The following is a 115,343-nucleotide window of genomic DNA, read 5'->3' on the forward strand; positions in this document are numbered from 1 at the left end:
CACCGCCGGCAGAAAGGTCACCAACATCAGCATCGATGAAGGCAGCGAATGGGCCCGCAAGCCGGGCCATTTCGTGTGGATTGGCCTGGAGGAACCCAACGCCGAAGAACTGGCCAACCTGCAACGCCAGTTCAACCTGCATGAACTGGCCATCGAAGATGCCCTGGAAAAGCACAGCCGGCCCAAGCTGGAAACCTTTGGCGATGCCCTGTTCATCGTCACCTACTCGCCGGTACGCCACCAGGGGCGGCTGGAATTCATCGAAACCCATATTTTTGCCGGCAACGGCTACATCATCACCTGCCGCAACGGCCATTCGAAATCCTATGCCCTGGTGCGCCAGCGCTGCGAGGCCAGGCCGCTGCTGCTGGAACATGGCGAAGACTTCGTGCTGTATGCGCTGCTGGATTTCGTGACCGAGAACTACCAGCCGGTGAGCGAAGCCATCCACGCCGAGATCGAAACCCTGGAGCAAAGCGTGCTGGGCGGTTCGCTGCAGGAAAACGACATACGCCGCCTGCACAGCCTGCGCCGGGATATCCTGCGCCTGCGCCGCTATGTGGCGCCGATGGTGGAAATAAGCGAGGAACTCCAACGGCTGAGTTTCCCCTTCATCGACAAGAACATGCGCCCGTACTTTCGCGACGTGCAAATTCACGTGACGCGGCAGATGGAAGACTTGTCGAGTATCCGCGACATCGCCAGCCAGACCATCGAGATCGGCATGCTGCTGGAGTCGTCACGCCAGAGCATCGTGCAACGCAAGTTCGCCGCCTGGGCGGCCATTTTGGCCTTCCCTACGGCCATTGCAGGCATCTACGGGATGAACTTCCAGAACATGCCCGAGCTGAACTGGCACTACGGCTACTTCACTGTGCTGGGGGTGATCGGCTTGGGTTGCGTGGGGTTGTACGCCAGCTTCAAGCGCTCCGGCTGGCTTTGAGGTGGCCAGGGCCGCAACGCGGCCCTGCGCCTTACGCGGCGTCGTGTTTACCGACAGGTTGCTGGATAAACCGCAACATCCACTCACCCACCAGGTCGCCCTGGTGCTCGGTGGCCAGGCTGGCGATTGCGCGCTCATACACCTCATCGCCCAGGTGTTCCTGGCGCGCATTGAGCAACGCCCGCGAATAGTCGTTGACGAACTCTGGGTGGCCCTGGAAGCACAGCACCTGGTCGCCGATGTGGTAAGCCGCATTGGGGCAGAAGTCGCTGGATGCGATCACCGCCGCGCCTTCCGGCAGTTCGGTCACCTGGTCCTGGTGGCTGATGAGCAGGGTGAGTTCTGGCACCTGCGGGATCATCCATGGCTGCTGGGTCGCCAGCGAGTACCGGTGGGTACCCACACCCCAGCCCTGCTCCGCCCGCTCGGCCTTGCCCCCCAGGGCCAAGGCCAGCAGTTGATGGCCAAAACACACACCTAGCAACTTTTCACCGCGCGCGTACAGCTTCAGCAGGTAAGCCTTGAGGGTTTGGATCCAGGGATCGGAACCGAACGAATCCGCTTTGCTGCCCGTCACAAGGTAGGCGTCGAAGACTTCGTCGTCGGCGGGGTAATCGCCGTTCATCACGTTGTACACGCTAAATTGTGCCGCGATGGGCTGACGCGAAAAGAGCTGCTCGAACATCCTGCCGTAGCCCTGGTACTGGGCGGTCAGCTCCGGTCGCAGAACATCGGTTTCAAGGATGCAGATGCGTAACGACATAGGGTTAGTCCTGAACGACATGGGTGGGGATCAGGTGTAGAGCGTGACGCGAAAGGCACGTACAAGCAAGTAGGCTGCACTGACGAACGGTCACAACCGGTGGTCACCGGCAGCAGCGTCGCGCAGGCGTCTAGCCAGAGCATTGGACGGTGCACAGCGACCTTTACATAGCCAGAAATAATCAGCAGGCATCCGCTTAGAACAAAGGGTTCTCGATCATGGATAACGCAGGCCCTACTGTTGGTTGTATATCACGTAACACGAGGCAAGCAGTCACCCCGCAACACGGTGCCACTGTGATCGACCCGAAGCGCGACAAGGAAGCCAACGGGTATTCAGGAATAACAACAAGAAGGCGGTCAGCCATGTTCAGACATTCAAAAGTTCGCCAGGCCGGGCTCATACTCTTCGCCACCACCTTGCTGCTGATCTTGCCGAACCTCACACGTTTGTTCGGTTGAGCGCAGCGCTGGCGCCAACGGGCGAGGCACAGGTAACCTGCCGGCCTCAATGGTCGGAGCTTTCCATGCGTTACTGCCTCATCCTGCTTGCACTGGTTGCAGGCCTGCCCGTCTGGGCTGCACAACTGCACCTCGAATTAGGCACCGGTGAACGCCAATGGAGCAGCGAAGCGCTGCTGGCTCACCCGCAGGCGCAGGCCATTGCGGTCGACCACGATGTCTCGTACAAGCGGCCTATGCACTACCGGGCAGTGCCCCTGAGCGCATTGCTGGAGGGCATTGGCCCTGATGATCATCTGCAGGCCGTTGCAAACGATGGCTTCGCGGCAGAAATGCCGGCCGCACCCTTGCTGCAAGAGGGCCCGGCCAGGGCGTGGTTGGCAGTGGAAGACCCGGCCCGCCCCTGGCCGGCACTAGGCAAGGGCAAGGGCAGTGCCGGGCCGTTTTACCTGGTCTGGACCCACCCACAGGCAAGTGGCATACGGCCAGAGCAATGGCCATTCCAGATCGCGACGCTGCGCAAGCTTGCGCCCGTGCAAACGCGCTTCCCAGCGCTGCTCCCCGACCCGCAACTGCCTGCGCACAGCCCCGAACAGCGAGGGTTTGCCCTGTTTCAACAAAACTGCCTGGTGTGCCATACCCTCAACGGTGCTGGTGATGGGCAAGTGGGCCCAGACCTGAACACCCCGTACAACCCGACGGAATACTTCCAGCCTGCCTACCTGCGCATGCTGATCCGCAACCCGCAAAGCGTGCGGCACTGGCCCCAGGCAAAGATGCCGGGGTTTACCGTTGATGTGCTGAGTGAACATGACCTGGATGAACTGTTGGCCTACCTGGCCCATATGGCTGGGCGCAGGCCTTGAAACCCAGGGCCGCACGGCGACCCTGAACGCCATGGATCAAGCGGTAAGCCGCTCCTGTTTGACGCCCCACCCTTCCACTTCACCCCCATAGGGTGTCACCAGCTGTTCGAAGGTTTCCTCGAAATCGCCGATGCCGCCATGGGTGGCGTACATGACCTTGCTCAGCTCCAGGTGCCACCCCCCATCGCCCAGCTCGGTGACCTGGGCATTGAGCGACTCGCCCCGGAACTGCGTGGCTGCACGCCGCGCTGCAGCCTCGTCCGGGAACACGGCATAGAACTCGATGGGGTGGATTTGAGTAAAGTCGAAACCGCCTGCCTTCATCTGACGCAGGACGTTGCTGCTGATGTCGTCGTTTTGGCTGCTCATGAATCGTCCTCCTAAGTAACGCGATGGATAGACTTTCCGTGCACTACGCACCTGCCGGTAATGGCCTGGCAGTTCGAGCTGTTGCAAGACGCGAGTTGAAGAGGTACCTGCCCGCAGAACGGCAGGCACCTTCCAGCAGCGTAGTGCCCTTGCAGGCACCACGCAAACCTGTGATTCAGGGCGCTTCGTGGATGCTGGTGATGGTGACGCCGCTATGCTCCTTGAGCCAGCGTGCCGTGGGGGAAATGGCCCGGTCCTGAAAATCGTTGAGGTCCAGCTCATCCATGACCGGGAACAACTGCGTGCGTATCGCACGTGCGGCGTCTTCCTCGCTGGGGCAATGTTCGGCCTGCAGCACGATCGAAGACGGTGCGCCTTTCTGGTCGGCAAAGATGACTTCCCACTCTTTCATCGAACGAGCCCTCTCAATCAAACGACATCTGGTTTGCGATGCCTGAATTACTGACCTTGGGCCTGGGAGAATGTTCAGAAAGTTGCGGGCTGCCTGAGGGGCAGCCCGCTGCCTGTTAGGGCGCTACTTGGGCGTGCCGTGCACGACCCCTGCGGTGTTGTCCAGCAGGCTCTTGGTGGCGGTCTGAATGAAGGCTTCCAGCTGCTTGAGCATCTGCGGCTGGTCCGGGCTTTCAATCAGCTCGGCCTTGAATTCACGGCCCAGCTGGTAGCGATACAGCCGCGGGTTCATGTCCTTGGACTCGATCAGCACACGGTCGCCCTGCACCAGGCCGACGATCTGCTCGCTGCCCGATGGCTTGATCATGCCCACGCCCTGATCGCCTGCAGGCAGGTTGAGCAGGTCACGGCCCCAGCACTGGTGGCGGGTTTCGCCACCCAGGCGGCCCATGATGGTGGGCACGATGTCCACCTGGGTGCCGACGGTGTGGTTGACCGCACCGAACTTCTCCTGGATACCTGGCGCAATGAGCAGCAGCGGCACGTTGAAGCGGCCCAGGTCCAGCTCGGTGACCTGCTGGTGGTTACCGAAGCCGTGGTCGCCAACGATCACGAACAGGGTGTCCTTGAAGTAAGGTTCTTTGCGGGCCTTCTCGAAGAACTGGCCCAGCGCCCAGTCCGAGTAGCGCATGGCGGTGAGGTGCTCGTCCAGGGTGCCCTGGCCGGTGACTTTCTCCACCGGCAGGTTGGCGGGCAAGGCGTACGGGGTGTGATTGGACAGGGTCTGCAGCAAGGCGTAGATCGGCTTCTTGCCGTCATGCTTGGCCAGCTCCTGGTTGCCACGGTCGAACATGTCCTGGTCGGACACGCCCCAGGTGGGGTCGGAGAACACCGGGTTGACGAAGTCGTTGCGGCCAATGAACGTGGTCATGCCTTGGTTGCCGAAGAACCCGGACTGGTTGTCCCAGGCAAAGTCACCGTTGTACACGTAGACGTCGTCGTAATCCCGGGCACTGAGCAGCGCCGGCAGGCCAGAAAGCTTGTGGCCACCTTCCGGGGTTTGCATCAGGTACTCGAAGCCCGGCAGGTTGGGGAAGCACGCCATGGTGGCGAACATGCCCTGGTGGGTATGGGTGCCATTGGAGAAGAAGCGGTCGAACAACAGCCCTTCCTTGGCCAGCTTGTCGAAGTACGGGGTGATGTTGTTGGGGCTGCCCAGCGCGCCCACCGAGTGGCCGGCAAAGCTTTCCATCAGGATCACCACCACGTTCTTGATCGGCAGCGTGTTTGCGGCAGGTGGCAGGAAGTCACGGCGCACGGCGGCTTCGTCGGCATCCACCAGGGTGTCGTTGGGCGTCAGCAGTTGCTGGCGCACGGTCTGGGTGGCCACGCCTTGCTCCAGCACCGGCTTCCAGATGTTGGCGCGGTCTTCACCGAAACGGCTCTTGGCCGCATCGATCAGCGTCAGGGTACCGTTCAGGCCCAGCTGGTTGACGAAGTTGGAGTCGGTGGTGAACGCATCCCCCCATCGCATCGGTGGGCCCTGGCGCAAGGTGCCACGGGCGGCGACCACGGCCACCAGCAAAATCACCATGAATACCGCCAGCCGGTTGTACCAGGGGGCGACACGCTGCACGCCATCACCACGGGTAGCGCGGTCGACACCCTTGAACAACAGGCTGAGCAGCCAGGTGCCGAATGCCCAGGCCAGCAGGTAGAGCACCACCGGGAAACCGTACCAGAGCATGCTCATGACGGTCTTGGGGTCTTCCTTGATGTACTGGAACACCAGGCCGTTCAGGCGCTGGTGGAACTCGCGGTAGAAGTCCAGCTCCATCAGGCCGAGGAACATCACCACGCTGGATGTGAGGGTGAGCCAGAAACGGAACACCCCGCGCCGCGCCATGGCCCACGGGCTGAGCAACGCCAGCAGCAGCGGCACGCTGATGTACACCACCACCCGCAGGTCGAAGCGCAACCCGTTGAGGAAGCCCTCGGCAACGGTTGCAGCAGGCGTATCGCCGATCATGTCGCTGTTGTAGACCAGCAGCGCAAGGCGCACGAGGCTGAGCATCAGCATGATGACCAGCGCGCTCAGCAGCGTGTAGGCCAGGTGGGATTTGAGGGTGGGCGAGAACGACGCTCGCGCGCCCCATTGCTTCAAGGCGTCCGGGTTGGCCATGAACGGGAAGGTCCTAGAATTGCGGTTTGCGAAGAGCGCGACGGCGGAGGGCCATCGCAGCATTGTGCGGGAGCGGATTCTGTTTAAATCATTGTGAAAATTTTGTCACGGCCCGATTGGCCACTGGCGGCATCGCGGCCGGGCGCCCGGCCGCCAACGGTCAGATACGCACGTTGCCGCGGGGGCCGGCGATGGCCCATATCACCAGGCCAACCACGGGTAGCAGCGCGATCAGCAGTATCCACAGCACCTTGCTGCCCACCTCGTTGCCGCTCTTGATCACGTTGAGAATGGCCCAGATGTCCAGCGCCAGAATGATCAGGCCTACCAGGCTGTTGAACGTCGATCCCATGCCATGCACTCCAGTTCAGGGGTTGATGCTGCATAGCATAGCCAGCTATTACACCGATAGAGCGGAATCCTTGGCGCCAGGCTCGGGTCACTGCTTAGACTGCCTTGTCTTTTGAACCCGAGGTTTGCATGCCCCCTGTACACAGTCACAGCGCCGCCGCTTCCCCGCTGAGCACCTGGCGGCAACACATCGCCAACAACCCATGGGTAGGCGCCGGCCTTGTTCTCAGCTTGCTGGCGGTGGTCGTGCTGCTGGGCGCCAGCCTGTGGAATGCCGTGCACGGCGACCATTCGCAGCACCTGCACCTGGCGGCGGTAGGTGGCCTGGCAGGGTTCGGTGCCACGGCACTGGGTGCAATATTGGCGGTGGTGCTGCGTGACGTGAGCACGCGCAGCCAGGATGTGATGCTGGGGTTCGCAGCAGGCATGATGCTGGCGGCCAGCTCGTTCTCGCTGATTCTGCCGGGCCTGGATGCCGCGCGGGACATCACCGGCAACGGCCCTGCTGCGGCGTTCGTGGTGGTGGTCGGGATGGGCCTGGGGGTATTGCTGATGCTCGGGCTGGACCGCTTCACCCCCCACGAGCATGAGCGGGTGGGCGTGGCCGGCCCGGAAACCGAGCGGTTCAGCCGGGTGTGGCTGTTCGTGCTGGCAATCACCCTGCACAACCTGCCCGAAGGCATGGCGATAGGTGTCAGCTTCACCAATGGCGACATGAACATCGGGCTACCGCTGACCACCGCCATCGCCATCCAGGACATCCCTGAAGGGCTGGCGGTTGCACTGGCCTTGCGCGCTACCGGCCTTTCGAACCTGAAGGCCGCCCTGGTGGCGATAGGGTCCGGGCTGATGGAGCCCTTGGGTGCAGTGATCGGCCTGGGCATATCCACGGGTTTCGCGGTCGCCTACCCTATCAGCATGGGGCTTGCAGCCGGGGCGATGATTTTTGTGGTCAGCCACGAGGTCATCCCGGAGACCCACCGCAATGGCCACCAGACCTCGGCAACCCTGGGCCTGATGGGCGGCTTTGCAGTGATGATGTTCCTCGATACCGCACTGGGCTGAGCCCCGCGCCTGTGCACGTCGTTTACAGGTGCACGGCAACCTTCAACGCTTCCAGGGCAGGTTCAACCTTGATGCCCAACGCCGCACCCAGCTCCGTCACCCGTGCCAGGTCATGCTGGCCGACCATGACCATTTGCAGTTCGTCATCGAGCAACTGGCTGAAGTTGAGCAGCACGTACCCCCCTGCTTCCTTGTTCAAGGCACCCATCTGCACCTGGATGCGGTTGAGCGCGGTCAGCGGCTCGGTGCGTGCCAGTTGCTTGGGCTTGAGGGTAAGCGGCACGCTTTGGTCAAACGAGCCGCTGATGTGCTCGAACAGCTCCTGGTAGCTGTCGGCCTGGAAGACCACGGTATCGGGCAAGCTGCCGAGCACTACCCACTCGCCCAGGGGTATGGGGAAGCTGTCGTCATAGTTGATGTCGGGGTTGGCGGCAAGAAATGCCGCCGGGTCGGCGTAGGCCTGGGCAGCCTCATCGGCAATGCGCTCGATATCGGCCTCACGCATGCAGCCTGCGCCAATGAGGCTGATGAATTCGAGCAACTGAATTTTCATGAACGGGGCCTGCGGCGGGTAAAAAGGTGCCAAGGATAGCCGCAAATGCCCCCGTGAGGTTAGCCGGCCAGCGCTTGCAGGCGCGCCGCGGCGTCTACTGCGCCCATGGTGTGGGCCGCAACAAGGGCAGTGGCACCCCGTGCATCCTGGCGCGCCGGGTCTGCGCCTTGGGCCAGCAGGTAGTCGAGGATCTCCAGGCGGTTGAACATGGCCGCCAGCATCAGCGCCGTGCGCCCGTCCTGCGCGGCTGCATCTACCGGTACGCCGTTCTCGAGCAGCAGGCGGATCATCGCCATGTCGCCCTTGAACGCGGCCCCGGCAATGGGCAACTGGCCGTTATCGTTGGCGATCAGCGCATCGGCACCGTGGGCCAGCAGCACACGCACCGCATCATGGTGGCCGTGGTAGCTGGCCAGCATCAACAGGGTATCGCCCTTCTGGTTGCGCAGGTTCACGGGCAGGCCGCTGGCGAGCAAGCGCTCGAGCATCTCGGCGTCGCCTTGGCGGGCGCGGTCGAACACTTGTTCGGCAAAGGCGGCGGCTTCGTCGGCGGTCATTTGAGAGGGCGCGGCTTGGGTCTGCATGGGGGAACCTCCTGGCAATAATCGGTGCCTAAGTGTTTGTCAGGCCCCGGTTGCGGGTCAAAGGTTCAGAATCTATCGCTGCGATAGCCAACGAGCCCCGCCGTGCAAAATGCACTGTGCAAATTGCACGACCTTGCAGCTTGCACGGAGACCCTTCTTGAAGTAAGCCGCAAACCATTGATTTATATGGGTTTTTGCAATATCCAAAAGCTGGCACGGTCACTGCAATCTACAACTTCACGATTGCCCTACACCTGTCAGGAGTTGCCATGAACCTTATCCAGGAAAAATTCGTTTCGGTCTTTTCGGCTTACCAGGTTGCTACCCAGCCTCGTCCGGACGGCGGTGTTCTCCTGACCCTGCGCGCCGCTGACGGCAAGGTGACCCGCCGTGTGCTCACCTACGGGCAACTGCACAGCGCCGAACAGCTGTCCTGGGCCATCAGCGCCATCCGCCGCGACCTGGCCGAACAAGCCAGTGAGCTGCCGGTGATCAGCATGCTGCAAAGCCAACAACGCTTCGCCCTGCCGACCTACCGCTGAGTGGTCGCCTGCCTGAGCTGGCCTGTTGGCGGGTGACGCCCGATGGATTCACCCTCGAACAGACCAGCAAGGCCCATCAAAGTTCGTCGATTCCCAAAAACGCCCGTGCGGCGTCATCGCCCGTATATAACGGATTTGCACTCTGCTCGCTCGCATAGAGCCTGAACGCAAGGCAAAACGGGGTTTCGCCCAACTCCACCCAGCGCCGCGTGTTCGCCGGTATGGTCAACTGATCGCCTTTCTCGCACACCACTGAATACACCCACCCGCCCAAGCGCAAGCCCAGTTGCGCACGGCCGCTGATCACCGCAAACACTTCCTGGCCGTCATGGGTGTGCTCTTCCCGCAGCGCTAATGCGTCAACCTGCTCGCCGTCGCGGTTCACCAGCCGATAGACAGGGCTGGCGTGGGTGGTCATGAGTCGGTCAAGGTGATCACCACATGCGACCAGCACGTCTGCCTCGGCTGTGCCTGGGCGTATCCAAAGACCATGCTCGGCGTGGATCAAAGACACCCCGTGCTCGGCCAGCGCCGCCTCGATGTCTTCGCGGTGGGTCAGCACCTTGTTGGGCAATGCCGGGCTGGAAGGGTCAAATACGCAGAGAATGCTCATCAGCGGTCAGGTCCTGGTCGGTTGCGAACGGGTCGCCATGATAACGGCTGCAGCCAGCGCCGAGGCGCTGGCCATACCAAAGGTGAAGCCTGGCCCCAGCCATGTCCAGCTGTAGCCCGCGTACAGCGCGCCAAGCGCCCCGCCGGTGCCTGAAAGCGCGGCGTAAAGGGCCTGGCCCTGACCTTGCTGGCGCGGCCCGAAACTGGCCTGCACGAATGCGATGCTGGCAGCGTGAAAGCAGCCGAAGGTGGCAGCATGCAGCAACTGTGCGAACACCAGTACCCCAGGCTCCGCCGCCAGGTTGCCCAACAGCAACCACCGCACGGCCGCCAGCACGAAGCTGGCCAGGAGCACCCGCTGGATACTGAACCGCGCGAACAGGCGGCTCATGGCCATGAACATCAACACCTCAGCCACCACGCCCAACGCCCACAGCAACCCGATGGCGCCGCGGCTGTAGCCCAGGTGTTCCAAGTGCAAGGTCAAGAAGGTGTAGTAAGGCCCGTGGCTCAGTTGCATCAGTGCCACGCACACATAGAACGCCACCACACCGGGCGCTCGCAGCTGGTGCAGAAAACCGCCAGCTGCGCGGCGCTCGCCCTGCTCGACGGGCTGGGCATTGGGTACCCACAGGCTGGCGGCGACGATGCCAGCCATGATGGCCACCAGGGCGACCGGGTAGATGTCCAGGCTCAACCACTCGAACAGGCGGCCCAGGCCGACCACGGTCAGGATGAAGCCAATCGACCCCCACAGGCGTACCTGGCTATAGCGCGCGGTTTGGCCATGCAGGTGTGCCAGGGTGATAACTTCGAACTGGGGCAGCACTGCATGCCAGAAGAAAGCGTGCAACGCCATGACCAGTGCCAGCCAGGCGTAGCTTTTGCCCAGAAAAATCAGGGAAAAGGTCGCCAGCGTGCACAATGCCCCCAGGCGCACGATAAGCAGCCGCTGGCCCGTGCGGTCCCCCAGCCAGCCCCACAGGTTGGGGGCGATGCAGCGCATCAGCATGGGGATGGCCACCAGCTCGCCAATACGTGCCGGCGTGAAGCCCAGGTGGTCAAAGTACAGTGCCAGAAACGGCGCCGTGGAGCCCAGCAGGGCGAAATAGAACAGGTAAAAGCTGGACAACCGCCAGTAAGGGATCGCGGGCATGGAATGGCCTTTGTGGCCTGCTGCGGGTGCTCCGCTAGGCGAAACACCCGGCACGGGCGGGTAAACGCTAGCGCAGTACGGGCGTGGCGACCTTGACGTCGGCGTTCTGTGCGCGGTGGCGCAGCAAGTGGTCCATCAGGGCAATGGCCATCATCGCCTCGGCGATCGGCGTGGCGCGGATGCCCACACACGGGTCATGCCGGCCTTTGGTGATGACTTCCACGGGGTTACCGTGCACATCGATGGAGCGGCCTGGCACGGTGATGCTGGACGTTGGCTTCAAGGCCAGGTGAGCGACGATTGGCTGGCCGGAAGAGATGCCGCCCAGGATGCCACCGGCGTTGTTACTGAGGAAACCTTGCGGGGTCATCTCGTCACGGTGCTCGGTACCGCGCTGTGCCACGCTGGCAAAGCCCGCGCCGATTTCCACGCCCTTGACCGCGTTGATGCTCATCAGGGCATGTGCAAGCTCGGCGTCCAGGCGGTCGAAGATCGGCTCGCCCAGGCCAGGCATCACGCCTTCGGCGACCACGGTGATCTTGGCCCCGACCGAGTCCTGGTCACGGCGCAGCTGGTCCATGTAGGCCTCAAGCTCCGGCACCTTGCTGGGGTCTGGGCTGAAGAAAGCATTCTGTTCTACCGACTCCCAGGTTTTGAACGGGATCTCGATCGGGCCCAGCTGGCTCATGTAGCCACGCACCGTGATGCCCTGGGTAGCCAGGTACTTTTTGGCGATGGCACCGGCAGCCACACGCATGGCGGTTTCACGGGCCGAACTGCGGCCACCGCCGCGGTAGTCACGCTCACCGTACTTGTGGTGGTAGGTGTAATCGGCGTGAGCGGGGCGGAACAGGTCCTTGATTGCGGAGTAGTCCTTGGACTTCTGGTCGGTGTTGCGGATCAACAGGCCGATCGAGCAGCCCGTGGTACGGCCTTCGAACACACCGGACAGGATTTCCACCTCGTCGGCTTCCTGGCGCTGGGTGGTGTGCCGGCTGGTGCCGGGTTTGCGCCGGTCGAGGTCGTGCTGCAGGTCGGCCAGGGAGATTTCCAGGCCTGGCGGGCATCCATCGACAATGGCGACCAACGCCGGGCCATGGCTCTCGCCTGCGGTGGTGACAGTGAACAGCTTGCCATAGGTATTGCCGGACATGGACGCTCCGCGAGATCTGCCTGAGATGAACGAAAGGCGGCAGTATACAGGATGGGGCTGGGAGGTGGCGTGGCGTACAAACCAGGCGGTCGCGTGCGCCTGTCACAGGCCTGACTGGCCCGATCATCTAGGGCGCGGGGCGCGATGGCGTGGCGGGCCCGCGCAGAACCTTCCACTGCGCGTAAGGTCAAAGTGCTATCCCCCTACCCAAGTAGCCCCGCACCATGCCGCGCCTTGTCGCCCTGTTGTTCCTGCTGTTCACTGGCCTGGCCCAGGCCGCCACCCCTACCGTCCTGCAGCGCCCCATCGACCTGGATACCGGCCAAGGCATATTGCACGGCAGCCTGCTGCTGCCCCAGCAGGCTACACCACCGCCGGTGGTGCTGATCATCGCAGGCTCCGGGCCCACCGACCGTAACGGCAACAACCCCGCTTCCGGCCGGGTCGATAACCTCAAGCGCCTGGCCCTGCTGCTGGCCAACCAGCACATCGCCAGCGTGCGCTACGACAAACGCGGCGTGGCCGCCAGCCAACCCGCCACCCCAGACGAACGCGACCTCAGCGTGGAGCGCTACGTGGCCGATGTCGTGGCCTGGAGCCGCAAGCTCAAAGCTGACCCACGCTTCGGCCAGCTGATTCTCATCGGCCACAGCGAAGGCGCACTCATCGCCAGCCTTGCCGCCGAGCAGGCCGGTGCCAGCGCGGTGATCAGCCTGGCCGGCAGCGGCCGGCCCATGGCTGACGTACTGCGCGAGCAATTGGCCGAACGCCTGCCCCCCGCTCAACTCGCCCGCGGCAGCGAACTGCTGGACCGCCTGCAGGCCGGCCAGACCAGCCTGGACGTGCCCGCGCCCTTGCGCCAGGTGTTCCGCCCCAGCGTGCAGCCCTACCTGATCACGTTGTTCCGCCAGAACCCGGCCCAGGCCTTCGCACGCCTCACCGTGCCGGCGCTGATCGTGCAGGGGCGCAACGATGTGCAGGTGGATGTGGCGGACGCCGAACGCCTGAAGGCGGCCAAGCCCGATGCTCAACTAGTTCTGATTGACGGCATGAACCACATGCTGCGTATCAGCCCCAAAAGCATGAGCCAGCAACGCGACAGCTACTTGAACCCCGAGCTGCCACTGGCCCGGGAGCTGGGCGAGCAGATCGTCACGTTCATCCAGCACCTGCCGCCAGCCTAATGCCCGGCCTCAGGTCTGCGGCATGCCTGCCGATACAGCAGGCATAGCCAAGGACATGCCCTGATGACCACAACACCTACTGCCACAGAGCCGGCCGAAGACCCCCAGCCAACCCCCGCCCTGCCCTGGGCGGATTTGGCCGTCGAGCATTACCAGTTGCTGCGCCTGGCCGCCCTGCCCATCGACCGGGCCACCGGCCCACGGCCGCTGCGCTACGTGCAGTTCGGCCATGCCGAGCGCCACGACACCGAACACAGCCTGCTGCGCATGCACATCCAGCTGCCCGGCCAGAAGGTGCACAAAGGGCAGAACCGCCTGGACATCCGCGTGGACCACCGTGAAAAACGGGTGCGCATCGGGGATGAGCACGGCTTGCAGCTGGAGCCGGTAAACCGCGGCCTGGGGCGCTTTTTGCTAGCACAGGCCGCGCAATGGCTCAAACGCAGGTGGCCCAGCTACCAGGTGGAGGAATTCAAGCTGCCCAGCAAGGACGCCCTGCAGGAGGAATCACGCCTGCGCCGTGACCATTGCCTGCGCGGCGCGGGCCTGGAAGTGGAATACGAAGAAGGCCAGGTACTCAAGGGCCACACTGTGGCAACCACCGCCGGGCAGTTGCCAACCACCTGGAACAGCGAGCGTGTCCAGCAGGTGGGCATTCTGGAGGCTGCGCAATTGTTGCAGCAGGCAGAGCAGCAACTGCAGGAAACCAGCGCCCAATTGCGCGAACGCGACGAGCGCGTGGCTAAATATCAGCGCGAAGACAGCGGCTTGCGCTTCACCATCACGTGCCTGGTCGCGTTCGCGCTGTTCCAGGCAGGCCTGCTGATCTGGATCGCCACGCGCTAGCCAACAGGGGGCTGCGGCACAGCCCCCACGCGGTTTACACCTTGGAAGCGAACAACGCCTGATGCTGGCGGCACTGTTCGGCGGTGAGCATGAACACCCCATGGCCCCCGCGCTCGAACTCCAGCCAGGCGAAGTCCACGTCCGGGTACAGGGCTTCGACATGCACCTGGCTGTTGCCCACCTCCACAATCAACAAGCCCTTTTCAGTGAGGTGGTCAGCCGCCTCGGCCAACATGCGCCGCACCAGGTCCAGGCCGTCTGCACCGCAGGCCAGGCCAAGCTCAGGCTCGTGGTGATATTCGGCAGGCATGTCGTCGAAGTCTTCGGCATCGACGTAGGGCGGGTTGGAAAGGATCAGGTCGAAGCGCTGCCCTGGCAACCCGGCAAAGCCGTCGCCCTGCACCGTGTACACTCGCCCGTCCAGGCCGTGACGCTCGATGTTCTGGTTGGCCACTTCAAGGGCCTCGAACGACAAGTCGCCCAGCACCACTTCGGCCTGGGGGAACACATCCGCCGCCACGATACCGATGCAACCGGACCCCGTGCACAGGTCCAGAATGCGTGCAGGCTCGCTGGCCAGCCACGGCTCAAGGCGGTTTTCCAGCAGTTCGCCGATGGGCGAGCGCGGCACCAGCACACGTTCGTCGACGATGAACGCCATGCCGCAGAACCAGGCCTCGCCCAGCAGGTACGCCGTAGGTACGCGCTCTTCGATGCGGCGCTTGAGCAGGTGCTGCAACTGCACACGCTCGGCGTCTTCGAGCATGCAGTCCAGGTAGCTGTCGGCCACTTCCCACGGCAGGTGCACCGCCCCCAGCACCAGCAGCCTCGCCTCGTCCCAGGCGTTGTCAGCCCCGTGGCCGAAGAACAGCTCATGTTCGTGGAAGCGGCTGACCGCCCAACGGATGTAGTCGCGCAGCGTGCGCAGACGGGATGTGATCACGGGGTACTCCTAATTCAGACCGTACAAAAGTCTAACAGCCCAAGCCGCTGATTTGTTCCCTCGGATCGCCTGCGAGGTAGCCACAGGCCAGTAACCACGCCACTTGCGATGTCAACCATTCCCATTGGCGCGCAGGCAGGGGAGAATAGGCCCATGAAAGCCCTACACCAAGGAGCCCTTGATGTCCGTTCCAACCACGATGTTCCGCCTCACTGGCCGCGATTACCCGCCGGCCAGGCTGAGCCATGCCAGCCTGATCATCATCGATGCGCAAAAGGAGTACCTCAGCGGGCCCCTGGCGCTGTCGGGCATGGACGAGGCCGTGGCCAACATCGCCCGGTTGCTCGACGCCGCGCGCAAAAGCGGCCGGCCAATCATTCATGTTCGCCACCTGGGCACCGTAGGCGGCCGCTTCGACCCGCAGGGCCCGGCCGGCCAGTTCATCCCCGGGCTGGAGCCGCTGGAAGGCGAAACCATCATTGAAAAGCGCATGCCCAACGCGTTCAAGAACACCAAACTGCATGAAACGCTGCAGGAGCTGGGCCACCTGGACCTGATCGTGTGCGGTTTCATGAGCCATTCCAGCGTCAGCACCACCGTGCGCCGGGCCAAGGACTATGGTTACCGCTGTACCCTGGTGGAAGATGCCTCGGCCACCCGCGACCTGGCGTTCAAGGACGGGGTGATCCCGGCTGCACAGATCCACCAGTGTGAAATGGCCGTGATGGCCGACAACTTCGCCTGCGTGGCGCCCACCGCCAGCCTGATCTGAGGGCGCGGAACCCGCGGGGCCGGTGCAAGTCCAACTGCCCACAGGCACAGAGGAGAGCGGGATGAAGCTCAAAGGCAGTATCGACGCCAAGCGCTTGCGCCCGCGCCAACCACGTCACTGGGGCGCCCGTCTGGGGGCTGCCCTCTCGGCCCTGCTGGCAACGCTTGGCGTGCTGCTGGCGATGGCCGGCGTGGCCGGCCTGCTGGGCAATTACCCGGCCCTGGCAGAGCTCAATGCCAACAAACTCCTGGCAGGCGTACTGACCGCCGCGGGGCTGCTGCTGTTATGGCTGGGCGTGCGGTTCTGGCGGCTCAGCCGTATCCGCCTGCGCCGTTCACGGGAGCTGAACCTGTCGCCACACCTGATGAAAAAGCACGATTGACCTCCGCATTGCACTGCGCAGTCGCGTAAACTACGCGGCCCACGTGGAGGCATCATGCAAGACGACGATTTTTCCCTGTTCAAAGCCGAAGTGCGCGGCGTCAAGCCGATCAAGCACGACAGGGCCGAGGTCGGCAAACCCAAGGCCGATCGCCAGCAACTGGCCGGCCTGCGCCAGTCGGCCACCGTGCGCAGCGACAAAGCCTTGGTCATCGATGGTATGTCCGACCAGTTCGTCATCGACGTGGGCGCCGAGGACGAGCTGATGTGGCGACGTGACGGTGTGCAGGAAACCCAGCTGCGCAAACTCAAGCTCGGGCAGATCCCGTTCGAAGGCAGCCTTGACCTGCATGGCATGACCGTGGAAAAGGCCCGGGAAACCCTGTGGGCCTTCATCGCCGAAGCCACACGCCTCGAGGTACGCTGCGTGCGCGTGACCCACGGCAAAGCGGCGCGGCTGGACGGCAAGCGCCCCATGATCAAGAGCCACGTCAACACCTGGCTGCGCCAGCACCCCCAGGTGCTCGGGTTCGCCTCCTGCAATGCCCGCCACGGCGGCACCGGGGCCGTCTACGTGATGCTCAAACGAACCATGCTTGAAGGCCGGGACGAGTAACGCCGCGCTTGCAGCGCCGCCCTCGCCGCCGTAACCTTCGTTTTTGCGATTTTTCCAACAGGTAGATCCATGTCCCTGGAACAGAACTACACCGAGATCCTCAGCCAGATTGGCGAGGACGTCTCCCGTGAGGGCCTGCTCGACACGCCCAAGCGGGCTGCAAAGGCGATGAAGTATCTTTGCCGCGGTTATGAACAAACACTGGAAGAAGTGACCAACAACGCGTTGTTCAGTTCCGACAACAGCGAAATGGTACTGGTCCGGGATATCGAGCTGTACTCGATGTGCGAACACCACATGCTGCCTTTCATTGGCAAGGCCCACGTGGCCTACCTGCCCAAAGGCAAGGTGCTGGGCCTGTCCAAGGTGGCGCGCATTGTCGACATGTACGCCCGCCGCCTGCAAATCCAGGAAAACCTCAGCCGCCAGATTGCCGAGGCCGTGCAGCAGGTTACTGGGGCAGCAGGCGTTGCCGTGGTTATCGAAGCCAAGCACATGTGCATGATGATGCGCGGCGTAGAGAAGCAGAACTCCAGCATGATCACTTCGGTGATGCTGGGCGAGTTCCGCGAAAACGCGTCCACCCGCAGCGAGTTCCTCAGCCTGATCAAGTGATTGGCTGCAAGCCCCAGGCCGACCCTTGCCAGGTCGGCTTTTTCATTTCAGGAGTTGCCCCATGATCGTCAAAGCCCTGCGGGTTGGCCTCGGCCAGCTCATCGTCTTCGCAGACTTGATCAGCCGCCCAGCCAAGCTCAAGCGCGAGCCGGCAGCCCAGGCCCGCGTCGCCGAGGCGGCCAAGGGCCTGGCGCTGTACCAGTTTCATGCCTGCCCGTTCTGCGTTAAAACCCGCCGCACTCTGCACCGCCTGAATGTGCCGGTGGCACTGCTTGACGCCAAGAACGACCCACAGCACCGCCAGGCGCTGCTGGAAGGCGGTGGCCGGGTGAAGGTACCGTGCCTGCGCATCGAGCAAGATGGCAAGGTGACCTGGATGTATGAATCCAAGGCCATCATCGCCTACCTGGATGAACGCTTCGCTGCCGGCTAACGCTGGGGCCGCCCCTTACCCCACCATCGGCACATGCCGCGGGTGGCTGCTGACGCGCTCGAGCCAGGCGCGTACCGCCGGGTAATCCGCCAGGTCAAAGCCGCCTTGGTGGGCCACATGGGTGTAGGCGTACAGCGCCACATCGGCAATGGAGTACTGCTCGCCCACCAGGTAGGGGGTCATCTGCAGTTGCCGCTCCATCACGCGCAGTGCCTTGTAGCCGCCTTTGTGCAGTTTGCGGTACTCCTCCAGCCGCGCTTCGGGCAAGCCCAGGTAGAACTGGATGAATCTGGCCACGGCAATGTACGGCTCATGGCTGTACTGCTCGAAAAACTGCCACTGCAACACTTGGGTGCGCAGGCGTGGCTCGGTGGGCAAGAACTCGCTGCCATCGGCGAGGAAGTTGAGAATGGCGTTGGACTCCCACAGGTAGGTGCCGTCTTCCAGCTCCAGAACCGGCACCTTGCCGTTGGGGTTCATCGCCAGAAACGCCGGGGTTTCGGTTTCGCCCTTGAGAATGTCCACCGGGTGCCACTCGCAGGGCCGGCCCAACAGGCTCAACATGAGCTTGACCTTGTAGCAGTTGCCCGACTGGTAGTCGCCATACACCTTGTACATCACCCCTCCCCCTGCAAAGCAGTTGTGCAATAGCGCCCAATAGTTGGCGACTGTACGGTTAAAAGCAATCGCCGCTGTATGACAAACCTCGCCGCGGCTGGCGGTAGTCTGAAAAAACTGCCTACACCCTGACAAGGATCTTGTTCATGCCCCATGCCACCCCCGCACGCCTGAGGCCCCTGGCCGATACCTCGGCATCGGCCATTGTCGCCGGCTTCATCGCCATGCTGACCGGCTATACCAGCTCGTTGGTATTGATGTTCCAGGCCGGCCAGGCAGCCGGGTTGACCACCGCGCAGATCTCGTCGTGGATCTGGGCGCTGTCGATTGGCATGGCAGTGTGCAGCATCGGCCTGTCACTGCGCTACCGCACCCCCATCACCGTGGCCTGGTCTACACCTGGCGCAGCGCTGCTGATCACCAGCCTGGGTGGGGTGAGTTACGGCGAAGCCATCGGTGCCTACATCACCTGTGCCCTGCTGGTGCTGGCCTGCGGGTTGACCGGCAGCTTCGAGCGGCTGGTCAAACGCATCCCAGCGTCCCTGGCCTCGGCACTGCTGGCCGGCATCCTGTTCAAGATCGGCAGTGAAATCTTCGTCGCGGCGCAGCACCGCACCTTGCTGGTGCTGGGCATGTTCTTCAGCTACCTGCTGGTCAAACGCCTGTCGCCGCGCTACTGCGTACTGGCGGCGCTGGTGGTGGGCACTGCGTTGTCCGGCGCCTTGGGCCTGCTGGACTTCAGTGGCTTTCACCTGGAGGTCGCGAAGCCGGTGTGGACCACCCCCAGCTTCTCGCTGGCTGCCACCATCAGCATCGGCATCCCCTTGTTCGTTGTGGCGATGACCTCGCAGAACATGCCGGGTGTGGCCGTGCTGCGTGCAGACGGCTACCAGGTCCCGGCCTCTCCGCTGATTTCCGCCACGGGGTTTGCTTCGTTGCTGCTGGCGCCGTTCGGGTCCCACGGGGTCAACCTGGCGGCGATCAGTGCGGCCATCTGCACAGGCCCGCACGCCCATGAAGACCCTGGCAAACGCTATACCGCTGCGGTGTGGTGCGGGCTGTTCTATGGGATCGCCGGGGTATTCGGCGCAACGCTGGCCGCGCTGTTTGCCGCCTTGCCCAAAGAGCTGGTGCTGTCGATTGCCGCGCTGGCGCTGTTCGGCTCGATCATGAACGGGCTAACCGTGGCCATGAGCGAAGCGCGCGAACGAGAAGCTGCGGTCATCACCTTCATGGTCACGGCGTCGGGGCTGACGCTGTTCTCGATCGGCTCGGCGTTCTGGGGCATCGTGGCCGGGGTCTTGGCGCTGGTGATCCTCAACCCCCGCCGCAGCTGACACGGGTCACAACCGGAAATGGCCCACCATGCCCTTGAGGTCGGTGCCCAACTGCGCCAGTTCCACACTCGACCTGGCGCTGCCCTGCATGGCCAGCGCCGCCTGGTCAGCACTGCTGCGAATCTGCGTGACACTGCGGCTGATTTCCTCCGCCACCGAGCTCTGTTCCTCTGCCGCTGCCGCTATTTGCTGGTTCATCTGTTGGATCAATGACACCGCCGCCGCAATGCTGCCCAGGGCACTTTCAGTGTGCAGCGCATCGGCCACCGCCAGGCGTACCAGCTCGGTACTGCCCCTGATCTGGGCCACCGACTGCTGGGCGTTGCCACGCAAGCTGGCCACCAGGGTTTCGATCTGCTCGGTGGACTGCCGGGTACGCCGCGCCAGGGCACGCACCTCGTCGGCCACCACGGCAAAGCCCCGCCCCTGTTCACCGGCACGGGCTGCCTCGATGGCCGCATTCAGCGCCAGCAGGTTGGTCTGCTCGGCCACGCTCTTGATCACCTCCAGCACATCGCCGATGGTATGGATTTCGGAGCTGAGGCTGTCGATGCCGGCACTGGCCGTTTCTGCCGCTGCCGCCAACTGCTCGATACGCTGCATGCTCTGGCGCACCACCTGCTGCCCGGAATCGACCTTCTCGTCCGCCGCCTGGGCCGCCTGCGCGGCCTCTTCGGCGTTGCGCGCCACATCATGCACGGTCGCCGTCATCTGCTGCATGGCGGTGGCCACTTGTTCGGTTTCTTCTTTCTGGCTGCCCACCTCACGGTTGGTCTGCTCGGTCACGGCTGACAGCGCCTGGGCGTTGCCGGCCAGTTGCTCGATACCTTGCTGCAACCCGCTGACGATGCCCGACAACCCTGCCGCCATCTGCTGCATGGCTTGCATCAGTTGCCCCACCTCGTCACGGCGCGGGGCCGGTGCCTCGAATGCCAGTTCGCCGTCAGCAATGCGCCGGGCGCGGGCGATCACGTGCTTGAGGGGGCCGACCACGGCGCGGGTAATCAGCCAGGCGGCCAGAATGCCGACCAGCAGCGCCAGCCCCGTGGCCACGGCAATCGCTACTGCATTGCGTTGCAGGTCACCCTGCAGGGCCTGCTCCTGCCCCAGGTAGGCCTGGTCCACTCGGCCGGTTACCTGTTCGGCACTGGCCTGCAACTGGCCCTTCAGGCCCTGCTCCAGCGCCAGCTGATCGGTGTATTCATTGAGCTTTTCAGAGAAGCTGCCGATATGCCCCGCCACTTCGTTAAGCACGCTTTGGTAACCGCTGTCGGTCACCGCAGCCTGCAGCTGGGTCACGAGGGCTGCTGCTTCGACCGTTTGCGGGATGCGCGCTTGGCTCACGTCATCCTCACCTTTGCGGCTTTTGTCCAGGCGTACCCGGGCTTCATCCATGGCCTGCAACATCAGGCGCGACACCTGGGCAACCTGGGCGGCCTGCTCCAGGAACTCGCCACCCTGCTGCCCTTGGGACTGCTTGAGCGTGTACACCCCATCGTCGGCCAGGCCTGACTGCAGCACATCGAGGTTGTTGGCCACACTCGATACCGACCAACTGGCGGTATCCAGCGCCAGCTCCTTGGCCTGCACCGCCCCTACGAACGCTTCGAATGCCTTGCCGTAGGCCGCCAGGTCGGTTTCCGCTGCCGCCAGCGCCGGCTGTTCGCGCGCGCGCTCGGCCAGGCCCTTGAGGCCACCGCGCAACGCCTCGGCCTGCTTGATGTCGGAGCTGAGGGCAAAAGACTGCTCATGCTGGCGCAGCCGCAGCAAGTCGGTGTTGAATTGCGCCAACTGCCTCAGGCTGTCGAAGCGGTGGCCAACGCTGTACAGGGCAGCAATGCCGATAGCGGCCACTGCCAGGGTCAGCAACAGCACCAGGGCAAACCCCAGGGTGAGTTTGCGGGCCATGCCCAGGTTGGCCAACACACCCTGCTTGCTCGCGCCCATGCCCATGCCCATTCCCCTTCTGTGTGTCAGGTTATGCCGAAGGCCAAGGGTGGCAACGTTGCCAGCGCCGGAACAAGGGCCTGACGTCAGAATAGTGTCAAATAGCTATGAACGTGTCGCTAACAGCTTGCCGGAGGTCGCCTGGCATATTGAATGGAGGTTGGGGCGCGGGAATATTGCCCCTCAGCGACATCGTTACAGCTGCAGGTTCAGATCGCCGTGGCTCCACCGTCCACCGTCAGGCAATGGCCCGTAGTGAATGCCGCCCCGTCGCTGCACAGGTACAACACGGCGCTGGCAATTTCTTCGACTTTGCCAATACGCCCCACCGGGTGCATGGCGGCGGCAAACTCTGCCTTGCGCGGGTCGGCTTCGTAGGCGCGCCGGAACATGTCAGTGTCGATAACGGCGGGGCATACGGCGTTTACCCGCACGCCTTTTTTGGCGTACTCGATGGCTGCCGACTTGGTCAGGCCAATCACCGCATGCTTGGACGCACTGTAGATACTCATTTTGGGCGCCGCCCCCAGCCCCGCCACCGAGGCGGTATTCACGATGGCGCCGCCGCCTTGGGCCAGCAGCAGTGGCAGCTGGTACTTCATGCACAGCCATACACCCTTCACATTTACCCCCATGATCGCGTCGAACTGCGCTTCGCTGCCCTCGGGCAGGCGGCCCTGCTCGATCTCGATGCCGGCATTGTTGAAGGCATAGTCCAGCCGGCCATAGGCCGCGATCAGGTGTTCGTGCATCTGGCGCACCTGGCCTTCGCGGGTTACGTCACACTCGATGAACAGGGCCTCGCCGCCTGCGGCGCGGATCTGCGCCACCGTGGCTTCGCCGCCCACGGCATCCAGGTCAGCCACCACCACTTTCAAGCCCTCGCAGGCGAATGCCAGGGCCGTCGCCCGGCCAATACCGGCGCCGCCACCGGTGACCAGGGCCACCTGGCCCGCAAAACTCATGCTCATCGCCTGCTCCTGTGAGGGTGTGAAGGAGTTCAGAGCATAGTCAGCCGCTGACCGGGCGGGCAGCATCATCACATGAGCATTTGTGACACCATGCTTGTCAGTGATGTTACGCACTGCGTTTCATCAACAAGGTAAATTGGCCGTCTGACCCTTTCATTCTTCTCTAGGAGCCATCATGACCCAGACCAACCGCCGCTTCCTGCTCGTAAAACGCCCGGTCGGCGCCGTGCGCCGCGATGACTTCGGCTATGAAACGGTGCCCGTCGAACAGCCCGGCGAAGGCCAGGTACTGGTGCGTAACCTGTACCTGTCACTGGACCCGGCCATGCGCGGCTGGATGAACGAAGGCAAGTCCTACATCCCTCCGGTGGCCCTGGGGCAGGTGATGCGCGCCCTGGGTGTGGGCGAAGTGGTTGCCTCCAACCACCCGGGCTTCAAGCCCGGCGACCATGTTGGCGGGGCCCTGGGTGTGCAGGATTACTTCACCGGGGACGCACAGGGCCTGCACAAGATCGACCCCAACCTGGCACCCCTGCCCCGCTACCTGTCGGCGCTGGGCATGACCGGTATGACGGCCTACTTCGCCTTGCTGGAAGTGGGCCAGCCGAAGGCCGGTGACACGGTTGTGATTTCTGGCGCTGCCGGTGCGGTGGGTAGCATTGTCGGCCAGATCGCCAAGATCAAAGGGTGCCACGTGGTAGGCATTGCTGGCGGCAAAGAGAAGTGCCAATACCTGAAAGACGAACTGGGCTTCGACGGGGTAATCGACTACAAGGCCGAAGACGTACTGGCTGGCCTGAAACGCGAGTGCCCCAAAGGCGTGGACGTTTACTTCGACAACGTGGGCGGCGAGATTCTGGATGCCGTGCTTACCCGCATCAACTTCAAGGCGCGTATCGTGATTTGCGGCGCCATCAGCCAGTACAACAACAAGGAAGCCGTGAAGGGCCCGGCCAACTACCTGGCACTGCTGGTGAACCGTGCGCGCATGGAGGGCTTCGTGGTGATGGACCATGCCAAGGATTATGGCAAGGCGGCGCAGGAAATGGCCGGCTGGCTGGCCAGCGGGCAGGTCAAGAGCAAGGAAGATGTGGTGGAGGGGCTAGAAACCTTCCCTGAGACGCTGTTGAAGCTGTTCAACGGTGAAAACTTCGGGAAGCTGGTGCTGAAGGTGTGAATGCGTGGGGGCTGCTGTGCAGCCCCGCTTTTATCGCGCCAGCTTAGCCGCGAATTTCGGCAACCACCGCTGCCAGGGCCTGGGCCGGGTCGGCAGCCTGGCTGATTGGGCGGCCGATTACCAGGTAGTCAGAACCTGCATCCAGTGCCTGGCGCGGGGTAAGGATGCGGCGCTGGTCATCCTGGGCACTGCCCGCCGGCCGAATGCCTGGGGTTACCAATTGCAGGCCTGGGTGCGCCGCCTTCAGCGCTGGCGCTTCCAGTGCCGAGCACACCAGGCCGTCCATGCCGGCCTTCTGCGCCAGCGCAGCCAGCCTCAGCACCTGCTCCTGCGGGTCAACGTCCAAACCGATGCCGGCCAGGTCTTCACGCTCCATGCTCGTAAGCACGGTCACGCCGATCAGCAACGGCTGTGGGCCGCTGCGCTTGGCCAGCTCCTCACGGCACGCCGCCATCATGCGCAGGCCGCCCGAGCAATGTACGTTCACCATCCACACGCCCATCTCTGCCGCTGCTTTTACCGCCATGGCCGTGGTGTTGGGGATGTCGTGGAATTTCAGGTCCAGGAACACTTCGAAGCCCTTTTCACACAGGGTTTCGACAATGCCCGAAGCGCTGCTGGTGAACAGCTCCTTGCCAACCTTCACCCGGCACAGCGCGGGGTCTAGCTGGTCAGCCAGCTTCAGGGCGGCCTCACGGGTGGGGAAATCCAGGGCGACGATCAGGGGCGTCTGGCAGGCGGACATGGGCACGGTCTCTTGGCAAGTCGAAAACGGCGCGCATTGTAAACGATGTGGTGCAGGGTTGGGGGCTGCGGTTGATGGAAATGGCCAAGCGGTGAAGCGCGCCACGACTGTACCATTGAACCAACGAACTGCGTTGCCGATCAAAACCGGTAACTACGCTGCCATCCCGTAAGGAGAACGACAATGCCCTGGTATGCCTGGCTGATCCTGTTAGTAGCCCTTGGCTCCATCGTCGGCGGGCTGATGATGCTGCGCGACACGGCCAAGAAATTGCCCCTGACCGATGAGCAACTGCGCAAGGTGCATGAGCGCAATGCCGAGGCGGATGCCAAGGATGCTCAGAACCACTGAGCGGTATGTGTTTGTGTAGGTGCTAGCGTAGCTCGCGATGGGGTGCGTAGCGCCCCCGGCGATAGTGGCGGCGCAGCTACGGGGGTGGGGCCTTGGACCCCATCGCGAGCTGCGCTCGCTCCTACATGTGTGGTGTTACTCCACGGTGACTTTGTCGCGGTTGCGCTCTAGCAGCGCATTGCCGATGCCCTTGATTTCCAATAACTCATCTACCGAGGTAAATGGCCCGTGGGCTTCGCGGTACGCCACGATGGCCTCTGCCTTGGCCTTGCCGATACCGTTCAGTTCTTTCTGCAGCGTAGCCGCATCGGCCTTGTTGATGTCCAGGCGTAGCAGCGCTTCAGGGTGCTGTTGGGCGACCACCTGAAGCGGCTCCAGTACCGATGGCGTGCTAGCCGGTGCGGCGCTGAGGGAAAACGACAGACTGGCGAACAGGGGCAGTAGCAGATACGACAATACGTTGTTGCGCATGGTGAAACTCCTAGGGTTGATCAGTGTGCGGCAGCTTTTCCTTCGGCTGCGCAGACAACCCTAGCGGTGAAACCCGGCGTTAAACAGGCTGCAGGCGGGGTGAACGGTTACCAGTTAAGACACGCACCCATAAAGGTTTTCTTACCCGGAGCGGATGCCTGTTTGAGCTTTCGGCGAGTCTGCGGGCCGCTCACCAGGGGCCCGAACGCATCTCTGACAGGGGTGCGCTTTTAGTCCTACACCCCACGCCGTCTTTATCTGTCCACCGGCCCCTGGCGGCGTTGCAGGTATACCCAGTCCACAATATCGCCCTGTGGTGAATAACCGCTTACCAGCTCCCGCAGCAACTGGCGCACCCGGGTGAAATCATCTTCAGCCACGGCAGCCAACAGCGCCGTCAGGCGTTCGCGCAGCAGCTCCCACGCCACGAAGTCCTCGTTGGCCACCATGATCATCGGGTGAGCGGTGGGCGCCACGTCATCACCGATCAGCAATTCTTCGTACAGCTTCTCGCCTGGGCGCAAGCCGGTGAAGTCGATGGGGATATCCCCCTGGGGGTTGGCGGGGCTGCGTACGCTCAGGCCAGACAGGTGAATCATCTTCTCGGCCAGTTCGACGATGCGTACCGGCTCGCCCATGTCCAGCACGAACACATCACCGCCCTGCCCCATGGCCCCCGCCTGCACCACCAACTGGGCGGCTTCGGGGATGGTCATGAAATAGCGGGTGATCTTGGGGTGGGTCACCGTCAGCGGCCCACCAGCCTTGATCTGCTGGTGGAACAGCGGAATTACCGAGCCCGACGAGCCCAGTACATTGCCGAAGCGCACCATGGTGAAGCGGGTTTTGTTCACCCGGGCAATCTTGTTGCAGTCGCCGTACAGCACCGGGGCAGCTTCGCGGCTGAGCGCCTGCAAAATCAGTTCGGACAGCCGCTTGGTGCTGCCCATCACATTGGTGGGGCGCACGGCTTTGTCGGTGGAGATGAGCACGAAGTTGGCCACACCCGTCTGCAGCGCCGCCTGGGCTGTGCATAGGGTGCCGTAGACGTTGTTGAGGATGCCTTCGGCGATGTTGTGCTCCACCATGGGCACATGCTTGTAGGCGGCGGCGTGGTACACCGTATCTACCCGCCAGGTGCCCATCACATCGGCCAAGTGCTGCTGGTTGCGCACCGAGCCCAGAATAGGCAGCAGCTGCACGGTCAGCGACTCACGGGTAATACGTTGCTCCAGCTCGCTGAGGATGCTGTACAGGTTGAATTCGGCATGGTCCAGCAGCAGCAGGGTCTTGGGCCCAAGGCCGATGATCTGCCGGCACAGCTCGGCGCCTATGGAGCCACCGGCACCGGTGACCAGCACCACCTGCTTGTGCACACAGCGCTCCAGCAGGCCATCCTGGGCGGGCACAGGGTCGCGGCCCAGCAGGTCGGCGATGTCCACGTCCTGGATGTCATCCACTTTCACGCGCCCGGTGGCCAGGTCGGCGAAGGCTGGCACGCTTCGAACATGGAGCGGGTAAGGCTCAAGCAGCGCCAAAATCTCCCGGCGCCTGGCGCGGGTGGCAGATGGCAGCGCCAGTAGCACCTCCTGTGCGCCGGTTTCTTTCAGCATCTGCTCCAGGTGCTTGGGCTTGTACACTTGCAGACCGGAAATCACCCGGTTGGCCAAGTCACCGTCGTCGTCGATGAACGCCACCGGCCGCATCACCCGGCCCATGCGCAGGGCCGCCAGCAGCTGGTTGCCGGCTGTACCGGCACCGTAGATGGCGACCTTGATCATGCCATCGTCACGGTTGGCAAACGGGATCTGGTGGGCACCGGTGAACCAGTCACCCAGAAAGTACTGGCGCATGATCAGGCGCAACCCGCCAATGATGACCATGCTCAGCCACCAGTAGTTGAAGATGATCGAGCGCGGGACCACTTCCTGGTGGTTGCTGTGCCAGTACACCAGCACCGCCAGAATCAGCGCCGACAGGGTAACGGCCTTGATGATGGTGACCAGGGCGTCGTTGCCGAAGTAGCGCATGACAGCGCGGTACATGCCAAACCGGATGAACAGCGGGATGGCAACGCAGGGGGCCGCCATGAACAGCCAGGTGTGTTCGACGATGGGGTTGTACATTTCGTCGACGCCCAGGCGCACGATGAATGACAGCCACAGGGCAAGCCAGATGAGCACTACATCGGTGCACACCTGAATGAGGCGCTTCTGTCGGCGGGACAGGTTGACCAGGTATTGGCGTAGCCTGTCGCTTTTCGCATTGCTCATGGGGCTTTCCTCATGGCAAGAACACCTCGGGTGAAGCCGTTGGGCGCTGCGGTATCAGCAGCGCTGAGAAACGCTGGGTGGCGCCTGTAGTGCTGGAGCATCCTATTCTTTTTCCCCTGCATGGTAGGCGATTGCCAACAGTATCAGAGGCGCATAGGCCACCAAGGTTCCCCATGCCCCATCGAGTTTGAACACCACGACCACGACAGCGACCGGCAGCAGCCAGCCCAGGTTGATGGCCGCCACCGCCAGGCTTACCGGGCGATGGCTGCCGTGACGCCGCGAAGCGTACTGGTAGGCGTGGCTGCGGTGCGCTTCGTAGACCTTCTCGCCGCGCAGCAGGCGCCGGCCGAGGGTGAAGGTGGCGTCGACCACGAATACACCCAAAAGTATTAACCACCCCCAGAATAGTAGCGGGTTTACCCAACCTGCCAGTAACGCCAGCAAACCGAGTGCCATGCCCAGGAAACCGCTGCCGGCGTCCCCCATGAAAATACGCGCCGGGGGGAAGTTCCACATCAGGAAACCAGTCACTGTGGCCGCCAGCAGCAGCGGTAGCCAGGCCGCGCCGGGCGCACCCACCAGCCAGAACAGCAGCGTACCGCCCAGGCACACGCAGATGGCTTCGATACTGGCGATGCCGTCGATGCCGTCCATGAAGTTGTAGAGGTTGAGCAGCCAGACCAGGTACAGCAGGCCCAGCGGTACGCTCAGCCAGAGCGCGTGCAACGGCCACCCGAAGATCTCAATGGGTGGCATGCCCCCCATCCAGGCCAGCCCCCAGGCGGCAGCGGCGAAATGGCCCAGCAGGCGCCAGCGGGCGGCGATATGCCCGTGGTCGTCCATAAAGCCGATGACGGCCACCAAACCGCCCGCCCCCAGCACAGCTACCAGGGCTGACGGGTCTACTGCCCCCCAAAGCGCAAGCCCTAGTGCACCCACCAAAAACGCAACGACGAACGCCAGGCCGCCACCGCGCGGCGTTGGCAGCGTATGCGAGCTACGTGCATTGGGCACGTCCAGCAGGCTGCGAGCCAATGCATAGCGCCGCAGCGCACCGGTCATCAGCCAGGCTGCCAGGCCTGCAATCACAATCAGCCAAATCATCGGTGGTGAGCTTCCAGAAAAGGTCGGGCAGCCAGGGTCAGGCCTTGCTGCAGCGTGTAAGGGGGGTGCCAGCCCAACAGTTCGCGGTTCTTGGTGATGTCCACCTGCAGCGAGCCCAGCAAGCGCTGCGCCAGGTCCCGACGGCCCAGCAGCGACGCGGCAGTTTTCAACAGCGCGGCGGGTACCGGCAGGAGCCTTGCTGGCCGGCCCATCGCTTGGCCCAAGGCCCGCAATAGCTGGCTGAGGGAAACATCGTCGCCATCGCTGGCCAGGAACGTCTGCCCCGCTGCGGCCGGGTGATCGATGCAGGTGGTGATCAGGTCAACCAGGTTTGCCAGCGATACGAGGCTGCGCCGGTTGTGCACCGCGCCCAATGGCAACGGCACACCGCGGTGCACCCAGCGCATCATGCTGAGGAAGTTGGCCTTGACCCCGGGGCCGTACACCAGCACCGGGCGAATCACCACTACCTCCATGCCAGTGCTTGCAGCCAGCGCATGCAGACCTTGCTCGGCTTCGTGCTTGGACACGCCGTAAGCATCCTGGGGCGCAGGCTTGTCATCTGCCCGCAACGGCCTACCTGGCTGGCTGGTTTCACCGTTCACCTTGATGGAGCTGATGAAAATGAAACGGCGCACACCGGCGGCGGCGGCCTGCCGTGCCAGGTTCAGCGTACCTTCCACATTGACCCGGCGAAATTCGGCAAGGCTATCGGTGGCGGTTTCTTGCATGACGTGCACGCGCGCTGCGGCATGCACTACTACATCAACACCTGTAAGCGCTGCAGCCCAGCCAGTAGAGGTGGTCAGATTACTGATACTAACGGGCTCGACACCCGGAGGAAGCGCTGTACAGGCCACGCGCACGGCCGCTCTGATAGCAAAGGCGCCCCGTGCATCCAGCGAGACGCAAAGCGCTCCACCAATAAAGCCGCTGGCGCCAGTGACAAGGGTGGTAAGTCTATCCATGAAAGCTATCTCGGAACCTGCTGCTCACTACGCCTCACTGGCGGGGCGTCGATCGAGGCTAAACCACGCAGTATACATAGGTTGTGTACTGCGCTCGACACAGCCTCTGCAGGAACACAGCCAGTCAGCCACGGCTAATTGAAGGACAGGTGGAGAGTCGATGCGCCGCCAAACTCTCCGCCTACACCAATTACCGGCCTAGAATGCTCGGGGTCGCGCGTGTCTCGTTAACTCAATTACGCGCATCCAGGCTCGCAACGTCTCCACCAGGCAGCATTGCATCAGGCACAGGGCTAAGCCACACGTTAACACTGTCGACACTCTCCTGATTCAGCTCTCCCGCCCAGCGATTAAGCAGAAACAGATTGGTGATGAAGTCGTACTGGGACTTGAGCAGATCACGGCGCGCCTTGAACTCGTTTTGCACTGCAGTCAAAACGTCCACCGCATTCACAACACCAAAGGTAAATGCCTTCTGCGCCGCCAGGCTTGACTTCTGGGCTGAAGACAACGCGTTACGGTTGGCGCTGATTTTCTGAACGCTGGACTGAGCAGTGAGGTAGGCGGTAGTCGTCTCCTTCACAACCTGCCTACGAATACCCTCTGCTTGGACCTCCGCCGCCAGCTGCTGGTCATACAAACCCCGGACCCGAGCGGAAGTGGCTCCCCCGCTATAGATAGGAATTTTTAATCCCAAGCTGGCCACATAGCTGTCGCTACGCGGGGCCTGAGTGTTGTCGTAACCTTGGTCACTTTGCTGAGCACTCAGACTCAAGGCGAGCTGGGGGTAGTGTTCACCCTTGCCTTCACGCACGGCAGCATTCGCCGCTTCGGCATTGCTCTGAGAGGCCTTTAGCATCGGGTTGGTTTCAACAGCCTGAGTAATCCAGCTTTGCAGCGGCCGCGTCGGAGCCTGCAGTGCGACATCATTACGCACCCGGCTGAGCGGCTCGTGGATGGGCCGCCCGACAATTTCGGCCAGCGCCTCGCGACTGACTTGCACTTGGTTGCGCGCATCAACTTCCTGAGCAGCCAAGGCGTCAACCCGCGCCTGCATGTCGAGCTTATCCGTGATTTTTGCCATCTGCCGGTCGAACATCATGCTGACACGGTCCAGGTTTTTCTGCGTGGCGCGGCGCTCTGCCTGAACCAGCGCCAACTCATCATCGGCGGCAAGAGCTACAAAATAACGCTTGGCCAGATCTACAGTCGCCTCCGCCAGGGTGTCCTCAGCCTGCTGACCTTTCTGTGCCTTGACACTCTTGGACTTCTGATAACGCTCCCAGGCCGGCTTGTTGTACAGGTACTGCGTGAGACTCAGGGAGTAAGTTTCATTATTGTAGATATCGCGGGTGGCCTCGTTTTTGCGTAGCACACGGCTTGAGTTGGCATTGGCGGATACCTGTGGCAGCAGCTGCCCCAACGCCTCGCGCTGCTGCGCAGCGGCGGTCCGAGCGTTGGCGTAGGCGGCCAGCACACGAGGGTCTTCAAGGCGCGCTTCGCGGTAAAGTCCGGCAAGGTCCAGGGAATAGGTTGATGCTGAAACGCCCTTGGCCGGCTCGATAGCCATGCCCTTCGACTCAACCGCAGCTGCCTGCATGGCCGCCATACAAATGAGTAAACCAGGTAACAGACGCAGCACGGTTATTCCTCAATCAGCGATTGAGCGAACATGTTGCTCGCCGGTTTCAACAGGTATTCCAGCATCGTGCGCTCACCTGCATTGATCAATACTTCAGCCGGCATGCCCGGCTGTAGCTTGCGGTTGCCGAGCTTCTTCATACCGTCGTCTGAAACCTTTACCCTCACCAAGTAGTAAGGATCGCCCGAGTGCTCATCGGTCAGTCGGTCGGCCGAAATGCGCACAAGGTTGCCTTCGATCACCGGTGTGGTGGCTGCACTGAACGCGCTGAAGCGGACATCTGCGGTTTTACCCAACTTGAGGCGGTCGATGTCCCTGGGATCTACCCTGGCTTCAACGACCAGTTCCGACGCCTCAGGTACGATGTCCAACAGCGGCGTACCCGCACTAACAACACCGCCAATGGTGTGCACTTTCATGTCTAACACCATGCCGCTCTCAGGCGCGCGAATCACCACACGTGACAACCGGTCACGCAACGCCGCTTCCTTCTCTTGAAGGTCGAACACCTTGGCCTGCACGTCAGATAGCTCGCTCGCAACGTCAGAGTCGAATTTCTTTTTTAGCTGCACGATCTGAAGTTCAGTCTCGCCGATTTGCAACCTCGTCTTACTGATAGTTGATTCATGATCAGCAACCTCAGTCTTGAGCATGTCAAGGTGGCGCTCTTGCTCCAATAAGCGCTGATTATCGACGAACCCTTCCGCCAAAAGCTCCCGCAGCTGCTTGATTTCGCCGCTGTACGACTTCTCCAAACCCCGCTTGGTACGGATCATGTCGTTAAGGCCGACTATCTGCTGCTTCATTTGCTCGATACGCTCGCGGTTGACCGAGATCTCACCCTGCAATGACTTGTGGCGGGCTGTGAAGACCTGCAGCTCACCGTTCAGGGCTTCAGTTGCACGGGCGGAATCTGTGCCGTCCATCTTTACTACTGGAATGGCAGCCAAACCGTCGCGCTCAGCGCGGAGCCTAGCCTCTTTGTAACGGGCCACGATCAGCTGATTACGCGTAGACTCGTACTCGGCGCTCAACTGGCTCTCATCCAACACGATCAAGGGATCGCCCTTTTTTACCAAGTCACCGTCTCGGGCATGTAGCTCTTTGACGATTCCACCCTCAAGGTGCTGCACAGTCTTGCGATAGTTTTGGACGGTGACCACTCCCGTGCCGTGCACTGCGTTGCTCAAAGGTGCAAACGCAGCCCATGTACCAAAAATGCCAAACGTAACAAATACAATGACGATGCCGAGACGACGGATAGCCTTATCGGAAGTGGGCATGTCATCGAAGTTGTGATCGAACGTGCTGATCGCTTTACTGCTCATCTGAAAGTCCTTTTAAGCGCCAGTACTGGTCGGTACGACGGGCGCCACGCCAGCAGGTGCCGGGGAAGCTGGTTCGGGTGTGGTGGCCCCCTGGGGCTGGGCACCGGCAGCCTGAGCGACTCGCTGCTGGCCCTTAGCCTGCTGCGCAGCCAACTCAGCGATAACACGGTCCCGCTCGCCATACAGCGAAATGGCTCCCCCTGCCATGACCAGTATGCGGTCCAACCGCGTCAGGATATTAGGGCGATGGGATACGATGAACACCGTGGCACCAGTTTCCTTGAGCTTCTGCAAGGCGACGCCCAAAGCACGCTCGCCGACATCGTCCAGATTGGAATTGGGCTCGTCGAGCACGATCAAACGAGGGTTACCGTAAATGGCCCGCGCCAGCCCAATACGCTGACGTTGGCCTCCGGAGAGGTTGACACCATCCCTACCGATCACAGTGTCATAGCCGTCTGGCAGCATCAAAATCATTTCGTGTACTCCAGCCACCTGTGCAGCCTGCACCACTTTTTCAGGGTCGATCTTGTCGAAGCGTGCGATATTTTCGCTGATACTGCCCTCGAACAACTCGATATCTTGCGGCAGGTAGCCGACATACTGACCCAGCGCTTGCTTGTCCCAGCTGGCGATATCGGCACCGTCCAGACGCACAACTCCATGTTGCGGCGGCCAGATGCCCATCAACGCTCGCACCAGAGTGGACTTGCCTGCTGCACTCGGACCGACAATGCCAACGATAGAGCCAGAGGGCACAACGAAACTCATATTACGAATTACAGGCGCCTTGGCACCCGGCGGAGCTACCACCAAGTTCTCGACCTGAATCTGACCCTCGGGTGCCGGAAGCGGCATACGCTCAGGCTCTTTGCTCAGTTCGTCCAATACCTTGCTCAAACGGTCGTATTGCACCTTTGCAGCAACGAAACCTTTCCAACTACCGATCATCTGATCGATGGGTGCCAATGCTCGCCCTAGCAGCAACGAACCCGCCATTAGCAGGCCGGGGTTGATCTCGTGGGTGACCACCAAGTAAGCACCGATCGCCAGCATGATTGACTGGGACCAGGTACGGAAAGTTTTCGAGAGGGTGCTGACGATCCCACCCTTATCACTGGCCTCAGACTGCATCAACATGATACGACGCTGGCGCTTGGCCCATCGGTTCATGAGCGTCTCGAGCATGCCCATCGACTCAATGACTTCCGCGTTACGCAGCGTTTTGGTTGTCACCACATTCGAAGCGACGTTCTCTTTATTGGCATTTGCCAACGCATTGGCAGTCAGGCGGTGGTTGACAACAGCCAAGGCAGCCAAAACCAGCCCGCACGCTAACGTCATATAACCGAACCAGGGATGGAACAGGAACATGACGACGGTGTAGATAGGAAACCAAGGGGCATCAAAGAAAGCGAACAACCCTGAACCTGTAAAGAACTGGCGCAGCGCAGTAAGGTCGTTCAGCGACTGCGCCGTGGCGTCCGCTCCCCCGCTCGAGAGTGCGCGCTTGAAGCTTGCGCGATAGACATCGCGGCTGAGCATGACATCCAGACGGTTGCTGATACGTACCATGATCCGGGAGCGCACCCACTCGAGGGCACCCATCGTGGCGATCAACACCGTCAGGATCAACGTCAACATCAAAAGGGTTGACGTGCTGCTGGATGGAACCACCCGGCCTGATATCTGGATCATGTAAAAGGTGGGCACCAGCATCAGTGCGTTCACAAAAAAGCTGAAGAAGCCGACCGCCAGAAAGCTACTTTTGCAGGCTTTGAGAGCGGCTTGCAGGTTGTTATCAGATAGAGAACTCATGGTATCCATACTGAGATAGACGAAAACGGCCGCCAGTGTATCACCCGCGTCCAACCACGAGGGCAGCGACGCGCATTTCTGAGCGTACCTGAGCCTGACGCCCAAGTTTGTGAAAACGTACGAGTAAGCCTAGAAGCGCGACGATGCAACCCCGCTCAGCGACAGCACGCCGAAGCACCCATGCAACAAAAACGCTGTCAAATGACAAAAGCGACGGGCGGCATCCTCAAAAGCCAATCCAGCAAATCGACGTAAAATTGTCAAATCTTGTCAAGCTAAATATGCTAAAAATTTACGCCCCTGATTTTTAAGGATTTTTGTTAGAAATCCTAAAACCGAGCAACATCCTGGGTTATCAGCTGCAGAAACGCCAAGACCGTTAAATGAATGATTTTGTTCAATTTATTAATGAAATTTTTTTTACCCTTCTGAGTTGACAACCGTGCCTGCGCATTGCATCTTCACACCTTCGCAGGGAGCCATCACTGGCCATTTGTGTGTATGCACGGGTTTGAGCATGTTAGCTACCAGTGTTTTGTCTAAAAGGAGCTTAACAACCCCATGTCCATGCCTTCGCAACCCCTTGACGGCCTGAAAATCAGCTCTCGTGTTACTTTGCTTGAGCCGGGCATGTTCATCTTCCGGTTTGCTTCGCAACCCCCTGCCGACAAGCCCGTATGTATAGCCCTCCAGCAGGCGCCACTAGGCAAAGGCTCCATTGACTTCTTCCCTGCAGAGGGCGTTAGCAAGAACATGCTGACCAAGCTCGGGGACACCATTGTGGCACGCGTCAAAGGTGGTGTGACCACCCTGCTGATCACCGAATATCACATGTTTGATGACGTGATCGAGCCTGTTGACCTGCGCATTGATCGCATCGACACCTCTCCTGCCATTATGCGCACCTTTGCTGTAGTTACCGGCGATCCAGCGCCTGCGCTGACTGCCAACGCGCACACCCCGCTTAATCTCACAGCCCACCTGCAGCGCAGTGGGGAACTTGTGTCTACCGAAGGCTGGGTAGGTTCGCCAGGCAGCGGAGATTTTATCGAATGCTTCGCCATTGACTGGGTCAATAAACCTGCAGGGGTTGACCTTCTATACACCTGCATGGTGGCCGGATCGGGCCCAAGTCGAAACGTTGCTACCGGTACCTTTGTCGGTTTGCGTGGCGAAGGCCTGCCGTTGATCTGCGCAGGTTTCAGCTTGGTTGGCCCTCAGCGCAAACATTACGAACTTTCAGGCCACATCGTGTTCGGCGACGCTGAGCCGCAGTGCCTTGTAAACAATCAGATGATGCATGGCCCCACAGGCACTGAGCCTCTGGTGGCGCTGCATATTGCCGTTAATCCCGTTACGAAGACGAACGCTGCCCGCTCTAAGTCTCCGTGGGAAAACTCTGCCTTTAAGCAGAAAATCAGCACCGCAAGCCAATCGGCTTGAAGTAACAGGAATACACCATGCAATACGATAACCCCGTATCGTCCGATCAGTTCACCTCCTACCTGAACAGCACCTCGCTGTCGGACAGCACTGTAGCCGCCATCAGCACCCTGCTGGGCCTGAACGCTGAAGGCGCTCAAGTGAACGTTGGCAGCTTTGACGGCGTGAATCTGCAGCTGCCAGCCAGCGGCAACGTCGACGTGGTCACTGGCGCTATTGCTGGCACTCCGGCTGACTTGGTAACCGTCGACCTGTCCGAAGCTGAAGCAGCCGGCGCAAGCGCGTTCATCCTGGAAGGCAACGCTAGCCTGAACGTTAACCTGCAAGGCCAATCTGGTGTTGCTACCCAAGCATTCGCCGCACTGGCCTCGGACATTGCCGTTGCTGCCTCGACCGATAACATCGGCCTGGTACTCGCAACTGGCGCTGGTAATGACGTGATTACCGTAAGCGGTGACCAGAACTCGTTCATCGACGCAGGCGCTGGTAATGACGTTATCACCACCGGCAACGGTAACAACACTGTAATCGCTGGTGCTGGCAACAATGTTGTGAAAACTGGCAGCGGCAACGACACCGTGGTACTGAGCGGCACTGCTCACACCGACGTAGTCGACACTGGTGCTGGCTATGACGTTGTCCAGCTGGACGGTTCGCGTGCTGACTATGACTTCGCCGTCGGTAACAACTTCAATGTCAACCTGACCAGCGCTGCTGCCGGTGTAGGCCAAACTGCATCGATCACCAACGCTGAGTTCCTGACCTTCGTTGATGGCGAAACCGTTGAGACCGTAGCGCTGGCTCACAGCAACGAGGAAGCTGCCGCTCTGCGCCTGTATGAAGGCATCCTGGGCCGTGACGCTGACCTGCAAGGTGCGAAAGACTTTGTTGGTGCAGTGAACGCTGGCGTTTCGCTGACCGACATTGCCAACATCTTCCTGAACTCGAGCGAGTTCAACAGCCCTGTCAACGCTACCGACATCAACGAACTGTACCAAGCTCTGCTGGGTCGTGACGCTGATGCCGACGGCGCTGCTGCTTGGGCTGGCCAGCTGGCTAACGGTTCGCAGTCCCTTGCCGACATCGCTGCCGCTATCGCTACCTCGCAAGAAGCGATCGCTGCCGACCAGTCGAACGGCGACTTCGTCCGCGACCTGTACGAGAACGTACTGGGCCGTGAAGCTGAGGCAGATGGCCTGAATGCTTGGGTAGGCCAGCTGTTCAACGGTGCAAGCCGTGCTGACGTGGCTGCCGCCATCGTTGGTTCTGCCGAGGCTCAGACTAAGGCTGACAGCGACTTCGTTGAAGGCCTGTACCAGTCCGCACTGGGTCGCGCTTCGGATGCAGACGGTAAGGCTGATTGGGTAGCACTGCTGGCTAACGGTGGCACCCATGCAGACGTAGCGCTGGGCATCGTTGGTTCTGACGAAGCTGTTGCTCACATCGACAACGTCGTTGTGCTGCACGGCCAAGTTTAACTAGCCCTGCTGTAGCGATGCGAATCCCCGGCCGAGAGGTTGGGCATTCGCTGAAGGGGGCGACTTTCGGGTCGCCCCTGTTTTTATTTTTTGTAGCCAAGCCAAGCTTATGTCCAGACAACTCGACCATGGGCGAGAAACGCTCATGGACATTTTCCACCGTCATCGTCAGGCCAATGAACCTGGCCCGGCGGCAGCGGCACTCGAACTCGCTTTGCACACACCCGAGTACCGGGCGGAGGCGCTTGTTTGGAAGGGCATCGCGGCATTACCGCAAACACCCGAGCTGGCTTTTATTTATTTTGCCGATGCCGCTCAGGCCCTGCCTGAGCGTGCAGACATCCATGCACTGGTCGGGCGCAGCCTACTGGCGCAAAACCATTTCGAACTCGCCACCCGTTACTTGACAACGGCATGGCAGACACAGCCCAACGACCTGGCCCTGCGCTTGACGCTTTGGCAGGCCCGGAGTAAATCGGAGTCCCCTGCCACACTGCACCGCGCGATTTTGGTTCATTTGCCAGATATTCATACCGGTCAGGAACTGGCGCATGTGCTCAAGCTGCTAGCAGGGTTGGCTGACATCCCGACTAAAGTAGGCGTAGCACAGTATCTACCTGAACAGCAGGTGATCCAGGGTTGGGCGGTTGACTTGCGCAACCTTGAGGCGCCCGTTGCATTGAAGCTCCAGGCCAACGGCATACAAGCCGATACGTCTGCCAGTGCATCGCACCCTTTACTCAGCGCCGCAGGCTTGTCTGGTAGCCATGGCGGCTTCCGCATCAGCGTACCGAACCCCACCGCCGCGGTGCATCTGCATTTTGCCGATGGCACCCCTCTATTAGGCAGTCCGGTTTTCGCAATGCCAGCCTTTACACCTCCCCTACCTGCAGGCGGCGGTGGCCAGCAGCAGCCGGTGGACGTGCTTATTCCGGTGTACAACGGCTTCAACGAGACATTGGAGTGCATAAACAGTGCACTAAATGCCCGTAAGTTCAACCGCACCTCACACCGCCTGGTGGTTATAGACGATGCTTCGCCAGTGCCCGCACTGTCCAAAGCGCTGAAGGTGTTGGCTTCCAAGGGCAAGATCACTCTGGTGACCAATGCCGTGAACCTGGGCTTCATCCGCAGCATTAACCGCGCCATGGCCTTGAGCCCGAACAAGGATGTGGTGTGGCTGAATGCCGATACCCGGGTGCATGGAAATTGGCTGGACAGACTACGCGAAGTCGCTTACAGCGATGCCACCATCGCCTCGGTCACCCCCTTTACCAACAATGGCGAACTGATGAGCTTCCCAATAAGCCGAGTGAGCCACGCCATGCCCAGCGCAAAAGAGCAAGCCGAACTCGATACTCTGGCTAAAAGATGCGACAGCGCACCGGTAGAGATCGAAACGGGCTGCGGATTCTGCCTTTACATAAAGCGCGCAGCTCTGGATGAGGCGGGCTACCTAGACGAGGTGCATCTGGCACGTGGTTATGGCGAAGAAACCGACTGGTGCCTGCGCGCCCGTAACCTGGGTTGGCGACACATGGGCGCCACAAATGTGTTCGTGGCGCATCAAGGAGGCATTTCGTTCGGCGCAGAAAAAACCCTGCGTGTAGCACATAACAATGCCATTTTGCGCAAACGGTACCCGGACGCCCCAGCTCGCTACAACAGATTTTGCTTGCACGACCCTATCAAACCTGCCCGCCAGGCCTTGCAACGCGCCCGGTTGGCCAAGAATGCCATCCGGCCCTGGAATGCCGGCGATGCCTGTTGGCCCAAGCAAAACCAGCGGACTCTGCACCTGCACGGTGGTTCGCATAGTGATGCTCAATTCAACTTGGGCTGGCACTATGACAGCCACCGCAACTGGGTAACGTTACAAGCCCCGCTCCGCCCGCTCCCACTGCAACTGGACTTCGAGCTGCCGGATGAATTCGGCATGCTGATCGACACCCTGCGCAGTTTGCCTGTCGAGAGACTGGTATACGAGCAACTGGCTCGCTGCCCAACCTCCTTATGTGATCTACCCGGTATCTTGGGCATACCGTACCAAATCATTTGCCGCGACGACCGCATGCTGGGGCAAACCGAAGACTACGATTGGCGCGGTTTTATCCAACAAGCGACCAAAGTGGAATTACCTTGGCAAGCACTGATAGGCAGCTACTCAAAGAGCTGCCCCACGGCTGACTGGATAGCCCTGCCCACCAACCAGCACCCAGCGAAAGTGACAACTACGCCCCGGGTATTGCTGATTGGCGACACTCTCTTCAACTCAATCATTGCCCAACGCTGGCTCGAGCTGGCCAGACATATAGCCCGTCAAGGCCTGCCGTTAGTGTTACTGGCAAAGGAGGACACCCCTTGGCTCAAGGCACTTCAGACAACCGGCAGCGTTCACCGGCTGGCCGCCCCAGTGGGTTTTAGCCTTGCAGAGCGCGCTCGTGCAGCAGGTTGCAACGGCGTATTGAGCCTGGATGATGCGCCGGGGGCTGGCTGGCTGGCACCTACCATCGCCGACGAACTCACCATGCCCCTATACGCACCGCCAAGCCCTGTTGCTGAAGAAGCCGGCGCGAACACACTGGCCACTCTCCCTTTAACTCTGAGCCAAGCCTGATGACTCACGACTTGCAGCAAATGCCCCAGGCGGGCCAGCAACCCGTCGCAATTCAAGCCTTTAAAGGCGCCATTCTAGGCCTGCAAGGCGATGTGCTGCAGGGCTGGGCGATTGACACTGCGCAACCGGATCAACGCCCGGTCGTAGAAATTTTTATCGACGGTGCCGGTATTGCATTGGCACGTGCCGACCAATACGAGCCGCAAGCGCCTCAGGGCGATCAATTTCACGGTTTTGCGGTACAACTGCGCGAGAGCTGGCTGGCCGAGGCGAAGGTTATTAGTGCTCGTATCGCCAACCAACCTTTCACCTTGGATGGCACTGTCGTGCTCCCCGCCAGCCCCAGCAAGCAAGCGCCCGCATTTGCCTCGCAGGTGTGGCATACGGGCGGGCTGCGCGTTGCGGGCTGGTCTTGGGACCCGCAGTCGCCAAACCGCCACGTGCAAATCACTGTGCGTGAAGGTGATCAGATAGTCGGCCAAGCCACCTGCAATACCCACCACCAGGCACTGGCATATCGCGCCACCAGTGACCATGGTTTCACGCTCGATCTGCCGTGGGAGCTGGCTGACGGCAAGGTACATGTACTGGACATTGTGAATGACCAGGAGCAACCCCTCGCTGGAAGCCCTATCAGGGTGTGCTGTCGCCCGGAGGGTGCTGTAGGCTTGCTGCGACAACTTGATTCCAGGCACGACCCTGACATATTGGCCCTGCTTAGCGAGATCACCCAGGAGCAAGAGCAACTTCTGGCAAAAAGCTCAGGCTGGCAGCACTACCCAACATGGTTCGAAGCCTTTCAACGGCTTGAAAACCTGGAGCGCCCCGCCGTAAAAGCTAAAGTCGGCCTTTTGCTGATAAGTGAAGGAAATAAGGATGGCGAGCATAAGAGTTTGGCTAGCCTGGAGGGATACCTTGACCAGGTACACCATTTGGTCACAGCACTGTCCAGCGAGCTTATACCAGCCCTTCGACAACTGCTGGCTGAGGGGTGCGACTCCATTCTGCCGCTTGCTGCCGGTGATCGCCTCGCCCCGCATGCCTTGCCACATCTCTGCGCGCTATTGGATGACGGTAGCGACTGGGCTTATGCCGACTGTGACCGCGATGGCCCTGAAGGGGAGCGGAGTGTGCCGTGGTTCAAACCTACGTGGGACCTGGACCTCTTTATAGGAGCTGACATCTTTTCACCAGGTGCCATCTTCAGCGCTCACATTGTTGAACGAGCCTTGTCACTGCTGGAACAAAGCGATGAACCGCTAACCATCGGCTGGCACACCGTTATGGCTGCAATCGCGTTGGCGACCCATTACAACAGCGCCAGTGTGATACACCTGCCGCGGGTGCTCTACCACCGAGCCAATGATACACCCGCCAGCCCAGAGCTGGCAGAGCCATGTGCGCAGAGGCTAAATGCGGCGGAATGGCTGTGTAGAACGCTGGAACCCGGTGCGATTGTCAGTCGCGTGGCGCAGTACCCAGCGCTCCTAAGAGCGCATTGGCCTTTACCAGACGAATTGCCGCGGGTGACCCTGATTGTACCAACCCGCGACCAATACAAATTGCTGCATGAGTGCCTAGAAGGGCTGCTGACCCGTACAGATTATCCCAACCTTGAAATAGTCGTTGTCGATAACCAATCCACCGATCATCAAACCCTTGATTACCTCACCTCGGTGCAAACGCGAGGTGTTAAAGTGATGCGTCATCCCTTCCCATTCAATTATTCAGTAATCAACAATCGTGCCGCGGATGCAGCCACTGGCGATGTGATCGGCCTGATCAATAATGACATTGAAATAATTGAGGGCTGCTGGTTAAAAGAAATGGTCGCTCAACTTATGCGCCCAGGCGTAGGAGCGGTAGGGGCGAAGCTTCTGTGGCCGAATGGCATGGTTCAGCATGGCGGCGTGGTCGTGGGCGTGAACGGTTTGGCTGCTCACACCGGCAATATGCTTGCGGAGCACGACGCGGGCTACTTGGGCAACAACCAGATAACGCGCCGGCAGAGTGCGATCACCGCAGCGTGTATGCTCATGCGCAAAACGGTGTATGACACAGTAGGCGGACTCGATGAAACTGCTTTCCCGGTGGCCTTTAACGATGTGGACCTCTGCTTAAGGCTCCAAGATGAGGGGCTGCATCTGGTGTGGACGCCCTTTGCCAAGCTTATACACGCAGAGTCTGCCAGCCGCGGCAAAGATGCAGCGCCTGAGAAACGAGCACGCGCGTTACGAGAGCAACAAAAGTTCATTGAGCGCTGGACTCTCGCGCATTACAATGATCCGTTTTATAATCCGGCGCTGGCTTTGGATTATTTAACAGGGCCTTACGGTGGATTAGCGATACCTGTCAGCAGCTTTGCTAGACGAAAATCTACCCAGCTTGCTGCTGGCACTTGGGGAAGGAATAGATAGATGTACGGCACGGATGCAAACACCCCCAGTTCGCTCTGCCTGAGCACGGCGTGTGCACTGTTGAGCTCTACCATGCGCTCTGCCTTATTGGGCGCTGCTTTATTTCAATCAGCCTCCACATTGGCACGACTCTACGCTACGGCTAAAACGCAATTTTACCGTCGCGTCAGCCTCGCCCTCACTCACTACGCAATTACATCCCGCCATAGCGTCATTGTACGTGTATCGCCGGGGAAGTCCCGCATGCGCGCGCCGCAGAAACGCAACTGCCATTCTCTGAGGCGGTCGTTAAACCTCCATTCGTTCTCTATCGCAGATTACATGCCATGAATTCCCTCTCTGCACTCGCAGCATCGAGCACCGAAGTAATAGGCCATTTCGATTACATTCTTGACGACCGCGCTTTCGGATGGGCGTTCGCGCCGGCTCATCCGCAAAAACGCCTGACCATTGAAATTGTCGCCAATGGTGAAGTCGTTGCCCAAGGCCTTGCGGAGCAGTTTCGAGAAGACTTGCAAACTGCCGGGATAGGCGATGGTTGCTATCTGTTCGACTTGCAACTCTCCCACGAATTGTTCGATGGCGAGGTGTATAGCTTAACCGCGCGCGTTGCGGACACGGGCGGCACGCTTGGCGGCGATCCCCTACCCTTTGGCCCTGAGCGACGGCAGCCCAGCTATCCTCAGATCCCGCGAGCGCTTGGCCTTAGCATGCTGGCCGAACTGATCAACCAACCCAATTACAGCCGCTTCGCTGGCAACCTGCGCAACTTCGCACAAGCTTATCGGCTGGCCTCACGCCTGCAAGAAACCGGCGAAGTCGCTGAAGCTCAAAGTGCATGGGAAACCATCAACAGTGCACTCGGAGAAAACCCGCTGAGCTACTGCAAACTGGGTGAATGCCTGATGCTGCTGGGCCATGCGGATGAGGCCTTGGCCGCTTTCCGCGTAGCAGCCGGTTGCGACCTGCGCTTGCATTGGGCACACCTGGGCATGGCCAACAGCCTGTTTGCTCTGGGCCAATTCGAACAGGCCGAAGAGGCCCTGCAGATGGCAATTGCCCTGCAACCCAATGACACCATGCTTGCAAAGCGCCTGAAGTACATGCAAGACCACGGCCTGCCCCAGCGTGTTGAGCTGCTACTTAACCAACAGCAGCGCGAAGCCGCTATCGCCCTGCTCAAATCGTTCCTTCTCAAGCGCCCGGACAGCACCCAGGCATGCGCCTTGCTGGGTGACCTGCTGTGCGAGCCTAGTGACAACACCCTGCCTGGCATGACGCAACTGCATGAACTGCGCAAGGCGCAGTGCATTCTTGAAGCCCTGCTGGACGATGTCGAAACCCGGCTGGACGAGACCATTGAGTGATGAAAGAGCTGCTGCGTCACATTCGTGAAAAGAGCGCTGACGGGCTGGACACCTTCCTGATCGTAGGTGCCGGTACTGGCACCCAGCTCAGCGACTGGCGACAGCTAGGTTTTCGTCAGCTGCTGCTGGCCGAGGCCCATCCACGCCTGGCCGAGGAACTGGGCCGCCGCTTGCGTTATGATGAGGGCGAACACCTGTTTGCCGTAGCCATTACCGGCGAAGAACAGCCAACGGCAACGCTGCAAGCGCTGAACAACCTCGCCTACAGCAGCCTCAATCAGGCGGCCGATCTATTTAACTACTACCCCAATCTGCGCCGCGATGAAGCATTGCAGGTTCCAGCACGCAGCCTTGAAGCTTTCTTGGCGGAACATGGCCTGGACAACCAGCAACCCCAGGCATTGCTCATTACCGCACCGGGGCAGGCATTGCAGCTACTTCAAGCTACCCCGGCAGCCGCACTGCACACCTTCAGCTGGGTGATTATCGAATGCAGCAGCGAGCCGCTCTACCAAAATGATGCCAGTGACAGCGAGATAATCGCCTGGATGGAAAGCATTGGCTTCGAGCTGGTCACCGACAACCCGGACGCCATCTTCCCGCAAAGCCAGCTGCTGTTCGAACGCAACGCTACGCGCCTGGCACAGCACCGCCTGCACAGCGAAGTTGCACAGCTGCGCTCGCAGTCTTCGTCTGCTGCTCAAAACAGCCAGCAGCAGCTACAGGAGCTGGAGCAGCAACTGCAGCAACGCGACGCAGCCCTGCTCGAACTGACCGGGCTGGCCAACGAGCAAAAGCAACAGCTCGATGATCTGGCAAGCGATAATGCCCGGCTCTTCTCTGCATGCGAAGCAATGCAAGCCCAACAAGGCGAGCTGCAGCAGGCGCTGCAAGAACAGGCCGCCCAGGCTAACGCCCAGCAGGTGCAAGTTGATGCAATGGGCACTGAGCGCGACCAGCTTGCCAGCGCTTGCGAAGCGCTACGGCAACAGCATGCAGCGTTGACCGCAGCTTACGACCAGCAAGCCAGCCAGATAGGCGACCTGCGAGCAGAGCTTGCCACACTGACTAGCCGCAATAGCGAACTGGCCCTGATCAATGAAACGCTCGAGAACCAACGGGCCGAGCTGGCGGGTGCCTGCCAGATGCAAACGCAACTCGCAGACGAACGCCAGGCCCGCGCTGACGCACTCAGCGCCACGGCCAACGAGCTTGCAAGCGAACGCGATGCTTTGACCAAGGACAACGCAAGGCTCACCGAAACCTGCGAGGCGCAAAACAGATCAGCCGGTGAATACAAAGCGCACCTGAACAAGGTCAGCGAACAGCGTGACCAGTTGCAGAAGGCGCTGGCCGAGCATAAGGATACGTTCGAAGCGAATCAGGGTTATGTGCACACACTTGAGCGCGAAGCAGTCGAGTATCAGCATCGGCAGCGCTTGCTGGAAGAAGAACTGGTCAAGAGCGAAGCCCAGCTCGAGTTGATCAAAGATCTGCTTCTGCGCGAGCCAGGGCTCTGACAATGGGCTTGCCAATGTTTACAGCCATTGCCAACTGGCTGCGCCTTCGTAAGGCTCCACCTGCCAAGCAACAGCCCGCTGCCGAGCCGGTTGTTGTGGAAGATGCCGACGAAGGCCTGGATGCTCTGTTGGTTCCTTATGACGAAAATTTGCTTGAGCGCAGCCGTACGCAATGGCAATTCGGGGACTGGCAAAGCCTTGCTGAGCTGCAACGTGAAACCCTGCAGCATCACCCGGACCGCGCCAAGCTGGCACTGCTGGCTGCCGACGCCCACCAGCAACAGGGCAACATGACCGCCGCGCGCCAGTTCACCCGCCTGGCCCAAGACTGGGGCTGCAGCAAGAAGCTGATCAGCCAGGTGCTCATTGCCGGCGTGCACAATACTCTGGGCCGCGCCACGGCCATTGCTGGCCGCTCGCAACAGGCGCTGGGGCACTTCCAGAGCGCCGTGAAAATTGCCGCGCCCGGTGCAGATGTACGCCTGCTGGTACAAGCCCGCGTGCGCGAGGAACTGGGCCAGCTTGGGCTGCCAGCCCTGGACGCCCAGCAAAAGCCAGGCATAAGCGCCATCCGCCCCGCCACCGAGAGAAGCGCCGTTCAGAAGTTGTCCGAGGATTTGCAGAAGCAGCACGCCGCCTTGAGCGAACAGATTAAGCAACAGAATGCCGAAATGATCAAAGTGCGCCAGTCTCTGGAACGTACGGTGAAGTCGGAGATGCTTAATGCTGCACAGCAGCTGGAAGCATTTATGGGCGTTCAAAACTATCTGAATCACGGCGAGCATTTGCCCGGCATGCACGGGTGGCCAATCAGCCCGGACTTTGCGCTGTACCTGGTCGAGTTGATCGACGGCAATGATTATGACCTGATCCTTGAGTTTGGCTCTGGCACCTCAACAGTGATCATAGCTAAAACCTTGAAAAGGTTGGGACGCCACAGGCAGGGAAAACCAGCCACTTTACAAACAGCATTCGAGCACTTGGAACAATATCACGCTCAAACCCATGCTGATTTGATCCAAGCACATGCAAATGAGAACGTCGATCTTGTTTTAGCACCGCTTGCTCCATTCAAAGCTCCAAATGGAATCACGTATTCTTACTACGACTGTGAGTTAAAGTTGGCAGAGCTTGCAGATAAAATCAAAATCTGTGGCACCGCTGTTAGTTTACTTGTGATAGTCGATGGCCCTCCCGGGTCTACTGGCGTACATGCGCGTTATCCGGCGGTCCCTATGGTTTTGCAGTACTTCCATGACGCAACAATTGATGTAGTGCTCGACGATTACAAGCGAGCTGATGAAAAAGAAGTAGCTCAAATGTGGCTGGAAGAAATAACGAAGCATCATCCGAACGCAAAGTTAATCACAAAAAAAATGGAAAAAGATGCATGCCTAATTTCCACAAGAGTTGTGCACTAAGTTAAACCATACTAATCCAAGCTAGTTACTCTGAGCATATACAGAATTATACATATGAAAATTCTGAGCAACGCAATATACGAATTCAAGATTAAAAACTATTCAAAAGCTGTAGAACTTTTCCGCGAGGCAGGCCATTTGTATGGTGAAAATGTTGTAGCTGCACACATTACTATGTGCCTAAAGCATATGCTAGAAGATAAACCTGCATTTGCACATCCTGCTCGATTAGATCTTGCCACCCAATTAATGCTCGCAAACACAGGAGACATTAAACTTACTAAGCCGCAACGAGAAAACATTCTAAGTGAGTGGAAGAAATGCACATCACGCCGCTCGCAAGAAGTTAAGACCAAGAATGTCAACCCTATTCCAGCTGATTGGCCTACCACCTTAATTTTAGCTCCGCTCCCAGACAGCTCAAATGACTTTCAATGGAACAGGAATCGGAAACCCAGTGTAGGTGCTCAGAGAATTCTGGAAGCAGGGCTTAGTATCGTAGTCCCTACCTTCAATCGCAGTAAGATTCTCGACATCACGTTAGCTTGCCTTACAAACCAAGAAACGAATTATCCCTTTGAAGTGATCGTTGCTGACGACGGAAGCTCAGAGCAAATTGTTAACATTGTAAGAAAATATGAAGCTCTTCTCGACATTAAATATGTGCGCCAGAAAGATTATGGCTATCAATTATGCGCCATACGCAATCTTGGCCTAAGAACAGCTAAATTTGAGTTCGTTGCAATTCTCGACTGTGATATGGCACCAAACCCGAAATGGGTTGAATCCTACGTCACATTGCTGCTAGAGGATGATGACGTCGCCCTGATTGGCCCGCGAAAATATATAGATACTGAAAATCTACTGGCCGAAGATTTTGCAAAAGATAGAAAATTGATTACTGAGTTGCCTGAAGTACTTACGCAGAATAATGTAGCGGGGAAAACTCAAAACTCGATTTCTGTCGACTGGCGACTAGAGCACTTTGAAAAAACCGATAATTTACGCCTTTGCGACACGCCATTCCGTTTTTTCAGTGGAGGTAATGTAGCTTTTTCCAGTAAATGGTTAAAAAAAGCCGGTTGGTTTGACGAAGATTTTAACCACTGGGGTGGTGAGGATAACGAGTTTGGGTACCGACTCTACCGTGAAGGGTGCTTCTTCAGGGCAGTAGAAGGCGGCTTGGCTTATCATCAGGAGCCTCCGGGAAAGGAGAATGAGACCGATCGAGCTGAAGGTAAAAAAATAACGATCGAGATTGTCAAAGAGAAGGTCCCCTACTTTTATCGGAAACCCCTCCCACTTCTCAACGCAAAACTTTTCAACAAGCCTCTAGTATCTATCTACATCCCAGCATACAACTGTGCCGAGCACATCGTTAAATGCGTTGATAGCGCTCTGAATCAAACCATCACTGACTTGGAGGTTTGCATATGTGATGATGGATCAACTGACAACACCTGCGAAGTCTTGGAGTATCATTATGGAAAAAACCCACGAGTAAGAGTAATTTCCAAAGCTAACGGAGGGATTGGTTCAGCGTCCAATAGTGCCGTTCGCTTAACACGTGGCTTCTACATAGGCCAGCTAGATTCGGACGATTACCTAGAACCAGATGCGGTCGAACTTTGCCTGCACGAGTTTTTCTTAAATCGCTCGCTTGCCTGTGTCTACACTACTAACAGAAATGTTAATCCTGACGGATCACTTATTGCTAACGGCTACAACTGGCCCGAGTTTTCTCGTGAAAAACTAACAACGGCCATGATCGCGCACCACTTCAGGATGTTCACTGCGCGAGCTTGGAATCTTACTGACGGTTTTGACGAAAAAATCACTAACGCCGTCGACTACGACATGTATCTAAAACTAAGTGAAGTAGGACCTTTCAAGCATATTAATAAGATCGCTTATAACAGAGTTCTCCACGGTGAAAATACTTCAATTAAGAAGCTGGGCGCCCAAAAAATTAATCATTTCGCAGTGGTGAACAAATCACTACAACGTCAAGCCATCAAAGAGTTTTCATATGCACCACTAAATTCGACAGATGATTCCTGCAGGCGCTACAAGATCACCACGGCTAACGATCAGAAAAGCTGAAAAATGTTTATTACTATCAAAAAAATGATCGGACAAGTCATCTTTTCGTATGAGAGTGAGACAGTTACTTTCATTCACGAACTTCGTTATTCAGAACACCTACCAGCAACTGACGACGCACTATTCAGAATCGCCATTCTATCTAGACCTGCCAATGATACAAATTACTCTATAACTGGTGTGGTACCGAATTCAGGCAGTGTGGATTTTTTCGAGAAGGCCTATAATTGCACGATCACGACTCCTACTCGCCCAGTACAAGATAACGCCCCATCGAAAATTCTAGCTGATGACGTGTATCTATGTTTCTCCGGCGGGTTCGATTCGATAGCTGCGAAGGCAATTCTTCCCGCGTCAACGCATTTAATATCTAATGAATTTGGTGGAGCCTTCGAGCGGGAAGCACTATTCTTCAAGCAATTCCATACTCAAGTTGTACAATGGGATTTACGGAGAGTAAGACCTGAAGGAAAAATGAAATTTAATGAGTCAATTGACTGGCGATTCATGCTCGCTCCTGGGCTATTATTTAAAAAAGAAAACAAACCCATCGCCTTAGCAACGGGCACAATATTAGAAGCAAGTCCTTTCTGGTACTCTGGCAATGTAAAACCCGAATTTAAGAGTTATTCCAACTTTGGATTTGGAAGCGAAGTAGCAATTATAAACCCAGTTTCGTGCATCAGTGAATATGCAACGACACTCATCGCAGCCAGAGTATTGACCCCAGATTATTTAAGAAAAAGCTTAGACTCACTGGCTCCCATGAAGTCTGTAAAACGCTTTCGAAAGGAAGTCTTGATAGCGCTCGCCGAGGGCAATCCGATTCCGACACCTCACTTGGATATGCCGAAGCACATTTTTGGCCGAGGCTTTGGTGATGATGTCATCGCACTTTATCTTGTATGGAAACTAGGGAGGGATTGGGTTGCTCTCAATTACTGCTCAAATGTTCCCGCACACTCTGAATATTTGGATATGTCTTTCTTCGAGAAAATTCATACAAACAACCTAAATTGCTTCAACCCCCAGGACAAACAAAGCATCATTAACAATCTTCAAAGATTTGAACTCTCAGAGTATGATAAAGATGATTACCTAAATATCACAAAATCGATGGAGCTTCGGCAAGCTTTTCTTTCAACCTCAAAGTGATCATTTATCAAACTTCAATCACATATTATAAAATGTTCAGCACTGCCCAAGGGGCAGATGCTGAACACCTAATTACTTCGCCGCACCAGATAAATAGCTCCAAACTTTGATTGATTGAATCCTCATACGCTGCGGCAAACTATCTAAATCTATTGGGCCTACCCAACGGGAACCACCACCCAAATTAATCTTCAATTGCATTGGCTGTCTCAAGGGCGCCCGCCCTCCAGTAACCCCTAGCTCCCCCGGGGCAACTAAAATCAAATTATCATCGTAAAATATCTTTATTTGATCAGGGGTCCACTCAGCTGTATATTTATGAAATCCACCGCCTACATTCAGATGTGAACTTCTACGCTGTAAATCTTTAACTGAACTCCCAGCGTGAACTGTAGCAAACCGTACTCCAACACTCTTATCACCCTTGGCCTCCACAATATCAATTTCGCCATATTGATTTTTATTTTCACCCTGCAACCATATGGCGGGTTGAAGACCTTTACTATCGGGGATATCCGCAACCACCTCAAATTTTCCATAAGTAAAATAGTCAGCACTCGCGATACTCACAGAACTTACATCTCTGAATTTTATATTTTGTAAGGCTCCGAATTTTTGCTGACCAAATTTCGGATTCGATATCCGCTCGCGCCTTGCCTCAAGAATGAGCTCTCCATTTTGATATATGATATTTTTATCATCGCCTGTGTAGAAAACCTCAGTATTAGCAGTGACACCTGTGGTTCGAGACCAAACCATTTTATCTAGCCGATCACCCAGTGAGAAATCAATGTTTATCAGAGGCTCGCTAGAGAACCCACCCGCTGCTGCCGACATGGATACCACACATAACGATAGTGAAAGTGTCTTTATAGTCAAACCCAAAATCCTCAGCTATTTACCATCGTAGATTTCGCTTCTAACCAATCAATCAATTATCACTCTGAAAAATTCAGCTTTATGCCTAAGATATCATGCTACCGAGTAGCATAGATATATGCTAAAGCCCGAAGTGTCAATGCTTCTCAGTTTATCACGGGGGTGGGACATGATCCATTAGCACCGCAGGGAACCGTAGCTTGATTATGAAGCAGATCTCAGGCGTTCAGGATCTCAGATCAAGAGAACGTACAAACGTGAAAAATTTTGTAGCTTTGCGGTACAAAAATCCGCGATTATGCGGCATCATACCTGTCATATCGGTCACATAACGCTTGATGTTCGCTCATACTTTAAGGTTTCCAAATATGAAAATCGCTATAGCTGGTACTGGGTACGTTGGACTTTCAAATTCGGTGCTGTTGGCGCAGCACCATGAGGTTTTAGCACTTGACATCATGCCGGAAAAGGTCGAAGCCATTAATAATCGGGAGTCGTTTCTCACTGACCCTGAGCTTGAGTATTTCTTGACTCACAAGAATCTCAATCTAAGAGCAACTCTTGACAAGCATGATGCATACAAAAACGCACAGTTCATAATCATCGCAACGCCCACGGACTATGACCCCAAGACAAGCTATTTTAATACAACATCGGTTGAGTCCGTAATCAAAGATGTTCTAGACGTAAATCCCGAAGCAACGATGATAATAAAGTCTACGGTTCCGGTAGGCTTTACCAAACGCATGCGCCGTAAACACTCTTGCGATAATATTATTTTTTCACCAGAGTTTCTTCGCGAAGGTCGGGCACTTTATGACAATCTTAATCCCTCGCGTATAGTCATAGGAGAGCGCTCTCAACGAGCTGAGCTATTTGCTGAGCTGATGTTGCAGGGCGCGGAGAAAAAGGACGTTACAGTTCTGTTGACTGATTCAACCGAAGCGGAGGCGATAAAGCTATTTTCTAATACCTACTTGGCCATGCGCGTCGCATACTTTAATGAACTTGACAGCTACGCAGAGACACATGACCTGAATACTCGGCAAATTATCGAAGGTGTCGGAGCTGATCCCCGCATTGGGAATCATTACAATAACCCCTCGTTCGGATACGGCGGTTATTGCCTGCCAAAGGATACAAAGCAACTTCTCGCAAATTATAGTGATGTCCCTCAAACACTGATCCAAGCCATCGTTGATTCTAACAGAACGCGTAAAGACTTTATCTCAGAGTCTATTTTAAAACGTCAGCCGCGACGAGTCGGAATTTACCGCCTTACCATGAAGGCGGGCTCTGACAATTTCAGAACATCTTCAATACAGGGTGTAATGAAACGTATCAAAGCTAAGGGAGTAGAAGTTTTTGTATATGAGCCAGCACTTGAAGAAGACAATTTTTTTAATTCAAAAATCATCAAGAGTCTTGATGAATTTAAACAGATTTGCGACATCGTAATTTCAAACCGGCTTACAGAAGAGATTCTGGACATTCGCGAAAAAGTTTATACTCGAGACCTTTTTGGCAAGGATTAAATTAATACGAGCCAAAATAAAGGATGTAGCTACTTCGCGCTAGCCATGCTCTGCTGGCTTACCACACTAGCAGAAATGAACGCAACCATGAGACATTTTTCTGTAGCATTATCATTTATGGATAGAGCATGGAAAAAGCAATCGTTTTTATAGGACGCTCTTAATCACCATTGTTTAGCACGTTCTAACTTGATAAACTCAAAACCGGAACATTCCCTTAGCTCAAAAAATTTTTTTTAGGGAAAATAACCTAGAAACACTAAGTAACCAAGAAGACTTATCATACTGAACCTTGCTAACACCTAACATTACGATTTCAGAAATTTACACACAGGACTGAACATGTCAACCAACCCTGCATCTAGCGCCCCTATCCTTGTAACCGGAGGGGCTGGTTTTATTGGATCACACTTGGTCGACGCCCTGCTCGCAGAGGGTCACATAGTGCGCGTGATTGATAATTTCACTACCGGCAACCGTGACAATCTGCCTTTGAGTAATCCTCGTTTGCAACTAATAGAGGGCGATATAGCCGATGCCTCATTAGTAGCCCAGGCTGTTTCAGGATGCCAAGCTGTTGTGCATTTAGCAGCGGTAGCTTCAGTACAGGCTTCAGTCGATGATCCTGTTAAAACTCACCAGTCAAACTTTATCGGCACATTAAATATTTGCGAGGCAATGCGGCTGGCAAAAGTAAAGCGTGTACTCTTCGCTTCTAGCGCCGCTATTTATGGTAACAACGGCGAAGGAACAGCAATCTCAGAAGATACGCCGAAAGGCCCCTTAACGCCTTACGCCTCGGACAAGCTAGCAAGCGAGCAGTATCTTAATTTTTACCATAGCCAACACGGACTATCTCCTGTCATATACCGCTTTTTCAATATCTATGGCCCCCGTCAAAATCCCTCTTCTCCATACTCAGGGGTGATCAGCATTTTTTCCGAGCGCGTGCAAAACAACCAGCCAATTACTGTGTTTGGCGATGGTGAACAGACAAGGGATTTCGTGTTTGTTCACGACTTAATTAAATTGCTGCAACAAGGACTTTTACTGCCAAGCGAATCGGTAGCAACTGTCAATGTGGGCTTAAGCCAAGCCACATCACTCAACCAAATACTGATGGCATTCTCACAAACTCTTGGCAAGCTACCCCAAGTTACTTATCACCCTGCCCGACCCGGTGACATCCGGCACTCCATGGCCAATAATCAGCGGCTTTTAGACTTGTTCGACCTGCCTGAACCGACCCCTATAAACACTGGCATTACGCAGTTAGCTGAGCGTGACCGCAAGGGTTTTTGAGCAGTTCTGGCATAGATGGCAGAGAGGCCTCTTGCAGGAGTAGTATAATCAAACCACCGATTATCTACTTTACGCGCTGCCCCCATAGTTTAATTTAGTAATGCAAGCATTGAGTTAACTTTAGCTACTTGCATTCCCCATACACTCTGAAGGAGTACCCAATTAGCGTGTGAGCAGTAGTCAGATTATTTACCTGAGCAGCTATATCAACCATCCACCTTTCGTGCGTTAGGCACCTGAGCAGGTACTGAGACCAAGTGCTGGAGGGCTCGTTAAGCGTTTGATTCAGCCAGCCGACCTAGGCTTTTTTTGCATGCAGTCTAACTCCTCCATCAGCAAGGACCGGACGGTGTGAATGTTATCCGCAAATCTGGGGGCTCAAAAAGGCGATTTTTTCCGCCCAGTCGGGCGATAATCAGCTTGGTGGCTGAAGGACCAGCAACGATGTGATCATAGCCAATCGGCTTACCGATGAAATCAACGATATACTCGACAAATTTTGTACCCGCGACCTGTGCAGCAAGGACTGAGCGCGGCCATGAAATGGCTACAGTTTTCTATGGAGATCTCGATGCAAACCCTACTCTCCGGCCTGAGTGAACAGGCCAGCCGCGCATATGTTGGCGCCTCGTTAGACGACACATTTTCGTTTCAGTGGAAACCGGCTGCGCAGTTGATTGCTGATTTCGATCTAACCAACGGAACGGTTTCTCGCCAGGCCGTGTGGTTCTACCGTGCCCCTTGGAACTGGCTGGCGGATGGTACCACCGTCGATGTCATGGCAGCGCTGCAACAATGGCAAACAGAACAACGCGCAGTGCTGCAACTGCGCCGCACGCTGCGTCAGCGTTTGATTCTGGTGAACATCGACAGGGTGACGCCGCAGGCGTTGTTCGAGCGCTTGGGCCTGGCTTACAACGATCAGCCAGTGCAGCTGTTTACCGACCCGTTGGCTGCTACCCTCGCCGGCGTCTTCGAGCAAATGGCACCCGAAAGCTGGACCCTGTACGAAGCGTTGGAAGCGGCAGCATGGTTGCCAAACGGTGAACCGGAGTTCCGCTCCAATCGCCCACTGCCAACCACAACCGGCTTGATCGAACTGTTGGAACTGATCCACGCAGGCCGGCAATTGCCCAACGCTCAACTGCAGTTGCATGAGCGGGAAAGGACCATTACCAGCCTACGCCGAGAATCCGAGCTGGCGCGCCACACCCAGCAATATGGGCACGATGAGCGCGGGCAGGTGCAGTCACAACTGCATCGCGCGCAGCAAGCTCTTGCGGATCGTGAAGCAGAAAACGAGTACCTCAAGGAGCAGCGCAGCAGCCTCCAACAACAGCTTGCCCAAGCCCACACGGACTTGCAGCAGGCTATCCAGGCTGCGAGCGCTGGCAGTTCGGGTACCAAGCCATTTGCAGAGGAAAACCAACTGCTGCTGGCTCAACTGCATGCCGTGCAGGCAGAGCTGGAAAAACGCCACCTGGAAAGCCAGGATTTTAACGACAAGTATGCCAAGTTGAAGCAAGAGCTGGACCACGCCCTCGCCGCGCAGCAGCAGTCCGGGGCGGACATGGCTGGTGCTACAGCCAATGCCCAGGCGCTGGGTGAAGAGAACGAGCTGTTGCTCTCGCAACTGCACCTGGTGCAGGAAGAGCTGGAAAACTACTACCTGGCCAATCGCGAAATTCTCGCGGCCATGGACCAGTCCAACCATACGCTGCACCGTGCCCGTAAGGTGATCAGCCGGGTGGCTGCCAATGTCTAAGCCTCAGGCGGAAAGCCCGTTCAACAGTGTGGTCGACCCCCAGTGGTACGTAGCGACTTATCCGGACGTAGCGGCTGTAGGTGCAGACCCACAACAGCACTATGAACAACATGGTGCCGCTGAGGGCCGCTTGCCCCGGTATCTACAAGCCTATCGCCTGGAGTCGGCCCTGTGGGGCGGCTTCAGCGGGCTGGCGTTGCCCGAGCTCATTGCCCTGCAGGCACACACCGAAGACCGTGAAGAGCACGCCTACGCTTCCTGGGCCCTGGCTCGCTGGCATGCCAGTGCCTCGCAATGGTCGAGCGCACTGCCGTACATCGACGCCCTCGCACAGCCACTGCCACCTTACATGGTCAACCTTGGCCCAATATTGCTAAGGGCAGAGGTGCTGCTGCGCAATGGCCAACAGTCGCTTGCGCAAGCCTGCATCGCCGAGGCCATTGCGGCAAAAGGCCTGCAAGCCGACTTGTGCCTGGCAGCCGCCAATGTGTCGCTGCCCATCAAGGGCACCCAACACCAGCCGCCAGACGATATGCGCCTGTCCTGGATTAACCGTGCGCTTGCCGCTGCAGACTTGGCACCAGTTGCCATGCGTGATCCCGCAGCTGCGCTCACCCTGGATAACCTCCAGGCCGCGTCTGCCGCGAAGGTTCCGCCCCAGGCCCAGCCAAAAATCAGCGTGATCATGCCGGCGTTCAACGCCGAGGCCTTCATTGAAACGGCCCTGCGCAGCTTGCTGGCTCAAAGCTGGAGCAACCTGGAAATCCTGGTTGTTGATGACTGCAGCAGCGATGCTACGGTCGAGCGTGTTTCTGAGCTGGCCCGCGAAGACGCGCGCATCGTGCTGCTACACCAACCGGTAAACCGCGGTGCTTACGCGGCGCGCAATACAGCGTTGAAACACGCCACCGGCACGTTTGTAGTCAACCATGACAGCGACGACTGGTCCCACCCTCAGCGCCTGGAGCTCATGGCCGCTCCGCTGCTGCAGAACCCAGGCCTGGTCGGCACCTTGGCGGAATGGGTCAGGGCCGATACCGAGCTGCACTTTCAATGCTGGCGCATGGAAAACAGCCTGATTGAACCGAGCGTTTCCACCATCATGATGCACTGCGATGCCGTGCGCGAACTTGGCGGCTGGGATGAGGTGCGTGTCGCGGCCGACCATGAGCTGCGTCAGCGCCTGCAACGCCGCCATGGCGACGAGGCACTGCTTTACCTGCTGCCAGGGGTGCCGCTGGTCATTGCCCGTCACCTGCCACAGTCGCTGACCATGGCTTCCGGCACGCACTTGCGCTCAACGTTCTATGGCCTGCGCCAGTTATACAGCGCACTTGCCGAGGCCTGGCACGGCATGGCGAACGACGCAGCCGGGCTACGCTTGACGCCAGATAGCGGCACCCGCGCGTTCCCGGCACCGGCTCCGATGCTGCGTAACGCCCAGGCCGAGGCCAGCTACGATTGGCTGGTGGTCAGCGACCTCAGCGAAGCAGCGCGCACCGCCAAGCCTCTGCGGCTGGTGCTGGCGCGCTTGCAGGATCAGGGCGAGCGTATCGGCCTACTGCATTGGCCAGATTATCAGCGGCCAAGCCCGATTGGCCCAGCCCTGCTGCGCCAGGCCGTCGAGGGTGAAGTCGAAATGGTGCTGGCTGAACAGGCACTGGTGGCCCGCCGAATACTCGTCGTGGGTCGGCACCTGCTTGCTCGTCCATTGGATCAAGTACCAGCAGTCAAAGGGCTGCAAAGTTGCCAGGTTATCGATTCGGTTCGCGAGGCCAAGTCGCTGGAAATCGGCGTAACACCAGTTTCACCTCAGTTGGCCGGCCCGCTCGGTGCCAAGGTGGCTCCGGCACTTGTTACGCCGCCAGTACCGCAGGTTGCCGATTCTGAGCAGCCTTTAGCAGCGGCCGCCGCGCAGGAGCCCGCCGAACCTGCATTACCGGCCTTGTTCGACGAAGCCTGGTACCTGGAACGCAACCCAGACTTGCAAGGCGCCAGCCTCGACGCCTGGCAGCATTACCTTGCCCACGGTCATGCTGAGGGCCGCGAACCTGGTCCAGACTTCAATACGGCGTGGTACCTGGCGCAATGTGTCGAAGCCCGCGAAAGTGGCATGCCGGCACTGCTGCATTATCATCAGTCGGGTCGTCATACCGGTTACGATGTTGGCAACCCAACATTCGCTGGCAACCTGCAACACCGCCCAGGCAGGCCCACCGTGCTGCTTTGCGCCCATGCTGCTAACGTGCAGTTGTTTGGCGCGGAGCGCAGCGTGCTAGATATGCTGGATGCGTGCGCTGCGCTAGACCTGAACGTGCTGGTCAGTGTGCCGAGCGTAGCCAACCCGGCTTACATCGACGAGTTGCGAGCGCGCGCTATTCAGGTGGCTTGCATCCCGACCCAGCTGTGGCGCGCGGACATTGCGCCGTGCCGGGTAGCCGTTGAGCGTTTCTGTGCTTTGATTCGCACCCACTCGGTGGACTTGGTACATAGCAATACCCTGATGCTGCGCGAGCCGCTAATCGCCGCACGCCTTGCCCAAGTACCCGCCGTGCTCCATGCGCATGAATCCCCCGCGCATGATGCCGACCTGTGCGTAGCCATCGGCTTGCCAGCGGATCAGATCATTGCCGAGGCATTGAGCCGAGCCGACCACGTACTGGCCAACTCCGCCTTCACGGCGCAGCACATCGCCAAACCGGGGGCTACCCATGTGGTTGGCAATATCATCGACCTCAAGGCGTTCGACCTGCCCAATGCGCCGGACAACAAACACATCACTGCGGCACTTATCAGCAGCAATTTACCCAAGAAAGGCATCGCCGACTTGTTGCAACTAGCGTGTGACACAGTTGCCGACACCCCCAACTTGCAATTGTTGCTGATTGGCCCGGACACGCCGGGTGTTGCTGCTTTGCGCACCTTGGAAGCCAGCGGCAAACTGCCACGCAATTTGCGCATCATGCCTTACGCCGCAAGCCCGCAGGCTGCCATCGCCCAAGCCAACATTGTGCTGAACCTGTCCCACTGCCAGGAAACCTTCGGCCGCACTGTGCTGGAAGGGATGGCTGCCAGCCGGCCGGTGCTCGCTTATCGCTGGGGGGCTTTGCCAGAGCTGATTGATGAAGGCATTACGGGGTACACTTTTGAGCATGGCGACACCAAAGCCATGGCCAAAAGATTGCGCCAGTTCTGCCTAAATCCGAAAAAGATCCGCACGCTGGGTGCTGCGAGCCGCAAACGTGCCAAACAGTACAGCCTCAAGCTGCTAAGTCAGCAATTGAAGAGCGCTTATGAGTCAGCACTGGGAAGTTCACTGCTGCGGTCAGGCGATTGAAATGAGGTGAGTGGCACGGCAGGCACTGCTTGAGTCTTAAGCAGTGCCTGCCGCGTCCCATCGCAACACACGGCAGCGCCTGTGTAGGGCTTGCACCAGTTACAAGCTTACTGGAAGATTTCAGCCTTGATCTTATCTACAAAGTAGATAGAGCCATGCTTGCTCAGGTGACCAAAATCCACCACTGGCAGATCTATCAAGTCGCTGCCAAGGCGGGTTAAACACCCCTCCCCTTTGCAGAGTATATCCAGCGCCGAAATATAGGACGCACCAATCGACGGTACGTGCTGCTTGAAGAAGCCGTCCCAGTCCGCCACTTGCGGGTTCAACCCGTACGCCATGTATTGCGGCGGAACTTTATTGTGTTTTGCCCAATAGCCCAGCACTACCGAGCTTAAATTGCCATTCCAATGCGGCACTGGGCCAATTACAACAATCTTGCTCACGGGCGACGCGGCTTTTATCTTGCTCACTGTTTCTTGCAGCATGGTCAACGCTTGGTGCTGTTCATGAGGTGCATTGCTGCCGAACACCAGCCAGGTCAGCACCACCATGTCAGGCTTATAGTGCGCCACGGCTTCAAGCCGGTCGTTGTTGGCTTGTGCAACTAACTTGCCTTCATCGGTCTTGCCGGGGATGGCAAAGAACGGTGGGCCATTACCGTCGGTCATCTGCGAAATACCGTATTCGGTGTACCCGTTATCGCGGGCACTCAATATCCCTTGATACAGCGCCGCCGCATACGAGTCTCCCCAGATAAACAACATTTTGCGGCGGGGTTCGATGCAGTGGGCGTAACTGAGTTCTTTGGACACCGAGTGGCAAACGCCGTAACGGATGTTCTGTTTGAAATCATAGTATTCGTAGACGTTGGTAATGGCCGACAGGGCCTCGATTTCTCCCTTTACCCGATAGGCTGCGCCGTTGCTTATTACAACGGTGAAGCCGGCAACCAACACCAGGCAAAACGCAGCGATAGCGGCAGGGCTGCGTGCTTTAGCAAGCCTGGTGCGGACCGGGCCGGGCGATGCGGTGCGCTGGCCGGCAATATTTTCGACGGTGAGGAAAGACACCAGGCCCAGCATGAACGATAACAACACGCCGCCAATAATCGCCTGCGGCTGCTCGTCCAGGCCGCTCTTAAAGAGGTAAACGCAAATGGGCCAATGCCACAGATACGTGGAGTAGGAGGTTTTACCCATCCAAGCCACCAGCCAGTGCTTGGCCAGGCGCGAGCCAGTACAACCGGCGGCGATCACCAGGCAAGTGCCGATGACCGGCAACAACGCCCACTGCCCGGGCCACGCGGTGGAGCTGTCGAGGACGAACAACGAAGCTACGATCAATAACAGACCGGCAAGCGCGACAGGTGCTTTTTTGCTGTCGCGAAGGCTGACGGGGTGCAAGTAGACCACGCCACCCATCAACATCTCCCACGCCCGTGAAGGCAGCATGTAGTAGGCGAAGCTTTCCAGGTGGTAAGAGGCCCACGTGGCGAAAGCGAATGACAGTATCGTCAGGCCGACTATCACTAATCGGCCAGCGCTGGCCCCCAGCACCCTGAGCACGGCGATGATGATCAGCGGATAAACCAGGTAAAACTGCCATTCGGCCGAGAGTGACCAAGTGTGCAGCAACCATTTCAGGTGCGAAGCTGAATCGAAGTAGCCCGACTCGCTGTAGAACATCAAGTTGGAGGTAAACGAAAGTGCGCCAGCTACATGTTGCCCAAGCTGTTTGTATTCGAAGGGGAGCAGGTTGAAGTAACCCCATGCCAACATGGCAGCGCAAAGGACGACCAGGGCGGGAATCAACCGTTTGGCACGGCTGGTGTAAAAACCCGTCAGCGTAAAGGTGCCGGCCTGCACTTTGGGGAAAATGGCGCCGGTCATCAAATAGCCCGAGATGACAAAAAAGACATCAACGCCAGCAAACCCTGCCGGAAGCATGGAGGGGTTAAAATGGAACAGCACCACTGCAACGACTGCTAACGCCCGCAGTCCATTCACGTCATCCCTAAATCGCATACGCACCTTTTGGGTAAAATCTTGGCATAGCCTTATTTGAATTAGCGCGACTTTAGCAGATTACTGGTGGCTAATGGGTATCAGTTTATGAGCTTAGTCGGGGGGCCAGGTGCCTGCCATGAGTTTAGGGGAAGGCATACATCGAGCGCCGCGTGGACGGCGCTTGGTTTCATTGGTGCTGCAAAACCTATAGCGAACAACGTGCCTACGCCCAATGGGCCACCCAGCAGGCCCCGTCGGTCAGCATTTGCGATGATGCAGCTCGCTTCGCAAGCGTGCTCGCCCGCGTAACGCGGTATGCTGTAGAAGAAGCGTCTCCACAGGAACCCGCAACCGCTATGACGGAACAGCCATCGCAGGCAGCCGAGCCGGCCGCCGCAGTACACCTCGCGCACGAAGACCCACTCACACCTTCTGCCGTGCCCGCCGAGCAAAATGCCGCTGGCTCGCCAGCGCAATTTTCGGATGCAGTGCCAGCCCCCCTGCTGCCGCTTGCAGCAAAAGCGTTGCCGAGCGCTGATGGCACCTGGGAATGGCAAGACTACCCTCAGGTTCGTGCACGCATTGCTCAGGCAAAGGCCGAGCACCGCGCGGCAAACCCAGTTGGGCTCATACCCGTGATGGACTTCGATCCAGACGAACTGGCAGATCGTGCTGCACAATTACAGTTCCAGCCTCCAGGGGTGCTGCCGCTCGTTTCCATCCTCATTCCAGTTTTCAACAACGCCAAACTCACGCTCGAATGCCTGACATCCATCCAGCAGCATCTGCCTGAAAACCTGGATGTCGAGATCATCGTCGCCGACGATGCCTCAACCGACCAAACCCACTCACTGATTAGCCAGGTGGCCAACATCCGCTACCTGCGCAACTCGTACAACGTGGGCTTTTTGCGTAACTGCAATCAGGCTATGAGTCGAGTCACCGGTGCATTCACCGTTTATCTCAATAATGACGTACAGGTGACTGCAGGCTGGCTTGAAGCATTGTTGGCCACCTTCGCCGATTTCGACAAGGTAGGTGCCGTAGGGCCTAAGTTCGTCTACCCAAGCGGTCATCTACAAGAAGCCGGTGCAGTGCTAGCGACTGATGGCTTGTCCACAATGGTGGGTTTCGCTGAAAACCCTGGCGAGCCGCGCTTCAATTACACACGCCGGGTGGATTACGTATCCGGCGCATGCCTGCTCGCCCCTACCGCATTGTTAAAGCGCATCGGCGGCTTCTCTGAAGCGTTTCTACCCTGCTATTGCGAGGACAGCGACCTGTGCTTGAGCATTCGTGCCGAAGGTTACGATGTCTATTACAACCCGCATGCCACCATCATTCATCATCTGTCGAAAACCACCGCAGCTGCCGGTGACGACTTCAAAATGGCCAGCATCGCCAACAATGTCAGTGAGCTGAACCGCAAGTGGGGCTCGACCATCGAGCAACATTTCGACCCGCGGCTAATCTGCTTCTATCTGCCGCAGTTTCACCCGGTACCAGAAAATGACCTGTGGTGGGGCAAGGGCTTCACCGAATGGGCGAACGTGAGCAAGGCACAACCCAATTTCGTCGGCCATTATCAGCCACGCATTCCCGCCGACCTTGGTTACTACGACCTGCGCCTGCTCGAAGTCATGCAAGCCCAGGCAGACCTGGCCCAGCGCTACGGCATTCATGGGTTCTGCTTTTACTACTATTGGTTCGACGGCAAGCGCTTGCTGGAGCGCCCGGTCGAACAACTGCTACTAAGCGAAAACCCAGATGTCCCGTTTTGCCTGTGCTGGGCGAATGAGAACTGGACACGCCGCTGGGACGGCCTTGACCAAGAGGTCTTGATTGCTCAGGCACACAGTGACGAAGACGATCTTGCAGTGATCAACGACCTGATCCGGTTCTTCAAAGATGGCCGCTATATCAAGATTGACGACCGCCCGTTACTGCTGATCTATCGGCCAACGCAATTTCCCGACTTCGCCAAAACGGCAGCACGCTGGCGGGAAGCCTGCCGCGATCAAGGTGTGGGTGAAATCTATATCGCTATGGTCGAGTCGTTCGGGCTGGCCACCGCAAACTTCCATCCTTCTCAATTTGGATGTGATGCGGCGGTCGAGTTTCCACCTGGGGGCCTGGTGCAGCCCAAGCCACCCAGCGGCGAGATGCTCAACCCTGACTTCACAGGGCACTCAGCGGACTACAAAGACATAGCGGTCAGCTTTGCCTCGCGCCCCGGCCCTGCCTATACACGCTTCAAGGGCGTGATGCCCGGGTGGGACAATACCGCCCGGCGCCAGCATGCGGGCGGGTGTTTCGAGCACTCTACGCCTGGCGCCTTCCAGGCCTGGCTTGAGGAAGCGATTAACGATACCCGCCAGCAAAACTTTGGCGATGAACGTCTGGTGTTCATCAATGCCTGGAACGAATGGGCCGAAGGAGCATACCTTGAGCCTGACCGGCGCTTTGGGCACACCTACCTCGAAGCCGTAAGCAACGCGCTGGACGCCTCGCGTCTGTTGAAGAAAAACTGACTGGCTGGACCCTGATGACCCACATCATTAAAAACAGCAATGACGTATGCCTGCCCGGCCACCCGTTTGCGCCAATAGGTATGGGTGAACATGTACGTGCCACGTTCCGTTCACTTAGAGCGGTGTATACACCGCCCGTTATCCACGATATCTATAAAATCGTCCCTGCCAGTGACGCCGACAGCGCTGAATTTGGGCAGGCACTGACCGAGCAGCCCGCCGCGATCAACATATTCCACATCAACGGTAACGAAGTGGAACATGCCCTGGAGCACATCAGCCAGACGCGCCCTTGGACGGGTTACAACATCATTTATCCGTTGTGGGAGCTGCCGCGCTACCCAGGCGGATGGGCCGAACAACTCGACCGTTTCGACGAAATCTGGGCCGCTTCGCGGTTTGTCATGGACGGCCTTCAGGCGGCTTGCAAAAAGCCTGTTGTGCATATGCCACTGGCCACGGAGGTCCACCTCGACAATTTCTTTGGCCGCCGCTACTTCGGCCTGCCAGAAGCCGATTATGTGTTCCTGTTCTTTTACGACCTGCGCTCCTACTCGGCGCGGAAAAACCCTCAGGGCGTCTTCGAGGCGTTCAGGCAAATGCTGGCCAAGCGGCCCTACGCCAACACGCACCTGGTGATCAAGGTAAACGGGGTAGATATGAACCCGCAGGCGTTTACCGACTTGCAGGCTGAAGTGAAGGCATTGCACGGCCGGGTCACCTTGATCGCCCGGACCATGAGCAGTACCGAAGTTAAAAACCTGTTGCGATGCAGTGACTGCTTTGTGTCACTGCATCGCTCCGAGGGCTACGGTTTCGGTGTTGCCGAAGCGATGGCGCTGGGCAAACCGGTTATCGCCACAGCCTATTCCGGCAACATGGACTTCATGGCCGCGCACTGCAGCTTGCCAGTCGATTACCGCTTGGTGGCGGTGAAAGAAGGTGAGTACCCCCATTATGAAGCACAGCACTGGGCGGACCCATACTGCGAGCAGGCAGTGGCCTACATGGTGCAGTTGGTGGATGACCCCGCGATGGGGCGCGCCTTGGGGCAGAAAGCGCGCCTGCATATGCAAAGCTTCTTCAGCTACCGCTACACAGGCTTGCGCTACCGCGCTCGCCTAGCAGAAATACGCCAGATGTTGTCCGAGTCCTGAGGACTGAAACCGGTCAAAAGGCCGGTGGGGCCGCTTAGCGGCCCCAAATTGCTCAACTGACCGGCATCAAGGTTTATCCGCGAACACCGGCCGCCTGCTTCGCGGGGGAACCGCCGCCACAACGGCCCGCTCAATCAGGTGGTTCCAGTAACGCCTGGCCACGCCAGTAGTCGAGAATGTCACGCACCGTCTGCGCCAGCGGCGTAGTAGGGACCCAGCCCACGGCTTCTTTGATTCGGGCATTGGCACCTGCCGCCAGCGGAATGTCCGAAGGACGCAAGCGGTCGGGGTCGGTCTGGACGATGATCGGTACCGTAGCTTCGGCCAACAGCGCCTGCAACACGCTGCGGATCTGCCGGCTTTTGCCCGAAGCAATGTTGTACATCCGGTGCTCAAGCTGGTCCCTGTTTGCGTCAAGCAGCATTGCGTAGGCTTCGCACACATCATGCACATTCAAGAAGTCACGGCTTGCATCGAGGTTGCCAACCTTGAGCACAGGGGGTTGTAAACCGGCCTCTATCCACGCGATCTGTCTGGCGAACGAGGCCGTGACAAAGTCTGCGCTCTGCCCTGGGCCAATATGGTTGAACGGGCGCACTACCACCCCTGGCATACCTTGGCGCAGGTACTGCATTACAGCATGTTCAGCCGCCAGCTTGCTGGCAGCATAGGGGTTCATCGGGACGCAGGTCGCGTTTTCATCCAGTAGCTGGCCACTTTTGAAACTCTCGCCGTACACCTCGGACGAGCTGACAAACAGGGTGAAGCACTCCGGCGCGTGCGCCTTCAGTTCCTCCATCAGGTTCAGGGTACCGATAACGTTAGCGTGCCAGGTAAGCAAAGGTTGCTTGAAGCTGACGGCAACATTCGATACCGCTGCCAGGTGAACCAGGTGCGTGGGCTTGACCCGCTGGATAACCGCCTCGACCTGAGCCCGATCACAGATGTTCATCACCTGGTAGTCGCATTCGAGTTCGGCTGACGCAGGGGGTGATGCCACCGTGCCGACGACTTCATGGTTGCTTTTCAGCAACCGGCGCTGCAGCACCTTACCGACAAAGCCATTGGCCCCGGTCAAAAGAATTCTGGCCATCTAGAAACTCCAAATCGCGGACACCTGCGCAAGCCAGGCTTGACGGGCAGGCGCACTTAGGGGCTCTGCCGTCAGAAACTTACGCCATTGGCGTTACGACGCAGGTCGGCCTCTACCATCATGCGGCAGAGGTCTTCCACAGAGGTACGGGGCTCCCAGCCCAGAACGGTCTTGGCCTTTTCCGGATCGCCAAGGAGCAGGTCAACTTCGGTGGGGCGGTAGAACTTGGGGTTTACAGCGACCAGGGCACGGCCTGTGGCGGCGTCGATTCCCGTTTCGTTTTCCTCTTTGCCCTGCCAGATAATATCGATATCCACTGCCTTGCAAGCCAGGGTCACAAAATCGCGTACAGACTCGGTGCGGTTGGTGGCCAGCACGAAGGTATCGGGCTCGTCAGCCTGCAGCATCCGCCACATGCCTTCGACGTATTCCTTGGCGTAACCCCAGTCACGCTTGGCGTCAAGGTTGCCCAGCTCCATTCGGTCGAGCTTGCCAAGCTTGATCTTGGCTACGCTGTCGGTGATTTTGCGGGTGACGAACTCACGGCCGCGCAAGGGGGACTCGTGGTTGAACAAAATGCCGCTCGCGCCAAAAATGCCATACGACTCGCGGTAATTGATGGTCATCCAATGTGCATAGAGCTTGGCGACACCATAGGGACTGCGCGGGTAGAACGGCGTACTTTCGACCTGGGGGGTTTGCTGCACCTTACCGAACATTTCTGAGGTAGAGGCCTGATAGAAGCGCGCCTTTGGATTAACGATGCGAATGGCCTCCAACAGGTTGACAGCACCGAGGCCGGTGATTTCAGCCGTGGTCACCGGCTGGTCGAACGATACGCCGACAAAACTCTGCGCAGCGAGGTTGTAAACCTCAGTTGCCTGAGTGGTCTGGAGCAAGCGAATACTCGCCGACAGGTCGGTCAGGTCGTACTCCACAAGGTGCAGATTGGGATGCTGTTCGACGCCCAGCTCCGCCAGGCGCCAGAAGTTGACCGAGCTGGTACGGCGGTAGGTGCCATAGACGGTGTAGCCTTTGGCAAGCAGCAGCTCGGCCAGGTACGCCCCATCCTGGCCTGTGATGCCGGTGACAATCGCGATCATGAATCCTCCAGAAAAATCGCCATCGAGGCCTTCTCTGGAAGTCGCTCGACGGCTTAATAGACCTGCTTCGGAACATGATACTGGCTCAGCATCGGCAACACGAGGCCAGCGACACTCCCCGAGTTTTTACCCTAGGCACCGACAAAGCCAGGCACTCGCCACCTAGCCGCTCGGCGGCAATCAGAACTTTCTTACAGCCAGATCAGAACATTTCATATTTTAGCTGTCTATGCTCTCGCTATATTCCTGCAGGCTCCTGCTAGTTCTAGCCTAGGCAGCACGGGACGGGGCTTCCCGACCCAGGCAAATTACCGTGCTCCACGGGCGATCAGGTATACTTTTGACTCACGTCTATATGATGGCTAAGCCGTACGTGCATGGACTTATGCAGAGTTCATAGGCTCTGTCAGAACCTCAAGGTAGAAAACTCTCGTGAAGATATTAGTAACAGGTGGTGCCGGCTTCATTGGCTCGGCAGTCGTGCGACACATCATCTCCAGCACCGATGACTCGGTGGTCAACGTTGACAAGCTGACCTATGCAGGCAACCTTGAGTCGTTGCAGTCAGTCGGCCAAAGCGAGCGCTACGCATTTGAGCGTGTCGACATCTGTGACCGCGCCGAGCTCGACCGCGTATTGCGCGAGCATCAACCTGATGCCGTTATGCACCTGGCCGCAGAATCGCACGTCGACCGTTCGATCAGTGGCCCTTCCGAATTCATTCAAACCAACATCATCGGTACCTACAACCTGCTGGAAGCGTCGCGTAGCTACTGGATGGCGCTGGACGATACGCGCAAGGCAGCATTCCGCTTCCACCACATCTCCACCGATGAAGTGTACGGCGACCTTGAGGGCCCGGAAGATCTGTTCACAGAGACCACACCGTACCAGCCAAGCTCGCCCTACTCCGCCAGCAAGGCCAGCTCTGACCATTTGGTGCGTGCTTGGGCGCGGACCTATGGCTTGCCAACCCTCGTTACCAACTGCTCTAACAACTATGGTCCGTTCCACTTCCCCGAAAAGCTGATCCCGCTGGTTATCCTCAATGCCCTTGAAGGTAAACCACTGCCGATCTACGGCAAAGGCGACCAGATTCGAGATTGGCTGTACGTCGAAGACCACGCACGTGCGCTGTACAAGGTAGTGACCGAGGGTGAGATTGGCGAAACCTACAACATCGGTGGCCACAATGAGAAACAGAACATCGAAGTAGTTCGCACCGTCTGTGCCCTGCTAGATGAATTGCGCCCTGGCTCAGCCTTTCGCCCGCATGTTGACCTGCTGACTTACGTCAAGGACCGCCCTGGCCATGATCTGCGATATGCGATCGATGCAAGCAAAATCCAGCGCGAACTCGGCTGGGTGCCGGAAGAAACCTTCGAGTCAGGTATCCGAAAAACCGTGCAATGGTATTTGGACAACCCGGAATGGGTGGCACACGTGAAAAGCGGCAGCTACCAGCAATGGATCGACTCCAACTACACCACACGCACGGGTAAGGCATGAAAATTCTGCTGCTGGGCAAAAACGGCCAGGTTGGCTGGGAACTGCAGCGGGCACTGAGCGTGTTAGGCGAAGTGGTGGCCCTCGACCGCCATCCTGCACAAACCGCTTACGGTGAACTGGCGGCAGATTTGTCAGATCTTTCCGGCCTGCGCCATGCCATTACCAAGGTGGCACCGCAGGTCATCGTCAATGCCGCCGCCTATACTGCTGTGGACAAAGCTGAAACCGAGCGCGAGCTGGCCCACACGGTCAACGCCTTGGCCAGCCAGGTAATGGCCGAAGAAGCCAAGCGCCTCGATGCCTGGCTGGTGCATTACTCCACCGACTACGTCTTCGACGGCAGCGGCACTGCGCCATGGCAAGAAACCGACCCGGTAGCGCCGGTAAATTACTACGGTGCAACCAAGCTCGAAGGCGAGCAACTGATCGCGGCGTCGGCCTGCAAGCACCTCATTTTCCGCACTAGCTGGGTGTATGCCGCACGCGGCAACAACTTTGCCAAAACCATGCTGCGTCTAGCCAAAGACCGGCCAACGCTGAGCGTGATCGCTGACCAGATGGGCGTACCAACTGGAGCGGACTTGTTGGCGGATGTCGCCGTGGCTGCGCTGCAGCAAGCTATGCACAAGCCCGAACTCGGCGGCATCTATCACTTGGCGCCCGCTGGCGAAACAACCTGGCACGCTTACGCAAGCTATGTTATCGAGTTTGCCCGTCAGCATGGTGAAACCCTCGCTGTGGAAGCGGTCAACCCAATTACCACAGCCCAATACCCAACACCTGCCAGCCGGCCGTTGAATTCGCGCCTAGCAACCGTGAAACTTCGCAACGCTTTTTCACTGCACCTGCCGGACTGGCAAGTGGGTGTAACCCGTATGCTTATGGAAGCTTTGAATAAATGAACACAACCAATCGTAAAGGGATCATTCTGGCTGGTGGTTCGGGGACACGCTTGCATCCATTGACCCTGGGCGTCTCCAAGCAGATGCTGCCCATCTATGACAAGCCGATGATTTTTTATCCACTGTCGGTTTTGATGTTGGCAGGCATGCGGGAAATCCTGATCATTTCTACCCCCGAAGACCTACCAGCATTTCGTAAGCTGCTGGGGGACGGGAGCCAATATGGCGTGCAGCTCAGCTATGCCGAGCAACCAAGCCCGGACGGCCTGGCACAGGCGTTCATCATTGGTGAGCAGTTCATTGGCAAAGACCCTTGCTGCTTGATCCTTGGCGACAACATTTTCTACGGCCAGCACTTCTCCGATAACCTGCGCGCTGCCGCCGACCAAACCGAGGGCGCGACGGTGTTCGGTTACCATGTTGCCGACCCCGAGCGCTTCGGTGTGGTTGAGTTCGATACCAACGGGCGAGCGCTCAGCATCGAAGAGAAACCTGCCGAACCCAAGTCCAGTTATGCCGTTACCGGCCTTTATTTCTACGACAACAACGTCGTTGAGATCGCCAAGGGCATCAAGCCGTCCGAGCGCGGTGAGCTGGAAATAACCGATGTGAACAGTGTCTACCTCAATCAGAAAAACCTCAGTGTCGAAATTCTTGGTCGTGGTTTTGCCTGGCTGGATACCGGCACTCATCAGTCGTTGATGGAAGCCAGCCACTTCATCCAAACCATCGAAGAACGCCAAGGCTGGAAAGTCGCGTGCCTGGAAGAAATTGCCTACAGCAACGGCTGGATCACCAAAGAGCAAGTAGCCGAGCAGGCAGAAAAACTTAAAAAGACCGGCTACGGCAAGTACCTGCTAGGCCTCTTGGAGCCAGGTCGCCACTGACTATGGCCGCCGGGATAAACACCGTTGGCAACACCGCCAAAATTGCAGTGCTGCTGGCTGCCTATAACGGTCGCGAATGGATAGAGGCGCAACTGGCCTCTGTCCTTGCCCAGATTGGGGTCAACGTTGATATCTTTATCAGCGTTGATCCCTCCACCGACGGCACCGAATCGTGGTGCGCCGAGTTCGCACAGGCTCATGCTAATGTCGTGCTTCTGCCCTTCTCCGGCGTCTTCGGCGGCGCCTCACGCAATTTCTTTCGTCTGATCAGGGACGTTGACCTGTCAGCGTATGAATTTGTGGCATTCGCCGACCAGGACGATCTGTGGTACGAAAACAAGCTAGAACAGGCCGTTGCTATGTTGCGCAACAGCGAAGCTGAGGGGTATTCGAGCAACGTCGTGGCGTTTTGGGAGGATGGGCGCCGGTTGCGGATTGATAAAGCTCAACCCCAAGTGCGCTGGGACCATTTATTCGAAGCCGCGGGCCCTGGTTGTACCTATGTGCTAAGCCGTAAGCTGACATTGGCCTTCAAAGCACAGCTTCTTAGTTGCTGGGACGAAGCGCAGCGTATCGACCTACACGATTGGTTTTGCTACGCCTTCGCCCGCAGTCGTGGCTATGGCTGGGTCATCGACCCGCGTCCAGGGCTGGACTACCGGCAGCATGAGCGCAACCAGGTTGGAGTTAATAATGGGATGGCGTCAGCAAAGGCGCGCTGGCGGAAGATTACCAACGGCTGGTGGTTTGAGCAGGTGCTGTTGACTGCGCGGCTTTTGCAGATAAACAGCCCATTCTTCGCGTTGACGGGCACTCACCACAAGGTGAAATCGTGGACCAAGCTGGCGTTCAGCGCTGCCAGTTGCCGCAGGCGTACACGTGACCGGGTGATGTTCTTTCTCATCTGCCTGCTGATGAGCGTTCTCGGTCAGCAGCCCAAGCACCGCAGGTAATGCTGGAACCCGATCGTGCAACCCCCTACTAGCGAGTTAAGGTGAAGGGCTGCTGGTCAGCCCTTCACCTTGGCTTGCTACACCACACCACGCCCGCAGTAATGGTCATCCAGCATGACTTCGCCCAGCAACTTCAGCTCGTCGGTAGAGTGCTTCGAGAAAAACTCATCGGCAATCGCCCGACTGACCTCAATCGATGGCGCAAAACTGCCCAGCAACTGAGTACGCACCTGCACCGCGTCCCTGGCAAACTGAAGTACGCCGTTGCGCAGGTCGTTCCTGAATGCATCACCATCACGCTCCTGGACCGATAGCTCACGGTAGTGGGCCTCTACGTTCACACCATCCGTAGAGGTGTACTTCACAACCTGCCCATCACTGGAGCTCAGCAATTTTTCAAGCTCGAAGCTACGCAGGTACATGATGGGTGCCGCCAAGCTGTGCTCTACGTTATGCATCAGGCAACCACGCACAATCACGCCGTGCTGTTCGGCCACAGGGATCGAACGCTCGTCAGTGGCCAAATAGTAGCCACTGAGCTTCTGCCCGGTAAGTTTGCACAGATAGTTCTGAATAGTGGCGCCATAGCCAACGTCCACCACCGCGGTTCGCTGGCCACCCATCAACCCCATGGTCTTCAAATACAGGGCCAGTGCTTCACGCTCTTGCTCTGCCTGCTTGAAGATGGTTTCGGCCAGTTTGGTTAACACCGGCTGCAGCACGGTGAGGTTGCCATTGCGCACCTCAACTTGGGTATCCCGGCCTACATTCAAATCGGTTTGGAGCTCATGCCAAACCGAATCGCTCAAGGTTAAGCCGAACCGCTCAAGCAAATAGTTGCTTGCGGTATTCAGGTAGTAGTCGCCTTTGCCGAGGGCCAGCACATCTTCCAGGTTGGCTAGCAGCGGCACGCTGCAGGTACGGCGAGAAACGACCAAGTACTTCGAATGCGGGGCATCGCTGACATTCCCAGCCCAAACGTCGTAAACGGCTTTCATCAGCTGGCCCTCTCGGGCCAAGAAATGAAGCTGCTCAACACCATCGCTCCGGGCATTGTCGATCAACCACTGCGCCATACCGGTTAGCATCGGGCCGACCAGGCTGTAGCCGACGTTGTACGGCGTGGCGTGGAATAGCGATCCAGGATTCAGTTTGGGGTAAACCACTGCGGCGAAGTTATGCTGGAACAGCAGCCCCAGAGTCAATTCGGCGTTCAGCTCGTGGGCGAACTCGTACTTCTCGACAATGCTACGCAGGCGAGGCGTGCCCCTGGCCAACTCTGTTGGGCGCAAAATATGCAATCCAACACAGCCTTTATCACAGGGAATCTGCAGGTCCGAGCGTTCGTTATCACCTACCATGATGAACTCGGCCGGCTGCAGGCGGTAGGCGTGCAAAACATGGTCGTAAAGTTGACCGGTGTCCTTGCGTAACCCCACTTCGTTCGACAGGTAGAACTCTGACCAGCCGTTTACGCCATTTGCATTCAATGCTCGGGTGATCAGAGCCTTGGGCAGGAACATGTCGGAGATTAACACCACCGGCTTGCCTGTTGCCTTCGCCGCCTCGAACAGCTCAACTCCGCCGCTACGAGCGGACAACGATCTATACTCTGTATGCTCCTCGAGCTTGCGAATGGTGTGGACATCCTCCTGCGAAAGCTTACTGAGCTGCGCAAACGCCTGGTAGATGTCATCCAGATCGACATCCTTGCCTTTATGCTTGCGCGCTTGGCTTTCTGCCAGCACCCGATAATCTCGGAACAATTCGGATAGATGCTCGGGCAAGTTGGCCGCTACGATATGCTTGGTGGTTTCCGCATCGATTAGAGGGCGAATTAACAGCGTGTCGAAAATATCGAACCCGATGCATTTAATAGCCGGGTTGGAAAATTGCCCTATCATCCACTCGTACGGGCGACCCACAGACTGGTCAAGACGCCACGACGACCACGTAGGGTTCTCGGTGTCCTGGATGATGCCAGGTTGCAAGCCTTGCTTACGTGCACTGAGCACTAGCAGCCGCTCAAGACAATGCGCGAATGTCCCGTCGGTCTGGCCCGCCTCTTCGATGAAGTCTTCGATGGTGATGCCAGCGTTGAATAGAGGCCGCATAGCGTCGCCTCGGGCCCAGAACATGGATCCTGCAGGGAAGTCAAAATACCCCTGCGGTACGGGTGCGATCCCCAGACGCGTGCACCAAGCGGCGCCCATCCCTTTATTGGCGAGCCAGGTATTGGCCTGACAGGGTACGGATTTGAAGTTCTGTGGATAGACGATGCCCTTGCCGCCAGTCATCAGGGTAAAAATCCTGCGGATGGTGGCTGTGCTGCCCAACAGATTACCCGCCAGATACTGGCGCCAGCCCTCGGTTGCTCCTGCGTTGTACAACGATTTCTTGCTATGCAGGTGAGCCACGTAATCGTAGCCGCGTAGCGCCTCTCCGAAAGTGACGAACATCGGGGCGATGTCACGACCGCGATTGTCCACTATCTGAAAGATCTGCGTCTCGCAGTTGGGTAACTGCGCGAAGGCTGCTTGGCAGGCCTGCTGACCTTCGGCATCCTTTACCGACACATAGAGATCATAAGCAAAAGGCATATTCCTGAGGTAGCCAGCAAATTCACCCGCCAAGTCCTCATAGTACATGTGCAAATGAATGGCGACTCTACCTTCGACTTGCTCTGCCGGCAGAATACCCTCCAGCGTGATAAGCGTATTGTCTACAGACTCCATGTGCGGCTGGCTGCCGTTTTTCCACATCTCGTAGTGCGGGCTACCCCGGAACACGAATGCCAGGTTTCGATAGCCCCAGTTCAGCAGAGAGTTGCGGTACTTATGCGGAATAGCCCAGTACAACGGCTTGATCTGGTCCAATACCCGAGCGCGCAGCCCACCGGCTACTAGCGGACGCTGCCCGCGCACCGCCCGCGAAAGCACGCGCATAGGGGCGGTAACCTTCCAACTGCTGGAACGGTGAATGCCCTGTACGATGCCGGCAAATTCATCTGCAGACCGCTTGGCCTGTTCGTCCTTCAACGCCAACTGATGCTTTAGGCTGGTGCTTTCTTCCCGAGCCTTGGCAGAATCGTTGCGCACATTGACCACCTCATCACGAAGCGCTGCCAGCGCTTCCTGATCCACACGGGCAGCGGCCAAGTCGCTGTGCGCTTCGGCAATGGCGACTTGGGCTTCAGCAAGAGAACTCCTGGCTTCGGCTAATTGCGCCTGCAGTTGCTCTTGGAGACGTTCAGGAGCACTCGTAACATCAGCCAGTTGCTCGTGCAACTGCTGCGGCGCCTGCTGTGCCTCGGCTAGCTGCGCCCGTAAGAATTGACGGCTCCCCTGCAACGCTGCGTTTTCTTCGCGCAATTGATCAAGCAATCGAGCGTGCGCTGGGATCTCCTGCGGATTGAGCAATTCAATCGAGCCATCCAGCAGCGCATTGTTAAACTCGGGCTGCGTATTGAACATACGGCTGTCGAACTGGGTCGCCACAGCTGCATTCTTAGCAAAAACGCTAACGAATGCATGCTGGTTTACGGCCTGATCGCCGGCCGCCTGCGGCCCGACGAACGACTCTAATAACACAGCGGGGTACCCGCTGTGCTGAGCCCAATTTACCAGCGCCTTGCCTGCACCCGGGTAGAAACGCCAACAATCCAACGGCCGGCGCTGAAGGCTACCTTCATTAGGCGCGATGATGCACAAGAGCCCTGATGGTTTGAGAATACGCAGGAATTCATTGAACACCACCCAAAACATATCCGCGTGCCCAAAGATCGAACTGCAAATGACGGCATCTACGCTCTCGGCGTCAAACGGCAGGGCAGCGACATCGTCCAAGACGATATCCACGCCAAGCCCCTGAGCTGCATCGACGCAAGTGTATTTGAAGCCTTGCGAGCAGAGGTCCTTAGGCGAGTCACCCAGGTGCTGCGCACCCATGACGACGACGTTGGCGCCAACAGGCAGGTTGTTGCGGTAGGTCTCAAGAAAGAGCCGACTATAATTATGTGCAGGGAGGTGCATTTATAGACCTGTTTCGGTGTCGATACTTAACTGAATGTCCAACATCGGAATACCGATCAATCCCGATGCCGACGGATCCTGGCTTGAATGGAAGATAACAGCGTCGTGAATCCAGTGGTGTGAAGTATGGTCTTGCTGTGTACCGTCAGCGACGGCAACCTGAATCGAATAGTCCCCGCCGGCGAGCCATGGCATGGGGAAGGTGAATTCCGCCTTGAACGCTTGGCCAGGCGCAGCTACTGGGGGCAAGCGGTCCTTGATGCTCAGCGTGTTGCTCCCGAACAGAAACTGCCCAAGCCGATCTTTGACATAAAAACCCAGCACCGGTTTTCTCAACTCTGTGTAGGCAACCGCGCGAATCGTCAGCGTTACAACCTCGCCGCCCTTGAGCGCCCTGATGTCACTGCCGTCTTCAGCGGTAACGTTTACGTAATTTATCTGCGCTCCCAACGGGTCTGTCTGCGCTGAAGCCTGCAAGTTGGGCTGGAACAGGCTCAGCGGGCCAGCACTCTCGTAAGGCAGCCCCCCCGCCCAGATTTCCCGAAGTTTCCGGGCTGTCGCAGAAGCATGCGTCTTATCCAGGAGCTGTTTGTCTTGCGTGGCACCGAGGATAAAGTTCAGGTAGTGTTCCGAAGTCTGCTTGGCTTCTCCGAGCTCTCTGGTCTCACCATCCGCCAACCAAAGAGCTTTGTCGCACAGCGCAATTACCGACGTACTATCGTGACTGACAAACAATAGGGTTTTTTCTTCTTTAAACTTGCGCAGGAAACGCATACACTTTTGGGTAAAAATAGCATCCCCAACGGCCAGTGCCTCATCGATGATGAGAATATCGGCATCCACATGCGCAATAGTCGCAAATGCCAGCCGCACAAACATACCGCTGGAGTAAGTCTTCACTGGCTGATCTATGAAATCCCTGATCTCGGAGAAATTCACGATATCGTCGAACCGCTCGTCCGTTTGCTCTTTGGACAAACCATAGAACGCTGCACTGAGGTAAACGTTCTCGCGGCCAGTGAATTCCGGATTGAAACCCGCACCCAGCTCCAGTAATGCCGCTACCCGGCCATATGTTTGAACATGGCCATGGGTAGGGCTCAATGTGCCACAAATTAGCTGCAACAAGGTCGATTTGCCAGAGCCATTGCGGCCAATAATACCTAGCGTTTCTCCCTTATTGAGTGTAAACGACACATTTTTCAGTGCCCAAAACTCCCGGCTGTATGCTTTCTGCTGCATCCCAAGCCCTCGCCGCAAACGAGGCAGGATTGACTGCTTGAGCCGGTCTTGTGGCTTGGCATAAATGTGAAAGCACTTCGATACACCGCTAACGACGATCGCTGCGTCACTCTGCTGCTGGCGGTTAGAGGACATCAGCGAATCCCTTTCTCGTTTTTTGGAACCATGCATAACCAAACCAAGCAGTCATCAAAGCCATGAGCGAGTATTTCGCCAATCCTAGCCAGTTCGGCATATGGCCCCAAATCAATACATCCCGGAGTTGCTCAATGATAAATGTCAGCGGGTTGGCCTCCATGAAGGGGCGCATCTCGACCGGCAGCGAGCTGATCGGGAAGAATACCGGTGACATGAACAGCATGATCATAGTGATGATGCCAATAGTTTGACCCACATCACGCAAGTACACGCCCAACGAAGCCAGTGCCCACGCCAAGCCTTGTACAAATATGATGTAGGGCACCGCTATCAATGGTATAAAGAGCATGGTTGCGTGAAGTTCACCATTGACGAAGACGATAGCGCACATCAGCACCAGTAAACTCACACTGGTGTGGAACAGCGCAGTACACATCGAGATGACCGGTAAGATCTCAAGCGGAAAAACCACTTTTTTGACGTAATTAACGTTTGCCAAGATCAACCCAGGCGCCCTATTCAATACCTCGGCAAACAGCCCGTGCACGATCATGCCGGCAAACAACAATACGGCGAAATCGCCCTTGCTTTCATGTGGGGACGTTGTCCAGCGAGCTTTGAAAACCACTGAAAAAACGAAAGTGTAAACCGCCAGCATGAACAATGGCGTCAGAAAAGACCACAAGAGCCCCATCACGGAGCCTTTATAGCGGCCAACTACTTCTCGGCGTGTCATTTGTAGAATCAACCGGCGGTAATGCCAGAGATTGCTTACCAGTGCCCACGGTGAAACGGGGGCCTGTGAATGCGGGTTCATTCAGTTACCTCGGAGCATGTAGCAAAATATCGGTGCGCCAAGCAGCCAAGTACACCCAGCCGCTCCCACCTGCGTGAAAGTGCTAGGCTTGCGAAGATCGGCAGTATCAGGCGTAGGCGTCGGCATCGACAAAAGCGCTTGCCTTCTGATCTTTACTCGACAATGCAGGCTCCCCTTCATAGGGCCACTCGATGGCTACGGTCGGATCATTCCAAGCTAGGCTGCGGTCGTACTGCGGCGCGTAGAAATCGGTCGTTTTGTAAAGGAACTCAGCGGTTTCTGACAGCACAACGAAACCATGCGCAAAGCCTTCTGGCACCCAGAGCTGACGCTTGTTCTCAGCGCTCAGGTGAACACCCACCCATTTGCCGAAGGTCTTTGAGCTTTTACGCATGTCGACAGCTACGTCGAACACTTCGCCCTGTACAACCCGAACCAACTTGCCCTGGGGTTGCTGGATCTGATAATGCATACCCCGTAGCACACCCTTCACCGAACGGGAGTGATTATCCTGAACGAAGTTTACCGGGCGGCCCACCACCTCATCGAACACCTTCTGGTTAAAGCTCTCGAAGAAAAAACCTCGTTCATCGCCAAAAACGTTAGGTTCGAAGAGGATCACCTCCGGTATGGCTTGCTGTGTTGCTTTCATGTGCTGCTTATCTCCAAAAAACGGGTGGCACGAGGATATCGCTTGCGAACACCCCAACCTGTAATGATGCACTCAAATCCGGGCCAAACACGCAGCGATCATGAGCGTGACGTTGCCCACCAAAGTCTGACGGTAGACGCCCGAGCGACGCAGTGCGCAAAGGCGAGCTGCAAAGCCAAGATGCCGCCCTTTTTCAAAATGAGCCAGAATGGTGCGGTTCTCCTGAGTTAACAGCGGCCTCATGGCGCGGAGTATTTCCAGGTTGGCGTCGTTCCAGCTTACAAAACGGCCTGACAGCATTTTGCGCAAACGGTTCAGTCGTGCAGTTAAGGTATTGTTGGCTCCGATCAAATTGTGGGGGTGTTGACGATACTCAAGGCTCGCTTGAGAATCGTAAAGCACTAAGCCACCACACCCTGTTACCAAAATATAGGCAAGCCAGTCATGCGCCACGACACTGGCATCTTCAGGTAGCTGCACCAGCAAGCTGCGGGCTCGCTGGTTGATCATCATGGTATTAGCGCCGGCCAGACTCTGAACCAGCGCATTCTGAAAAGATGGTTGCCTGGTAAAAAGAGGTGAATACCCTGTCGCATTACGGTCGCTATCAACCAACTGCGTTCGAGAGCAATAAAGCGCCGGCTTTTCAAGCGACATTGTGACCAGCTTAGCGAGACTTCGTTCCAGCTTGTCACTGAACCAGACATCGTCTTGATCACTAAAAGCGTAGAAGCGCGCTTGTACCTCTGGGCGCTTGAGCAAGGATATGAAATTTTTTGCGAATCCCTGACGCGGCCCGTCAAAGACTTGCAACCGCCCCCCCCCCCAACGCTGCTGATACTCGGCCAGGATCTGGCCGGTAGCGTCACTAGAGCCGTCGTCGGACACATAGAGTGCCCAGTTTTTGTACGTCTGTGCGGCGAACGAGTCTAGTTGCTCCCTCAGAAACGGCGCACCATTGTAGGTGCACATCAGGATCGCAACCTCAGGCACCCTATCCTCCAAGCCTATGGAGGACTGGTAGCTAATTGCCATCTCTTAACCCTCCTATGTGTCTTAATAAAATTCGGTTCTATTTGGCCGATCAATTGCCTTCCAACGATGCTCAGGATGCTGGCGCAGTCACTATCGGTCCCACACGCTTGCCCCGCTGCGCTCGTTACTCAGATGTCACAGCGCCCGTAGTTGTCTTCAATACGGACTATGTCGTCTTCGCCAAGGTATTCACCGCTCTGCACCTCGATCAGTACCAAGTCAATTACACCCGGGTTACGCAGACGATGCTTATGACCAGCACGGATGAAGGTGGACTCATTGGTGTTCAACATCAACTCTTGCTCGTCATTGACCACGACAGCCATCCCGCTGACGACAATCCAGTGCTCGCTGCGATGATGGTGCAGCTGCAGTGACAGCGAAGCCTTAGGCTTGACTACGATGCGCTTGATCTTGAAACGATCACCGTCCTCCAACGTTGTGTATGTACCCCAAGGACGGTGCACCGTGCGATGCAACATGTGCGCCGCATGCCCTTCAGCTTTGAGTCTCGTGACGACATGTTTGACATCTTGCGCATGGTCCTTGTGAGCGATGAGCAAGGCGTCCGGAGTGTCTACCACCAGCAGGTTTTCAACGCCTACCAAGGCAGCGAGGCGGTTCTCAGTGGTAACAAAGTTATTCTGGGCACCATAGGCCACCACCTCACCGTCGAAGCGGTTTCCACATTCGTCAGACGGGGTCAATTCACTCACCGCGCTCCAGGAGCCGATATCGCTCCAGCCGATATCGCATGGAATGGTGGCGACCTTACGAGATCGCTCCATCAGCGCATAATCGATGGAAATGTTGGGGACCGTGGCAAAACACTCAACGTCCAGAGCAAGGCAGGAGTAACCACTGGCGGTAGAGCAACGTGAGGATTCAAATGTCCGCTCGACCGCTTCAAGAACGTCCGGCGCATGCTGCTTGAACTCTTCAATCACCGAGCCGACCTGGAAGCAGAAGATTCCGGCATTCCAGTAGTAATTGCCGGCCGCGATATAGGCCTGCGCTGTCTCAAGGTCCGGCTTTTCGACAAACCGCGCTACCTTCAGACCGTTGCCAAGCGCACCATCGACGGCTGCTTCGATATAGCCAAAGCCAGTTTCGGGATAGCACGGGTTGATGCCGAAGGTGACTAGCCATCCATTAGATGCGAGCTGTGTAGCTTCAGCCACCGCATTGCGGAACGCCACTTGTTTGCTAATCAAGTGGTCGGCAGCCAAGACCAACATGAGCGCCTCCGTGCCGTACAGCCGGCGCAGCTGCAATGCCGCGACCGCTACCGCTGCTGCGGTGTTGCGGCCGAACGGCTCTAAGATATAGCCTTGAGGCAAACCTACATCATTGATAGCGCGGTATTCATCCTCGGTTTTGAATAGAAGCTCCCGATTGGTGACCGTCAGAATTTCAGCAACATTTTCCAACCCAGCCGCTCGAAGAAACGTCTTCTGAATGAGATTTTGCCCGTCTGGCAACGTCATAAAAGGCTTGGGATGAGCCTCTCGGGAAACGGGCCACAAACGGCTGCCAACGCCACCGGAAAGGATCACGGGAATCAATTGCATAGTCTAATCCTTAAACGGTTGCCAGAATGACAGGCTGCGGCAGAAATGGTATCTAAATCCAGGTTCTGGAAACCGCTATCATAACCACGACGCCCTCCATCTGCCCCGCCGGACGCTATCACTCCTGCGCCATCCTTGGGCAAGATAACGAGCATAGTCGCGTAGGATATCAGAGATTGCTGTTTGGTTCTGCTCAAGGGGCGGCCGGCAACGCCAAAGCAATATCCCTTCAGCGAGACCAGCCTCCAGCCCGCCCACATCGTAGGCAACTCTTGATTAGCGTTATGCAATAACAACACGGCCCTGCCTCGATTGCTGTATTTGGCTACCCTGCAAGGCTTGCTTTAGAGCGAGTTTGGCACGCTGCTCACCGTGCACCAAAACTATCATGCTCGGCGGCTCCGAGATGCCCTGGACGAAATCAACCAGTCCCGCTCGGTCCGCATGCCCCGAATACCCGCTCAACGTGACCACATTCGCACGGACATCGTACCGGCGTCCATCCAGGTCAACCTGCACCAATCCTTGCCCCCTTTCGGCGGCCTGTATTACCGCCCCTGGCGTACCCCTGGCCTGATACCCGACGAACATCACCTCATGCCGCCGATCGCCAAGCATGGCCTTGAGGTAATTAACAATTCGCCCACCCGAGCACATACCGTTGCCGGCAATCACGATGGCCGGGCGACCGGTGCTTTTCAGGTAGTTGACCACCTGTTGGTGGCGGGCATGGGTATCCACGCAGATCAGCTGACCGAAGGCCAGCGGGTCTCGGCCGGCAGCACGCCGCGCCCTCGCCTCTTCATTCCAGAATGCATGTAGTTCTCGATACACGGCCGTGATGCGCTGGGCCAACGGCGAGTCGAGGATGATGGGCAGTTGCGACCAATCGACGGGCTCGCCGTCTGGAGAACCGCCTGCACTGCCCAACAGCGCTTTGCGGTGCAGCACCTCTTCCAATTCGTAGAGCAGCTCTTGGGTACGACCCAGGCTGAAAGCCGGGATCAGAATGGTGCCCTGGTCTGCCAATGCCCGGTCGATAGCTGCTTCCAGCCTGTGTACACGGTCGCTGGGTTTTGGGTTCAGGCGGTCGCCGTAGGTGCTTTCCAGCACCAGCACATCTGCCCGCTCCGGGGGCTGCAGAGGGCGCAGCAATGGGTTGTTGCCTGCGCCGAGGTCGCCTGAGAACACATAACGCCGGCTGGCCTGGCCGTACTGGATATCGCATTCCACGTAGGCCGAACCCAGCAAGTGGCCTGCGCGCTGCAGGCGAACCCGGCAGATTATGTCGGGCTGCTCCAGCACTGGGTGCCATTGTTCAAATGGCAGTGGCACCAGCAGGGTGCTCACCAATTCAAGGTATGTGGACACATGGGCAGGGTCGCTGCTGATACCCAGCCTGTAGGCGTCTTCAAGTACGAGTGGCAGCAGCTTGGCAGAGGGCTCGGTGCACAGTATCGGCCCGCGATAACCAGCGGCGAGCAGTGCGGGGATGCGGCCAACATGGTCGAGGTGCACATGGGTGATGATCAGCGCACGGACGCCCTCGATATCGAATGTGAGCGCTGAGGCGTCCGCCTGTGGTATGGCATCGGCGCCCTGCTCCAGGCCACAGTCGACCAGCAGGCTTACACCGGTAGCAATGTGCAGTTGGTGACACGAGCCGGTGACACCACGGACTGCACCATGGTGGGAGAGGCTTGGGAATTCCATGCGGGGCGCGCTCGCTGGGGCCGAAAACGAAGGGGGCAATTACTCCATTTCAGCCAGCGCATGCAAAGGTGGGCGTTTCCTAAAAGAGGGTAGGAAATTTCCTTAATTACCGTTCAGGGCAGCTTCCCGGGCTGATGCCCTGATCTTGCGTTTGCTGCGTTGTACGCCGTACGCACCCAACAGTGGGCCGATTGCCAAGCCTACGACCAGAGCGGCCAGCACCACCACAGCGACCGGCACAGCGGGGGCCGTCCAGCTGAACAGGGTGAGGGCTACGGTTTGCTGGTTTTCCAGTACGAAAAACAGCACCACGGCTGCCAGCAGCAGCACGAACAGTAGAGTGACGGCGCGCTTCAGGTTACGCATTGTATGGCTCCTTGGTTGATCAGGCTTCGGCCTCGTCTTCTTCATTGACCCGATCACGCAATTCCTTGCCGGGCTTGAAGTGCGGGACGAACTTGCCTTCGAGGCTGACCGACTGGCCGGTCTTGGGGTTGCGGCCTACGCGCGGCGCGCGATAGTGCAGCGAGAAGCTGCCAAAGCCGCGAATTTCAATGCGGTCCCCAGTGGCAAGGCATTGTGACATCTGCTCAAGCATGGTCTTGATGGCCAGCTCTACGTCCTTGGACGAAAGCAGCCCTTGATGGGTGACAATACGTTCGATCAGCTCCGACTTCGTCATATTTTTCCCTTCGTTATCAAGCAGCTAGATCATTGCTTAATCAGGTTGTAGCACGCATGGAGGGATTTGAACAGGGTGGTTCTTGACTTAATAAAAAAATTCAAGATTGGAACTTTACGATATTGCTCTTGCGGGTTAGGGGTTGGGGGTGGCGCCGGGGTGTATGGCGGGCGAGTTGCGGTGGCTGGGAGATCAAGCGCCGCCTGCGCGGCGCATCGCGAGCTGCGCTCGCTCCTACGTTTTTTGGCCAGTTACGCCTGTGACAGGCGCGTGCACAAATGGCGATGCGCCGTACGCCCGCCACCTGCTCAAAGCCAAACCGCATCCCAGTGCGGATAATCACCGGCCCTGGTAACCAACCCCGCCCGAATCGGATTGGCCACGATATATCTCGCTAACCTGACAACATCCTCTTCACGACGCAGGGCTCGATCGTAATAGCCTGCCTGCCAGATCGGCGAGGCCTTCACTCCGGCCTTGCGCAAGGCATTACTTGTCTGGCACTTGAAGCGTTGCATCAGCATGCTCAGCGTCGCGTCCTTCAATTCGAGCAGCCAGTGCACATGGTCTGGCATTACAACCCAGGCTAATGAGTGGCAGTGCTGTTTATGTTGAGCATGACGCATGTTGTGGACGGCCAGGCGGGCGTACTGGAAATCATCGAATAATGGCCGACGGCGGTGGGTAACAGTGGTCAGCGTATAAAGCCTGCCCGGAACCGAGCAGCGGGCACGGCGTAATCGACAGCCATGAGGGTTGGTTATTGTGCTCATCCTTGAAAATGTGCGTGCTGGTACAGCCTAGCTGCGGTGCAAGGATGAAAGCGGTAATCACGGTTGCAGCATGTGACTGGATACCCGGCGCAGGCGGCGCTGAACCTAGGCACCACCACAAAACTTACGCCCCCACTACAAATTCCAGGCGAAAAAAAGGGCGACCCGAGGGTCGCCCTTTTTACCGATCAAACAGAACTCAGTTCTGCTTGGCCATTGCTTCGCGCAGCAGCGCAGCCATGGTGGTGTCGGCAGCCGCTTCCGGAGCGTTTTTCAGGCTCTGGATGGCTTCACGCTCTTCAGCGTCGTCTTTCGATTTGATCGACAGGCTGATAACGCGGGATTTGCGGTCAACGCTGATGATCTTGGCTTCGATCTCTTCGCCTTCCTTCAGAACGTTACGCGCGTCTTCAACGCGGTCACGGCTGATTTCGGAAGCTTTCAGAGTGGCTTCGATGTCGTCGGCCAGGGTGACGATGGCGCCTTTGGCGTCAACTTCTTTCACGATGCCCTTGACGATAGCGCCCTTGTCATTGACAGCAACGAAGTTGGAGAACGGATCGTCTTCCAGCTGCTTGATGCCCAGGGAGATGCGCTCGCGCTCTGGGTCGACCGACAGGATGACGGTTTCCAGCTCGTCGCCCTTCTTGAAACGACGCACGGCTTCTTCGCCGGTTTCGTTCCAGGAGATGTCGGACAGGTGAACCAGGCCGTCGATGCCGCCGTCCAGGCCAATGAAGATACCGAAGTCGGTGATCGACTTGATGGTACCGGTGATCTTGTCACCCTTGTTGAACTGGCCGGAGAAGTCTTCCCATGGGTTGGACTTGCACTGCTTGATGCCCAGGGAAATACGACGACGCTCTTCGTCGATGTCCAGAACCATGACTTCCACTTCGTCGCCAACCTGAACGACTTTCGACGGGTGGATGTTCTTGTTGGTCCAGTCCATTTCGGAAACGTGTACCAGACCTTCAACGCCTTCTTCCAGCTCAGCGAAGCAGCCGTAGTCGGTCAGGTTGGTAACGCGCGCTTGTACGCGAGTACCTTCTGGGTAACGGGCAGTGATAGCAACCCACGGATCTTCGCCCATCTGCTTCAGACCCAGCGAAACGCGGTTGCGCTCACGGTCGAACTTCAGAACGCGTACGTCGACTTCGTCGCCAACGTTAACGATTTCCGATGGGTGCTTGATGCGCTTCCAAGCCATGTCGGTGATGTGCAGCAGGCCGTCGATACCGCCCAGGTCCACGAATGCGCCGTAGTCGGTGAGGTTCTTGACGATACCTTTGACTTGCTGGCCTTCCTGCAGGGTTTCCAGCAGGGCTTCGCGCTCGGCGGAGTTCTCGGCTTCCAGCACGCTGCGACGCGAAACAACAACGTTGTTGCGCTTCTGGTCCAGCTTGATGACCTTGAATTCCAGCTCTTTGCCTTCCAGGTGGGTGGTGTCGCGCACTGGGCGGACATCAACCAGGGAGCCCGGCAGGAACGCACGGATGCCGTTAACGTCGACAGTGAAGCCGCCTTTAACCTTACCGTTGATAACGCCCTTGACCACTTCTTCGGCGGCGAAAGCTGCTTCCAGAACAATCCAGCACTCGGCGCGCTTGGCTTTTTCACGGGACAGTTTGGTTTCGCCAAAGCCGTCTTCGACCGCGTCCAGCGCAACGTGCACTTCGTCACCGACCTTGATGGTCAGCTCGCCAGCTTCGTTGTAGAACTGCTCGAGCGGGATGACGCCCTCGGACTTCAGGCCAGCGTGTACGGTAACCCAGTCGCCGTCGATGTCGACAACGATACCGGTGATGATGGCACCCGGCTGAAGATTGAGGGTTTTCAGGCTTTCTTCAAAGAGTTCTGCAAAGCTTTCGCTCATTTTAATTCCTGTAGATTCGGGCGAAACAAACGCCCATCACCACATTCCAGACAATGTGGGTTCGTTTTAAGTAAAGGAAAGCCCGCAGGACGATGACTGGTGCACCTGCCTGCCTTCCTGGTTATCAGAGGAGATCGCGCAGTGCGAGCTCGCTCCTGATACGTTGCAACACCTGATCGATGGACAATTCGGTGGAATCCAGCTGAATGGCGTCTGCCGCTGGTTTCAGCGGGGCCACTGCACGCTGGGTATCGCGCTCATCGCGCGCACGAATGTCATCTAGCAGACTCGACAGACTAACATCTTCACCCTTGCCCTTCAACTGCAGGTAACGGCGGCGGGCCCGTTCCTCGGCACTGGCGGTGAGAAACACTTTCAATGGCGCGTCGGGAAACACCACGGTGCCCATGTCACGGCCATCGGCAATCAGGCCAGGCGCCTCGCGGAAGGCGCGCTGGCGCACCAGCAGTGCGTCACGCACGGCCGGCAGCGAGGCCACCCGGGAGGCACCCGCGCCGACGGTTTCGGTACGGATGACGTTGCTGACATCCTCACCCTCGAGAATGATCTGCTGAAGCTTACCGGGCTGGGCGGCAATGAACTGCACATCCAGATGAGCGGCCAGGCGGGTCAGCAGCTCTTCATTGGTGAGGTCCACGCCATGGTTGCTGGCGTTGAACGCCAGCAGACGGTACAGCGCGCCGGAGTCCAGCAGCCGCCAGCCCAGCTCCCGGGCCAGCAGCCCGGCAACGGTGCCCTTGCCCGAGCCGCTCGGCCCGTCGATGGTGATGACTGGCGTAGGCGCGTTCACGGCTTGCCCTCTTCCGCCACGCGGATGCCCACCTCGGCGCACAGCGCCAGGAAGTTGGGGAACGACGTGGCAACGTTGGCGCAGTCGTGGATGCGGATAGGCGCGCTGGCGCGCAGCGATGCCACGCTGAAGGCCATGGCAATGCGGTGGTCGCCGTGGCCGTGCACTTCGCCGCCGCCCAGCTGGCCGCCCTCGATGATGATGCCGTCAGGGGTGGGTTCGCACTGGATACCCAGGGTGATCAGGCCGTCGGCCATCACCTGGATACGGTCGGACTCTTTGACCCGCAGCTCTTCGGCGCCCCGCAACACGGTACGCCCCTCGGCGCAGGCCGCGGCCACGAACAGCACCGGGAACTCGTCGATGGCCAGGGGCACCAGCGCTTCAGGGATGTCGATACCCTTCAGGCGTGCGCCGCGCACGCGCAGGTCGGCCACCGGCTCGCCACCCACTTCACGCTGGTTTTCCAGGGTGATGTCGCCGCCCATCAGGCGCAGGATGTCGATGACACCGGTACGGGTGGGGTTGATGCCCACATGCTCCAGCACCAGCTCGGAACCTTCGGCAATCGAGGCCGCCACCAGGAAGAACGCCGCCGACGAGATGTCGGCCGGCACTTCGATACGGGTAGCGGTGAGCTTGCCGCCAGCCTGCAGCGACGCCACCGGGCCGTTGGTGTCCACGCTGTAGCCAAAGCCGCGCAGCATGCGCTCGGTGTGGTCACGGGTAGGCGCAGGCTCGGTGACGGTGGTCTTGCCTTCGGCGTACAGGCCCGCCAGCAGCAGGCAGGATTTGACCTGCGCACTGGCCATCGGCAGCGTGTAGGTCAGGCCCTTGAGCGGGTGGCCGCCGCGGATGGTCAGCGGTGGGCGGCCTTCCGGCCCGGTTTCAACCACCGCGCCCATTTCGCGCAGCGGGTTGGCCACACGGTTCATCGGGCGCTTGGACAGCGACGCATCGCCCGTCATGGTGACGTCGAACGCCTGCCCGGCCAGCAGGCCAGACAGCAGGCGCATGGAGGTGCCCGAGTTGCCGACGTACAGCGGCCCGGGTGGCGGCTTGAGGCCATGCAGGCCCACACCGTGAATGGTCACGCGACCGTGGTTGGGGCCTTCGATGACCACCCCCATGTCACGGAATGCCTGCAGGGTCGCCAGGGCGTCCTCACCCTCGAGGAAGCCCTCGACCTCGGTGGTGCCTTCGGCCAGCGAGCCGAGCATGATCGAGCGGTGGGAAATCGACTTGTCGCCCGGTACGCGGATTCGCCCGGTCAGGCGGCCACCGGGTTGGGCCAGGAAAATCAGATCGTTGGCGTTCATAGCGTCCACATAGGCCCGGCGGGCCAGGATTTTACTGAAATGCTCGCGGGCAACCCGAGCGCGGGTGAACACACCCAGCAACTGGTGCCCGTCCCCATCAGCGATCGCGTCGCGCAAGGCGTCGAGATCGCTGCGATATGTATCAAGCGTGCGCAGCACAGCGTCGCGGTTGGCAAGGAAGATGTCATGCCACATGGTCGGGTCGCTGCCGGCGATTCTTGTGAAATCGCGAAAGCCACCCGCAGCGTACCGGAAGATTTCAAGGTTTTCATCGCGCTTGGCCAACGAATCGACCAAACCGAAGGCCAGCAGGTGCGGCAGGTGGCTGGTGGCAGCCAGCACCTCGTCATGGCGCTCGACGGGCATGTGCTCAACGTCAGCGTCCAGAGCGCGCCACAGGCGGTCGACGATGGCCAGGGCGGCGCGGTCGGTTTCGGCGAGCGGGGTAAGGATGACCTTGTGCCGGCGGAACAAGGCGGCGTTGGAGGCCTCCACACCGCTTTGCTCGGACCCGGCAATCGGGTGGCCAGGCACGAAGCGCGCCACACGCTCGCCCAGGGCTGCCCGGGCAGCCCGCACCACATTGCCCTTGGCACTGCCCACGTCGGTGATCACGGCCTGGCCGAGGTCCAGCCCAGCCAGAAGCCCCAGCAGCTTTTCCATGGCCAGGATGGGCACGGCAAGCTGGATGACATCGGCGCCCACGCAGGCCGCAGCCAGGTCGTCTTCGCAGCGGTCGACCACGCCCAGGGCCACCGCCTGCTTGCGCGACGGGGCATCCAGGTCGACGCCGACCACTTCGCGGCACAGGCCGCTTTCACGCAAGCCCTTGGCGAAGGAGCCGCCGATCAGGCCCAGGCCGACCACCACCAGGCGGTTGATGATCGGCGCGGGTTGGGTTGTTGCTGCATTTACCACGGGTGTGAACCTTGTATGGCGTTGTGTTGGTTGCCGGGGGTGCCAGGCACCCCGATCGCGAGCGGCTACAGGCGGCGGTTCTGGGTCAAAGCACCGCCTTTGGATACGAACCCAGCACCTTCAGTGCCACGGCTTCCTGGCTGATCTGCTCGAGCACGGCCTTGATCAGCGGGTCGCGGTGGTGGCCGACGAAGTCGATGAAGAACACATACGTCCACTTGCCGCTGCGCGACGGGCGGGTTTCGATGCGGGTCAGGTCGATGCCGTTCTGATGGAAAGGCACCAGCAGCTCGTGCAGGGCTCCTGGCTTGTTGCTCATCGAAACGATGATCGAGGTCTTGTCGTCGCCGGTCGGCGGCACTTCCTGGCTGCCGATCATCAGGAAGCGCGTGGAGTTATCGGGGCGGTCCTCGATTTTCTCGGCCAGGCGGGTCAGGCCATACAGGTTGGCCGCCATGTCGCCGGCAATTGCCGCAGAATTCCATTCGCCCTTGACGCGCTTGGCCGCCTCGGCGTTGCTCGACACCGCCACACGTTCCACATTCGGGTAGTGCGCGTCCAGCCACTTGCGGCACTGGGCCAGGGACTGGGCGTGGGAGTAGATGCGGGTGATGCTGCCGGTCTTGGTGCTCTCGCCCACCAGCAGGTGGTGGTGGATACGCAGCTCCACCTCACCGCAGATCACCATGTCGTGCTCAAGGAAGCTGTCCAGGGTATGGCTGACAGCCCCTTCGGTGGAGTTTTCCACGGGCACCACGCCGAAGTTGACGGCGCCAGCGGCCACCTCACGGAACACTTCGTCGATGGCTGCCATTGGCCGGCTGATCACAGCATGGCCGAAATGCTTCATGGCAGCGGCCTGGGTGAAGGTGCCTTCCGGGCCCAGGTAGGCGATTTTCAGCGGCTCTTCCAAGGCCAGGCACGAGGACATGATTTCGCGGAACAACCGCGCCATCTCTTCATTGCCCAGTGGGCCCTGGTTGCGCTCCATCACCCGCTTGAGCACGGCAGCTTCGCGCTCAGGGCGGTAGAACACCGGTTTTTCACCCTCGGGCAGCGAGGCCGTCTTGACCTTGGCCACTTCCTGGGCGCAACGGGCGCGCTCACTGATCAGCTCGAGGATTTTCTCGTCGAGGCTGTCGATGCGCACCCGCAGGGCGGTGAGTTCATGCTCGGACATCAGCCGTGCTCCTTCTCGAATTCGGCCATGTAGGCCACCAGGGCTTCGACGGCGTCCAGGCCCAGGGCGTTGTAGATGGAGGCGCGCATGCCGCCCACCGAGCGGTGGCCCTTGAGGTTGAGCAGGCCGCGGGCGTCGGCACCGGCCAGGAAGGCTTTGTCCAGGCGCTCGTCCGCCAGGCGGAACGGCACGTTCATCCACGAACGGGCGTTGTGGCTGATCGGGTTGGTGTAGAACTCGCTGGCATCGATAAAGCCGTACAGGCGGTCTTTCTTGGCCCGGTTGCGCTGCTCCATGGCATCGACACCGCCCTGCTCTTTCAGCCACTCGAACACCAGGCCCGAGAGGTACCAGGAATAGGTGGCCGGGGTGTTGTACATGGAGCCGTTGTCGGCCGACACCTTGTAGTTGAGCATGGTCGGGCAGCTGCTGCGGGCATGGCCCAGCAGGTCTTCACGCACGATGACCACCACCAGGCCGCTGGGGCCGATGTTCTTCTGGGCGCCGGCGTAAATCAGGCCGAACTGCGACACATCGATGGGGCGCGAGAGGATGTCGGAAGACATGTCCACCACCAGCGGCACATCACCGGTCTGCGGCACCCAGTCGAACTCCAGCCCGCCAATGGTCTCGTTGGACGCATAGTGCACGTAGGCAGCGTTCGGGGTGAGGTTCCACTCGTTCTGGCCGGGGATGGCCAAGTAGTCGTAGGGCTTGGCACTGGCGGCCACGTTGACATGACCGAAGCGGCGCGCTTCTTCGATGGCCTTTTTCGACCAGATGCCGGTTTCGATGTAGTCGGCGGTGCCGTTTTCAGGCAGCAGGTTCAGCGGGATTTCGGCAAACTGCTGGCTGGCGCCGCCCTGCAGGAACAGCACCTTGTAATTCGAGGGGATGGACAGCAGGTCACGCAGGTCCTGTTCGGCCTTCTCGGCGATGGCCACATAGTCGTCGCTGCGGTGGCTCATTTCCATCACCGACAGGCCCTTGCCACGCCAGTCCAGCATTTCTGCCTGGGCGCGCTGCAGCACGGCATCCGGAAGCGCGGCAGGGCCCGCGCAGAAGTTAAAGGCTCGTTTGCTCACATCCACTCTCGCTCTGCCAAATAGAACAAAATCTTGATCGGTCAGTACTTAACTTGCAGGAACCGAGGTGCCCACATCGCGAGCTACGCTCGCTCCTACACAGTCAAACGGGGCGACCTTGGTCGCCCCGTTCGGGTGTAACGCCTGCTTAGTCCTGCGGTGCCTCTTCGGCGTCCGCAGCGTCGTCATTGTCGGGCGCCTGGGCCTCGACACCCTCCTCGTCCAACTCGATCACATCATCAAGCTCTTCAGCGGACGGCTCCTGGATACGCTCCAGGCCTACCAGCGTCTCGTCGCTGGCCAGCTTGATCAGGGTGACGCCCTGGGTGTTGCGGCTAAGGCTGGACACTTCGCCCACCCGGGTACGCACCAGCGTGCCCTGGTCGGAAATCAGCATGATCTCCTCGCCTTCCTGCACCTGAATGGCGCCGATCAGCAAGCCGTTGCGCCCCTTGGTGCCCATGGCAATGACGCCCTGGCCACCACGGCCGCGACGCGGGAACTTGGACAGCGGGGTACGCTTGCCGAAGCCACGCTCGGAGGCCGTGAGGATCTGCGCACCGGACTCTGGAATGAGCATGGAGATGATCTCCTGGCCCTTGCCCAGCTTCATGCCGCGCACGCCACGGGCGGTACGGCCCATTTCGCGCACCACGCTCTCGGCGAAGCGGATCACCTTGCCCGCATCGGAGAACATCATCACTTCCTTGGCGCCGTCGGTGATGGCCGCCGCAATCAGGGTGTCGCCTTCTTTCAGCTTCAGGGCAATCAGGCCGTTGCTACGCGGACGGGCGAACTGCACCAGCGGGGTCTTCTTCACGGTGCCCGACGCGGTGGCCATGAAGATGTAGGCGCCAGTAGGTTCGGCTGCCCACTCAGGGGTATCGCCGTCTTCTTCGTCGGCTTCCTCCACCTCGACCACTTCACCTTCGAGCACGGTGTCATCCGCGTCCTCCAGCTCTTCGTCGGCACCGGCGCTCTGCTGCAGGGCCTCCAGGTCGATCTGCAGCATGGCGGTGATGCGCTCACCTTCTTCCAGCGGCAGCAGGTTGACCAGCGGGCGACCACGGGCAGCACGCGAGGCTTCGGGGATTTCGTAGGTTTTCTTCCAGTACACCTTGCCCTTGCTGGAGAACAACAGCAGGGTGGCGTGGCTGTTGGCCACCAACAGGTGCTCGATGTAGTCCTCGTCCTTCACGCCGGTGGCCGACTTGCCCTTGCCGCCGCGGCGCTGGGCTTGGTAGGCGGACAACGGCTGGGTCTTGGCATAGCCACCGTGGGAGATGGTCACTACGCGCTCTTCTTCCGGGATCATGTCGCCGTAGTTGAGGTCGTGGCTGGCGTTCAGGATCTCGGTACGGCGGGCATCGCCATATTCGGCGCGGATCGCTTCGAGTTCTTCGCGGATCACTTCCATCAGGCGCTCAGCGCTGCTGAGGATACGGATCAGCTCGCCGATCTGCTCCAGGATTTCCTGGTACTCGGCCAGCAGCTTCTCGTGCTCGAGGCCAGTCAGGCGGTGCAGGCGCAGGTCCAGGATGGCCTGGGCCTGTTCTGGCGAAAGGTAGTACTTGCCGTCGCGCAGGCCAAATTGCTCTGGCAGGTCTTCGGGGCGGCAGGAATCGGCACCGGCGCGCTCGACCATCACCTGCACGGCACTGGATTCCCATGGCGTGGAAATCAGCGCTTCCTTGGCTTCGGACGGCGTTGGCGAGGCCTTGATCAGGGCAATGACCGGGTCGATGTTGGACAGCGCAACCGCCTGGCCTTCAAGGATATGGCCGCGCTCGCGGGCCTTGCGCAGCTCGAACACGGTGCGGCGGGTGACCACCTCACGGCGGTGGCGCACGAAGGCTTCGAGCAGGTCCTTGAGGTTGAGCAAGCGCGGGCGGCCGTCGACCAGCGCCACCACGTTGATGCCGAACACGCTCTGCAGCTGGGTTTGCGAATACAGGTTGTTGAGCACCACCTCCGGCACCTCGCCGCGACGCAGCTCGATGACGATGCGCATGCCGTCCTTGTCGGACTCGTCGCGCAGCTCGGTGATGCCTTCGATCTTTTTCTCTTTGACCAGCTCGGCGATTTTCTCGATCAGGCGGGCCTTGTTGAGCTGGTAAGGCAGTTCGGTCACGACGATCTGCTGGCGGCCGCCTACCTTGTCGATGTCTTCGATTTCGGAGCGGGCGCGCATGTAGATGCGACCACGGCCGGTACGGTAGGCCTCGATGATGCCCTGGCGGCCGTTGATCAGGCCGGCCGTTGGGAAGTCCGGGCCCGGAATGTGCTGCATCAGCTCATCGATGGTGACTTCGGGGTTGTCGATGAGCGCCAGGCAGCCGTCGATGACCTCGCCCAGGTTATGCGGCGGAATGTTGGTGGCCATGCCCACGGCGATACCGCTGGAACCGTTGACCAGCAGGTTGGGGATACGGGTGGGCATCACCGCCGGGATCTGCTCGGTGCCGTCGTAGTTGGGCACCCAGTCGACGGTTTCTTTGTGCAGGTCGGCCAGCAGCTCGTGGGCCAGCTTGGCCATACGCACTTCGGTGTATCGCATGGCAGCGGCGTTGTCGCCGTCCACGGAACCGAAGTTGCCCTGGCCGTCGACCAGCAGGTAGCGCAGCGAGAACGGCTGGGCCATACGCACGATGGTGTCGTAGACCGCAGTGTCGCCGTGCGGGTGGTACTTACCGATCACGTCACCGACCACGCGGGCGGATTTCTTGTACGGCTTGTTCCAGTCGTTGCCCAGTTCGCTCATCGCAAAGAGAACGCGACGATGCACGGGCTTCAAGCCGTCACGCGCATCGGGCAGCGCTCGCCCGACAATCACGCTCATCGCGTAGTCGAGGTAAGACTGTCTCAGTTCGTCTTCGATATTGACCGGGAGGATTTCTTTGGCCAGTTCGCCCATGAGAAGCCTGATTCCTTTTTCTGGTGAAACTTCGCAGCTCCATCAAGGGCCGAACGAAGCTCGCCGCCGCAGCGCATCAGCATGCGACGACTTACGACAAATCAACGAGTTGTGCCATGGATCTGCGCAGTGAAGACCGCCGGTATGGGCGGGCTTGGAAACTGCCGGATGTTACCACAATGGCGGGGGTAGTGGGGAGATGTGCACCGGGGGCTTGCCGGTGAATGTGCAGCGCCGGAGAGTTCGAGCGCTGCAGTTGCTTAGGGCCGAATCAGTGCAACCGCTTGCGACACATCAGTTGCGCCAGCTTGGCGGTGTCCGGGCGCTCGATGATGCCCCGTTCGGTCACGATCACGTCGATCAGGTCTGCCGGGGTCACGTCGAACACCGGGTTGAACACCTCGACATCCGGCGCAACCCGGGTACCGGCGTAATCCAGCAGCTCACCGGCCTCGCGCTCTTCCAGCGGAATGTCTTCGCCGGTGGCCAGGTTGAGGTCGATGCTGGTGCTCGGCGCCACCACCATGAAGCGCACGCCGTGATGCATGGCATTGACCGCCAGTTGATAGGTGCCGATCTTGCTGGCCACATCGCCGTTGGCAGCGATGCAGTCTGCGCCCACCACCACCCAGGTGATGCCCTTGGTCTTCATCAGGTGGGCCAGGGCGGAATCGGCACACAGGGTCACCGGCAGCCCTTCGTTGGCCAGCTCCCACGCCGTCAGCCGCGAGCCCTGCAGCCACGGCCGGGTTTCACCGGCGTACACCCGCTCCACCATGCCCTCCAGGTAACCGGCGCGGATCACCCCCAGGGCGGTGCCGAAGCCACCGCTGGCGAGGGCGCCGGCATTGCCGTAGGTGAGCAGGGTCTGGGCATTGCCCTGGTGGCGGCGGATCAGCTCGGTGCCGTACTGGGCCATGGTCAGGTTGGCCTCGCGGTCACTCTCGTGAATCAGGCGCGCTTCAGCTTCAACGGCGGCCAGCACGTCTTCGGCGGGGCGCAGACGCTGCAGGCGCTCGCGCATGCGGTTCAGCGCCCAGAACAGGTTGGCCGCCGTGGGGCGCGCCTCGGCCAGCACCAGGAAGTCTTCTTCCAGGTCCGTTTCCCAGTCGCCGCCCTCGGCCAGCCGCTCTTCCACGGCCAATACCAGCCCGTAGGCGGCCACGATGCCGATCGCCGATGCACCGCGCACCGCCATGTCGCGGATGGCCGCTGCCACCTGCGCAACATTGTCGCAGGCCAGCCATTGTTCTTTCGAGGGCAGCAGGCGCTGGTCGAGCAGGTGCAGGACGCCGCCCTGCCAGCGGATCCCGGTCACCTTCTCCGCCGCCAAAAGTCGCTCGCGCATCACCTCTCCCCGTGGTTCGCCCATCAAAAGCCGGCGATTATAGCGAGCCTGGTGGCCAAGCGCTCGGGTATACTTCGGCCTTTTCGAGCGCAAGCTCCAGGCCATGCGCTGCAACCACTGCCCGCCATACCCAGGCTGGCCCTGGCCCGCAGTTGCCGGCTTGCCGCTTGAAGCTGACACCCAAGTTCCAGAGGACTGTTCAATGAGCAACGTCGACCGCGCCGAAATTGCCAAGTTCGAAGCGCTGGCCCACCGCTGGTGGGACCGTGAGAGCGAGTTCAAGCCGCTGCACGAAATCAACCCGCTGCGGGTCAACTGGATCGACGAGCGCGCCAGCCTGGCCGGCAAGAAGGTGCTGGACGTGGGCTGCGGCGGCGGCATCCTCAGCGAAGCCATGGCCCAGCGCGGCGCCACGGTCACCGGCATCGACATGGGCGAAGCGCCCCTGGCCGTCGCCCGGCTGCACCAGCTGGAGTCCGGCGTGCAGGTGGAATACCGGCAGATCACCGCCGAAGCCCTGGCCGAAGAAATGCCCGGCGCATTCGATGTGGTCACCTGCCTGGAGATGCTCGAGCATGTGCCCGACCCGTCCTCGGTCATCCGCGCCTGCTACCGCATGGTCAAGCCTGGCGGCCAAGTGTTCTTCTCCACCATCAACCGCAACCCCAAGGCGTACCTGCTGGCCATTGTCGGCGCCGAGTACATCCTCAAGATGCTGCCGCGCGGCACCCACGACTTCAAGAAATTCATCCGCCCGTCGGAGCTTGGCGCCTGGAGCCGCGTTGCCGGCCTTGAAGTGAAGGACATCATCGGCCTGACCTACAACCCGCTGACCAAGCACTACAAGCTCAGCAGCGACGTTGACGTCAACTACATGATCCAGACCCTGCGCGAGGAATGAGCATGCGCCTGCGAGCTGTACTGTTCGACATGGACGGCACCTTGCTGGACACGGCGCCGGACTTCATCGCCATCTGCCAGGCCATGCTCGCCGACCGTGGCCTGCCGCCGGTGGACGACGCCCTGATCCGCGGGGTGATCTCTGGCGGCGCCCGGGCCATGGTCGCCGCCACCTTTGCCATGGACCCGGAGGCCGAGGGCTTCGAAGCCCTGCGCCTGGAGTTCCTGGAGCGTTACCAGCGCGACTGCGCCGTGCACACCCGGTTGTTCGATGGCATGGCCGAGCTGCTGGCGGACATCGAGAAAGGCAAGCTGCTGTGGGGGGTGGTCACCAACAAGCCGGTGCGTTTCGCCGAGCCCATCATGCAGCGCCTGGGCCTGGCCGAACGCTCGGCACTGCTGATCTGCCCAGACCACGTGACGCGCAGCAAACCAGACCCAGAGCCGCTGATACTGGCCTGCAAGACGCTGAACCTGGACCCGGCCAGCGTGCTGTTCGTGGGGGACGACTTGCGTGACATCGAGTCGGGCCGCGACGCCGGTACCCGCACTGCAGCGGTACGCTTTGGCTACATTCACCCGGATGACAACCCGAACCACTGGGGCGCCGACGTGGTGGTCGACCACCCGCTGGACCTGCGCAAGGTCATCGACAGCGCGCTGTGTGGCTGCTGAACATTGTGGCACTGCGCATAACCTGTCGAGCAGGGCCCTGTAGGAGCGGCTTCAGCCGCGAACACCGGCGCAGCCGGTGCCATGCACCGCGCCGCCTGCTTCGCGGGTAAACCCGCTCCCACAGGTTCAGTTGCCCGCTCACAGGGTGTGTTCAAGCATTTAAAGGACTCAAACATGTTCGACTACGCCGCTCGTGCGGATCTGCTCAAAGGCCGGGTCATCCTGGTAACCGGCGCCGGCCGTGGTATCGGCGCTGCCGCTGCCAAGGCTTACGCCGCGCTGGGTGCTACGGTGCTGCTGCTGGGCAAGACCGAAGCCAACCTGAACGCGCTGTACGATGAAATCGAAGCGGCTGGCCACCCACAGCCGGTGGTTATACCGTTCAACCTGGAAACCGCCCTGCCCCACCAGTACGACGAACTGGCGGTGATGATCGAAGACCAGTTCGGGCGCCTGGACGGGCTGCTCAACAACGCCTCGATCATCGGCCCACGCACGCCCATGGAGCAGTTGTCGGGTGACAACTTCATGCGCGTGATGCATGTGAACGTGGATGCCACCTTCATGCTCACCAGCACCCTGCTGCCATTGCTGAAGCTGTCCGAGGACGCTTCGGTGGTGTTCACCAGCAGCAGCGTGGGGCGCAAGGGCCGCGCCTACTGGGGCGCCTACGGGATCTCTAAGTTCGCCACCGAAGGCATGATGCAGACCCTGGCCGACGAACTGGAAGGCGTGGCACCGGTACGTGCCAACAGCATCAACCCGGGCGCCACGCGCACCGCCATGCGTGCCCAGGCCTACCCAAGCGAGAACCCGCAGAACAACCCCCTGCCCGAAGAAATCATGCCGGTGTACCTGTACCTGATGGGGCCAGACAGCAAAGGCGTGAATGGGCAGGCGTTCAACGCCCAGTAAGCCCAAGAGGCCGGGCGGCCTCCTGAGTCACCCGGCAACCGGGGTCAGCCAGCAGCCAGCGCCGGGCTTACCCGGCCTTGCTGGCGCCCCTCGAGCTGCATGCAGCGCTCCAAGAACAGGAACATGCAGTCGTAGCTCTTGCAGATCGCCCGGCGCAGCTCGGTACGCAGGCTCATGCTCGGGTTCTCGCCCGCCAGGGTGCAGATGATCTCCAGCGCCTCCCACGGGTGGGTGTCGTCATACTGGGCATGCATCTTCAGCCACTTCATGGCGCGCTTGCGCTGGTCTTCCGGGAAGCCCATGGCGTAGGTATCGGTGGAGCACACCACTGCCGACCACTCCCCGGTCGCCCCTTCGATGGCATAGTTGGTGGCCGCCATCGACACCGCCAGGTTCTCGGTGGCGCACACCCGCCAGCACCAGTCGTTCAGGCCGTTGAGTTCGGGCGGTACATCCTGGGCCTGCAGGTCGTGCAGGTTCACGCCATGGGCCTGGGCCCAGTTCACCCAATAATCGGCGTGGTTCAGTTCCACGCGAATGTTGCGCATCAGCCAGCGCCGCGCCATGTCCTCGCCCTGATGGCGGCCGTAGCGGGTCTTGGTGAGGTTGTGCGCCATGTACAGCGAGAACTGCTCCACCACCGGCCAGCCGCCAATCAGGTACTGGCGAATGGTGGACTGCTTGAGGGTGCCGTCGCGCAGGCGCGCATACAGCTCGTGCTCCACCACACGGCGCTTGCTCTCGCTGCAATCCTCGATCAGTTGCTGGGCCCACGTGGGGTAGCTGGCCGGGTCCATCAATGGCCCGATACGGACGAATGCATCAATCACTTTCTGCTCCTTGATCCTTGTGATTTCTAGCTAGCGAAACGTGCCAGGCGCCCGCTGCAACAGGGGCCGGTCGGCCACCCGCTGGCGGTGCAAACTGTCACAGGTGAACACCTGCGGGCGTTCTATCAGGTAGCCCTGGGCGTAATCCACACCAATTTCCTGCAGGGCCTGCTCGATCAACGGGGTCTCGACAAATTCGGCGATGGTACGTTTACCCATCACGTGGCCGATGTGGTTGATGACCTCGACCATGGCCCGGTTGACCGGGTCGTCGAGCATGTCCTTGACGAAACTGCCGTCGATCTTGAGGAAATCTACGGGCAAATGCTTGAGGTAGGCAAACGATGACATGCCGGCGCAGAAGTCATCGAGGGAAAACCGGCAACCCAGGCCCTTGAGTTCATTGATGAAGCGGATCGCGCTGCCCAGGTTGGCGATGGCGCTGGTCTCAGTGATCTCGAAGCAGATCATGCGCGGCGGAATGGCGTAATCCACGAACAGGCGTTGCAGGTACTCCAGGAACTTGTCATCACCGATGCTCGAGCCCGACAGGTTGATGGCACAGGTGGCCAGTGGCCCTTTGTGGCCGGCGTCTAGGCACTGGCGGATGATCATGAACACGTTGCGCACCACCCAGCGGTCCAGTGCGGTGATCAGCCCGTAGCGTTCGGCGGCTGGGATAAAGCTGTTGGGCAGAATGGTGCGCCCGCTTTCGTCGTGCAGGCGCAACAGAATCTCGATATGGCCAGGGCCGTCGAAGGCTTTGAGCGGCGCGATTTCCTGGGCGTACAGGCAAAAGCGGTTTTCTTCCAGGGCCACGTGCAAGCGCTGGATCTAGGCCATTTCGCCGAAACGGATAGACAGCTCGCTGTCGTCGGCATGGTACACCTGCACACGGTTACGGCCCTTTTCCTTGGCCATGTAGCAGGCCATGTCGGCCGCACGCAGCGACGTTTCCAGGGTGCCGGGCGCCTGGGCGATGTGCACCAGCCCTACGCTTACCGTGGTCACGAACGGCCTGCCCTTCCACACGAAGTGCAGGCTCTGCACCATCTGGCGCAGTTGTTCGGCAATGCGCTCGGCCTGCTCGGGCGGGCAGTTTTCCAGCAGCACGCCAAACTCGTCGCCCCCCAGCCGCGCCAGGGTGTCGCCTTCGCGCAGGCCCGATTGCAGCACCGCGCAGATGTGCCGCAGCAATTCGTCGCCCGCCGCATGCCCGCAGGTATCGTTCACCAGCTTGAACTGGTCCAGGTCCAGGAACATCAGCGAATGCCGGCCCGGCTGGCGCGCCAGGGCATTGAGCGCCTGCTCCAGGCGGTATTCGAATTCACGCCGGTTGGCCAGGCCCGTGAGGGCATCGTGGGTGGCCTGCCAGGACAGGTTGGCGATGTACTGGCGCTCCTGCGTCATGTCGTGCAGCACCAGCACAATGCCGCTGACCTGCCCTTCGTTGACGATGGACGAGCCCACCAGGTTGATCGACACAGTGCTGCCGTCCAGCCGCTGAATCAGCCGCGCATGTTCGGCACCGCCCTTGAGGCTGCCACTGAGCACCTGGTCCACCAGGCTGCGGCCTTCGTCCATGTCGTGCTCGTCCACCAGGGTGAATAGCGCCGACAGCGGCAAGCCCAGGGCCTGGGCAGCTTGCCAGTGGGTGAGCTGCTCGGCCGCAGGGTTCATGTAGCCGATACAGCCTTCCACATCGGTGGTGATCACCGCGTCGCCAATGGCTTGCAGGGTGATTTGCGCGCGCTCTTTTTCTTCCTGCAACGCGCTGGCGAACGCCTGGCGCTGGGCCAGCAGCTTGCTTGAGCGGCGCCAGGCGATGGTAATGAGGATAAGCGCGGTTACTAGGTTGGTAATCAGCAGCACCCTCAGCAGTACCCGCGAGCCCTCGCCCAAGGCATCGCTGAACGCCTTGGCGGCGGGGGTGACACCTTCGTTGATGATGGCGATACGCCCCTTCCAGGCTTCTACCGTGGCCTCAGCCACCGGCCCATTGGCGAAGCGCTGGTGCATCTCGCCCGCCAGCACGTCCAGCTTGGCCAGGTAGTCGTCACCCATGTCCCAGTAGTTCACCGCCGTCTGCATGTAGCTGATGCCGCGGAAATGGCGGTAGAACCAGATGATGCGCTCAACGTCGTCCAGGTGGTTGCCGCCCTGCAGCACGGCCTCGCGGGCGGCCTGCAGGTCAGGGTCCGGTCTGTCCAGCACCTTGCGCACGCGGTGGTCGCCCTGGGGCACGATGATGGCCTGGCGGTAGCGCTGGTATGTGTCCTCGTCGCGCGTATCTGCGTACAGGTTGAGGTAGTAGATGGCGTCTTTCTGAGCCTTGGACCATAGGCTCTCCCCCGCGACGTAGGCACGCACGGCTGAAAGCGTGTACAGGCTGAGGCTGCCCAGGGCAACCTGGAACACCACCACGGCGATGAAGGGCCAGGTGATGCCGAGCAGCTTGGGCGCCTCTTGAGTGCGATGTCCCTTCATGGATTCCCTGTCACCGAGCTGATAAGGCGAGAATCGACCCAGACAAAGCACAGCGTAGGCCATTTGCCAGTAACGCGATGGAAATTTCAGCAGTGACCGGCGTGTTGCACCTAGCGCTGCTGCAAGTGCCCGTACAGCTTGGCGTACAAGCCGCCCTCGGCGATCAGTTGCTGGTGGTCGCCGTCCTCTGCCACACGCCCGCCATCGAACACCAGCACACGGTCAGCCTGCTTAACAGCCGACAGGCGGTGGGCGATGATCAGGGTGGTGCGACCGGTTAAAAACCGTGCCAGCGCCTGGTGCAGGTTGTACTCGGTGGCGGCGTCCAACGCCGAGGTGGCCTCGTCGAGGATCACCACCTTGGGGTCGGCCAGCACCATGCGGGCGATGGCCAGCCGCTGGCGCTGCCCACCGGACAGCCGCACCCCGGACCGCCCCACCACGCTGTCCAGGCCCTGGGGCAAGGCGGCGATGGTGCTGTCGAGCTGGGCAATGGCCAGGGCCTGCCAGCAGGCGTCATCGGTGCAGTCGCGGCCCATGGTCAGGTTGGCGCGTACGGTGTCGTTGAACAGCGACGGGTGCTGCAGCACCACCGCGACATGCTCGCGCAGGGTGTCCAGGCCAATCTCCTGCAAGGTGGCACCGCCAAAACGGATGCTGCCGGCCTGGGCGCTGTACAGCCCCAGCAGCAGCTGCACCAGGGTGCTCTTGCCGCCGCCACTGGCGCCGACGATCGCCACTTTTTCACCGGGGGCAATGGCCAGGTCGAGGTGCTCCAGTACCGGCTCATCACCGTAGGCGAAGCTCAGGTCGCGCACCTCGATGCCTACCGTGGCGTGGCCGGCGAAGGGGTTGCTGGCGCCGGGGTACTGGGGCTCGTCGGCGCGTGCCAGCAGCTCGTTGAGGCGGTTCAGGGCGCCACCTGCGGCGTAGTAGGCGTATTGCAGGTTGAGCAGCTGCTCCACAGGGCCAATCATGAACCACAGGTAGCTGAACACCGCCAGCATCTGGCCGATGGACAGGTCCGAAAACAGCACGGTGAGCATGGCGGCCGCACGGAAGATGTCGATGCCGAACTGGAACAACAACCCACTGGCGCGGCCACTGGCATCACTCTTCCACTGGGATTCCACCGCGTAATCACGCACTTCGCGGGCGCGCACGCCTAGGCGCCCGAGGAAGTAACCCTGGCGGTTGCCGGCACGGATTTCCTGGATGGCATCGAGGGTTTCGGTAAGGGCTTGGGTAAAACGGGCCGTGCTGTCGTTTTCCAGCTTCTTGAGGTGCTTCACGCGCTTGCCCAACTGCACGGTGAAGTAGATGACCAGCGGGTTGAACAGCAGAATCAGCAACGCCAGCTGCCAGTGCATCCAGATAAGAATGGCCGCTGTGCCGGTGAGGGTGAGCATGGCGACCAAGAAGCGGCTGAGGGTTTCGCCCACGAACTTGTCGAGGGTGTCCAGGTCGGTGACCAGGTGGGTGGTGACCGTGCCACTGCCCAGGCTTTCGTACTCCTTCAGCGAAATACGCTTCAGGCGCTCGATGAGCCGAATGCGCAACCGGTAGACGATGTCCTTGGCCAGCCCGGCGAACAGTTTGGCCTGAACCACATTGAATGCCAGGGCACACAGGCGCAGGCACAGGGTAAGCACCAGCATCAGGCCGATATAGCCCGCGGCCACCTGCCAGCCCTGGGGCAGCAGCTGGTTCATCCACTTCAGCGCGGCATCGCCATGGCCCAGCAGCACTTCATCCACCAGCAGCGGCAGCAGCAACGGGATGGGCACGCTGCAGCAAGCCGCCAGCACCGCGATCAGGTTGGCAGACCAGAGCTGCTTTTTGTGGTGCAGGGCCAGGCGGCGAATCTCTGCCCAGCTCAACCGGTCAGCCACGGCCTGGGGTTTACCCGGCACCGGGTCGGGCGACCCGGGCATATCAAGCACTGGCGGCCTGCTGCAGCCAGCGGCCGAGCAGAGGCTGCAGGCGCTCCAGTGGCTGGTAGCCGTTGGTCAGCAAGGCCAGCTGGCCATTGCGCTCGGCGAGCAAGGTGGGAAAGCCCGCAATGCCCAGGTCCTGCGCCCAGGTGAAATCGGCGGCCGTGGCGCTGCGGGTATCGGCACGGGCGAAGGCCTCGGCGAACACCGCGCGGTCGAAGCCGGCCTGCTCGGCCAACTCGACCAGTTGCGGGGCCGTGGTCACGTCTACACCCTGCTGGTAGAACGCCTGCTGGATGGACGCCAGCAGTGGCCACACACGCTCGGCCTCCAGTTCGCGGGCGGTAACCAGGGCGCGGCAGGCAGGTTCTGTGTCGTAGACGAAGCCATCTGGCATGGCGCCTTCGAAACGGAACGGCTGCCCGGTAGCGTCGGCCACGGCCTGCCAATGCTCCAGGATGTACTTGCGCGTTGAGGTGTCCAGCGCGCTGCCACCGGTACGCAACCCCCCAGGTACCAGGTGGGTGGGCACGCCGGCCTGCTGCGCCTGGGTGATCAGCGCCGCGGCAACGGGTGCAAAGCCCCAGCACCAGGAGCACATCGGGTCCATCACGTAGATCAGGCGTGCAGACATGCCTCAGGCCTCGGCTTTGTAGTTGTAACCAATCGGGTGCGGCAGGTTGCGGGCCTTGGCCAGTTCGATCTGCTTCTGCCGATCGATGGCGCTGCGCCGGGTCTTCTCGCTCAGGGTGTCCCAGCAGTGTGGGCAGCTGATACCTGGCGAATAATGCTCGGACTCGCGCTCCTGGGCGTTGATCGGGTGCCGGCAGGCGTGGCACTGGTCGTAGTCGCCTTCGCTCAGGTCGTGGCGCACCGTGACCCGGTTGTCGAACACGAAGCAGTCGCCGTCCCACAGGCTCTGTTCCTGGGGCACTTCCTCGAAGTACTTCAGGATGCCGCCTTTCAGATGATAGACCGCCTCGAAGCCTTCACCGAGCATGTAGCTGGAGGCTTTTTCGCAACGGATGCCACCGGTGCAGAACATGGCCACCTTCTTGTGCCTGGCGGGGTCGAAGTTGGCCTTGATGTACTCGGGGAACTCGCGGAAGGTTTCGGTCTTGGGGTCGACGGCGCCCTTGAAGGTGCCAATGGCCACTTCATAGTCGTTGCGGGTGTCGATCAGCAGCACTTCCGGGTCGCTGATCAGGGCGTTCCAGTCCTTGGGCTCCACATAGGTGCCCACCGCCTGGTTGGGGTCTACGCCCGGCACGCCGAGGGTGACGATCTCTTTCTTGAGCTTGACCTTGGTGCGGTAGAACGGCTGTTCGTCGCAGTACGACTCTTTATGGTCGACATCCACCAGCCGCGGGTCGTTGCGCAGCCAGGCCAGCAGGCCGTCGATGCCCTGGCGGGTGCCGGACACGGTGCCATTGATGCCTTCGTTGGCCAGCAGCAAGGTGCCTTTGACGTCGTTGTCGAGCATGGTCTTGAGCAGCGGTTCGCGCAGTTCGACGTAGTCCTGCAGGGTGACGAACTTGTACAGCGCCGCGACGACGATCGGTTGTGACATGAAGCAGGTTCTCCAGGTGGTTGCCCTCGTAAGGGGCGGACCGGGTTACACAATGTAAAAGGGGCCGCTGAGCGGCCCCTGTGGGGATGAAGCGGATTCTACCAGAATCCCTTCAGGGTTTCAGTGCCCGCCGCCGGCGCACACGGGCGAAGCCGGCGCAGCGCCGACCTTGGCCCACTCTTCGCCGGTGTAGGTATGAATGGCCAGGGCATGAATCTGGCCCATCAGCTCACCCATGGTGGCGTACACCTTCTGGTGGCGCTTGACGCTGTTCAGGCCAGCGAACTGCTCGCTGACGATCACGGCCTTGTAGTGCGTCTGCTGGCCACGGCTGTGCATGTGGCTTTCATCCAGCACCTGCAGGTGCTGCGGCGCCAGGGCGGCCAACTGCTGTTCGATACGCTGTTGCATGCTCATCGCGTACGGCTCACTTCTTGGCTGGGGCGGCTGCCTTGCCGAAGTTCGGGTCCAGCTCCTTGGTCATGTCTTCAAGCAGCTTGTTCACCACCGGCACCGCAGGCTCCAGGCTCTGCTGGGTCAGCTGGGCCGACTCCTGGGTGACCTTGGGCATTTCACGCAGCACTTTCTTGCCCAGTGGCGATTCGTAGAACTTGACCAGGTCTTTCAGCTCTTGCTCGGTGAAGGTCTTGGTGTACAGGTCAACCATTTTAGGCTTGAGCTTGTTCCAGCCGATGGCGCTGTTGAGCGCGGCGTTGGCCTTGGCCTGGTAGCTTTCCAGTACCGGTTGCTTGGCAGCCGGTGCCTTGGTCTGGGCGAAGCGCTGGGCGAACATCTGCTGTACCTGCATGTACACCGGGGTACCGAGCTTGTCGGCATTGGCCAGGGTCAGGAACTTCTCGGCAGCCGCGTTGTGGCTGGCAGTGGCGGCAAGTACCTGGCCGCTGGCACAGGCCAGGGCAACGGCAGCACAGAGGACACGAAGACGGGTCATTGCATTTCCTTCAGGAGGGGGAGGCGGTACCTCAGAGTAGAGCATTCTGCGCCCGTGACGGCACGCTGCTCAAGGGGCACGACAGACGATTGAACCGCCCGGTCGCATGAGGGCCTAAACTGCTGATTCTGACTGACAAGGGAGTGAATGCAGCATGAGCCGTATCGAGACAGACAGCCTGGGCCCGGTCGAAGTTCCTGAGGACGCCTACTGGGGCGCCCAGACCCAACGCTCGCTGATCAACTTCGCCATTGGCCAGGAGCGCATGCCGCTGGCAGTGCTGCACGCCCTGGCACTGGTCAAGAAAGCGGCCGCGCGGGTGAATGATCGCAATGGCGACCTGCCCGGTGATATCGCGCGCCTGATCGAGCAGGCGGCCGACGAAGTGCTGGGCGGGGAGCACGATGATCAGTTCCCGCTGGTGGTGTGGCAGACCGGCAGCGGCACCCAGAGCAACATGAACGTGAACGAGGTGATTGCCGGGCGTGCCAACGAGCTGGCGGGCCAGGGCCGCGGCGGCAAGGCGCCGGTGCACCCCAACGATCACGTCAACCGCTCGCAAAGCTCCAACGACTGCTTCCCGACGGCCATGCACATTGCAGCGGCCCAGGCGGTGCACGACAAGCTGCTGCCGGCCGTGGCCGAGCTGTCTTCGGGGCTGGCGGAGCTTTCAGCGCGCCACCACCAGCTGGTGAAGACCGGCCGCACGCACATGATGGACGCCACCCCCATTACCTTCGGCCAGGAAGTGTCGGCGTTCGTTGCCCAGCTCGATTATGCCCAACGCGCCATCCGTGCCACCCTGCCAGCGGTTTATGAACTGGCCCAGGGCGGCACGGCGGTGGGCACGGGGTTGAACGCACCGCACGGGTTCGCCGAAGCCATTGCCGCCGAACTGGCTGCGCTGTCCGGGTTGCCGTTCGTGACCGCGCCGAACAAGTTCGCCGCCCTGGCCGGGCACGAGCCGCTGACCAGCCTGGCCGGCAGCCTGAAAACCCTGGCAGTGGCACTGATGAAAATCGCCAACGACCTGCGCCTGCTGGGTTCTGGCCCACGGGCGGGGCTGGCAGAAGTGCGCCTGCCGGCCAACGAGCCGGGCAGTTCGATCATGCCCGGCAAGGTCAACCCGACCCAGTGCGAGGCCCTGTCAATGCTGGCCTGCCAGGTGCTGGGCAACGACGCCACCATCGGTTTTGCCGCCAGCCAGGGCCACCTGCAGTTGAATGTGTTCAAGCCGGTGATCATCCACAACCTGCTGCAGTCGATCGAGTTGCTGGCCGATGGCTGTCGCAACTTCCAGCAGCATTGTGTGGCCGGTATCGAGCCAGATGCCGAGCAGATGGCTGCGCACCTGGAGCGGGGCTTGATGCTGGTCACGGCGCTCAACCCGCACATTGGCTACGACAAGGCTGCAGAAATCGCCAAGAAGGCCTACAACGAGGGCAAGACCCTGCGAGAAGCGGCGCTGGAGCTCAAGTACCTGACCAACGAGCAGTTCGACCAGTGGGTAAGGCCAGAAAACATGCTGGCACCGGGGGGCCGGGGCTGACACGCCTAGCGGGGGTGGTGGGGGGCCAGCCTGCGGGCCCGCCAGCCCGCGACCAGCGAAGGGCCCAGCGCGACCAGGGCCGAGCCCAGCACCACCACCACCGCACCTATGTAACCGAGGGCGTTGATGTCTTCGGCCTGCACGTACGCAGGCCATAACAACGCCGCAACTGCCACGGCAACGAAGGTGACCAGCGGGGTGAGGGCCAGGGTGGCACTCACCCGCGATGCCTCCCAATGGGCCAGTGCTTCGGCAAACGCGCCGTAGGCCACCAGCGTGTTAAGGCAACAGGCCAGCAGCAACCAGCCCTGCACCGGGCTCAACTGCAGGGCCTCCAGCGGGTGAACCCAGGGCGTGAGCAATGCAGCGCAACTGAGGTAGATCACCATCATCACCTGCTGTGAGTTCCAGGTTGCAAGCAGCTGCTTCTGGCTCAACGCATAGAACACCCAGATGCTGGTAGCCAGCACGATGGTAAGTACACCGGTGGTGTAGGTGCCCAGCGACGTCAGCAGTTCATCGAGCCGCTGGTTGAAGAACAACCCGAAACCCGCCAGCAGAATCAGCAGCCCCATGCCCTGCCCCAGGCTGAAACGCTCGCGGAACACGAACACGCTGGCCACCAGCAGCAGCACCGGCCCAAGCTGCACCACCAGTTGCGCCGTGCCTGGGCTCAGCAGTTTCAGCCCGATCAGGTACAGCACGTAGTTGCCCATCAACCCGAATACCGCCACCACCACCAGCCCCCGGCCTTTGCGGCTGAGCTTGCCGAGCGATGGCAGGCGGCGGCGGGCCGACAGCCACGCGCACAGCAGGCCACCGGAGACCAGCAGGCGGTACCAGGTCACGGTCAGCGGGTCCATCACTTGCAGCACCTGCTTGAGCTTGATGGGCAAGATGCCCCACAGCAACGCGGTCAGCAGCGCCAGGAACAGGCCATAGCCCCAGCGGCCGGAAGTGATATGCATGGTGTCCTCGATGATGTCCGTGGTACGGGTATGGGGATTCTAAGGGCTTGGCGGGCCGCTACGGCGGCGTGCGTCGAGAAAAGAATTCATCTGGTCATTCTGTGGCGGCATGATGTGCGGTGCCCGCCAGGCAGGCAGCGCACTGTCGGTATGGCACCGGCTGCGCCGGTGTTCGCGGCTGAAGCCGCTCCTACAGGGGGTGTGGGCTGGACCAACACCCTGTGAGAGCGAGCAGCGAGCTATTTCTTGTGCTTGGCGAACGCGGCTTCGAGCGCTTCATTGACGGTGCGCAGCACCTTCACCCGGGCCCAGCGCTTGTCGTTGGCCTCGATCAGCGTCCAGGGCGCGATCTCGCTGCTGGTGCGGTCCACCATGTCGCCCACGGCCTGGCTGTAATCGTCCCACTTGTCACGGTTGCGCCAGTCGTCCTCGGTGATCTTGTAGCGCTTGAACGGGGTCTGTTCACGTTCCTCGAAGCGCTCCAGCTGCGTCTGGGGGTCGATTGCCAGCCAGAACTTCACCACCACCACGCCGGCATTCACCAACTGCTCTTCGAAGTCGTTGATCTCGCTGTAGGCACGCATCCAGTCGGCCGGGCTGCAGAAGCCTTCCACCCGCTCGACCAGCACCCGGCCGTACCAGGAGCGGTCGAAGATGGTGAACTTGCCCCGGGCCGGGATGTGCCGCCAGAAGCGCCACAGGTATGGCTGGGCGCGCTCTTCTTCAGTGGGTGCGGCGATGGGTACGATACGGTATTGGCGCGGGTCCAGCGCGGCTGCCAGGCGGCGGATGGCGCCGCCCTTGCCGGCGGCATCGTTGCCCTCGAAGGCGGCTACCAGCGCGTGTCGGCGCATGCGCTTGTCGCGCAGCAGGCCGGCCAGGCGCGCCTGCTCGGTCACCAGCTGCTCCTGGTAGTCCGCTTTGTCCAGGCGCAGGGTCAGGTCCAGGGCGCCCAGCAAGCTGCGCTCATCGATGCTGCGGCCCAAGGGCGCAACGTTGCCCTGGTGCTTGCCCTTGGGGTTGTTGGCCAGGGCGGCCTGCAGGCTTTCGAGCAGAATGCGCCCCACCGCCAGGCTGCGGTAGTGGGGGTCTACGCCCTCGACGATGTGCCATGGCGCGTAGTCGCGGCTGGTGCGGCGCAGCACACGCTCGCCAAACCGCACGAAGCGGTCATAGGTGTGCGACTGCTGCCAGTCCAGCGGGCTGATCTTCCAGCTGTGCAACGGGTCGTCCTTCAGGGATTTCAACCGCGCCTTCATCTGCTTCTTGGACAGGTGGAACCAGAACTTGATGATCAGCGCGCCTTCATCGCACAGCATCTGCTCCAGGTGCTCGGCGCCGGTGATGGCCTGGTCCAGCACGGCGTCCTTGAACACCCCATGCACACGGCCCTGCAGCATCTGGCTGTACCAGTTGCCGAAAAACACCCCCATGCGCCCCTTGGGTGGCAATGCCCGCCAGTAGCGCCAGGCCGGTGGCCGCGCCAGCTCTTCGTCGGTTTGCTGGTCGAAGGTGAGCACATCGATCATGCGCGGGTCCATCCACTCGTTCAGCAGCTTGACCGTCTCGCCCTTGCCGGCGCCCTCCACGCCATTGATCAGCACGATGACCGGGAAGCGCGCCTGCTGCTTGAGTTCGTACTGGGCTTCGAGCAGGGCCTCGCGCAAGGCGGGCACCTCGGCGTCGTACGTTTCCTTGTCGATACTGTGGCCGATTTCGGCGGATTCGAACATGCATGGGCTCCTTTGATGGATAACCAAGATTAGCGGAAATCAAGCGGCAGAAGGTCAGCGGCAAGCTGCAACGGGTAAGCGGCAAGCTGCAAGTTGTGAGCTGCAAGCTGCGGGGGTTAGCTGCAAGAAAAGCTTGGTCATGCGAACATCTGCGCTTCTCTTGCAGCTTGCCGCTCAACCAGACATGACCGGAACTACCCTCCTTCAGCACGCCCAGATTGACTGGGATGACCAGGGCCGCCCGCATTCGCGGCAGTACGACGATGTGTACTTTGCCGTTAACGAAGGCATTGATGAAACGCGACACGTGTTTCTCGGACAAACGCGCCTGGCTGAACGTTTCACTGCCTTGGCCGCCCATGAGTGCCTGGTAATCGGCGAAACCGGCTTTGGCACCGGCATGAACTTCTATTGCGCCTGGCAGTTGTTCGAACAGCACGCCACGGCAGGCGCCCGCCTGCACTTCGTCAGTGTCGAAAAGTACCCGCTCAGCCACCACGACATGGCCCGCGCGGTCAGGCTGTGGCCAGAACTGGCAGCCTTTGGCGAGCCGCTGCTGGCGCAGTACGTGGCCGTACACCCGGGTTACCAGCAGTTCACCTTCGCTGAAGGCCGGGTGACCCTCACCTTGCTGGTGGGGGATGTGCTTGAACAACTGCCGCAGCTCGATGCCCAGGTCGATGTGTGGTTCCTGGACGGTTTCGCCCCGGCCAAGAACCCCGACATGTGGACGCCTGAGCTGTTCGCCCAGTTGGCCCGGCTTTCACACCCCGGCACGGTGCTGGGCACCTTCACCACCACCGGGTGGGTTCGGCGCAGCCTGGTGGAGGCCGGGTTTGCCATGAAGAAAGTGCCCGGCATTGGCAAGAAGTGGGAGGTGATGAGTGGCGCCTATGTAGGGCCGGAGGCCGACAGCACGGCACCTTGGTACCGCCGCCCGGCCCCTGCCCCGGGCCCCAGGCAGGCGCTGGTGATTGGCGCCGGGCTGGCGGGCAGCAGCACGGCGGCCAGCCTGGCCCGGCGCGGCTGGCACGTCACGGTGCTGGAGCGCCATGCCGCACCTGCGCAGGAGGCCTCGGGCAACCCGCAAGGGGTGTTGTACCTCAAGCTGTCGGCCCACGGCACCGCACTTTCACAGATGATCGTGGCCGGTTTCGGCTACACCCGCCGCCAACTGGAGCACCTGCAGCGCGGCCAGGATTGGGACGCCTGCGGGGTGCTGCAACTGGCATTCGACGCCCAGGAGGCCGAGCGCCAGCGCAAACTGGCGGCTGCCTTCGACACGGGCCTGCTGCAACCACTCTCGCAAGACCAGGCCCAGGCCATTGCCGGGGTAACGCTGCCGGCAGGCGGCTTGTTCTACCCTGAAGGCGGCTGGGTGCACCCGCCGGCGTTATGCAGGCAGCAGCTGCAACACCCGCGCATCCGCACCATCATCCACCAGGAGGTGGCCGAGCTGCGCAAGGTCGATGGGCTGTGGCAGGCCTGGGGCGGTGAGGGGTTGCTGGCAAGCGCGCCGGTGGTGGTATTGGCAGGTGCCGCGGACGTACGCCACTTCGCGCCCTGTGCAGGCCTGCCGCTCAAGCGCATTCGCGGCCAGGTTACCCGGCTGCCGGCCACGCCAACCAGCCGTGCACTTGGCACGGTGCTGTGTGCAGAAGGCTATGTAGCGCCGCCACGCGGTGATGAACACACCTTGGGCGCCAGTTTCGATTTCCACAGCCAGGACGTGGCACCTACCCTGGAAGAACACCAGGGTAACCTGAAGCTGCTGGACGAGATCTCCACCGACCTGGCCGAGCGGCTGGGCGCCCATACCCTGGATGCAGCGCAACTAAAGGGGCGCGCGGCCTTCCGCTGCACCAGCGCCGATTACCTGCCGATCGTCGGCCCCCTGGCCGACCCCGATTCTTTCGCCGACGCCTATGCCGTGCTGGCACGCGATGCCCGGCAGCAGCCCCAAGTGCCCTGCCCCTGGCTGAACGGCCTGTACGTGAATAGCGGCCACGGATCTCGCGGGCTGATAACCGCACCCTTGAGCGGCGAACTGGTCGCCGCCTGGGTGTGCGGGGAGCCACTGCCATTACCGCGAACAGTGGCCGAAGCCTGCCACCCAAACCGCTTTGCGCTGCGCAAATTGATCCGCGGTAAATGACCAAACTGTGGGTTACACGCCTACCTACGCACCAACCCTTATAACCGATCGTTCTAAAACTCTCATAAGGCACATGGGTCAGTTCCAGAAGGTGCCCTAATCCGGGGCACCCCCTCCCCAACGGAAAAACCGGTAAGGACTTATGTGCGGATTAGCTGGAGAACTGCGTTTCACCCCCCTCGGCCAAGCCCCTCGCCCAGCCGACCTGGCTGCTGTAGAGCGCATCACCCATCACCTGGCGCCACGCGGCCCGGATGCGTGGGGCTTTCATAGCCAGGGGCCGATTGCCCTTGGCCACCGTCGCCTGAAAATCATGGACTTGTCCGACGGCTCTGCCCAGCCGATGGTGGACAACACCCTGGGCCTGTCCTTGGCTTTCAACGGCGCCATCTACAACTTCCCGGAGCTGCGCCAGGAGCTGCTGGACCTGGGCTACAGCTTCTGGTCCGACGGCGACACCGAGGTGTTGCTCAAGGGCTACCACGCCTGGGGCGCGGCCCTGCTGCCAAAACTCAACGGCATGTTCGCCCTGGCCATCTGGGAGCGCGACAACCAGCGGCTGTTCCTGGCCCGTGACCGCCTGGGTGTGAAACCCCTGTACCTGTCGCGTAACGGCGAGCGCCTGCGTTTTGCCTCTACCCTGCCGGCGCTGCTCAAAGGTGGCGATATCGACCCGATGCTCGACCCGGTCGCCCTCAACCACTACCTGAACTTCCATGCCGTGGTACCGGCACCGCGCACGTTGCTGGCCAACGTACAGAAGCTGGAGCCAGGGACCTGGATGCGCGTCGACCGCCACGGTGAGGTAGAACGCCAGACCTGGTGGCAACTGCAGTACGGCCCCAACCCCGACGAGCGTGACCTGGACCTGGAAGGCTGGACCACCCGCGTGCTGGACGCGACCCGCGATGCCGTGGCCATCCGCCAGCGCGCTGCGGTGGACGTCGGTGTGCTGCTGTCTGGCGGCGTAGACTCCAGCCTGCTGGTGGGCTTGCTGCGTGAAGTGGGCGTGGAGGATTTGTCTACCTTCTCTATCGGCTTCGAAGATGCCGGTGGCGAGCGCGGTGACGAGTTCCAGTATTCCGACCTGATCGCCAAGCACTATGGCACCCGCCACCACCAGTTGCGCATTGCCGAACACGAAATCATCGACCAGCTGCCAGCGGCCTTCCGCGCCATGAGCGAGCCGATGGTCAGCCATGACTGCATCGCGTTCTACCTGTTGTCCCGGGAAGTGGCAAAACACTGCAAGGGCGTGCAAAGCGGCCAGGGCGCCGATGAGCTGTTTGCCGGCTACCACTGGTACCCCAAGGTGGATGGCGCCGATGACGCGTTCACGGCTTACCGCGAGGCGTTCTTCGACCGCAGCCATGCCGAGTACCGTGACACGGTGCAGGCGCCCTGGCAGTTGGACAACGACGCGGCCGGTGACTTCGTGCGTGAGCATTTTGCCCGCCCCGGTGCCAGCGCTGCCGTGGACAAGGCCCTGCGCCTGGACAGCACCGTGATGCTGGTGGACGACCCGGTCAAGCGGGTGGACAACATGACCATGGCCTGGGGGCTGGAGGCGCGCACCCCGTTCCTGGACTACCGCCTGGCAGAGCTGTCGGCCCGCATTCCCGGGCGTTTCAAGCTGCCCGATGGCGGCAAGCATGTGCTCAAGCAGGCGGCCCGCCGTGTGATCCCTCACGAGGTGATCGACCGCAAGAAAGGCTACTTCCCCGTGCCTGGCCTGAAGCACCTGGAAGGCGCCACGCTGGGTTGGGTACGTGAATTGCTCACCGACCCCAGCCAGGACCGGGGGTTGTTCAACCCGGCCATGATCGACCGTTTGCTAAGCAACCCCCACGGCCAGCTGACCCCGTTACGCGGCTCCAAGCTCTGGCAGCTGGCCGCGCTGAACCTGTGGCTGACCGAACAAGGACTCTGACCCATGAAAGCCCACGAAACTGCCTATGGCCAGCGCCTGCTGCGCGGCCAGGCGCCCTCGTACGAGCGCCTGCAGGCACGCCTGGCGGGCGATGGCAGCGAGCCTCAACACCAGCCCCGTGCCCTGCACTGCGGCTGGGGCCGGCTACTGATCGGCCACACCTACGCCGACCCGGCCAAGCTCGCAGAAGATCTGTTGGGCGAATGCCGTGGCGAGCGTGATATTGCGCTGTACGTGGCAGCCCCCCAGCAGGTGCTGGCCCATGCCCCGCAGCAGCTGTTTCTTGACCCTTCCGACACCCTGCGCCTGTGGTTTACCGACTACCGCCCGGCGCAACGGGTGTTCCGCGGCTTTCGCGTGCGCCGGGCGCAGAATGACGGCGACTGGCAGGCCATCAATACCCTGTACCAGGCCCGCGGCATGCTGCCCGTCGACCCTGAACTGCTCACCCCCCGCCACCTGGGCGGCCCGGTGTACTGGCTGGCCGAAGACGAAGACAGCGGCGCAATCATTGGCAGCGTGATGGGCCTGAACCACGCCAAGGCCTTCGACGACCCGGAAAACGGCAGCAGCCTGTGGTGCCTGGCCGTCGACCCCCACTGCACCCGCCCCGGGGTGGGTGAAGTGCTGGTGCGTCACCTGATCGAACACTTCATGAGCCGGGGCCTGGCCTACCTGGACCTGTCGGTGCTGCACGACAACCGCCAGGCCAAGCGCCTGTACGAAAAGCTGGGGTTTCGCAACCTGCCCACCTTCGCCGTCAAGCGCAAGAATGGCATCAACGAGCGGCTGTTTCTGGGCCCTGGCCCGCAAGCCGACCTCAACCCCTATGCGCGCATCATCGTCGACGAGGCGCTGCGCCGGGGTGTGGAGGTGCAGGTCGATGACGCGGCGTCGGGCCTATTCACCTTGAGCCTGGGTGGCCGGCGCATCCGCTGCCGGGAATCGCTCAGCGACCTGACCAGCGCCGTGACCATGACCCTGTGCCAAGACAAGCGCCTGACTCAACGGGCGCTGGGTAACGCAGGCTTGCAAGTGCCGGCGCAGCAGTTGGCCGGTAACGCCGATGAAAACCTCGCGTTTCTCGAAGAACACGGCGCGGTGGTGGTAAAGCCGGTAGATGGCGAGCAAGGCCAGGGGGTAGCGGTCAACCTCACCACCTTCGAAGACATCGCCCACGCCGTCGAGCAGGCGCGCCAGTTCGACAGCCGCGTGCTGCTGGAAAGCTTCCACGCTGGCCACGACCTGCGCATTCTGGTGATCGGTTACGAGGTGGTTGCAGCCGCCATTCGCCACCCGGCGCAGGTAACCGGCGATGGCACGCACAGCATCCGCGCATTGATCGAAGCCCAGAGCCGCCGGCGCCAGGCCGCAACCGGTGGTGAAAGCCGCATTCCGCTGGACGATGAAACCGAACGCACGCTCGTAGCGGCAGGCTATGGCTATGACCACGTTCTGCCTGCCGGCCAGCAGCTGGCGGTGCGTCGCACCGCCAACCTGCACACGGGCGGTACCCTGGAGGATGTGACGGCAACGCTGCACCCCGTGCTTGCAGAGGCGGCCGTCAAGGCTGCCCGGGCGTTGGAGATTCCCGTGGTCGGCC

Annotated in this window: 91 protein-coding genes and 3 pseudogenes (2 of these 94 running past the window's edge); 40 read left to right on the forward strand and 54 right to left on the reverse strand. The window is 59.6% G+C overall.

Annotated elements, in window-relative coordinates; genetic code table 11:
* A protein-coding gene (locus tag PPA02S_RS10800) for a magnesium and cobalt transport protein CorA (protein ID WP_028634762.1) crosses the window boundary here: on the forward strand, positions 1-943 show its 3' portion. 29 nt of this gene lie to the left of the window's left edge; the window shows 943 of its 972 coding nt (coding positions 30-972); the start codon falls outside the window, past its left edge; it ends in the stop codon at positions 941-943.
* Positions 944-974: 31 nt separating this feature from the next.
* Here the strand turns inward: PPA02S_RS10800 and PPA02S_RS10805 are convergent, their stop codons facing one another.
* On the reverse strand, positions 975-1,706 hold the full coding sequence (locus PPA02S_RS10805; protein WP_028634761.1) for an amidotransferase: 732 nt from the start codon (positions 1,704-1,706) through the stop codon (positions 975-977).
* A gap of 526 nt (positions 1,707-2,232) precedes the next feature.
* Here PPA02S_RS10805 and PPA02S_RS10810 point away from each other — a divergent pair.
* A complete protein-coding gene (locus PPA02S_RS10810; protein WP_028634760.1) occupies positions 2,233-3,033 on the forward strand; it encodes a cytochrome c in 801 nt (266 codons plus the stop codon).
* A gap of 36 nt (positions 3,034-3,069) precedes the next feature.
* On the opposite strand, the gene PPA02S_RS10815 is transcribed toward PPA02S_RS10810, so the two are convergent.
* The 4 genes from PPA02S_RS10815 to PPA02S_RS10830 form a co-directional block, all read right to left on the reverse strand.
* Positions 3,070-3,402 carry a ribonuclease E inhibitor RraB gene (locus tag PPA02S_RS10815; protein ID WP_028634759.1) on the reverse strand — a complete coding sequence of 111 codons (333 nt, stop codon included), beginning with the start codon at positions 3,400-3,402 and terminating at the stop codon, positions 3,070-3,072.
* A gap of 175 nt (positions 3,403-3,577) precedes the next feature.
* The gene (locus PPA02S_RS10820; RefSeq protein ID WP_028634758.1) at positions 3,578-3,814 is read right to left on the reverse strand and encodes a hypothetical protein; all 237 of its coding nucleotides are present in this window, start codon (positions 3,812-3,814) and stop codon (positions 3,578-3,580) included.
* A gap of 123 nt (positions 3,815-3,937) precedes the next feature.
* Positions 3,938-5,995: an LTA synthase family protein gene (locus tag PPA02S_RS10825; protein ID WP_028634757.1), complete on the reverse strand. Its 2,058-nt coding sequence runs from the start codon at positions 5,993-5,995 to the stop codon at positions 3,938-3,940.
* A gap of 160 nt (positions 5,996-6,155) precedes the next feature.
* A complete protein-coding gene (locus PPA02S_RS10830) occupies positions 6,156-6,347 on the reverse strand; it encodes a PLDc N-terminal domain-containing protein (protein ID WP_028634756.1) in 192 nt (63 codons plus the stop codon).
* 128 nt (positions 6,348-6,475) lie between these two features.
* Here PPA02S_RS10830 and PPA02S_RS10835 point away from each other — a divergent pair, with 128 nt between their 5' ends.
* Positions 6,476-7,411 (forward strand): ZIP family metal transporter, encoded by a 936-nt coding sequence (locus tag PPA02S_RS10835; protein WP_028634755.1) that lies wholly within the window; start codon positions 6,476-6,478, stop codon positions 7,409-7,411.
* 22 nt (positions 7,412-7,433) lie between these two features.
* On the opposite strand, the gene PPA02S_RS10840 is transcribed toward PPA02S_RS10835, so the two are convergent.
* Together PPA02S_RS10840 and PPA02S_RS10845 are read right to left on the reverse strand one after the other, a co-directional pair.
* Positions 7,434-7,964, reverse strand: coding sequence for a hypothetical protein (locus tag PPA02S_RS10840; protein ID WP_028634754.1), 531 nt, complete (start codon positions 7,962-7,964; stop codon positions 7,434-7,436).
* A gap of 59 nt (positions 7,965-8,023) precedes the next feature.
* Positions 8,024-8,548, reverse strand: a complete 525-nt coding sequence (locus PPA02S_RS10845) for an ankyrin repeat domain-containing protein (protein WP_028634753.1) — start codon at positions 8,546-8,548, stop codon at positions 8,024-8,026.
* Between the two features lie 269 nt (positions 8,549-8,817).
* Here PPA02S_RS10845 and PPA02S_RS10850 point away from each other — a divergent pair, with 269 nt between their 5' ends.
* On the forward strand, positions 8,818-9,090 hold the full coding sequence (locus PPA02S_RS10850; protein WP_028634752.1) for a DUF3509 domain-containing protein: 273 nt from the start codon (positions 8,818-8,820) through the stop codon (positions 9,088-9,090).
* A 76-nt stretch (positions 9,091-9,166) separates the two neighbouring features.
* Here the strand turns inward: PPA02S_RS10850 and PPA02S_RS10855 are convergent, their stop codons facing one another.
* The 3 genes from PPA02S_RS10855 to aroC all read right to left on the reverse strand — a co-directional run bounded on the left by PPA02S_RS10855 (position 9,167) and on the right by aroC (position 12,011).
* Positions 9,167-9,703 carry a cupin domain-containing protein gene (locus tag PPA02S_RS10855; protein ID WP_028634751.1) on the reverse strand — a complete coding sequence of 179 codons (537 nt, stop codon included), beginning with the start codon at positions 9,701-9,703 and terminating at the stop codon, positions 9,167-9,169.
* Between the two features lie 6 nt (positions 9,704-9,709).
* The gene (locus PPA02S_RS10860; RefSeq protein ID WP_028634750.1) at positions 9,710-10,858 is read right to left on the reverse strand and encodes an MFS transporter; all 1,149 of its coding nucleotides are present in this window, start codon (positions 10,856-10,858) and stop codon (positions 9,710-9,712) included.
* A 67-nt stretch (positions 10,859-10,925) separates the two neighbouring features.
* Positions 10,926-12,011, reverse strand: a complete 1,086-nt coding sequence (aroC, locus tag PPA02S_RS10865; RefSeq protein ID WP_028634749.1) for a chorismate synthase — start codon at positions 12,009-12,011, stop codon at positions 10,926-10,928.
* Positions 12,012-12,235: 224 nt separating this feature from the next.
* On the opposite strand from aroC, the gene PPA02S_RS10870 reads away from it, so the two are divergent.
* Entirely contained in the window at positions 12,236-13,195 is a 960-nt protein-coding gene (locus PPA02S_RS10870; protein ID WP_028634748.1) for an alpha/beta hydrolase, read from the forward strand.
* A 63-nt stretch (positions 13,196-13,258) separates the two neighbouring features.
* Positions 13,259-14,041, forward strand: a complete 783-nt coding sequence (locus PPA02S_RS10875) for a hypothetical protein (RefSeq protein WP_028634747.1) — start codon at positions 13,259-13,261, stop codon at positions 14,039-14,041.
* Positions 14,042-14,075: 34 nt separating this feature from the next.
* On the opposite strand, the gene prmB is transcribed toward PPA02S_RS10875, so the two are convergent.
* Positions 14,076-14,984, reverse strand: coding sequence for a 50S ribosomal protein L3 N(5)-glutamine methyltransferase (gene prmB, locus PPA02S_RS10880; protein WP_028634746.1), 909 nt, complete (start codon positions 14,982-14,984; stop codon positions 14,076-14,078).
* Between the two features lie 181 nt (positions 14,985-15,165).
* Between prmB and PPA02S_RS10885 the strand changes: the two genes are divergently transcribed.
* The 5 genes from PPA02S_RS10885 to PPA02S_RS10905 all read left to right on the forward strand — a co-directional run bounded on the left by PPA02S_RS10885 (position 15,166) and on the right by PPA02S_RS10905 (position 17,801).
* Positions 15,166-15,756 (forward strand): cysteine hydrolase family protein, encoded by a 591-nt coding sequence (locus tag PPA02S_RS10885; RefSeq protein WP_028634745.1) that lies wholly within the window; start codon positions 15,166-15,168, stop codon positions 15,754-15,756.
* A gap of 61 nt (positions 15,757-15,817) precedes the next feature.
* A complete protein-coding gene (locus PPA02S_RS10890) occupies positions 15,818-16,138 on the forward strand; it encodes a hypothetical protein (RefSeq protein ID WP_028634744.1) in 321 nt (106 codons plus the stop codon).
* A gap of 54 nt (positions 16,139-16,192) precedes the next feature.
* Positions 16,193-16,753 carry a Smr/MutS family protein gene (locus PPA02S_RS10895; protein ID WP_028634743.1) on the forward strand — a complete coding sequence of 187 codons (561 nt, stop codon included), beginning with the start codon at positions 16,193-16,195 and terminating at the stop codon, positions 16,751-16,753.
* A gap of 69 nt (positions 16,754-16,822) precedes the next feature.
* The gene (gene folE / locus PPA02S_RS10900; protein WP_028634742.1) at positions 16,823-17,368 is read left to right on the forward strand and encodes a GTP cyclohydrolase I FolE; all 546 of its coding nucleotides are present in this window, start codon (positions 16,823-16,825) and stop codon (positions 17,366-17,368) included.
* 61 nt (positions 17,369-17,429) lie between these two features.
* Entirely contained in the window at positions 17,430-17,801 is a 372-nt protein-coding gene (locus PPA02S_RS10905; RefSeq protein WP_028634741.1) for a glutaredoxin family protein, read from the forward strand.
* Positions 17,802-17,816: 15 nt separating this feature from the next.
* Here PPA02S_RS10905 and PPA02S_RS10910 read toward each other — a convergent pair whose 3' ends face one another.
* The gene (locus tag PPA02S_RS10910; RefSeq protein ID WP_028634740.1) at positions 17,817-18,419 is read right to left on the reverse strand and encodes a glutathione S-transferase family protein; all 603 of its coding nucleotides are present in this window, start codon (positions 18,417-18,419) and stop codon (positions 17,817-17,819) included.
* A 146-nt stretch (positions 18,420-18,565) separates the two neighbouring features.
* Between PPA02S_RS10910 and PPA02S_RS10915 the strand changes: the two genes are divergently transcribed.
* Positions 18,566-19,756, forward strand: a complete 1,191-nt coding sequence (locus tag PPA02S_RS10915) for a benzoate/H(+) symporter BenE family transporter (protein WP_028634739.1) — start codon at positions 18,566-18,568, stop codon at positions 19,754-19,756.
* Positions 19,757-19,762: 6 nt separating this feature from the next.
* Here PPA02S_RS10915 and PPA02S_RS23620 read toward each other — a convergent pair whose 3' ends face one another.
* The 3 genes and pseudogenes from PPA02S_RS23620 to PPA02S_RS10925 all read right to left on the reverse strand — a co-directional run bounded on the left by PPA02S_RS23620 (position 19,763) and on the right by PPA02S_RS10925 (position 22,674).
* A complete protein-coding gene (locus tag PPA02S_RS23620) occupies positions 19,763-20,644 on the reverse strand; it encodes a methyl-accepting chemotaxis protein (protein WP_439646126.1) in 882 nt (293 codons plus the stop codon).
* A 27-nt stretch (positions 20,645-20,671) separates the two neighbouring features.
* Positions 20,672-21,715 (reverse strand): annotated as a pseudogene (locus PPA02S_RS23625) (methyl-accepting chemotaxis protein); the annotation flags it as partial.
* 197 nt (positions 21,716-21,912) lie between these two features.
* Entirely contained in the window at positions 21,913-22,674 is a 762-nt protein-coding gene (locus PPA02S_RS10925) for an SDR family oxidoreductase (protein WP_028634737.1), read from the reverse strand.
* Between the two features lie 175 nt (positions 22,675-22,849).
* Between PPA02S_RS10925 and PPA02S_RS10930 the strand changes: the two genes are divergently transcribed.
* Complete coding sequence (locus tag PPA02S_RS10930) at positions 22,850-23,851, forward strand: NADP-dependent oxidoreductase (protein ID WP_080667888.1); 1,002 nt, start codon at positions 22,850-22,852, stop codon at positions 23,849-23,851.
* A gap of 43 nt (positions 23,852-23,894) precedes the next feature.
* Here the strand turns inward: PPA02S_RS10930 and pyrF are convergent, their stop codons facing one another.
* Positions 23,895-24,596, reverse strand: coding sequence for an orotidine-5'-phosphate decarboxylase (pyrF, locus tag PPA02S_RS10935; RefSeq protein ID WP_028634735.1), 702 nt, complete (start codon positions 24,594-24,596; stop codon positions 23,895-23,897).
* Positions 24,597-24,779: 183 nt separating this feature from the next.
* Here pyrF and PPA02S_RS22630 point away from each other — a divergent pair, with 183 nt between their 5' ends.
* Positions 24,780-24,947 carry a DUF2897 family protein gene (locus PPA02S_RS22630; protein ID WP_080667887.1) on the forward strand — a complete coding sequence of 56 codons (168 nt, stop codon included), beginning with the start codon at positions 24,780-24,782 and terminating at the stop codon, positions 24,945-24,947.
* Between the two features lie 135 nt (positions 24,948-25,082).
* Here PPA02S_RS22630 and PPA02S_RS10940 read toward each other — a convergent pair whose 3' ends face one another.
* The 7 genes from PPA02S_RS10940 to PPA02S_RS10970 form a co-directional block, all read right to left on the reverse strand.
* A complete protein-coding gene (locus tag PPA02S_RS10940; RefSeq protein WP_028634734.1) occupies positions 25,083-25,418 on the reverse strand; it encodes a ComEA family DNA-binding protein in 336 nt (111 codons plus the stop codon).
* 254 nt (positions 25,419-25,672) lie between these two features.
* On the reverse strand, positions 25,673-27,691 hold the full coding sequence (locus PPA02S_RS10945; protein ID WP_028634733.1) for a polysaccharide biosynthesis protein: 2,019 nt from the start codon (positions 27,689-27,691) through the stop codon (positions 25,673-25,675).
* Between the two features lie 102 nt (positions 27,692-27,793).
* On the reverse strand, positions 27,794-28,798 hold the full coding sequence (locus PPA02S_RS10950; RefSeq protein WP_028634732.1) for an MraY family glycosyltransferase: 1,005 nt from the start codon (positions 28,796-28,798) through the stop codon (positions 27,794-27,796).
* The gene (locus PPA02S_RS10955) at positions 28,795-29,766 is read right to left on the reverse strand and encodes a UDP-glucose 4-epimerase family protein (protein ID WP_028634731.1); all 972 of its coding nucleotides are present in this window, start codon (positions 29,764-29,766) and stop codon (positions 28,795-28,797) included. Before PPA02S_RS10955 ends, PPA02S_RS10950 begins: the two co-directional genes overlap by 4 nt.
* Before the next feature lie 232 nt (positions 29,767-29,998).
* The gene (locus PPA02S_RS10960) at positions 29,999-31,375 is read right to left on the reverse strand and encodes a TolC family outer membrane protein (RefSeq protein WP_428829808.1); all 1,377 of its coding nucleotides are present in this window, start codon (positions 31,373-31,375) and stop codon (positions 29,999-30,001) included.
* Positions 31,376-31,410: 35 nt separating this feature from the next.
* Entirely contained in the window at positions 31,411-32,736 is a 1,326-nt protein-coding gene (locus tag PPA02S_RS10965; RefSeq protein WP_028634729.1) for an HlyD family type I secretion periplasmic adaptor subunit, read from the reverse strand.
* A gap of 12 nt (positions 32,737-32,748) precedes the next feature.
* Positions 32,749-34,554, reverse strand: a complete 1,806-nt coding sequence (locus tag PPA02S_RS10970) for a type I secretion system permease/ATPase (protein ID WP_033728157.1) — start codon at positions 34,552-34,554, stop codon at positions 32,749-32,751.
* Positions 34,555-35,121: 567 nt separating this feature from the next.
* On the opposite strand from PPA02S_RS10970, the gene PPA02S_RS10975 reads away from it, so the two are divergent.
* The 4 genes from PPA02S_RS10975 to PPA02S_RS10990 all read left to right on the forward strand — a co-directional run bounded on the left by PPA02S_RS10975 (position 35,122) and on the right by PPA02S_RS10990 (position 42,509).
* Positions 35,122-35,997, forward strand: coding sequence for a hypothetical protein (locus PPA02S_RS10975; RefSeq protein ID WP_033728153.1), 876 nt, complete (start codon positions 35,122-35,124; stop codon positions 35,995-35,997).
* Between the two features lie 17 nt (positions 35,998-36,014).
* Positions 36,015-37,475, forward strand: coding sequence for a DUF4214 domain-containing protein (locus PPA02S_RS10980; RefSeq protein ID WP_028634727.1), 1,461 nt, complete (start codon positions 36,015-36,017; stop codon positions 37,473-37,475).
* A 145-nt stretch (positions 37,476-37,620) separates the two neighbouring features.
* Positions 37,621-40,092 (forward strand): glycosyltransferase family 2 protein, encoded by a 2,472-nt coding sequence (locus tag PPA02S_RS10985; protein ID WP_028634726.1) that lies wholly within the window; start codon positions 37,621-37,623, stop codon positions 40,090-40,092.
* A complete protein-coding gene (locus PPA02S_RS10990; protein WP_033728139.1) occupies positions 40,092-42,509 on the forward strand; it encodes a glycosyltransferase family 2 protein in 2,418 nt (805 codons plus the stop codon). Before PPA02S_RS10985 ends, PPA02S_RS10990 begins: the two co-directional genes overlap by 1 nt.
* A 317-nt stretch (positions 42,510-42,826) precedes the next feature.
* Here PPA02S_RS10990 and PPA02S_RS23330 read toward each other — a convergent pair whose 3' ends face one another.
* Complete coding sequence (locus tag PPA02S_RS23330) at positions 42,827-43,078, reverse strand: hypothetical protein (protein ID WP_245614671.1); 252 nt, start codon at positions 43,076-43,078, stop codon at positions 42,827-42,829.
* Between the two features lie 141 nt (positions 43,079-43,219).
* Between PPA02S_RS23330 and PPA02S_RS23335 the strand changes: the two genes are divergently transcribed.
* From PPA02S_RS23335 to PPA02S_RS23030, 5 genes are read left to right on the forward strand one after another with little or no spacing between them, the layout of a single operon-like run.
* Complete coding sequence (locus PPA02S_RS23335; RefSeq protein ID WP_245614672.1) at positions 43,220-43,876, forward strand: tetratricopeptide repeat protein; 657 nt, start codon at positions 43,220-43,222, stop codon at positions 43,874-43,876.
* Positions 43,876-45,396, forward strand: a complete 1,521-nt coding sequence (locus PPA02S_RS11000; RefSeq protein ID WP_028634724.1) for a coiled-coil domain-containing protein — start codon at positions 43,876-43,878, stop codon at positions 45,394-45,396. Before PPA02S_RS23335 ends, PPA02S_RS11000 begins: the two co-directional genes overlap by 1 nt.
* A 14-nt stretch (positions 45,397-45,410) precedes the next feature.
* Entirely contained in the window at positions 45,411-46,817 is a 1,407-nt protein-coding gene (locus PPA02S_RS11005; RefSeq protein ID WP_245614673.1) for a tetratricopeptide repeat protein, read from the forward strand.
* Positions 46,818-46,871: 54 nt separating this feature from the next.
* Complete coding sequence (locus tag PPA02S_RS11010) at positions 46,872-48,920, forward strand: glycosyltransferase family 2 protein (protein WP_028634722.1); 2,049 nt, start codon at positions 46,872-46,874, stop codon at positions 48,918-48,920.
* A gap of 3 nt (positions 48,921-48,923) precedes the next feature.
* Positions 48,924-50,075, forward strand: a complete 1,152-nt coding sequence (locus PPA02S_RS23030; RefSeq protein ID WP_154660091.1) for a hypothetical protein — start codon at positions 48,924-48,926, stop codon at positions 50,073-50,075.
* A 72-nt stretch (positions 50,076-50,147) separates the two neighbouring features.
* On the opposite strand, the gene PPA02S_RS22635 is transcribed toward PPA02S_RS23030, so the two are convergent.
* Positions 50,148-50,954, reverse strand: a complete 807-nt coding sequence (locus PPA02S_RS22635; protein ID WP_154660090.1) for a glycoside hydrolase family 16 protein — start codon at positions 50,952-50,954, stop codon at positions 50,148-50,150.
* A gap of 368 nt (positions 50,955-51,322) precedes the next feature.
* Here PPA02S_RS22635 and PPA02S_RS11015 point away from each other — a divergent pair, with 368 nt between their 5' ends.
* The 4 genes from PPA02S_RS11015 (at position 51,323) to PPA02S_RS11025 (ending at position 58,893) form a co-directional block, all read left to right on the forward strand.
* Positions 51,323-52,489, forward strand: coding sequence for a nucleotide sugar dehydrogenase (locus tag PPA02S_RS11015; RefSeq protein ID WP_028634721.1), 1,167 nt, complete (start codon positions 51,323-51,325; stop codon positions 52,487-52,489).
* Between the two features lie 342 nt (positions 52,490-52,831).
* A complete protein-coding gene (locus PPA02S_RS22640; RefSeq protein ID WP_080667885.1) occupies positions 52,832-53,791 on the forward strand; it encodes an NAD-dependent epimerase/dehydratase family protein in 960 nt (319 codons plus the stop codon).
* Between the two features lie 571 nt (positions 53,792-54,362).
* Positions 54,363-55,556, forward strand: coding sequence for a coiled-coil domain-containing protein (locus tag PPA02S_RS11020; RefSeq protein ID WP_028634720.1), 1,194 nt, complete (start codon positions 54,363-54,365; stop codon positions 55,554-55,556).
* Positions 55,549-58,893, forward strand: coding sequence for a glycosyltransferase (locus PPA02S_RS11025; RefSeq protein ID WP_028634719.1), 3,345 nt, complete (start codon positions 55,549-55,551; stop codon positions 58,891-58,893). The genes PPA02S_RS11020 and PPA02S_RS11025 overlap by 8 nt, the downstream gene beginning before the upstream one ends.
* Positions 58,894-59,000: 107 nt before the next feature.
* Here PPA02S_RS11025 and PPA02S_RS22390 read toward each other — a convergent pair whose 3' ends face one another.
* Positions 59,001-60,902 (reverse strand): acyltransferase family protein, encoded by a 1,902-nt coding sequence (locus tag PPA02S_RS22390; protein WP_161629593.1) that lies wholly within the window; start codon positions 60,900-60,902, stop codon positions 59,001-59,003.
* Between the two features lie 524 nt (positions 60,903-61,426).
* On the opposite strand from PPA02S_RS22390, the pseudogene PPA02S_RS22645 reads away from it, so the two are divergent.
* Together PPA02S_RS22645 and PPA02S_RS11045 are read left to right on the forward strand one after the other, a co-directional pair.
* A pseudogene (locus PPA02S_RS22645) lies at positions 61,427-63,433 on the forward strand (glycoside hydrolase family 99-like domain-containing protein); the annotation flags it as partial.
* Positions 63,434-63,447: 14 nt separating this feature from the next.
* Positions 63,448-64,590, forward strand: a complete 1,143-nt coding sequence (locus tag PPA02S_RS11045) for a glycosyltransferase family 4 protein (RefSeq protein ID WP_028634718.1) — start codon at positions 63,448-63,450, stop codon at positions 64,588-64,590.
* 130 nt (positions 64,591-64,720) lie between these two features.
* Here PPA02S_RS11045 and PPA02S_RS11050 read toward each other — a convergent pair whose 3' ends face one another.
* Together PPA02S_RS11050 and gmd are read right to left on the reverse strand one after the other, a co-directional pair.
* Positions 64,721-65,683, reverse strand: coding sequence for a GDP-mannose 4,6-dehydratase (locus PPA02S_RS11050; protein ID WP_028634717.1), 963 nt, complete (start codon positions 65,681-65,683; stop codon positions 64,721-64,723).
* 71 nt (positions 65,684-65,754) lie between these two features.
* The gene (gene gmd, locus PPA02S_RS11055) at positions 65,755-66,786 is read right to left on the reverse strand and encodes a GDP-mannose 4,6-dehydratase (protein ID WP_028634716.1); all 1,032 of its coding nucleotides are present in this window, start codon (positions 66,784-66,786) and stop codon (positions 65,755-65,757) included.
* A gap of 432 nt (positions 66,787-67,218) precedes the next feature.
* On the opposite strand from gmd, the gene rfbB reads away from it, so the two are divergent.
* Genes rfbB through PPA02S_RS11075 form a run of 4 tightly spaced genes read left to right on the forward strand, consistent with a single transcriptional unit; the run spans position 67,219 to position 71,037 of the window.
* Positions 67,219-68,295, forward strand: coding sequence for a dTDP-glucose 4,6-dehydratase (gene rfbB / locus PPA02S_RS11060; protein ID WP_028634715.1), 1,077 nt, complete (start codon positions 67,219-67,221; stop codon positions 68,293-68,295).
* Positions 68,292-69,197 (forward strand): dTDP-4-dehydrorhamnose reductase, encoded by a 906-nt coding sequence (rfbD, locus tag PPA02S_RS11065; RefSeq protein WP_028634714.1) that lies wholly within the window; start codon positions 68,292-68,294, stop codon positions 69,195-69,197. Before rfbB ends, rfbD begins: the two co-directional genes overlap by 4 nt.
* Positions 69,194-70,084: a glucose-1-phosphate thymidylyltransferase RfbA gene (rfbA, locus tag PPA02S_RS11070; RefSeq protein ID WP_028634713.1), complete on the forward strand. Its 891-nt coding sequence runs from the start codon at positions 69,194-69,196 to the stop codon at positions 70,082-70,084. The genes rfbD and rfbA overlap by 4 nt, the downstream gene beginning before the upstream one ends.
* A gap of 2 nt (positions 70,085-70,086) precedes the next feature.
* Positions 70,087-71,037 carry a glycosyltransferase gene (locus PPA02S_RS11075; protein ID WP_042141611.1) on the forward strand — a complete coding sequence of 317 codons (951 nt, stop codon included), beginning with the start codon at positions 70,087-70,089 and terminating at the stop codon, positions 71,035-71,037.
* Positions 71,038-71,114: 77 nt separating this feature from the next.
* Here PPA02S_RS11075 and PPA02S_RS11080 read toward each other — a convergent pair whose 3' ends face one another.
* The 17 genes from PPA02S_RS11080 to mtnA all read right to left on the reverse strand — a co-directional run bounded on the left by PPA02S_RS11080 (position 71,115) and on the right by mtnA (position 95,142).
* Positions 71,115-75,068, reverse strand: coding sequence for a rhamnan synthesis F family protein (locus PPA02S_RS11080; protein WP_028634711.1), 3,954 nt, complete (start codon positions 75,066-75,068; stop codon positions 71,115-71,117).
* Positions 75,069-76,445: an ABC transporter ATP-binding protein gene (locus PPA02S_RS11085; RefSeq protein WP_028634710.1), complete on the reverse strand. Its 1,377-nt coding sequence runs from the start codon at positions 76,443-76,445 to the stop codon at positions 75,069-75,071.
* The gene (locus PPA02S_RS11090; protein WP_028634709.1) at positions 76,435-77,265 is read right to left on the reverse strand and encodes an ABC transporter permease; all 831 of its coding nucleotides are present in this window, start codon (positions 77,263-77,265) and stop codon (positions 76,435-76,437) included. The genes PPA02S_RS11085 and PPA02S_RS11090 overlap by 11 nt, the downstream gene beginning before the upstream one ends.
* Positions 77,266-77,371: 106 nt before the next feature.
* Positions 77,372-77,917: a dTDP-4-dehydrorhamnose 3,5-epimerase gene (gene rfbC / locus PPA02S_RS11095; protein ID WP_028634708.1), complete on the reverse strand. Its 546-nt coding sequence runs from the start codon at positions 77,915-77,917 to the stop codon at positions 77,372-77,374.
* Positions 77,918-77,989: 72 nt separating this feature from the next.
* Positions 77,990-78,952, reverse strand: coding sequence for a glycosyltransferase family 2 protein (locus tag PPA02S_RS11100; protein ID WP_080667882.1), 963 nt, complete (start codon positions 78,950-78,952; stop codon positions 77,990-77,992).
* A 128-nt stretch (positions 78,953-79,080) separates the two neighbouring features.
* Positions 79,081-80,523, reverse strand: a complete 1,443-nt coding sequence (locus PPA02S_RS11105) for a mannose-1-phosphate guanylyltransferase/mannose-6-phosphate isomerase (RefSeq protein ID WP_028634706.1) — start codon at positions 80,521-80,523, stop codon at positions 79,081-79,083.
* A 282-nt stretch (positions 80,524-80,805) separates the two neighbouring features.
* On the reverse strand, positions 80,806-82,236 hold the full coding sequence (locus PPA02S_RS11110; protein ID WP_028634705.1) for an MBL fold metallo-hydrolase RNA specificity domain-containing protein: 1,431 nt from the start codon (positions 82,234-82,236) through the stop codon (positions 80,806-80,808).
* A gap of 102 nt (positions 82,237-82,338) precedes the next feature.
* Positions 82,339-82,602, reverse strand: coding sequence for a lipopolysaccharide assembly protein LapA domain-containing protein (locus PPA02S_RS11115; protein WP_028634704.1), 264 nt, complete (start codon positions 82,600-82,602; stop codon positions 82,339-82,341).
* A gap of 19 nt (positions 82,603-82,621) precedes the next feature.
* Positions 82,622-82,918: an integration host factor subunit beta gene (gene ihfB, locus PPA02S_RS11120; RefSeq protein ID WP_003252675.1), complete on the reverse strand. Its 297-nt coding sequence runs from the start codon at positions 82,916-82,918 to the stop codon at positions 82,622-82,624.
* A 308-nt stretch (positions 82,919-83,226) separates the two neighbouring features.
* On the reverse strand, positions 83,227-83,682 hold the full coding sequence (locus PPA02S_RS11125) for an REP-associated tyrosine transposase (protein ID WP_028634703.1): 456 nt from the start codon (positions 83,680-83,682) through the stop codon (positions 83,227-83,229).
* A gap of 208 nt (positions 83,683-83,890) precedes the next feature.
* Positions 83,891-85,567 carry a 30S ribosomal protein S1 gene (gene rpsA, locus PPA02S_RS11130; RefSeq protein ID WP_003252673.1) on the reverse strand — a complete coding sequence of 559 codons (1,677 nt, stop codon included), beginning with the start codon at positions 85,565-85,567 and terminating at the stop codon, positions 83,891-83,893.
* A gap of 124 nt (positions 85,568-85,691) precedes the next feature.
* On the reverse strand, positions 85,692-86,378 hold the full coding sequence (cmk, locus tag PPA02S_RS11135) for a (d)CMP kinase (protein ID WP_028634702.1): 687 nt from the start codon (positions 86,376-86,378) through the stop codon (positions 85,692-85,694).
* On the reverse strand, positions 86,375-88,615 hold the full coding sequence (locus PPA02S_RS11140; RefSeq protein WP_028634701.1) for a bifunctional prephenate dehydrogenase/3-phosphoshikimate 1-carboxyvinyltransferase: 2,241 nt from the start codon (positions 88,613-88,615) through the stop codon (positions 86,375-86,377). The genes cmk and PPA02S_RS11140 overlap by 4 nt, the downstream gene beginning before the upstream one ends.
* Positions 88,616-88,700: 85 nt before the next feature.
* Positions 88,701-89,795 carry a prephenate dehydratase gene (gene pheA / locus PPA02S_RS11145; RefSeq protein ID WP_028634700.1) on the reverse strand — a complete coding sequence of 365 codons (1,095 nt, stop codon included), beginning with the start codon at positions 89,793-89,795 and terminating at the stop codon, positions 88,701-88,703.
* Complete coding sequence (gene serC, locus PPA02S_RS11150; protein WP_028634699.1) at positions 89,795-90,880, reverse strand: 3-phosphoserine/phosphohydroxythreonine transaminase; 1,086 nt, start codon at positions 90,878-90,880, stop codon at positions 89,795-89,797. The genes pheA and serC overlap by 1 nt, the downstream gene beginning before the upstream one ends.
* Positions 90,881-91,028: 148 nt before the next feature.
* Complete coding sequence (gene gyrA / locus PPA02S_RS11155) at positions 91,029-93,794, reverse strand: DNA gyrase subunit A (RefSeq protein ID WP_028634698.1); 2,766 nt, start codon at positions 93,792-93,794, stop codon at positions 91,029-91,031.
* A 271-nt stretch (positions 93,795-94,065) separates the two neighbouring features.
* Positions 94,066-95,142, reverse strand: a complete 1,077-nt coding sequence (gene mtnA, locus PPA02S_RS11160) for an S-methyl-5-thioribose-1-phosphate isomerase (RefSeq protein ID WP_028634697.1) — start codon at positions 95,140-95,142, stop codon at positions 94,066-94,068.
* A 202-nt stretch (positions 95,143-95,344) separates the two neighbouring features.
* Between mtnA and ubiG the strand changes: the two genes are divergently transcribed.
* From ubiG to PPA02S_RS11175, 3 genes are all read left to right on the forward strand, one after another.
* Entirely contained in the window at positions 95,345-96,043 is a 699-nt protein-coding gene (gene ubiG, locus PPA02S_RS11165) for a bifunctional 2-polyprenyl-6-hydroxyphenol methylase/3-demethylubiquinol 3-O-methyltransferase UbiG (RefSeq protein ID WP_028634696.1), read from the forward strand.
* A 2-nt stretch (positions 96,044-96,045) separates the two neighbouring features.
* Positions 96,046-96,717 (forward strand): N-acetylmuramic acid 6-phosphate phosphatase MupP, encoded by a 672-nt coding sequence (gene mupP / locus PPA02S_RS11170; RefSeq protein ID WP_028634695.1) that lies wholly within the window; start codon positions 96,046-96,048, stop codon positions 96,715-96,717.
* A 174-nt stretch (positions 96,718-96,891) separates the two neighbouring features.
* Entirely contained in the window at positions 96,892-97,632 is a 741-nt protein-coding gene (locus PPA02S_RS11175) for a YciK family oxidoreductase (protein WP_028634694.1), read from the forward strand.
* A 44-nt stretch (positions 97,633-97,676) separates the two neighbouring features.
* Here the strand turns inward: PPA02S_RS11175 and PPA02S_RS11180 are convergent, their stop codons facing one another.
* The 7 genes and pseudogenes from PPA02S_RS11180 to PPA02S_RS11210 form a co-directional block, all read right to left on the reverse strand.
* Complete coding sequence (locus PPA02S_RS11180) at positions 97,677-98,462, reverse strand: iron-containing redox enzyme family protein (RefSeq protein WP_028634693.1); 786 nt, start codon at positions 98,460-98,462, stop codon at positions 97,677-97,679.
* Positions 98,463-98,492: 30 nt separating this feature from the next.
* A pseudogene (locus PPA02S_RS11185) lies at positions 98,493-100,949 on the reverse strand (EAL domain-containing protein).
* Between the two features lie 110 nt (positions 100,950-101,059).
* A complete protein-coding gene (locus PPA02S_RS11190) occupies positions 101,060-102,883 on the reverse strand; it encodes an ABC transporter ATP-binding protein (protein WP_161629592.1) in 1,824 nt (607 codons plus the stop codon).
* Position 102,884: 1 nt separating this feature from the next.
* Positions 102,885-103,517: a DsbA family protein gene (locus PPA02S_RS11195; protein ID WP_028634691.1), complete on the reverse strand. Its 633-nt coding sequence runs from the start codon at positions 103,515-103,517 to the stop codon at positions 102,885-102,887.
* Positions 103,518-103,520: 3 nt separating this feature from the next.
* Entirely contained in the window at positions 103,521-104,453 is a 933-nt protein-coding gene (trhO, locus tag PPA02S_RS11200; RefSeq protein WP_028634690.1) for an oxygen-dependent tRNA uridine(34) hydroxylase TrhO, read from the reverse strand.
* A 120-nt stretch (positions 104,454-104,573) separates the two neighbouring features.
* Positions 104,574-104,870: a BolA family protein gene (locus PPA02S_RS11205; RefSeq protein WP_028634689.1), complete on the reverse strand. Its 297-nt coding sequence runs from the start codon at positions 104,868-104,870 to the stop codon at positions 104,574-104,576.
* A gap of 10 nt (positions 104,871-104,880) precedes the next feature.
* Entirely contained in the window at positions 104,881-105,405 is a 525-nt protein-coding gene (locus tag PPA02S_RS11210; protein ID WP_028634688.1) for a DUF2059 domain-containing protein, read from the reverse strand.
* 154 nt (positions 105,406-105,559) lie between these two features.
* On the opposite strand from PPA02S_RS11210, the gene PPA02S_RS11215 reads away from it, so the two are divergent.
* The gene (locus PPA02S_RS11215) at positions 105,560-106,954 is read left to right on the forward strand and encodes a class II fumarate hydratase (protein ID WP_028634687.1); all 1,395 of its coding nucleotides are present in this window, start codon (positions 105,560-105,562) and stop codon (positions 106,952-106,954) included.
* A gap of 5 nt (positions 106,955-106,959) precedes the next feature.
* On the opposite strand, the gene PPA02S_RS11220 is transcribed toward PPA02S_RS11215, so the two are convergent.
* Positions 106,960-107,922, reverse strand: a complete 963-nt coding sequence (locus PPA02S_RS11220; protein ID WP_028634686.1) for a DMT family transporter — start codon at positions 107,920-107,922, stop codon at positions 106,960-106,962.
* Positions 107,923-108,161: 239 nt separating this feature from the next.
* Positions 108,162-109,655 (reverse strand): polyphosphate:AMP phosphotransferase, encoded by a 1,494-nt coding sequence (pap, locus tag PPA02S_RS11225; RefSeq protein ID WP_028634685.1) that lies wholly within the window; start codon positions 109,653-109,655, stop codon positions 108,162-108,164.
* A gap of 184 nt (positions 109,656-109,839) precedes the next feature.
* On the opposite strand from pap, the gene mnmC reads away from it, so the two are divergent.
* The 3 genes from mnmC to ngg all read left to right on the forward strand — a co-directional run.
* Positions 109,840-111,810 carry a bifunctional tRNA (5-methylaminomethyl-2-thiouridine)(34)-methyltransferase MnmC2/FAD-dependent 5-carboxymethylaminomethyl-2-thiouridine(34) oxidoreductase MnmC1 gene (mnmC, locus tag PPA02S_RS11230; RefSeq protein WP_028634684.1) on the forward strand — a complete coding sequence of 657 codons (1,971 nt, stop codon included), beginning with the start codon at positions 109,840-109,842 and terminating at the stop codon, positions 111,808-111,810.
* A gap of 142 nt (positions 111,811-111,952) precedes the next feature.
* A complete protein-coding gene (locus tag PPA02S_RS11235; protein WP_028634683.1) occupies positions 111,953-113,740 on the forward strand; it encodes an N-acetylglutaminylglutamine amidotransferase in 1,788 nt (595 codons plus the stop codon).
* Positions 113,741-113,743: 3 nt separating this feature from the next.
* Positions 113,744-115,343: the 5' portion of an N-acetylglutaminylglutamine synthetase gene (ngg, locus tag PPA02S_RS11240; protein WP_028634682.1), read on the forward strand. Its footprint extends 146 nt past the window's final position; 1,600 of the gene's 1,746 nt are visible here — the first part of the coding sequence; its start codon is at positions 113,744-113,746; the stop codon falls past the right edge of the window.

It is taken from the genome of Pseudomonas parafulva NBRC 16636 = DSM 17004, assembly GCF_000730645.1.
Lineage (GTDB): Bacteria > Pseudomonadota > Gammaproteobacteria > Pseudomonadales > Pseudomonadaceae > Aquipseudomonas > Aquipseudomonas parafulva.

What these genes read in the sequence shown, in the direction of transcription:
- PPA02S_RS10945 (WP_028634733.1), bottom strand. Translation starts at nt 27,691, where the DNA reads ATGAGCAATGCGAAAAGCGACAGGCTACGCCAATACCTGGTCAACCTG.
- PPA02S_RS10895 (WP_028634743.1), top strand. Translation starts at nt 16,193, where the DNA reads ATGCAAGACGACGATTTTTCCCTGTTCAAAGCCGAAGTGCGCGGCGTC.
- PPA02S_RS10835 (WP_028634755.1), top strand. Translation starts at nt 6,476, where the DNA reads ATGCCCCCTGTACACAGTCACAGCGCCGCCGCTTCCCCGCTGAGCACC.
- PPA02S_RS11075 (WP_042141611.1), top strand. Translation starts at nt 70,087, where the DNA reads ATGGCCGCCGGGATAAACACCGTTGGCAACACCGCCAAAATTGCAGTG.
- PPA02S_RS10985 (WP_028634726.1), top strand. Translation starts at nt 37,621, where the DNA reads ATGGACATTTTCCACCGTCATCGTCAGGCCAATGAACCTGGCCCGGCG.
- gyrA (WP_028634698.1), bottom strand. Translation starts at nt 93,794, where the DNA reads ATGGGCGAACTGGCCAAAGAAATCCTCCCGGTCAATATCGAAGACGAA.
- PPA02S_RS10875 (WP_028634747.1), top strand. Translation starts at nt 13,259, where the DNA reads ATGACCACAACACCTACTGCCACAGAGCCGGCCGAAGACCCCCAGCCA.
- PPA02S_RS10815 (WP_028634759.1), bottom strand. Translation starts at nt 3,402, where the DNA reads ATGAGCAGCCAAAACGACGACATCAGCAGCAACGTCCTGCGTCAGATG.
- PPA02S_RS11015 (WP_028634721.1), top strand. Translation starts at nt 51,323, where the DNA reads ATGAAAATCGCTATAGCTGGTACTGGGTACGTTGGACTTTCAAATTCG.
- PPA02S_RS10850 (WP_028634752.1), top strand. Translation starts at nt 8,818, where the DNA reads ATGAACCTTATCCAGGAAAAATTCGTTTCGGTCTTTTCGGCTTACCAG.
- PPA02S_RS10845 (WP_028634753.1), bottom strand. Translation starts at nt 8,548, where the DNA reads ATGCAGACCCAAGCCGCGCCCTCTCAAATGACCGCCGACGAAGCCGCC.
- PPA02S_RS11115 (WP_028634704.1), bottom strand. Translation starts at nt 82,602, where the DNA reads ATGCGTAACCTGAAGCGCGCCGTCACTCTACTGTTCGTGCTGCTGCTG.
- PPA02S_RS11220 (WP_028634686.1), bottom strand. Translation starts at nt 107,922, where the DNA reads ATGCATATCACTTCCGGCCGCTGGGGCTATGGCCTGTTCCTGGCGCTG.
- PPA02S_RS10955 (WP_028634731.1), bottom strand. Translation starts at nt 29,766, where the DNA reads ATGGATAGACTTACCACCCTTGTCACTGGCGCCAGCGGCTTTATTGGT.
- rpsA (WP_003252673.1), bottom strand. Translation starts at nt 85,567, where the DNA reads ATGAGCGAAAGCTTTGCAGAACTCTTTGAAGAAAGCCTGAAAACCCTC.
- PPA02S_RS10810 (WP_028634760.1), top strand. Translation starts at nt 2,233, where the DNA reads ATGCGTTACTGCCTCATCCTGCTTGCACTGGTTGCAGGCCTGCCCGTC.
- PPA02S_RS11110 (WP_028634705.1), bottom strand. Translation starts at nt 82,236, where the DNA reads ATGGAATTCCCAAGCCTCTCCCACCATGGTGCAGTCCGTGGTGTCACC.
- mnmC (WP_028634684.1), top strand. Translation starts at nt 109,840, where the DNA reads ATGACCGGAACTACCCTCCTTCAGCACGCCCAGATTGACTGGGATGAC.
- PPA02S_RS11050 (WP_028634717.1), bottom strand. Translation starts at nt 65,683, where the DNA reads ATGGCCAGAATTCTTTTGACCGGGGCCAATGGCTTTGTCGGTAAGGTG.
- PPA02S_RS11205 (WP_028634689.1), bottom strand. Translation starts at nt 104,870, where the DNA reads ATGAGCATGCAACAGCGTATCGAACAGCAGTTGGCCGCCCTGGCGCCG.
- aroC (WP_028634749.1), bottom strand. Translation starts at nt 12,011, where the DNA reads ATGTCCGGCAATACCTATGGCAAGCTGTTCACTGTCACCACCGCAGGC.
- PPA02S_RS11085 (WP_028634710.1), bottom strand. Translation starts at nt 76,445, where the DNA reads ATGTCCTCTAACCGCCAGCAGCAGAGTGACGCAGCGATCGTCGTTAGC.
- PPA02S_RS11020 (WP_028634720.1), top strand. Translation starts at nt 54,363, where the DNA reads ATGCAAACCCTACTCTCCGGCCTGAGTGAACAGGCCAGCCGCGCATAT.
- PPA02S_RS10830 (WP_028634756.1), bottom strand. Translation starts at nt 6,347, where the DNA reads ATGGGATCGACGTTCAACAGCCTGGTAGGCCTGATCATTCTGGCGCTG.
- PPA02S_RS11080 (WP_028634711.1), bottom strand. Translation starts at nt 75,068, where the DNA reads ATGCACCTCCCTGCACATAATTATAGTCGGCTCTTTCTTGAGACCTAC.
- PPA02S_RS11000 (WP_028634724.1), top strand. Translation starts at nt 43,876, where the DNA reads ATGAAAGAGCTGCTGCGTCACATTCGTGAAAAGAGCGCTGACGGGCTG.
- pheA (WP_028634700.1), bottom strand. Translation starts at nt 89,795, where the DNA reads ATGTCCGAGCATGAACTCACCGCCCTGCGGGTGCGCATCGACAGCCTC.
- PPA02S_RS11235 (WP_028634683.1), top strand. Translation starts at nt 111,953, where the DNA reads ATGTGCGGATTAGCTGGAGAACTGCGTTTCACCCCCCTCGGCCAAGCC.
- PPA02S_RS11210 (WP_028634688.1), bottom strand. Translation starts at nt 105,405, where the DNA reads ATGACCCGTCTTCGTGTCCTCTGTGCTGCCGTTGCCCTGGCCTGTGCC.
- folE (WP_028634742.1), top strand. Translation starts at nt 16,823, where the DNA reads ATGTCCCTGGAACAGAACTACACCGAGATCCTCAGCCAGATTGGCGAG.
- pyrF (WP_028634735.1), bottom strand. Translation starts at nt 24,596, where the DNA reads ATGTCCGCCTGCCAGACGCCCCTGATCGTCGCCCTGGATTTCCCCACC.
- PPA02S_RS10825 (WP_028634757.1), bottom strand. Translation starts at nt 5,995, where the DNA reads ATGGCCAACCCGGACGCCTTGAAGCAATGGGGCGCGCGAGCGTCGTTC.
- PPA02S_RS11105 (WP_028634706.1), bottom strand. Translation starts at nt 80,523, where the DNA reads ATGCAATTGATTCCCGTGATCCTTTCCGGTGGCGTTGGCAGCCGTTTG.
- PPA02S_RS11010 (WP_028634722.1), top strand. Translation starts at nt 46,872, where the DNA reads ATGAAAATTCTGAGCAACGCAATATACGAATTCAAGATTAAAAACTAT.
- PPA02S_RS10870 (WP_028634748.1), top strand. Translation starts at nt 12,236, where the DNA reads ATGCCGCGCCTTGTCGCCCTGTTGTTCCTGCTGTTCACTGGCCTGGCC.
- PPA02S_RS10910 (WP_028634740.1), bottom strand. Translation starts at nt 18,419, where the DNA reads ATGTACAAGGTGTATGGCGACTACCAGTCGGGCAACTGCTACAAGGTC.
- rfbA (WP_028634713.1), top strand. Translation starts at nt 69,194, where the DNA reads ATGAACACAACCAATCGTAAAGGGATCATTCTGGCTGGTGGTTCGGGG.
- rfbC (WP_028634708.1), bottom strand. Translation starts at nt 77,917, where the DNA reads ATGAAAGCAACACAGCAAGCCATACCGGAGGTGATCCTCTTCGAACCT.
- gmd (WP_028634716.1), bottom strand. Translation starts at nt 66,786, where the DNA reads ATGATCGCGATTGTCACCGGCATCACAGGCCAGGATGGGGCGTACCTG.
- ihfB (WP_003252675.1), bottom strand. Translation starts at nt 82,918, where the DNA reads ATGACGAAGTCGGAGCTGATCGAACGTATTGTCACCCATCAAGGGCTG.
- PPA02S_RS23335 (WP_245614672.1), top strand. Translation starts at nt 43,220, where the DNA reads ATGCTGGCCGAACTGATCAACCAACCCAATTACAGCCGCTTCGCTGGC.
- PPA02S_RS10805 (WP_028634761.1), bottom strand. Translation starts at nt 1,706, where the DNA reads ATGTCGTTACGCATCTGCATCCTTGAAACCGATGTTCTGCGACCGGAG.
- PPA02S_RS10820 (WP_028634758.1), bottom strand. Translation starts at nt 3,814, where the DNA reads ATGAAAGAGTGGGAAGTCATCTTTGCCGACCAGAAAGGCGCACCGTCT.
- PPA02S_RS23030 (WP_154660091.1), top strand. Translation starts at nt 48,924, where the DNA reads ATGTTTATTACTATCAAAAAAATGATCGGACAAGTCATCTTTTCGTAT.
- ubiG (WP_028634696.1), top strand. Translation starts at nt 95,345, where the DNA reads ATGAGCAACGTCGACCGCGCCGAAATTGCCAAGTTCGAAGCGCTGGCC.
- PPA02S_RS10840 (WP_028634754.1), bottom strand. Translation starts at nt 7,964, where the DNA reads ATGAAAATTCAGTTGCTCGAATTCATCAGCCTCATTGGCGCAGGCTGC.
- PPA02S_RS10940 (WP_028634734.1), bottom strand. Translation starts at nt 25,418, where the DNA reads ATGCGCAACAACGTATTGTCGTATCTGCTACTGCCCCTGTTCGCCAGT.
- PPA02S_RS10970 (WP_033728157.1), bottom strand. Translation starts at nt 34,554, where the DNA reads ATGAGTTCTCTATCTGATAACAACCTGCAAGCCGCTCTCAAAGCCTGC.
- PPA02S_RS11025 (WP_028634719.1), top strand. Translation starts at nt 55,549, where the DNA reads ATGTCTAAGCCTCAGGCGGAAAGCCCGTTCAACAGTGTGGTCGACCCC.
- PPA02S_RS10990 (WP_033728139.1), top strand. Translation starts at nt 40,092, where the DNA reads ATGACTCACGACTTGCAGCAAATGCCCCAGGCGGGCCAGCAACCCGTC.
- PPA02S_RS10855 (WP_028634751.1), bottom strand. Translation starts at nt 9,703, where the DNA reads ATGAGCATTCTCTGCGTATTTGACCCTTCCAGCCCGGCATTGCCCAAC.
- pap (WP_028634685.1), bottom strand. Translation starts at nt 109,655, where the DNA reads ATGTTCGAATCCGCCGAAATCGGCCACAGTATCGACAAGGAAACGTAC.
- PPA02S_RS22640 (WP_080667885.1), top strand. Translation starts at nt 52,832, where the DNA reads ATGTCAACCAACCCTGCATCTAGCGCCCCTATCCTTGTAACCGGAGGG.
- PPA02S_RS10980 (WP_028634727.1), top strand. Translation starts at nt 36,015, where the DNA reads ATGCAATACGATAACCCCGTATCGTCCGATCAGTTCACCTCCTACCTG.
- PPA02S_RS10915 (WP_028634739.1), top strand. Translation starts at nt 18,566, where the DNA reads ATGCCCCATGCCACCCCCGCACGCCTGAGGCCCCTGGCCGATACCTCG.
- PPA02S_RS11090 (WP_028634709.1), bottom strand. Translation starts at nt 77,265, where the DNA reads ATGAACCCGCATTCACAGGCCCCCGTTTCACCGTGGGCACTGGTAAGC.
- PPA02S_RS11005 (WP_245614673.1), top strand. Translation starts at nt 45,411, where the DNA reads ATGTTTACAGCCATTGCCAACTGGCTGCGCCTTCGTAAGGCTCCACCT.
- PPA02S_RS10950 (WP_028634732.1), bottom strand. Translation starts at nt 28,798, where the DNA reads ATGATTTGGCTGATTGTGATTGCAGGCCTGGCAGCCTGGCTGATGACC.
- PPA02S_RS10975 (WP_033728153.1), top strand. Translation starts at nt 35,122, where the DNA reads ATGCCTTCGCAACCCCTTGACGGCCTGAAAATCAGCTCTCGTGTTACT.
- PPA02S_RS10905 (WP_028634741.1), top strand. Translation starts at nt 17,430, where the DNA reads ATGATCGTCAAAGCCCTGCGGGTTGGCCTCGGCCAGCTCATCGTCTTC.
- PPA02S_RS11190 (WP_161629592.1), bottom strand. Translation starts at nt 102,883, where the DNA reads ATGCCCGGGTCGCCCGACCCGGTGCCGGGTAAACCCCAGGCCGTGGCT.
- PPA02S_RS11195 (WP_028634691.1), bottom strand. Translation starts at nt 103,517, where the DNA reads ATGTCTGCACGCCTGATCTACGTGATGGACCCGATGTGCTCCTGGTGC.
- PPA02S_RS10930 (WP_080667888.1), top strand. Translation starts at nt 22,850, where the DNA reads ATGACCCAGACCAACCGCCGCTTCCTGCTCGTAAAACGCCCGGTCGGC.
- PPA02S_RS10885 (WP_028634745.1), top strand. Translation starts at nt 15,166, where the DNA reads ATGTCCGTTCCAACCACGATGTTCCGCCTCACTGGCCGCGATTACCCG.
- mtnA (WP_028634697.1), bottom strand. Translation starts at nt 95,142, where the DNA reads ATGCGCGAGCGACTTTTGGCGGCGGAGAAGGTGACCGGGATCCGCTGG.
- PPA02S_RS10925 (WP_028634737.1), bottom strand. Translation starts at nt 22,674, where the DNA reads ATGAGCATGAGTTTTGCGGGCCAGGTGGCCCTGGTCACCGGTGGCGGC.
- PPA02S_RS10960 (WP_428829808.1), bottom strand. Translation starts at nt 31,375, where the DNA reads ATGGCGGCCATGCAGGCAGCTGCGGTTGAGTCGAAGGGCATGGCTATC.
- PPA02S_RS10965 (WP_028634729.1), bottom strand. Translation starts at nt 32,736, where the DNA reads ATGAGCAGTAAAGCGATCAGCACGTTCGATCACAACTTCGATGACATG.
- PPA02S_RS11175 (WP_028634694.1), top strand. Translation starts at nt 96,892, where the DNA reads ATGTTCGACTACGCCGCTCGTGCGGATCTGCTCAAAGGCCGGGTCATC.
- PPA02S_RS22630 (WP_080667887.1), top strand. Translation starts at nt 24,780, where the DNA reads ATGCCCTGGTATGCCTGGCTGATCCTGTTAGTAGCCCTTGGCTCCATC.
- PPA02S_RS23620 (WP_439646126.1), bottom strand. Translation starts at nt 20,644, where the DNA reads ATGCAAGCCATGCAGCAGATGGCGGCAGGGTTGTCGGGCATCGTCAGC.
- rfbD (WP_028634714.1), top strand. Translation starts at nt 68,292, where the DNA reads ATGAAAATTCTGCTGCTGGGCAAAAACGGCCAGGTTGGCTGGGAACTG.
- PPA02S_RS10860 (WP_028634750.1), bottom strand. Translation starts at nt 10,858, where the DNA reads ATGCCCGCGATCCCTTACTGGCGGTTGTCCAGCTTTTACCTGTTCTAT.
- PPA02S_RS10890 (WP_028634744.1), top strand. Translation starts at nt 15,818, where the DNA reads ATGAAGCTCAAAGGCAGTATCGACGCCAAGCGCTTGCGCCCGCGCCAA.
- PPA02S_RS11215 (WP_028634687.1), top strand. Translation starts at nt 105,560, where the DNA reads ATGAGCCGTATCGAGACAGACAGCCTGGGCCCGGTCGAAGTTCCTGAG.
- PPA02S_RS11100 (WP_080667882.1), bottom strand. Translation starts at nt 78,952, where the DNA reads ATGGCAATTAGCTACCAGTCCTCCATAGGCTTGGAGGATAGGGTGCCT.
- trhO (WP_028634690.1), bottom strand. Translation starts at nt 104,453, where the DNA reads ATGTCACAACCGATCGTCGTCGCGGCGCTGTACAAGTTCGTCACCCTG.
- PPA02S_RS11045 (WP_028634718.1), top strand. Translation starts at nt 63,448, where the DNA reads ATGACCCACATCATTAAAAACAGCAATGACGTATGCCTGCCCGGCCAC.
- mupP (WP_028634695.1), top strand. Translation starts at nt 96,046, where the DNA reads ATGCGCCTGCGAGCTGTACTGTTCGACATGGACGGCACCTTGCTGGAC.